The organism is Blastococcus sp. SYSU DS0617 (assembly GCF_054051075.1).
Map to the genome: position 1 here is coordinate 112,173 of NZ_JBJHAO010000002.1, position 113,322 is coordinate 225,494.

The 113,322-nt window shown below is 72.9% G+C and carries 116 protein-coding genes and 1 other RNA gene (2 of these 117 running past the window's edge); 46 read left to right on the forward strand and 71 right to left on the reverse strand.

What is annotated here, in order from left to right; genetic code table 11:
* Positions 1–124, forward strand: the final stretch of a protein-coding gene (locus ACI793_RS03120) for a class I adenylate-forming enzyme family protein (RefSeq protein WP_456604901.1). Its footprint begins 1,616 nt before the window's first position; 124 of the gene's 1,740 nt are visible here — the last part of the coding sequence; its start codon lies off the left edge, out of view; it ends in the stop codon at positions 122–124.
* A gap of 97 nt (positions 125–221) precedes the next feature.
* Entirely contained in the window at positions 222–1,280 is a 1,059-nt protein-coding gene (locus ACI793_RS03125) for a potassium channel family protein (protein WP_456604902.1), read from the forward strand.
* A 211-nt stretch (positions 1,281–1,491) separates the two neighbouring features.
* On the opposite strand, the gene ACI793_RS03130 is transcribed toward ACI793_RS03125, so the two are convergent.
* On the reverse strand, positions 1,492–3,012 hold the full coding sequence (locus ACI793_RS03130; RefSeq protein ID WP_456604903.1) for an adenylate/guanylate cyclase domain-containing protein: 1,521 nt from the start codon (positions 3,010–3,012) through the stop codon (positions 1,492–1,494).
* Positions 3,013–3,180: 168 nt separating this feature from the next.
* Here ACI793_RS03130 and ACI793_RS03135 point away from each other — a divergent pair, with 168 nt between their 5' ends.
* Positions 3,181–4,278, forward strand: coding sequence for an alpha/beta fold hydrolase (locus ACI793_RS03135; protein WP_456604904.1), 1,098 nt, complete (start codon positions 3,181–3,183; stop codon positions 4,276–4,278).
* A gap of 120 nt (positions 4,279–4,398) precedes the next feature.
* Positions 4,399–4,959 (forward strand): cysteine hydrolase family protein, encoded by a 561-nt coding sequence (locus ACI793_RS03140; protein ID WP_456604905.1) that lies wholly within the window; start codon positions 4,399–4,401, stop codon positions 4,957–4,959.
* Position 4,960: 1 nt separating this feature from the next.
* On the opposite strand, the gene ACI793_RS03145 is transcribed toward ACI793_RS03140, so the two are convergent.
* Complete coding sequence (locus ACI793_RS03145) at positions 4,961–5,857, reverse strand: alpha/beta hydrolase fold domain-containing protein (RefSeq protein WP_456604906.1); 897 nt, start codon at positions 5,855–5,857, stop codon at positions 4,961–4,963.
* Positions 5,858–5,973: 116 nt separating this feature from the next.
* On the opposite strand from ACI793_RS03145, the gene ACI793_RS03150 reads away from it, so the two are divergent.
* The gene (locus ACI793_RS03150) at positions 5,974–6,780 is read left to right on the forward strand and encodes an LLM class flavin-dependent oxidoreductase (protein WP_456604907.1); all 807 of its coding nucleotides are present in this window, start codon (positions 5,974–5,976) and stop codon (positions 6,778–6,780) included.
* On the opposite strand, the gene ACI793_RS03155 is transcribed toward ACI793_RS03150, so the two are convergent.
* The 16 genes from ACI793_RS03155 to prfB form a co-directional block, all read right to left on the reverse strand.
* Positions 6,765–7,430, reverse strand: coding sequence for an NADPH-dependent F420 reductase (locus tag ACI793_RS03155; protein WP_456604908.1), 666 nt, complete (start codon positions 7,428–7,430; stop codon positions 6,765–6,767). The genes ACI793_RS03150 and ACI793_RS03155 overlap by 16 nt on opposite strands.
* A 60-nt stretch (positions 7,431–7,490) precedes the next feature.
* Positions 7,491–7,637, reverse strand: a complete 147-nt coding sequence (locus ACI793_RS03160; RefSeq protein ID WP_456604909.1) for a methionine/alanine import family NSS transporter small subunit — start codon at positions 7,635–7,637, stop codon at positions 7,491–7,493.
* Entirely contained in the window at positions 7,634–9,268 is a 1,635-nt protein-coding gene (locus ACI793_RS03165; RefSeq protein ID WP_456604910.1) for a sodium-dependent transporter, read from the reverse strand. Before ACI793_RS03165 ends, ACI793_RS03160 begins: the two co-directional genes overlap by 4 nt.
* A 162-nt stretch (positions 9,269–9,430) precedes the next feature.
* Positions 9,431–9,806: a transfer-messenger RNA gene (gene ssrA, locus ACI793_RS03170) on the reverse strand.
* 167 nt (positions 9,807–9,973) lie between these two features.
* On the reverse strand, positions 9,974–11,104 hold the full coding sequence (locus ACI793_RS03175) for a magnesium and cobalt transport protein CorA (protein WP_456604911.1): 1,131 nt from the start codon (positions 11,102–11,104) through the stop codon (positions 9,974–9,976).
* Positions 11,105–11,376: 272 nt separating this feature from the next.
* Positions 11,377–12,756 carry an SLC13 family permease gene (locus tag ACI793_RS03180; RefSeq protein ID WP_456604912.1) on the reverse strand — a complete coding sequence of 460 codons (1,380 nt, stop codon included), beginning with the start codon at positions 12,754–12,756 and terminating at the stop codon, positions 11,377–11,379.
* Positions 12,753–13,025: a hypothetical protein gene (locus tag ACI793_RS03185; protein WP_456604913.1), complete on the reverse strand. Its 273-nt coding sequence runs from the start codon at positions 13,023–13,025 to the stop codon at positions 12,753–12,755. Before ACI793_RS03185 ends, ACI793_RS03180 begins: the two co-directional genes overlap by 4 nt.
* A gap of 71 nt (positions 13,026–13,096) precedes the next feature.
* Positions 13,097–13,975: an SCO6745 family protein gene (locus tag ACI793_RS03190; RefSeq protein ID WP_456604914.1), complete on the reverse strand. Its 879-nt coding sequence runs from the start codon at positions 13,973–13,975 to the stop codon at positions 13,097–13,099.
* Between the two features lie 9 nt (positions 13,976–13,984).
* Positions 13,985–14,983, reverse strand: a complete 999-nt coding sequence (locus ACI793_RS03195; protein WP_456604915.1) for a GNAT family N-acetyltransferase — start codon at positions 14,981–14,983, stop codon at positions 13,985–13,987.
* A 43-nt stretch (positions 14,984–15,026) separates the two neighbouring features.
* Positions 15,027–15,404, reverse strand: a complete 378-nt coding sequence (locus ACI793_RS03200) for a VOC family protein (RefSeq protein ID WP_456604916.1) — start codon at positions 15,402–15,404, stop codon at positions 15,027–15,029.
* Positions 15,404–16,300 (reverse strand): amidohydrolase family protein, encoded by an 897-nt coding sequence (locus tag ACI793_RS03205; protein ID WP_456604917.1) that lies wholly within the window; start codon positions 16,298–16,300, stop codon positions 15,404–15,406. Before ACI793_RS03205 ends, ACI793_RS03200 begins: the two co-directional genes overlap by 1 nt.
* Entirely contained in the window at positions 16,297–17,220 is a 924-nt protein-coding gene (locus ACI793_RS03210; protein WP_456604918.1) for an NADP-dependent oxidoreductase, read from the reverse strand. Before ACI793_RS03210 ends, ACI793_RS03205 begins: the two co-directional genes overlap by 4 nt.
* Positions 17,221–17,311: 91 nt before the next feature.
* Positions 17,312–17,788 carry an SsrA-binding protein SmpB gene (smpB, locus tag ACI793_RS03215; RefSeq protein WP_311347097.1) on the reverse strand — a complete coding sequence of 159 codons (477 nt, stop codon included), beginning with the start codon at positions 17,786–17,788 and terminating at the stop codon, positions 17,312–17,314.
* A 278-nt stretch (positions 17,789–18,066) separates the two neighbouring features.
* Positions 18,067–18,951: a permease-like cell division protein FtsX gene (ftsX, locus tag ACI793_RS03220; protein WP_456604919.1), complete on the reverse strand. Its 885-nt coding sequence runs from the start codon at positions 18,949–18,951 to the stop codon at positions 18,067–18,069.
* A gap of 53 nt (positions 18,952–19,004) precedes the next feature.
* Positions 19,005–19,685 (reverse strand): cell division ATP-binding protein FtsE, encoded by a 681-nt coding sequence (gene ftsE / locus ACI793_RS03225; protein ID WP_456605185.1) that lies wholly within the window; start codon positions 19,683–19,685, stop codon positions 19,005–19,007.
* A 179-nt stretch (positions 19,686–19,864) separates the two neighbouring features.
* Entirely contained in the window at positions 19,865–20,974 is a 1,110-nt protein-coding gene (prfB, locus tag ACI793_RS03230) for a peptide chain release factor 2 (RefSeq protein ID WP_456604920.1), read from the reverse strand.
* A 46-nt stretch (positions 20,975–21,020) separates the two neighbouring features.
* On the opposite strand from prfB, the gene ACI793_RS03235 reads away from it, so the two are divergent.
* Positions 21,021–21,308, forward strand: a complete 288-nt coding sequence (locus ACI793_RS03235) for a DUF6343 family protein (RefSeq protein ID WP_311347100.1) — start codon at positions 21,021–21,023, stop codon at positions 21,306–21,308.
* A gap of 16 nt (positions 21,309–21,324) precedes the next feature.
* On the opposite strand, the gene ACI793_RS03240 is transcribed toward ACI793_RS03235, so the two are convergent.
* Together ACI793_RS03240 and cutA are read right to left on the reverse strand one after the other, a co-directional pair.
* Positions 21,325–23,109: a putative bifunctional diguanylate cyclase/phosphodiesterase gene (locus tag ACI793_RS03240; protein ID WP_456604921.1), complete on the reverse strand. Its 1,785-nt coding sequence runs from the start codon at positions 23,107–23,109 to the stop codon at positions 21,325–21,327.
* A gap of 111 nt (positions 23,110–23,220) precedes the next feature.
* Positions 23,221–23,565 (reverse strand): divalent-cation tolerance protein CutA, encoded by a 345-nt coding sequence (gene cutA / locus ACI793_RS03245; RefSeq protein WP_456604922.1) that lies wholly within the window; start codon positions 23,563–23,565, stop codon positions 23,221–23,223.
* A gap of 58 nt (positions 23,566–23,623) precedes the next feature.
* On the opposite strand from cutA, the gene ACI793_RS03250 reads away from it, so the two are divergent.
* Positions 23,624–23,860, forward strand: coding sequence for a hypothetical protein (locus ACI793_RS03250; RefSeq protein WP_456604923.1), 237 nt, complete (start codon positions 23,624–23,626; stop codon positions 23,858–23,860).
* A gap of 60 nt (positions 23,861–23,920) precedes the next feature.
* On the opposite strand, the gene ACI793_RS03255 is transcribed toward ACI793_RS03250, so the two are convergent.
* Both ACI793_RS03255 and ACI793_RS03260 read right to left on the reverse strand, forming a co-directional pair.
* Positions 23,921–25,063: a hypothetical protein gene (locus tag ACI793_RS03255; protein WP_456604924.1), complete on the reverse strand. Its 1,143-nt coding sequence runs from the start codon at positions 25,061–25,063 to the stop codon at positions 23,921–23,923.
* Positions 25,060–25,515, reverse strand: coding sequence for a hypothetical protein (locus ACI793_RS03260; protein ID WP_456604925.1), 456 nt, complete (start codon positions 25,513–25,515; stop codon positions 25,060–25,062). Before ACI793_RS03260 ends, ACI793_RS03255 begins: the two co-directional genes overlap by 4 nt.
* A 191-nt stretch (positions 25,516–25,706) precedes the next feature.
* Here ACI793_RS03260 and ACI793_RS03265 point away from each other — a divergent pair, with 191 nt between their 5' ends.
* Complete coding sequence (locus ACI793_RS03265; protein WP_456604926.1) at positions 25,707–26,702, forward strand: hypothetical protein; 996 nt, start codon at positions 25,707–25,709, stop codon at positions 26,700–26,702.
* Here ACI793_RS03265 and ACI793_RS03270 read toward each other — a convergent pair.
* Positions 26,671–27,186 (reverse strand): N-acetyltransferase family protein, encoded by a 516-nt coding sequence (locus ACI793_RS03270; RefSeq protein ID WP_456604927.1) that lies wholly within the window; start codon positions 27,184–27,186, stop codon positions 26,671–26,673. The two genes, ACI793_RS03265 and ACI793_RS03270, sit on opposite strands and share 32 nt — an antisense overlap.
* Positions 27,187–27,351: 165 nt before the next feature.
* On the opposite strand from ACI793_RS03270, the gene helR reads away from it, so the two are divergent.
* The 4 genes from helR to ACI793_RS03290 all read left to right on the forward strand — a co-directional run bounded on the left by helR (position 27,352) and on the right by ACI793_RS03290 (position 32,993).
* Positions 27,352–29,463, forward strand: coding sequence for an RNA polymerase recycling motor ATPase HelR (gene helR, locus ACI793_RS03275; RefSeq protein ID WP_456605186.1), 2,112 nt, complete (start codon positions 27,352–27,354; stop codon positions 29,461–29,463).
* 169 nt (positions 29,464–29,632) lie between these two features.
* Positions 29,633–30,808: a hypothetical protein gene (locus ACI793_RS03280; RefSeq protein WP_456604928.1), complete on the forward strand. Its 1,176-nt coding sequence runs from the start codon at positions 29,633–29,635 to the stop codon at positions 30,806–30,808.
* A 207-nt stretch (positions 30,809–31,015) separates the two neighbouring features.
* Positions 31,016–31,909, forward strand: coding sequence for a fibronectin type III domain-containing protein (locus ACI793_RS03285; protein ID WP_456604929.1), 894 nt, complete (start codon positions 31,016–31,018; stop codon positions 31,907–31,909).
* A gap of 112 nt (positions 31,910–32,021) precedes the next feature.
* Positions 32,022–32,993 carry a YihY/virulence factor BrkB family protein gene (locus tag ACI793_RS03290; protein ID WP_456604930.1) on the forward strand — a complete coding sequence of 324 codons (972 nt, stop codon included), beginning with the start codon at positions 32,022–32,024 and terminating at the stop codon, positions 32,991–32,993.
* Between the two features lie 12 nt (positions 32,994–33,005).
* On the opposite strand, the gene ACI793_RS03295 is transcribed toward ACI793_RS03290, so the two are convergent.
* Complete coding sequence (locus ACI793_RS03295) at positions 33,006–34,037, reverse strand: lipase family alpha/beta hydrolase (protein WP_456604931.1); 1,032 nt, start codon at positions 34,035–34,037, stop codon at positions 33,006–33,008.
* A gap of 261 nt (positions 34,038–34,298) precedes the next feature.
* Between ACI793_RS03295 and ACI793_RS03300 the strand changes: the two genes are divergently transcribed.
* The 3 genes from ACI793_RS03300 (at position 34,299) to ACI793_RS03310 (ending at position 39,802) form a co-directional block, all read left to right on the forward strand.
* On the forward strand, positions 34,299–36,098 hold the full coding sequence (locus tag ACI793_RS03300; RefSeq protein WP_456604932.1) for a S8 family serine peptidase: 1,800 nt from the start codon (positions 34,299–34,301) through the stop codon (positions 36,096–36,098).
* A 189-nt stretch (positions 36,099–36,287) separates the two neighbouring features.
* Positions 36,288–39,209, forward strand: a complete 2,922-nt coding sequence (locus ACI793_RS03305; protein WP_456604933.1) for a choice-of-anchor L domain-containing protein — start codon at positions 36,288–36,290, stop codon at positions 39,207–39,209.
* A gap of 23 nt (positions 39,210–39,232) precedes the next feature.
* Positions 39,233–39,802 carry a hypothetical protein gene (locus ACI793_RS03310; RefSeq protein WP_456604934.1) on the forward strand — a complete coding sequence of 190 codons (570 nt, stop codon included), beginning with the start codon at positions 39,233–39,235 and terminating at the stop codon, positions 39,800–39,802.
* Positions 39,803–39,858: 56 nt separating this feature from the next.
* Here the strand turns inward: ACI793_RS03310 and ACI793_RS03315 are convergent, their stop codons facing one another.
* Genes ACI793_RS03315 through ACI793_RS03340 form a run of 6 tightly spaced genes read right to left on the reverse strand, consistent with a single transcriptional unit; the run spans position 39,859 to position 43,069 of the window.
* Positions 39,859–40,326 (reverse strand): hypothetical protein, encoded by a 468-nt coding sequence (locus tag ACI793_RS03315; protein WP_456604935.1) that lies wholly within the window; start codon positions 40,324–40,326, stop codon positions 39,859–39,861.
* Positions 40,323–40,733 (reverse strand): TadE/TadG family type IV pilus assembly protein, encoded by a 411-nt coding sequence (locus tag ACI793_RS03320; RefSeq protein WP_456604936.1) that lies wholly within the window; start codon positions 40,731–40,733, stop codon positions 40,323–40,325. The genes ACI793_RS03315 and ACI793_RS03320 overlap by 4 nt, the downstream gene beginning before the upstream one ends.
* Complete coding sequence (locus ACI793_RS03325; RefSeq protein WP_456604937.1) at positions 40,726–40,932, reverse strand: hypothetical protein; 207 nt, start codon at positions 40,930–40,932, stop codon at positions 40,726–40,728. The genes ACI793_RS03320 and ACI793_RS03325 overlap by 8 nt, the downstream gene beginning before the upstream one ends.
* A gap of 28 nt (positions 40,933–40,960) precedes the next feature.
* Positions 40,961–41,902, reverse strand: a complete 942-nt coding sequence (locus tag ACI793_RS03330; protein ID WP_456604938.1) for a type II secretion system F family protein — start codon at positions 41,900–41,902, stop codon at positions 40,961–40,963.
* The gene (locus tag ACI793_RS03335; protein WP_456604939.1) at positions 41,899–42,762 is read right to left on the reverse strand and encodes a type II secretion system F family protein; all 864 of its coding nucleotides are present in this window, start codon (positions 42,760–42,762) and stop codon (positions 41,899–41,901) included. The genes ACI793_RS03330 and ACI793_RS03335 overlap by 4 nt, the downstream gene beginning before the upstream one ends.
* A gap of 13 nt (positions 42,763–42,775) precedes the next feature.
* Positions 42,776–43,069 (reverse strand): hypothetical protein, encoded by a 294-nt coding sequence (locus ACI793_RS03340; RefSeq protein WP_456604940.1) that lies wholly within the window; start codon positions 43,067–43,069, stop codon positions 42,776–42,778.
* 367 nt (positions 43,070–43,436) lie between these two features.
* Between ACI793_RS03340 and ACI793_RS03345 the strand changes: the two genes are divergently transcribed.
* The 6 genes from ACI793_RS03345 (at position 43,437) to ACI793_RS03370 (ending at position 48,383) form a co-directional block, all read left to right on the forward strand.
* Entirely contained in the window at positions 43,437–44,780 is a 1,344-nt protein-coding gene (locus ACI793_RS03345; protein ID WP_456604941.1) for a GmrSD restriction endonuclease domain-containing protein, read from the forward strand.
* A 210-nt stretch (positions 44,781–44,990) separates the two neighbouring features.
* Positions 44,991–45,440: a hypothetical protein gene (locus ACI793_RS03350; RefSeq protein WP_456604942.1), complete on the forward strand. Its 450-nt coding sequence runs from the start codon at positions 44,991–44,993 to the stop codon at positions 45,438–45,440.
* Positions 45,441–45,677: 237 nt separating this feature from the next.
* A complete protein-coding gene (locus ACI793_RS03355; RefSeq protein WP_456605187.1) occupies positions 45,678–46,184 on the forward strand; it encodes a class F sortase in 507 nt (168 codons plus the stop codon).
* A gap of 470 nt (positions 46,185–46,654) precedes the next feature.
* Positions 46,655–46,852 carry a hypothetical protein gene (locus ACI793_RS03360; RefSeq protein ID WP_456604943.1) on the forward strand — a complete coding sequence of 66 codons (198 nt, stop codon included), beginning with the start codon at positions 46,655–46,657 and terminating at the stop codon, positions 46,850–46,852.
* An 815-nt stretch (positions 46,853–47,667) separates the two neighbouring features.
* Positions 47,668–47,943: a hypothetical protein gene (locus ACI793_RS03365; protein WP_456604944.1), complete on the forward strand. Its 276-nt coding sequence runs from the start codon at positions 47,668–47,670 to the stop codon at positions 47,941–47,943.
* A gap of 173 nt (positions 47,944–48,116) precedes the next feature.
* Positions 48,117–48,383, forward strand: a complete 267-nt coding sequence (locus ACI793_RS03370) for a hypothetical protein (protein WP_456604945.1) — start codon at positions 48,117–48,119, stop codon at positions 48,381–48,383.
* 14 nt (positions 48,384–48,397) lie between these two features.
* On the opposite strand, the gene ACI793_RS03375 is transcribed toward ACI793_RS03370, so the two are convergent.
* The 5 genes from ACI793_RS03375 to ACI793_RS03395 all read right to left on the reverse strand — a co-directional run bounded on the left by ACI793_RS03375 (position 48,398) and on the right by ACI793_RS03395 (position 51,815).
* On the reverse strand, positions 48,398–49,819 hold the full coding sequence (locus ACI793_RS03375; RefSeq protein WP_456604946.1) for a hypothetical protein: 1,422 nt from the start codon (positions 49,817–49,819) through the stop codon (positions 48,398–48,400).
* Positions 49,816–50,109 (reverse strand): terminase small subunit, encoded by a 294-nt coding sequence (locus tag ACI793_RS03380; RefSeq protein ID WP_456604947.1) that lies wholly within the window; start codon positions 50,107–50,109, stop codon positions 49,816–49,818. The genes ACI793_RS03375 and ACI793_RS03380 overlap by 4 nt, the downstream gene beginning before the upstream one ends.
* Positions 50,110–50,201: 92 nt before the next feature.
* Positions 50,202–50,468 carry an HNH endonuclease gene (locus ACI793_RS03385; protein ID WP_456604948.1) on the reverse strand — a complete coding sequence of 89 codons (267 nt, stop codon included), beginning with the start codon at positions 50,466–50,468 and terminating at the stop codon, positions 50,202–50,204.
* Between the two features lie 184 nt (positions 50,469–50,652).
* On the reverse strand, positions 50,653–50,994 hold the full coding sequence (locus ACI793_RS03390; RefSeq protein WP_456604949.1) for a hypothetical protein: 342 nt from the start codon (positions 50,992–50,994) through the stop codon (positions 50,653–50,655).
* 644 nt (positions 50,995–51,638) lie between these two features.
* The gene (locus ACI793_RS03395) at positions 51,639–51,815 is read right to left on the reverse strand and encodes a hypothetical protein (protein ID WP_456604950.1); all 177 of its coding nucleotides are present in this window, start codon (positions 51,813–51,815) and stop codon (positions 51,639–51,641) included.
* Positions 51,816–52,063: 248 nt separating this feature from the next.
* On the opposite strand from ACI793_RS03395, the gene ACI793_RS03400 reads away from it, so the two are divergent.
* From ACI793_RS03400 to ACI793_RS03415, 4 genes are all read left to right on the forward strand, one after another.
* Positions 52,064–52,498 (forward strand): hypothetical protein, encoded by a 435-nt coding sequence (locus ACI793_RS03400; protein WP_456604951.1) that lies wholly within the window; start codon positions 52,064–52,066, stop codon positions 52,496–52,498.
* A 20-nt stretch (positions 52,499–52,518) separates the two neighbouring features.
* Positions 52,519–53,853 carry a hypothetical protein gene (locus ACI793_RS03405; protein WP_456604952.1) on the forward strand — a complete coding sequence of 445 codons (1,335 nt, stop codon included), beginning with the start codon at positions 52,519–52,521 and terminating at the stop codon, positions 53,851–53,853.
* A 168-nt stretch (positions 53,854–54,021) separates the two neighbouring features.
* Positions 54,022–55,005 (forward strand): tyrosine-type recombinase/integrase, encoded by a 984-nt coding sequence (locus ACI793_RS03410; RefSeq protein ID WP_456604953.1) that lies wholly within the window; start codon positions 54,022–54,024, stop codon positions 55,003–55,005.
* A gap of 112 nt (positions 55,006–55,117) precedes the next feature.
* The gene (locus ACI793_RS03415) at positions 55,118–56,056 is read left to right on the forward strand and encodes a hypothetical protein (RefSeq protein WP_456604954.1); all 939 of its coding nucleotides are present in this window, start codon (positions 55,118–55,120) and stop codon (positions 56,054–56,056) included.
* Positions 56,057–56,107: 51 nt separating this feature from the next.
* Here ACI793_RS03415 and ACI793_RS03420 read toward each other — a convergent pair whose 3' ends face one another.
* The 6 genes from ACI793_RS03420 to ACI793_RS03445 all read right to left on the reverse strand — a co-directional run bounded on the left by ACI793_RS03420 (position 56,108) and on the right by ACI793_RS03445 (position 61,136).
* A complete protein-coding gene (locus tag ACI793_RS03420) occupies positions 56,108–57,562 on the reverse strand; it encodes a hypothetical protein (protein WP_456604955.1) in 1,455 nt (484 codons plus the stop codon).
* Between the two features lie 51 nt (positions 57,563–57,613).
* Complete coding sequence (locus ACI793_RS03425; protein WP_456604956.1) at positions 57,614–58,219, reverse strand: hypothetical protein; 606 nt, start codon at positions 58,217–58,219, stop codon at positions 57,614–57,616.
* A 275-nt stretch (positions 58,220–58,494) separates the two neighbouring features.
* The gene (locus tag ACI793_RS03430; RefSeq protein WP_456604957.1) at positions 58,495–59,133 is read right to left on the reverse strand and encodes an ATPase, T2SS/T4P/T4SS family; all 639 of its coding nucleotides are present in this window, start codon (positions 59,131–59,133) and stop codon (positions 58,495–58,497) included.
* Between the two features lie 113 nt (positions 59,134–59,246).
* A complete protein-coding gene (locus tag ACI793_RS03435; RefSeq protein WP_456604958.1) occupies positions 59,247–59,546 on the reverse strand; it encodes an ATP-binding cassette domain-containing protein in 300 nt (99 codons plus the stop codon).
* Positions 59,547–59,626: 80 nt separating this feature from the next.
* Positions 59,627–60,217 carry a phosphotransferase family protein gene (locus tag ACI793_RS03440; protein WP_456604959.1) on the reverse strand — a complete coding sequence of 197 codons (591 nt, stop codon included), beginning with the start codon at positions 60,215–60,217 and terminating at the stop codon, positions 59,627–59,629.
* Positions 60,218–60,554: 337 nt separating this feature from the next.
* Complete coding sequence (locus ACI793_RS03445) at positions 60,555–61,136, reverse strand: hypothetical protein (RefSeq protein WP_456604960.1); 582 nt, start codon at positions 61,134–61,136, stop codon at positions 60,555–60,557.
* A gap of 370 nt (positions 61,137–61,506) precedes the next feature.
* Between ACI793_RS03445 and ACI793_RS03450 the strand changes: the two genes are divergently transcribed.
* The gene (locus tag ACI793_RS03450; RefSeq protein WP_456604961.1) at positions 61,507–62,670 is read left to right on the forward strand and encodes a flagellin N-terminal helical domain-containing protein; all 1,164 of its coding nucleotides are present in this window, start codon (positions 61,507–61,509) and stop codon (positions 62,668–62,670) included.
* Positions 62,671–62,701: 31 nt separating this feature from the next.
* Here ACI793_RS03450 and ACI793_RS03455 read toward each other — a convergent pair whose 3' ends face one another.
* Positions 62,702–63,166, reverse strand: a complete 465-nt coding sequence (locus ACI793_RS03455; RefSeq protein WP_456604962.1) for an SRPBCC family protein — start codon at positions 63,164–63,166, stop codon at positions 62,702–62,704.
* Between the two features lie 213 nt (positions 63,167–63,379).
* Between ACI793_RS03455 and ACI793_RS03460 the strand changes: the two genes are divergently transcribed.
* The gene (locus ACI793_RS03460; protein ID WP_456604963.1) at positions 63,380–69,850 is read left to right on the forward strand and encodes a fibronectin type III domain-containing protein; all 6,471 of its coding nucleotides are present in this window, start codon (positions 63,380–63,382) and stop codon (positions 69,848–69,850) included.
* A 51-nt stretch (positions 69,851–69,901) separates the two neighbouring features.
* On the opposite strand, the gene ACI793_RS03465 is transcribed toward ACI793_RS03460, so the two are convergent.
* Positions 69,902–72,304 carry an ATP-binding protein gene (locus tag ACI793_RS03465; RefSeq protein ID WP_456604964.1) on the reverse strand — a complete coding sequence of 801 codons (2,403 nt, stop codon included), beginning with the start codon at positions 72,302–72,304 and terminating at the stop codon, positions 69,902–69,904.
* 117 nt (positions 72,305–72,421) lie between these two features.
* On the opposite strand from ACI793_RS03465, the gene ACI793_RS03470 reads away from it, so the two are divergent.
* Positions 72,422–72,562: a hypothetical protein gene (locus tag ACI793_RS03470; RefSeq protein ID WP_456604965.1), complete on the forward strand. Its 141-nt coding sequence runs from the start codon at positions 72,422–72,424 to the stop codon at positions 72,560–72,562.
* Positions 72,563–72,610: 48 nt separating this feature from the next.
* Here ACI793_RS03470 and ACI793_RS03475 read toward each other — a convergent pair whose 3' ends face one another.
* Both ACI793_RS03475 and ACI793_RS03480 read right to left on the reverse strand, forming a co-directional pair.
* Complete coding sequence (locus ACI793_RS03475) at positions 72,611–74,152, reverse strand: acetolactate synthase large subunit (protein WP_456604966.1); 1,542 nt, start codon at positions 74,150–74,152, stop codon at positions 72,611–72,613.
* 47 nt (positions 74,153–74,199) lie between these two features.
* Complete coding sequence (locus ACI793_RS03480) at positions 74,200–74,433, reverse strand: hypothetical protein (RefSeq protein WP_456604967.1); 234 nt, start codon at positions 74,431–74,433, stop codon at positions 74,200–74,202.
* Between the two features lie 122 nt (positions 74,434–74,555).
* Between ACI793_RS03480 and ACI793_RS03485 the strand changes: the two genes are divergently transcribed.
* Positions 74,556–74,954, forward strand: coding sequence for a hypothetical protein (locus ACI793_RS03485; RefSeq protein WP_456604968.1), 399 nt, complete (start codon positions 74,556–74,558; stop codon positions 74,952–74,954).
* 4 nt (positions 74,955–74,958) lie between these two features.
* Here the strand turns inward: ACI793_RS03485 and ACI793_RS03490 are convergent, their stop codons facing one another.
* A complete protein-coding gene (locus ACI793_RS03490; protein ID WP_456604969.1) occupies positions 74,959–75,894 on the reverse strand; it encodes a quinone oxidoreductase family protein in 936 nt (311 codons plus the stop codon).
* A gap of 102 nt (positions 75,895–75,996) precedes the next feature.
* Positions 75,997–77,196 carry an acyl-CoA dehydrogenase family protein gene (locus tag ACI793_RS03495; RefSeq protein ID WP_456604970.1) on the reverse strand — a complete coding sequence of 400 codons (1,200 nt, stop codon included), beginning with the start codon at positions 77,194–77,196 and terminating at the stop codon, positions 75,997–75,999.
* A 161-nt stretch (positions 77,197–77,357) separates the two neighbouring features.
* On the opposite strand from ACI793_RS03495, the gene ACI793_RS03500 reads away from it, so the two are divergent.
* On the forward strand, positions 77,358–77,843 hold the full coding sequence (locus ACI793_RS03500; protein ID WP_456604971.1) for a DUF4190 domain-containing protein: 486 nt from the start codon (positions 77,358–77,360) through the stop codon (positions 77,841–77,843).
* 60 nt (positions 77,844–77,903) lie between these two features.
* On the opposite strand, the gene ACI793_RS03505 is transcribed toward ACI793_RS03500, so the two are convergent.
* The 3 genes from ACI793_RS03505 to ACI793_RS03515 form a co-directional block, all read right to left on the reverse strand.
* Complete coding sequence (locus ACI793_RS03505) at positions 77,904–78,857, reverse strand: HpcH/HpaI aldolase/citrate lyase family protein (RefSeq protein ID WP_456604972.1); 954 nt, start codon at positions 78,855–78,857, stop codon at positions 77,904–77,906.
* Between the two features lie 162 nt (positions 78,858–79,019).
* Entirely contained in the window at positions 79,020–79,949 is a 930-nt protein-coding gene (locus tag ACI793_RS03510) for a DMT family transporter (RefSeq protein WP_456604973.1), read from the reverse strand.
* Between the two features lie 2 nt (positions 79,950–79,951).
* Positions 79,952–80,824 carry a PhzF family phenazine biosynthesis protein gene (locus ACI793_RS03515; RefSeq protein WP_456604974.1) on the reverse strand — a complete coding sequence of 291 codons (873 nt, stop codon included), beginning with the start codon at positions 80,822–80,824 and terminating at the stop codon, positions 79,952–79,954.
* A 102-nt stretch (positions 80,825–80,926) separates the two neighbouring features.
* Here ACI793_RS03515 and ACI793_RS03520 point away from each other — a divergent pair, with 102 nt between their 5' ends.
* Together ACI793_RS03520 and ACI793_RS03525 are read left to right on the forward strand one after the other, a co-directional pair.
* Positions 80,927–82,165 (forward strand): magnesium transporter MgtE N-terminal domain-containing protein, encoded by a 1,239-nt coding sequence (locus ACI793_RS03520; RefSeq protein WP_456604975.1) that lies wholly within the window; start codon positions 80,927–80,929, stop codon positions 82,163–82,165.
* Positions 82,158–82,676 carry a DUF1003 domain-containing protein gene (locus ACI793_RS03525; protein ID WP_456604976.1) on the forward strand — a complete coding sequence of 173 codons (519 nt, stop codon included), beginning with the start codon at positions 82,158–82,160 and terminating at the stop codon, positions 82,674–82,676. Before ACI793_RS03520 ends, ACI793_RS03525 begins: the two co-directional genes overlap by 8 nt.
* A 57-nt stretch (positions 82,677–82,733) precedes the next feature.
* Here the strand turns inward: ACI793_RS03525 and ACI793_RS03530 are convergent, their stop codons facing one another.
* The gene (locus tag ACI793_RS03530) at positions 82,734–83,204 is read right to left on the reverse strand and encodes a DUF4188 domain-containing protein (RefSeq protein ID WP_456604977.1); all 471 of its coding nucleotides are present in this window, start codon (positions 83,202–83,204) and stop codon (positions 82,734–82,736) included.
* Positions 83,205–83,276: 72 nt separating this feature from the next.
* Here ACI793_RS03530 and ACI793_RS03535 point away from each other — a divergent pair, with 72 nt between their 5' ends.
* Positions 83,277–83,918, forward strand: a complete 642-nt coding sequence (locus ACI793_RS03535; protein WP_456604978.1) for a MerR family transcriptional regulator — start codon at positions 83,277–83,279, stop codon at positions 83,916–83,918.
* Between the two features lie 36 nt (positions 83,919–83,954).
* On the opposite strand, the gene ACI793_RS03540 is transcribed toward ACI793_RS03535, so the two are convergent.
* Genes ACI793_RS03540 through ACI793_RS03555 form a run of 4 tightly spaced genes read right to left on the reverse strand, consistent with a single transcriptional unit; the run spans position 83,955 to position 85,798 of the window.
* A complete protein-coding gene (locus tag ACI793_RS03540) occupies positions 83,955–84,227 on the reverse strand; it encodes a hypothetical protein (protein WP_456604979.1) in 273 nt (90 codons plus the stop codon).
* A gap of 4 nt (positions 84,228–84,231) precedes the next feature.
* Complete coding sequence (locus tag ACI793_RS03545) at positions 84,232–84,549, reverse strand: AzlD domain-containing protein (protein ID WP_456604980.1); 318 nt, start codon at positions 84,547–84,549, stop codon at positions 84,232–84,234.
* Complete coding sequence (locus ACI793_RS03550; protein WP_456604981.1) at positions 84,546–85,244, reverse strand: AzlC family ABC transporter permease; 699 nt, start codon at positions 85,242–85,244, stop codon at positions 84,546–84,548. The genes ACI793_RS03545 and ACI793_RS03550 overlap by 4 nt, the downstream gene beginning before the upstream one ends.
* An 11-nt stretch (positions 85,245–85,255) precedes the next feature.
* Positions 85,256–85,798: an SRPBCC family protein gene (locus tag ACI793_RS03555; protein ID WP_456604982.1), complete on the reverse strand. Its 543-nt coding sequence runs from the start codon at positions 85,796–85,798 to the stop codon at positions 85,256–85,258.
* A 156-nt stretch (positions 85,799–85,954) separates the two neighbouring features.
* On the opposite strand from ACI793_RS03555, the gene ACI793_RS03560 reads away from it, so the two are divergent.
* A complete protein-coding gene (locus tag ACI793_RS03560; protein WP_456604983.1) occupies positions 85,955–87,106 on the forward strand; it encodes an Mrp/NBP35 family ATP-binding protein in 1,152 nt (383 codons plus the stop codon).
* A 94-nt stretch (positions 87,107–87,200) separates the two neighbouring features.
* Positions 87,201–87,668, forward strand: coding sequence for an SRPBCC family protein (locus tag ACI793_RS03565; protein ID WP_456604984.1), 468 nt, complete (start codon positions 87,201–87,203; stop codon positions 87,666–87,668).
* Positions 87,669–87,763: 95 nt separating this feature from the next.
* Here the strand turns inward: ACI793_RS03565 and ACI793_RS03570 are convergent, their stop codons facing one another.
* The 4 genes from ACI793_RS03570 to sigE all read right to left on the reverse strand — a co-directional run bounded on the left by ACI793_RS03570 (position 87,764) and on the right by sigE (position 90,916).
* Positions 87,764–88,123, reverse strand: coding sequence for a twin-arginine translocase TatA/TatE family subunit (locus ACI793_RS03570; protein WP_456604985.1), 360 nt, complete (start codon positions 88,121–88,123; stop codon positions 87,764–87,766).
* A 59-nt stretch (positions 88,124–88,182) separates the two neighbouring features.
* Positions 88,183–89,664 (reverse strand): S1C family serine protease, encoded by a 1,482-nt coding sequence (locus ACI793_RS03575; protein ID WP_456604986.1) that lies wholly within the window; start codon positions 89,662–89,664, stop codon positions 88,183–88,185.
* 98 nt (positions 89,665–89,762) lie between these two features.
* Complete coding sequence (locus tag ACI793_RS03580) at positions 89,763–90,335, reverse strand: anti-sigma factor family protein (protein ID WP_456604987.1); 573 nt, start codon at positions 90,333–90,335, stop codon at positions 89,763–89,765.
* A complete protein-coding gene (gene sigE, locus ACI793_RS03585) occupies positions 90,332–90,916 on the reverse strand; it encodes an RNA polymerase sigma factor SigE (protein WP_456604988.1) in 585 nt (194 codons plus the stop codon). The genes ACI793_RS03580 and sigE overlap by 4 nt, the downstream gene beginning before the upstream one ends.
* Before the next feature lie 211 nt (positions 90,917–91,127).
* On the opposite strand from sigE, the gene ACI793_RS03590 reads away from it, so the two are divergent.
* A complete protein-coding gene (locus ACI793_RS03590) occupies positions 91,128–91,781 on the forward strand; it encodes an O-methyltransferase (RefSeq protein WP_456604989.1) in 654 nt (217 codons plus the stop codon).
* A 16-nt stretch (positions 91,782–91,797) separates the two neighbouring features.
* Here ACI793_RS03590 and ACI793_RS03595 read toward each other — a convergent pair whose 3' ends face one another.
* Positions 91,798–92,286, reverse strand: a complete 489-nt coding sequence (locus ACI793_RS03595; RefSeq protein ID WP_456604990.1) for a 2'-5' RNA ligase family protein — start codon at positions 92,284–92,286, stop codon at positions 91,798–91,800.
* 4 nt (positions 92,287–92,290) lie between these two features.
* Complete coding sequence (gene glgC, locus ACI793_RS03600) at positions 92,291–93,511, reverse strand: glucose-1-phosphate adenylyltransferase (protein ID WP_456604991.1); 1,221 nt, start codon at positions 93,509–93,511, stop codon at positions 92,291–92,293.
* A gap of 132 nt (positions 93,512–93,643) precedes the next feature.
* On the opposite strand from glgC, the gene glgA reads away from it, so the two are divergent.
* The 5 genes from glgA (at position 93,644) to ACI793_RS03625 (ending at position 98,994) form a co-directional block, all read left to right on the forward strand.
* Positions 93,644–94,828, forward strand: a complete 1,185-nt coding sequence (glgA, locus tag ACI793_RS03605; protein ID WP_456604992.1) for a glycogen synthase — start codon at positions 93,644–93,646, stop codon at positions 94,826–94,828.
* 242 nt (positions 94,829–95,070) lie between these two features.
* Positions 95,071–96,054 carry an ABC transporter substrate-binding protein gene (locus ACI793_RS03610; RefSeq protein WP_456604993.1) on the forward strand — a complete coding sequence of 328 codons (984 nt, stop codon included), beginning with the start codon at positions 95,071–95,073 and terminating at the stop codon, positions 96,052–96,054.
* Between the two features lie 14 nt (positions 96,055–96,068).
* Positions 96,069–97,166 carry a FecCD family ABC transporter permease gene (locus ACI793_RS03615; protein ID WP_456604994.1) on the forward strand — a complete coding sequence of 366 codons (1,098 nt, stop codon included), beginning with the start codon at positions 96,069–96,071 and terminating at the stop codon, positions 97,164–97,166.
* Positions 97,163–97,975 carry an ABC transporter ATP-binding protein gene (locus ACI793_RS03620; protein WP_456604995.1) on the forward strand — a complete coding sequence of 271 codons (813 nt, stop codon included), beginning with the start codon at positions 97,163–97,165 and terminating at the stop codon, positions 97,973–97,975. Before ACI793_RS03615 ends, ACI793_RS03620 begins: the two co-directional genes overlap by 4 nt.
* Positions 97,976–98,079: 104 nt before the next feature.
* The gene (locus ACI793_RS03625; protein WP_456604996.1) at positions 98,080–98,994 is read left to right on the forward strand and encodes a YwqG family protein; all 915 of its coding nucleotides are present in this window, start codon (positions 98,080–98,082) and stop codon (positions 98,992–98,994) included.
* A 128-nt stretch (positions 98,995–99,122) separates the two neighbouring features.
* On the opposite strand, the gene ACI793_RS03630 is transcribed toward ACI793_RS03625, so the two are convergent.
* Together ACI793_RS03630 and ACI793_RS03635 are read right to left on the reverse strand one after the other, a co-directional pair.
* On the reverse strand, positions 99,123–100,004 hold the full coding sequence (locus ACI793_RS03630) for a 5-oxoprolinase subunit C family protein (protein WP_456604997.1): 882 nt from the start codon (positions 100,002–100,004) through the stop codon (positions 99,123–99,125).
* Position 100,005: 1 nt separating this feature from the next.
* Complete coding sequence (locus ACI793_RS03635) at positions 100,006–100,635, reverse strand: 5-oxoprolinase subunit B family protein (protein ID WP_456604998.1); 630 nt, start codon at positions 100,633–100,635, stop codon at positions 100,006–100,008.
* Positions 100,636–100,641: 6 nt separating this feature from the next.
* On the opposite strand from ACI793_RS03635, the gene ACI793_RS03640 reads away from it, so the two are divergent.
* Positions 100,642–101,073, forward strand: a complete 432-nt coding sequence (locus ACI793_RS03640) for a hypothetical protein (RefSeq protein ID WP_456604999.1) — start codon at positions 100,642–100,644, stop codon at positions 101,071–101,073.
* Here ACI793_RS03640 and ACI793_RS03645 read toward each other — a convergent pair.
* Together ACI793_RS03645 and ACI793_RS03650 are read right to left on the reverse strand one after the other, a co-directional pair.
* Positions 101,063–101,824, reverse strand: coding sequence for a LamB/YcsF family protein (locus ACI793_RS03645; RefSeq protein ID WP_456605000.1), 762 nt, complete (start codon positions 101,822–101,824; stop codon positions 101,063–101,065). The genes ACI793_RS03640 and ACI793_RS03645 overlap by 11 nt on opposite strands.
* A gap of 37 nt (positions 101,825–101,861) precedes the next feature.
* Complete coding sequence (locus ACI793_RS03650; RefSeq protein ID WP_456605001.1) at positions 101,862–103,049, reverse strand: zinc-dependent alcohol dehydrogenase; 1,188 nt, start codon at positions 103,047–103,049, stop codon at positions 101,862–101,864.
* Positions 103,050–103,192: 143 nt separating this feature from the next.
* On the opposite strand from ACI793_RS03650, the gene ACI793_RS03655 reads away from it, so the two are divergent.
* The 4 genes from ACI793_RS03655 (at position 103,193) to ACI793_RS03670 (ending at position 108,176) form a co-directional block, all read left to right on the forward strand.
* On the forward strand, positions 103,193–104,311 hold the full coding sequence (locus tag ACI793_RS03655; RefSeq protein WP_456605002.1) for a spore photoproduct lyase family protein: 1,119 nt from the start codon (positions 103,193–103,195) through the stop codon (positions 104,309–104,311).
* A 143-nt stretch (positions 104,312–104,454) separates the two neighbouring features.
* Positions 104,455–106,095 carry a SpoIIE family protein phosphatase gene (locus tag ACI793_RS03660; RefSeq protein WP_456605003.1) on the forward strand — a complete coding sequence of 547 codons (1,641 nt, stop codon included), beginning with the start codon at positions 104,455–104,457 and terminating at the stop codon, positions 106,093–106,095.
* Between the two features lie 49 nt (positions 106,096–106,144).
* Entirely contained in the window at positions 106,145–107,644 is a 1,500-nt protein-coding gene (locus ACI793_RS03665; RefSeq protein ID WP_456605004.1) for a phytoene desaturase family protein, read from the forward strand.
* A 22-nt stretch (positions 107,645–107,666) separates the two neighbouring features.
* Positions 107,667–108,176: a DinB family protein gene (locus ACI793_RS03670; protein ID WP_456605005.1), complete on the forward strand. Its 510-nt coding sequence runs from the start codon at positions 107,667–107,669 to the stop codon at positions 108,174–108,176.
* A 1-nt stretch (position 108,177) separates the two neighbouring features.
* Here ACI793_RS03670 and ACI793_RS03675 read toward each other — a convergent pair whose 3' ends face one another.
* From ACI793_RS03675 to ACI793_RS03700, 6 genes are all read right to left on the reverse strand, one after another.
* The gene (locus tag ACI793_RS03675; RefSeq protein ID WP_456605006.1) at positions 108,178–109,644 is read right to left on the reverse strand and encodes a hypothetical protein; all 1,467 of its coding nucleotides are present in this window, start codon (positions 109,642–109,644) and stop codon (positions 108,178–108,180) included.
* The gene (locus ACI793_RS03680) at positions 109,641–111,170 is read right to left on the reverse strand and encodes a leucyl aminopeptidase family protein (RefSeq protein ID WP_456605007.1); all 1,530 of its coding nucleotides are present in this window, start codon (positions 111,168–111,170) and stop codon (positions 109,641–109,643) included. Before ACI793_RS03680 ends, ACI793_RS03675 begins: the two co-directional genes overlap by 4 nt.
* A gap of 71 nt (positions 111,171–111,241) precedes the next feature.
* Positions 111,242–111,409: a DUF3117 domain-containing protein gene (locus ACI793_RS03685; RefSeq protein WP_012947303.1), complete on the reverse strand. Its 168-nt coding sequence runs from the start codon at positions 111,407–111,409 to the stop codon at positions 111,242–111,244.
* Positions 111,410–111,533: 124 nt separating this feature from the next.
* Positions 111,534–112,076, reverse strand: coding sequence for a DNA-3-methyladenine glycosylase I (locus ACI793_RS03690; protein ID WP_456605008.1), 543 nt, complete (start codon positions 112,074–112,076; stop codon positions 111,534–111,536).
* A gap of 31 nt (positions 112,077–112,107) precedes the next feature.
* Positions 112,108–113,013, reverse strand: coding sequence for a DMT family transporter (locus ACI793_RS03695; RefSeq protein ID WP_456605009.1), 906 nt, complete (start codon positions 113,011–113,013; stop codon positions 112,108–112,110).
* A protein-coding gene (locus ACI793_RS03700; RefSeq protein ID WP_456605010.1) for an SRPBCC family protein crosses the window boundary here: on the reverse strand, positions 113,010–113,322 show its 3' portion. The gene runs 167 nt beyond the window's last position; the window shows 313 of its 480 coding nt (coding positions 168–480); its start codon lies off the right edge, out of view; it ends in the stop codon at positions 113,010–113,012. Before ACI793_RS03700 ends, ACI793_RS03695 begins: the two co-directional genes overlap by 4 nt.

Below are 113,322 nucleotides of genomic sequence, written 5' to 3' on the forward strand. Positions count from 1 at the left end.
CAAGGTGACGCACTACAAGCGGCTCCGCGACGTCGTCTTCATCGACGCCATCCCGGTCTCCGCCGCGGGCAAGGTGCTCAAGCGCGAGCTCGCCGCCCGGGAGCGCGAGAAGGTCGGCGGCTGACGCTTCGCCCACGCCACCGCAGCCGCCCCGATCGGTCGGGTGACCCGATCGGGGCGGTTGCGCGCGCGGCGGGCTCCGCCTCACTACTGTCCGCGGCGTGGAGAACCAGTGGGAGGGCAGCGAGACCGAGCACACCGGGGTCCGGATCTCCCACGAGGAGGCCTCGCCGGTGCGGCAGGTGCTGCGCCGGGTGTGGATCGCCGCGATCGTGCTCGTCGTCGTCGTCCTCATCGTCTACCTCGACCGGGACGGGTACGAGGACAGCAAGGGCGGCGAGATCTCGATCCTCGACGCCGCCTACTACGCGACCGTCTCGCTCTCCACGACCGGATACGGCGACATCACCCCGGTCACGCCCGAAGCCCGGCTCACCAATGTCCTGCTGATCACGCCCCTGCGGATCATGTTCCTGATCGTCCTCATCGGGACGACGCTCGAAGCCCTCACCGCGCGCTCGCGGGAGGAGTTCCGCATCCGACGCTGGAGGTCCCGCGTGCGCCAGCACGTCATCGTGTGCGGCTACGGCACCAAGGGCCGCAGCGCCATCCGCTCGCTCATCGCCAACGGCACGCCCGCTGACAGGATCGTCGTCGTCGACCCCGAGCCCCGGGCCATCGACGAGGCCAACTCGATGGGGCTGACCGGGATCATCGGCGACGCCGGCCGCACCGAGGTGCTGCGGAGGGCGTCCGTCGAGCGGGCCCGCGCGGTGATCGTCGCCGCCAACCGGGACGACGCCGCGGTCCTCATCACCCTCACCGTGCGGCAGCTGAACCCCAGCGTCCCGATCACGACCAGCGTCCGGGAGGAGGAGAACGCCAACCTGCTCCGCCAGTCCGGCGCCGACACCGTCATCACCACCTCGGCCACCTCCGGGCGGCTGCTCGGTCTCTCCACCGACGCCCCCCGCGTCGTGGCCGTCGTCGAGGACCTCGTCACCGGCGGCCAGGGGCTGGACCTGCACCAGCGGACGGCCAAGGCCAGCGAGGTGGGCCTCGGCCCGCGGGACTTGCGCGACATCGTCCTGTCGGTCACCCGCGGCGGGCGCACGCTGCGCTTCGACGACCCGCTCATCGGCACCCTCCAGCCGGAGGACGTGCTCGTCGTCGTGAAGGCGCACGAGGCGGCCAAGCCCAACCGGCCACCGACGCAATAGTTTCTTGTCGTCCTCCGGACGACGACCGCGACCATGACATTGCGATCCTCCGGATCGCACCGCGGCCACGTGCCGTTCCCGACCTGCGCTGAGCCCTGCCCGTCCTTCCTCTGGGGAGCCTCCGGCCCCCCGTCGTCAGGACCCGCTCCGCGGAGTCAGGCCATGCCTCGGGGACCCTCCGGGCCCCGCTCGGCATGTCCTCGCGCTCAGCTCACGCTCGGACGTAGGTATGGGTCTCCTCGTCGCGACCGCGCAGTCGCACCTCGCGGTCGGGCCTCCACCGGTCGCGCTCGTCGGCCGACGCCGCGGTGACGGTCGGCGCGCTCGCCACGACCCGGCCGGGGTGGTCCTTGGCGAGCTCGGTCAGCCGGGCCGCCTCGTTCACCGGGTCACCGATGACCGTGTACTCGAGCCTGCTCGACGCGCCCACCTGACCGGCCCACACCGGCCCGCACGCCACGCCCACCCCGACGTCGACCTCCCCCGCCTCGGCGACGGCGTCGCAGATGCGGCGGGCCGCGCGCAGCGCCGCACCCGCCGGATCCGGATGGTCGGTGGGCGCGCCGAAGACGCACAGGGCGGCGTCCCCCTCGAACTTGTTCACCAGCCCGCCCTCGGCCTCCACGGTGTCGACGACGACGGCGAAGAACCGGTTGAGCAACCCGACCATCTCCTCGGGCCCGGTGCGGCGCACCAGCGACGTCGACCCGGCGATGTCGACGAACAGGGCGGCGACGGTGCGCTCCTCCCCGTCCAGGCTCACCCCGGTGCGCAGCGCCTGCTGGGCCACCGTGGTACCGACGTGCCGGCCGAAGAGGTCGCGCAGCCGCTCGCGCTCGGCCAGGCCCGCGACCATCGTGTTGACGCCCTCCTGGAGCAGCCCGATCTCCCCGGCGTCGTCGACCAGCACGTCGACGTCGTAGTCGCCCGTCCCGACCCGCTGCACCGCGCGGCGCAGGTCGCGCAGCGGCTGGCCCACGGCGCGGGCGGTCAGCAGCGTGGCCAGGCCCCCCACCAGCAGCGCGACGACGACGAGGAAGACCACGGCCCCCTCCCCCGGCCCGTCGGGGTTGCTGGGGTCGAGGAACAGCAGCACGACGCCGAGCAGCGGCACGCCGCTGGTCAGCGCCCAGGTGAGCAGCAGGCGCGGCCGCACACCGAGGACCAGCGCGCCGACCGGCGGGTGGGCCGCCAGCGCACGCGCGGTCACGGCCCGCGCGGCCCGGGCCGTGAGCAGGTAGGTGACACCCGCGGTCACGACGCCGCCCAGCACGACGGCCACGCCCACGCGCAGCCCGATCAGCGGGTCGGGGTAGACGAGCGCGGCGACGGCGGCGGTGAGCACCGCCCCGACGAACCAGATCGACGCCGCGATGAGCGCGGTGTCCAGCGGCAGGCGCAGGGCCTGCCCCGCCTCCTCGCCGGTCGGGTCCCGGCGGTCCATCAGCCAGCGGTTGGTCGACCGCTGCCGGCGCAGCCCCGCCACCGTGCCGGCCGGCAGGGCGAGGACGAGGTAGGCCGCGGCGGTCCACAGGACCTCCGTACGACCGCTGCGACCGCTGCCGTCATCGACGCCGATGAGCAGCAGGACGACGGTCCCGACGCCGACGAGGTTGGCGACGATCACCAGCAGGACGATGAAGGGGACCGCGGTGCGGCCGCTGGGTGCCCACTCCGCCCACACGCCGTCCCGGGCGACCGTGACCGGGCGCCTGGCACCGTCCGAGACCATGATCAGCGCAACGAGACCCGGTACGCACCGGTTGCGCCGCGTGCCCCGATCGTGATCATCCGCCCATGATCACGGAAGGGTGGGGCATCCGCCCCTCCCTTCACCCGAAGGCGCCGGCGCGGCCTCGTCCACCACGTGGCGCCGCCGCCCGTGGCGCAGGATGGCGTGATGGGACGGGTCCTCGTGGTGGCGCGGGTCGTGCTGCCGGCCGTCCTGGTCCTGAGCCTGCTGATCGCCGCTGTCGTCGTGATCCCCGGGACCCGTGCGATGACGAAGGCGCCGCTCGTCCTCGGCGATGCGTTCGGCTACGACGTCCCCCGTCCCTCGGCACCGCAGGTGGAGCGGTCGGAGACCGAGATCGGCGGCGTGGTCGTCGATCGCTACACCCCGGACTCCACCTCCCCGCCGTTGCTCGTCGTCCCCGGTGCGGCGCGGGCCGGCCGCGACGACGACCGCGTCATCGGGCTCGCCGGCGCCCTGGCCCGGGCGGGGCGCGAGGTCGTCGTCCCCGAACTCGCCCTCTACGACCAGGACCTCGACACCGAGGACGTCGACCGGGTCGTCCGCGTCGCCGAGCAGCTGTGCTCGCGGGACAGCGGGCTGGTCGTGTTCGGCTTCTCCTTCGGCGGCTCCCTCGCGCTGGTCGCCGCCGCCGACCCGCGGGTCTCGGAGTGCATCGACGTGGTGGCGACGTTCGGCGCCTACGTCGACCTCGTCGGCGTGATCCAGGCGGCGGCGACCGGGGTGTCGACCGTGGACGGCGAGGAGCACCCGTGGCGTGGCGCCGACACCTCGACGGTCCGCGACGTCCTCGACGCGGCCGCCGTCGAACTCGTCCCGCGACCGGAGCGGCCGGGGTTGCGCGAGGCGCTGGAGAGCGGGGACACGGCCGGGCTGCGCCCCGCCGCGCTGGCGGTGTACCGGCTGGTCACCGCGGACGACCCCGAGCGGGTGCCGTCCCTGGTCCGGGAGCTGCCGGCCGAGCAGCGCACACTCCTGGAGGAGCTCTCGCCCGCCACGGTCGCCGACCGCGTGGCGCCGAGGGTCGTCGCCGCGCACGCCCGCGACGACCCGACCGTTCCCTACGCCGAGCTGCTGAGGCTGGAGCAGGTCTTCCCCGACGCCGAGACGACCACCGTGCAGTCCTTCCAGCACGTCGACCTGGAGGAGGACGACGACGTCGGCACGGTGATGCGGGACCTCGTCTCCGCGAGCGTCTTCATGGCGAGCGTCCTGCGCCCCCAGGAGCAGTGGTTCTGGGAGTAGGTCCTCGCCGGCGGACACCCGGCCGGCCAGCGGCGGGCGCCGAGGCGTCGTGAGGGGCCCGAACCGTCGGTGGCCGGTCCTACCGTGTCCGCACGCACCCGACTTCCCGTGGAGGCATCCGTGACCGCACTCGAGAACCGCCCGCGCACCGCCCTGCTGGTGATCGACGTCCAGAACGGCGTGGTCGGCGAGGCCTTCGAGCGCGACCGCGTCGTCGCCACCATCGGCGAGCTGGTCGACCGGGCCCGGGCCGAGGAGGTGCCGGTGGTGTGGGTGCAGCACTCCGACGACGACCTGCCGCAGGGATCCTCGGGCTGGGAGTTCGTGCCCGAGCTGCGCCGGCGCGACGACGAGCCGCTGGTGCACAAGTCCTACGGCGACTCCTTCGAGGCGACCGACCTCGAGGAGCGGCTGGCCGAGCGCGGTGTCGGACGGCTCGTTGTGACCGGTGCGCAGACCGACGCCTGCATCCGGTCCACGCTGCACGGCGCCCTCGTGCGCGGCTACGACACGACGCTGGTGTCCGACGCGCACACCACCGAGGACCTGCGGCCGTTCGGCATGCCGATCGGTCCGGAGGAGGCGATCGGCTACACCAACACCTACTGGCAGTTCGCCGCCGCGCCCGGGCGCACGGGCACGGTCGCCGCGGCCGCGGAGGTCGACTTCTCGACGTCCTGACTCAGCGTGCCGGAGCGCCGCCGGAGATCTCCGCGACGATGTCTCGTGCCGCGGCGCGGCCCTCCGGCGCGGGGACGAGCGGGTAGACGTGCACCGCCCCGGGGCAGACCGTGACCCGGAGGTCGGCGCCGGCGGCGGCGGCGCGCTCCTGGAGCAGGAGCACGTCGGCCAGGCAGAGCTCGCGCGTGCCCACGTAGACGTCCATCGGGGCCAGCCCGGAGAGCTCGCCGTTGATCGGGCTGAGCCGCGGCTGGGTGGGGTCGTCCCCGTCCGCCCACGCCTTCCCCGCCTCGACGGTGCCGTCGATGTTGAGCCAGGGGTCGCGGCGCTCGAGCGCGGGCAGGTCGGGGTGGCTCAGCGTGAGGTCCAGCCAGGGCGAGAGCAGCACCAGCTTCCGCGGCTGGGGCAGCCCCGCGTCGGCCAGGGTCTGCGCGAACCCGAGCGCGAGTCCCCCACCGGCCGAGTCGCCGGCGACGGTGACCGCCGACGCGTCGACCTCGGCGAGCAGGTCGCGGTACACCTCGGTGACGAAGGGATAGGCCTCCCGGTAGGTGTGCTGCGGGGCGAGCCCGTAGAGCGGCACCTCCACGCGGACGCCGGCGTCGGCCAGCTCCGAGATCAGCGCCCAGTGCTGCTTGGCGATCTCACCGGTGTACGAGCCGCCGTGCAGGTAGACGACCGCGCGCCCCGAACCGCCGTCCCGCGGCGCCACCGTGGTGCACGGGAAGCCCTGCACCCGGCGGGTGCGCACGTCGTGCCGGGCGCGCAGCGCGGCGGGCGGCTCGGCCGATCCCTTGGGCGCGGCGATGCGCTTCCGGGCCCGCTCCACCGTGGCCGTCCGGGGCTTGCGGGTGAGGCGGAGGACGACCGAGATCGCGCGCATCTGCAGGCTGGCCATGAGGGTCGTGGTCCTCTCCGGTGCTCGTCGTGCGTGCGGGGCGCACCCTATGCGGAGCCTCCCCGGGCCGTCGCCGCACCCGGGAAACCGTCACCCCCCGGCCCTACGGTCGGCGCATGCGCACGGGTCTCAGCATCCCGGTCATGGACGAGCCTGCCCCGCTGGTCGAGCTGGGCGTCGCCGCGGAGGCGAACGGGTGGGACGGCGTCTTCCTCTGGCACCACGTCGTCGGTACCCCTGATCTCGCGATGCCGGTGTCCGACGCGTGGGTCGTGCTCGGGGCGCTGGCGGCGAGGACGGAGCGGATCCGCCTGGGCACGACGATCACCGCGCTACCGCGCCACCAGCCGCAGGAGGTCGCCCGCCAGGCGGTGACCGTGGACCGGCTGTCCGGGGGCCGGATGGTGCTCGGCGTCGGGCTCGGCGAGCCGCCGACGGAGTACACCGCGCTGGGTCGGAGTGCCGAGCGGCGCGTCCTCGCCGGCATGCTCGACGAGGGGCTGGACGTCGTGTCCGGGCTGTGGTCGGGGCAGCCGTTCAGCCACACCGGCGAGCACTACACGTTCGACGACGTGCAGTTCCTGCCGACGCCGCTCCAGCAGCCACGCATCCCCGTCTGGGTCTCGGCGATGACGCGCAACGCGCGCACCCTGGGCCGCGCCGCACGGTGGGACGGCGTCCTGCTGGGCGCGATGACGGCCGAGGGCGGGATGGACGTGCTCCCGCCCTCGGCGGTGGCAGAGGTGGCTGCGCGCCCGGACGCGCCGGCCGACGTCGTGGTCGCCGCGCCCGCGGGCACCGATCCGGCGCGCTACGCGGACGCGGGAGCCACCTGGGTGCTGCTCACCGGCTGGGTGGACGAGCTGCGGGAACTGGCCTCGGCCCGACCACCCGGCTCGTCCGCGGCTCACATGTCGCGGTAGCGGACGGCCGCGTCGAGCCCCTTCCGCAGCCAGTCCTCCTTGACCGGACGGCCCGGCTGGGAGAAGACGGCGTACGCCCTGGTGTCGCGCTGGTAGCGCCAGCCCTCGGCGAGCGGGCCGACGTCGTAGGCGTCGTACCCGATGGCGTCGAGGAAGGCGGTCACCGTCTGCTTGGCGTCGTCGGCGTCACCGGCGATGGCGAGCACCGATCGGTCCGGGTCACCCGCCGGCTTGGCCAGCGGGACCATGCCGGCGGCGGGGACGTTGTTGAAGCACTTGACCACCCGCGACTCCGGGAGGTGCGCCTGCAGCAGCTCGCTGACCGTCGTCGACTCGTCGTCGAGCTCCGGGATCTGGCCGTCGCGCTGCGGGTAGTAGTTGTTGGTGTCGATGACGACCTTGCCGCGCAGCGGCTCCACCGGCACCTCCCGGTAGGCCTTCAACGGGACCGAGACGACGACGAGGTCGCCGGCCTCGCCCGCCTCGGCAGGGGTGGCGGCACGGGCGCGCGGGCCGAGCTCCCCGACGAGGTCGGCGAGGGTGTCCGGGCCACGGCTGTTGCTCAGCACGACGTCGTAGCCGGCGGCGACCGCCAGCCGGGCGATCCCGCCACCGATGAGTCCGCTGCCGATGAGTCCGAGAGTCGTCATGACCCTCGCAAGGCGAGGGTGACGGAGATCATTCCTCCGGCCGTTCCGTGTCCGCCGAGGTCAGCGGTCCCGGGGCACGTCGCGGGCGGGCTCCTCGGCGCGATCCTCGACGGCGCCGTGGCGGACCAGGCTCGCGATGGCCAGGGCGAGACCGCCCCAGATCACGATCATCGCCACCACCATCATCACGATCGCGGCCGTGCTCATCGGAGTCCTCCCTCGTCGTCCCCGGCCGCCGGGCGGCTGTGGGGAACCGGGTCCGGCCCGGCGGTCGCATGCAGCGGCTCCACCGGATCGGAGCCCGGCGGCGGGCCGTCCAGGTGGGTCCCGGCGCGCCACGGCAACCGGGCGACGAGGAAGGCGATCAGCGGCAGCGCCAGGACCATCCCCCAGCCGAAGACCACCAGCAGCCAGGTCGGGTAGTCCTCGTACGGCGCCTCCAGGTCGTCCCGCAGGGCGAAGCCGAGCACGAGGGCCAGACCGACGGGGGCGACGAGGCTCACCAGCACGCGCCAGCCGGCGCCGACCCGGGGGCGGCCGTGCACGTTGAGGTGCCCGCCGAGTGTGGTCAGGGCCCGGAGCACCCAGGCGACGACCAGCATGCTGATCAGTGCGACGACGAGAATGCCGTACTGGTTGACGAAGTGGTCGACGACGTCGAGCACGTAGAGGCCGCTCGTGGTGCTGAAGAACACCAGGCTCAGCACGGCGGCGGGGATGCCGACCGCCAGGGTGGCGGTGAGGCGGCCGGTGTCGAGCTTGTCCCGGACGGCGGAGATGACGACCTCGATCACGCTGACCAGCGAGGTGATGCCGGCGATGACCAGCGAGCCGAAGAACAGGACGCCGATGACGGCGCCACCCGGGGCCTCGCTGATGATCGCCGGGAAGGCGATGAAGGCCAGCCCGATCCCGTCGTTGGCGACGTCGCCGACCGCGACGCCGCTCGCCTGCGCCATGAAGCCCAGGGCGGCGAAGACGCCGATGCCGGCGAGGAGCTCGAAGCCGGAGTTCGAGAAGCCGACGACGAGGCCGGAGCCGACCATGTCCTCGCGACGGCCGACGTACGAGGCGTACGTGATCATGATGCCGAAGCCGATGGACAGCGAGAAGAAGATCTGACCGAATGCGGCTGCCCAGACGGGGGCCGAGGTGAGCGCCGACCAGTCCGGCGTGAACAGCGCGTCCAGGCCGGAGGCAGCGCCGTCGAGCAGCAGCGCCTGCACCACGAGGGCGACGAAGGCGAGCACCAGCACCGGGATGAAGACCAGCGCCGCGACGCCGATCCCGCGCTGGACACCGAGGGCCATGATCACGAGCACGGCGACCCAGACGATCAGGAGGGGTACGAGTACCCCGGGCACCACGTCGGTGGTGATCTCGAAGTCCCCGACCTGCAGGAACTCGCCGAAGAAGAAGTCCTGGGGGTTCTCGCCCCACGCCTCGTCGAGCGAGAAGAAGGTGTACCGCAGCGCCCAGGCGATGACCGCCGCGTAGTAGACGGCGATCATGAAGCAGATGCCCACCTGCCACCAGCCGAGCCCCTCGGTCCCGCGGCGCAGCCGGGCGAAGGACAGCGGTGCGGAGCCGCGGTGGCGGTGACCGATCGCGTAGTCCAGCAGCAGGAACGGGATGCCGGCGGTCAGCAGCGCGACCAGGTACGGCAGCAGGAAGGCGCCGCCACCGTTCTCGTAGGCGACGTAGGGGAACCGCCAGATGTTGCCGAGCCCGACGGCCGACCCGATCGCCGCCAGGATGAACACGCGTCTGGAGCTGAACCCGCCGCGGCGACGCTCCTGGTCGGTCGGCTCCGTCGCTGGTCCCGTCGTGGCGCTCATGCGACCTCCCGAGTCGTGATCCACCGGGGCCCTCGCGCACGGACTCCGGTCGACGTCCCGTCGATGCAGAGAGGATGGCAGGACTGGAGCATCTCGGCTCCCCGGACCGTCCCGGGACGACGAACGCCCCGGACCTGGTGGTCCGGGGCGCTGGTCGTTCAGGGGTGGAGGTGGCGGGAATCGAACCCGCGTCCTTCGACGCATCACCAGGGCTTCTCCGAGCGCAGTCTGCGTTGCCTCTGCTCGACCCCGTCGATCATGCAGACATGTCGACGTGACGGGCCCAGTCGCTGTTTGGTGTCCCACGCGCGCCCGCGACCGGCGCGCGCAGTGAGTCATCTAGCTGATGCCAGGATCCGGGCCGATGACGAACCCGGGCTGACAGACTCGCCTAGCTGCTATCAGGCAGCGAGAGCGAAGTCGCGCTGATTGGAATCGGCGCTTGTGTTTTTTGCAACGGATGGTTAACGAGCTCATCGTTGCCTTCCTCGGCTCGCTTCCCCTGGTCACCCGACCGAAGTCGAGACCATTCACCCCCTGTGTAGTTGTTCAGACAGGGTAACGGCTCGCGCGGGCGGGATGTTCCCCCGCGTCGCCGCCGCCCCTCTGCCGGGTTGATCATCGTCTCGTTGCCGCTCGACACGCCGGACAGCGGCGTGTCCCCGTGCATCAACTCGATGATCGGCGGGAGGGAGGGACGGCGGCTCAGATCCAGTCGCGGCGCTTGAAGACCAGGTACAGCGTCAGGCTCACGCCGAACATCAGGACCAGCGCGAACGGGTAGCCCCAAACCTCGTCCAGCTCCGGCATGTGATCGAAGTTCATGCCGTACACGCCGCCCACCAGACTGGGTGCGAACAGGATGGCCGCCCAGGCCGAGATCTTCTTGACCTCCTCGCCCTGGGCGATGCTGGTCTCGGTCAGCTCGCGGATCTCCTCGTTCTGCCGCTGCGCGACCAGCGTCGCGTTCACAGTGAGGATGTCGCGCAGCTGCATCCGGAACGCCTCCACCCGCTCGTTGACCTGGCTGACGTGGTCGGCCACGTCGCGCAGGTAGCTGCGCAGCTCCTCGTCGACGCCGTACTTGTCGAAGCCGGCGGTGATGGCGGCGAGGATGCCGGTCAGCGGCGCGGCGGCGCGCTGGAACTCGAGCACCTCCTGCGAGAGCTCGTAGATGCGCCGCGACACCCCGGGGTCCCCGCCGAACACCTGGGTCTCGATCTCGTCGATGTCGTTGGCCAGCCCGGCGACGACCGGCGAGTACCCGTCGACGACGGCGTCCAGGATCGCGTAGAGCACCGCCTCGCTGCCCATGGCGAGCAGGTCCGGCTCGCTCTCCAACCGGCGGCGCACGCGGGCGAGGTCGGGCGACTCGCTGTGCCGCACCGTGACGGCGAAGTTGGCACCCAGGAACAGGTGGAGCTCCCCGAACTCCACCTCCTCGGCGGCGTCCAGGTACCGGGCGGCCTTGAGGACCACGAACAACGTGTCGCCGTAGCGCTCGAACTTCGGCCGCTGGTGGGCGGTGATCGCGTCCTCGACGGCGAGTTCGGGCAGGTCGAACAGCTCGGCGAGCTCACCCAGCTCACGGGGCTCGGGCCGGTAGAGCCCCAGCCAGGCCAGCCGCTCGTCGTCCTCCTCCAGCCACTCGTGGGTCTCGGCCACCGAGTCCGGCGTGGCCACCCGGCGACCGGACGAGTAGACGGCGTTGTCCACGACGCGGGAGCGGGGCGGCGGTGCGTCCGCCGGGGGCGGTGCGACGCGCGGTTCCACGCGCTGTGGACGGCGCGTCAGGGTGGTCAGGGCGCTCAGCGGCGCGAGACGGCGCTCGGTCATGAGGGGGCCTCCCGGAGGGCAGGGACGACGAGGGACACCGGGAGGTCCTCGCGCGCCGGCCCCCTGCAGGTTCCGCCGCGAGCGTGCGAGCGTGCGAGTGGCGGGGGCAAGGGGTGTTCGTCAGGCGGGGAGGACCTCTGTACCGGTACTGGGAGGCTCGCTGGGCATGCGCTCTCCCTCCGGTCCGGGCCGCCGTCCGTCGCGGGGCCGTCGTCCATGATCCCATGCGGGATCCGCGGATGCGCCCGGCCGCTGACTCCTCCTGGTGAGGTTCAGCTCATGGTGCCGAGCACCAGGTCGACCAGGACCGGGAGCAGCAGCACGATCAGCAGCGCGCCGAGCACGTCGAAGGAGATGCCCGACCGGATCATCTTGGTGATCGGCACGACGCCGGAGCCGTAGACGATCGCGTTCTGCGGCGTGGAGACCGGCAGCATGAACCCGAACGAGGCGGCGAACGTCGCCGCGAGCGCCGGCACGAACGGGTTGATCCCGGCGGCCAGGGCCACCGGGATGATGATCGGCACGACGACCGCGGCCGACGCGGTGTTCGACGTCGTCTCGCTGATGATGATCGCCAGGATCACCGCGAAGACGGTGATCGCGAGGGTGCTGGTCAGGCCGAGCGAGTCCGCCGACGCCTGCCCGATGGTCTCGGCGAGCCCGGTGCTGGCCAGCAGCGAGCCGAAGATGATCCCGGTGCCGAACAGCAGGATCGTGCCCCAGTCGATCGTCGCCGCGTCGCTCCAGTTGAGGGTGAACTCGCGCGACTTCCAGTCGGTGGGCAGCAGGAACAGCAGCGAGGCGCCCAGGACGGCGACGATGCCCTCGTCGAGCCGGTCGCTGATGGTGGCGTACAGGTCGGACTCGGTGCCGGCGGTCAGCGCGATGATGCCCGGGAAGATCCACAGCGCGACGGTGACGCCGAACGCGATGAGCGTGTTCCGCTCGGCGCCGGAGAAGGGGCCGATCTCGGCCCGCTCCTTCGAGACGTACTCGTGCACGCCCTCGATCCGCTTGATCTCCGGCTTGTTGATCAGCAGCAGGACGATCGTGAGCGCGACGAACATCAGCGCGCAGATCGGCAGCGCCATGAGCATGCAGTCGAGGAAGCCGATCCGCTCGCCGGTCGCCTCCTCGATCAGCCCGCGACCGATCAGGTTGGGCGGGCTGCCGACCGGGGTGAGCAGGCCCCCGACCCCCGCGCCGTAGGCCAGCATCAGCATCAGCGCGATGCCCACCCTCAGGCGCAGCGGGTCGAAGTCCGCCTTCACCAGCTCCTTGTCCTGGAGCAGCTTGGCGATGACCGACAGGACGCCGATCGCCGTCGGCAGCAGCATGGCGACGGTCGCGGTGTTGGAGACGAACGCCGACAGCACCGCGGTGATGAAGCCGAAGGCGATGATCACCCGCGCGGTCGAGGCGCCGACCCACTTCAGGGACAGGATGAACATCGCGAAGCGCCGGGCCACACCGTGCTTGAGCATGGCCGCGGCGAGGATGAACGCGCCGATGAAGGTGAACACCGTCGTCGAGCCGAACGGCGCCAGCGCGTCGTCGGCCGGCACCACGCCCAGGACGACGATCGCCCCGACGCCGATGAGGCCGCCGATCGGGATCAACACCGGCTCGGTGATCCACAGGACGATCACGCCCAACAGGACCGGGCGAGCAGGTGCTGGTCGCGCGGCAGGTCGATCGGCACCAGCGCGAAGACGATCGTCACCACCGGCGCGAGGAACAGGCCGACGGTGCGGCGGCCCCGCTCGAACTTCTCCTCGGCCGGGCTGAGCTCCTGCTCGCCCAGGCTGCGGTAGGTGGCGCTGCCCCGGAAGGCGGCATCCACGTCCGTCCGCTGCCCCGTCCCGCGGCCGTGCACGTCGGCCTGGACCTCGCCCTGCTCCCGCTCCGTCGCGGTCATGACGCCTCCCGGCGCTGGGGAACGATGCAGACCCTAGGGAGCACCGCGCCCGGCGCCGACCGGGAGGGCGATCAGCTCCTCGCCAGGCCCGACGCGCTCAGTGCGCCGTTGGCCACCAGCGTCCGCGAGAACTCCTTGGCGAGCTCCACCACGCGGGCGGTGCGCTCGGGTCCGAGGAAGAGCCAGGGGTCGGCGGAGAGCGCGTCGGTGTGCACCTCGAGGCGGGCCCGCAGCTCCAGGCCCTCCTCGGTCAGGCCGGCGTCGTCGACCAGGCCGCGGTCGGCGAGGGCCTGCGCGGCGGCGGCCCACTCCTCCTCGGTCCAGCCACGGGTGGCCTTGGCCGCCTCGGGGGTGAAGCCGCGCCCCATCGCGGTGTGGGTCACCAGCGCCTCGATCCCGGACAGGCCGGAGTGCAGCAGTGCGGCGACGTGCCCGTCGCCGCGGTGCTCGCGCAGCAGCGTGGCCCCGTGCCACAGGACCAGCAGCGGCTCCTCCGGCCACGGCAGGTCGGCGTGCCCCGCGTAGAGCGCACGGCCCTCCGGCGACAGGACCGAGCAGGCTTCCCGGAGCAGCCCGCTCAGCTCGCCGATCTCGTCGGAGGACGCGGCGTCCCCGAGCAGCCGGGTGAGCGAGGCGCGGGCGGCGTCCAGGCGGGCGGCGAGCACCTGCTCGGGGCTCGCCAGCGTCCAGGCGGCCGGGATCGTGCGCGCCACGAGAGCCGGTGAGAAGTTGTAGAAGGTGGCGGTCACCGTGCCCGCGCCGACCGCGCCCATGGCCGCCGAGCGCCCGGCGAAGTAGCACATGCGCCCCGGTCGCAGCCCCACCGCGGTCAGGTGCTGCTCGGTCTCGGGGGCGAAGTAGACGTGCGAGTGCAGCAGCTCGACGGCGCGGTGCGCCCGTGCCACCTGCCGCGGGTCGAGAGCTTCGGGGGACGGATCGGCGCTGACCATGGGCGCACCCTAGCCATCCGCGGCCGGATGGAGCGCCACGGACCAGGTGATCTGCCGGCGCACGGTGCGGAAACCCAGTGACTCGTACAGCCGCAGCGCCCCGGTCACGTTCCCGCTGTCGACCTGGAGGCCCGCCCGCTCGCAGCCTCGGTCGGCGGCGGCCCGCAGCACCGCGGCGATCACGGCGGAGGCGATCCCGCGACCCCGGGCCGCGGGCAGCACACCGATCTGGCCGAGGTGCACCTCGTCGACGCCGGTGGCGAGCGAGTCGGCCTCGTAGACGTAGCCGAGCGCGTACCCGGCCACCGCGCCGTCCGCGAGCGCCAGGACCGAGAGGTCCGGCCGGAAGGAGCGCTGACCGGTGAAGAGGGTCTGCCACGTCGCCTCGTCCCGCTCCGCGGATCCGTGGTGCTCGCTGAAGGACACGTTGTGCGCGCGCCGCACCTCGTCGTCCCGGTCCCAGCTGAACGGCACCAGCTCGACGCCCGCGATGTCCGGGACGGCGGGCAGCCCGCTCAGCGGGCGTCGCATGAGGAAGTACCAGCGCTCCTCCCGGAGACCGGCACGGCGCAGCAGCCCCTCCAGCGAGGTCATCGACGTGGGCGCCAGGACGTCCAGGACGGCGGGCGACCCAGGGTGACGCGCGAGGTGCACCTCCCGGCCGCGCGCCAGCTGCCATGCGAGCACGGCCCGCCCGACCCCGCGCGCCCGCCAGGCGGGGTGGACCCGCGCCTCCAGGGTGATCCGGAAGGCGTCCCGGAACGTGGGCAGCCCCAGGACGGTGGCCCAGGCGACGAGCTCGCCGCCGGTCGTCCGCACGGCGAGACCGTCACGCTCGAGGTCGACGAGGTCGTTGACCCACCACTCCATCAGGTCCTCGGCACTCCAGTGCTCGCCGGTGTCGTCGATCGCCTCGGCCACGGCCAGCAGCTCCGCGGCGTCGGTCACGTCCGCCGGGGTGAGTGCTGCGGCGGTCAGTCCGGCGGGCAGGACGGGAAGGGCGGCCACGTCGCCGGAGGGTAGACAGCCGGCCGCAGCCGAGCCAGCGGTTTCAGCGACGTACGAACAGGCAGAACGGGTGCCCGGCGGGGTCGCGGTAGACCCGCACGATCTCGGCGTCGTCCTCGTGCCCGCCGACCTGCTCCGCGCCGGCGTCCTCCGCGATCGCACCGGCGGCATCGAGGTCGTCGACCAGGAGGTCCAGGTGCAGCTGCATCTGCTGGGCCCCGGGTTCCGGGGGCCAGACCGGCGGGACGTGGTCCTGCTCCAGCTGGAACGACAACCCGGTGCCGCCGTCCGCCGGGCGCAGCGTCGCCCACTGGTCGGTGTCGTCCCGGAGCGGCCAGCCGAGCAGCCGCTGGTAGAAGCGCGCCAGCCCGCGCGGGTCGGGTGTGCCGAGGACGGTCGCGGCGAACGTGACGACGGGCATCAGGCCTCCAGTCCGAACAGTCGTGCGCCGTTCCCCCACAGGACGGCGCGCAGCCACTCCTCCCCCAGGTCGAGCCGGTGCAGCGCCTCGAGCTGGTGCGCGTAGGCGTACGGGATCGACGGGAAGTCGCTGCCGAGCAGCACCTTGCTCCTCAGGTCCGACAGTCTGGGCAGCTCGGCGCGGTCGAAGGCGTTCCTCCCGCGCTCGGTGAAGTCGGTGGCGAACATGGTCGTGTCCAGGTGCACCCGTTCGAAGCGCTCGGCCAGGTCGAGGAACTCGCGGTACTCGGGCATCCCCAGGTGGGCGATGACCAGTTGCAGGCGCGGGAAGCGCTGCAGCAGGCCCGCCATGGGTTCGGGACCGGTGTGCTCGCCGGCCAGCGGCCCCGAGCCGCAGTGGATGACCACCGGCGTGCCGGTCTCCTCGAGCCGCGCCCAGACCTCGTCGAGCAGCCGGTCCCGCGGGTCGAAGGCGCCCACCTGCACGTGCACCTTGAACACCCGCGCGCCCCGGTCCAGCGCTGCGGCGACGTAGGCCGGCGCCTCCGGCTCGGGGAAGAAGGTCGCCGACTGCAGCACCTGCGGCCGGCCGTGCGCGAACTCGGCCGACCAGTCGTTGAGCCAGGCGGCCATGCCGGGCTTGTGCGGGTAGGGCAGCGTCGAGAAGGCCCGCACCCCGAGCCGCTCGAGGACGGCGAGGCGCTCCTCGACCGGCAGCCGGTAGGTGATCGGCCAGGTCGCGGTGCCGTAGTGGTCCCGGGCCGCGCCGAAGTAGTCCCACACCTTGGCCTGCACCCGCTCCGGCAGGAAGTGCACGTGCACGTCGACCAGCCCGGGCAGCCCGAGCTCTCCCCAGTAGCGCGGGACGTCTGCGTCGTCGACAGGCGGCGTGGTCATCGGAGGGTGACGACGACCTTGCCGCGGACGTGGCCCTCAGCGACCAGGCGGTGGGCCGCCACGAGGTCCGCCAGCGGGAAGGCCTTGGCGATCGGCACCCGCAGCTGGCCCGCGTCGGCCATGCGGCCCAGCTCCTCGAGGTCGTGCTGCTCCGGGCGCACGAACACGTAGCGGCCGCCCATCTCGTTCACCGCCGGGTCGACCACCGAGGCGATGCGGGAGACGTCGCGGACCTGCTTCGGGGCGTCGGCGAGGGTGTCGCCGCCGACCAGGTCGAGGACGGCGTCGACCGGCTCGGACAGCTGGGCGCTGATCGGGCCGGCAGAGTAGTCGAGCACCTCGGCGCAACCAGCGTCGGTGAGGAATCCGTGGTTGCGCGGGCTCGCCGTCCCGATGACGTGCGCGCCCAGGGCGACGGCGATCTGCACGGCGTTGAACCCGACCCCGCCCGAGGCCCGGTGGATCAGCACCCGGTCGCCCTCGCCGACGTCGAGCGCCTCGGTCAGCGCCTGGTAGGCGGTCAGCCCGGCCAGCGGGAGTGCGCCGGCCTCGGCGAAGGAGAGCGAGACGGGCTTGTGCGCCAGGCAGCGCTGCGGTGCGGGCACCAGCTCGGCCGCCGTCCCCCACTGGACGTCGTCGCGGCGCACGTAGCCGAACACCTCGTCACCCGGCGCGAAGGCGACCACCGCGGGGCCGACCGCCTCCACGACGCCGGAGACGTCCCAGCCCGGGATGATCGGGAAGTGGTGCGGGAAGAAGCTCGCCAGGCCGCCGGCGCGGATGCCCATGTCGACCGGGTTGACCCCCGCGGCGTGCACGCGCACGAGCACGACATCCGGGCCGACGGGCGGCTCCGGGAGGTCGTCGCGCAACGTCAGGACGTCGTCGTCCCCGAACCGGTCGTAGGCCATTCCACGCATGCGGTTCACCGTAGGCGTCAGTCGCGGGAGCCGCGGTACGGCAGCCGAGCCGGCAGGAACCGCGGCTCCGGTCACCTCACCGCGGCTGCGGTCAGCGGCGGCCCTTCACGTACCGGCCGAAGGCCTTCTGGATCTCGCGGCGCGAGTCGCGCTCGGCCATGTCGTGCCGCTTGTCGTAGGACTTCTTGCCCTTCGCCAGTGCGAGGGTCGCCTTGACCTTGCCGTCCTTGAAGTACAGGTCGAGCGGGACGAGCGTGAGCCCGCCCTCCTTGATCTTGCCGATCAGCTTGTCGATCTCGCTGCGGTGCATGAGCACCTTGCGCTTGCGACGGGGGGCGTGGTTGGTCCACGTCCCCTCCATGTACTCGGCGATGTGGACGTGCTGGAGCCACACCTCGCCGTCGTCGATCGAGGCGAACCCGTCGACGAGCGAGGCGCGGCCGGCACGGAGGCTCTTGACCTCGGTACCGGTGAGCACCAGGCCCACCTCGTAGGTGTCGAGGATCGAGTAGTCGTGCCGCGCCTTCTTGTTCTGGGCGATGAACTTGCGCCCCTGTTCCCGCGGCATCCCACCACCTTACGTCGGTGCATGATCAATTTCCGGAGAGCGTGCCCGCCCGCTCGCCCCCGTCCCGGCGCCGAGGCGGCCTCCCCTCGTCAGGGTCGGGGCTGCCCGGCGGCGGACGGCGGTCGTGCGCCCGCCCATCACCGGGAGCACCGCGGCGGGATGGGACAGCGTGAACGGCACGCCGCAGCCTGCCGCGTGCTCGATGGTGGCCCGCCGAAGACTCGCCCGGTGCCGGCTACCGCCGCCGGGTGCCTGCTCTCCGGAAGGGCGCCCAGCCGCTACAGGCGGACGTACAGGCGCAGCGTCACGTAGGCGGCCGTCGCGGCCAGCGCGACGCCGACCCCGGAGACGATCACGCTGTTGGTGATGATGTCGTTCCACTCGACCTGCGGGATGATGCCGGCCTTGATCGGCCCGGACAGCGTCTTGTCGACGAACAGCACCTTGGTCACGACCAGCCCGCCCGCGGCGAGCAGGCCGCCGATGAGGCCGGCGAAGGCGGCCTCGAGGATGAACGGCAGCTGGGTGTACCACCGCGACGCCCCGACCAGCCGCATGATGTTCGTTTCGTTGCGACGGTTGAACGCGGCCAGCTGGATGGTGTTCGAGATCAGCAGCAGCGCCGCCAGCGCCTGGACCACCGCCACGGCGATCGTCGCGTTGCGGGCGCCGTTGAGCAGGCTGAACAACCGGTCGAGGAAGTCGCCCTCGTCGCGCACCTGGTCGACGCCGGCCTCACCGTTCGGGAACTGCTCGGCGATGACCGGGTAGCGCTCGGGGTTGACCAGCTCGACGCGGAAGCTCTCCGGCAGCGCGTCCGGCGGGGTGTTCTGCACCAGCTCGGGCTGCTGGCTGAACTGCTGCTGGAAGCGCTCGTACGCCTCTTCCTTGTTCTCGTAGACGAAGCTCTGCACCTCGGACGAGGAGGACAGCTGGGACTCGATGGCCGCGCGCTGCTCCTCGGTGACGCCCTCGGCGAGGAAGATGGAGACCTGGACCTTGTCGTAGTAGATCTCCTTCATGTCGGAGATCATCCCGGCGATCAGCAGGCCGGTGCCCATGAGACCGAGCGAGATGGCCGTCGTCAGGATCATCGCGACCGTCATGGTGAGGTTGCGACGAAGCCCGGTGGCCACCTCGGAGAGCACGAAGTTGACGCGCATCGATGTCCTGTCGTGTGTTTCGGAGGGTCTGGGTCAGCGGCGGGCCGGGCCGCTCAGCGGCCCACGCCGTAGACACCACGCGACTGGTCGCGGGTGAGGGCTCCCCCGTTGAGCTCGATCACGCGGCGGCGCATCGAGTCCACGATGTGGTAGTCGTGCGTCGCCATGATCACCGTGGTGCCGGTCCGGTTGATCCGCTCGAGCAGCAGCATGATGCCCTCGCTGGTCTCGGGGTCGAGGTTTCCGGTCGGCTCGTCGGCCAGCAGCACCAGCGGGCGGTTGACGAAGGCGCGGGCGATGGCCACCCGCTGCTGCTCGCCGCCGGAGAGCTCGCCGGGCAGCCGGTTGGCCTTGCCCTCCAGGTTGACCATCTCGAGCACCTCGGGCACGACCCGCTTGATGGTCCGGTGCGGCTTGTTGATCACCTCGAGGGCGAACGCCACGTTCTGCGCGACGGTGCGGTTGGGCAGCAGGCGGAAGTCCTGGAAGACGCATCCCATGGTGCGGCGGAGCTTGGGCACGTTCCTCTTGCTCAGGGTGTTCAGCGCCTTGCCGTTCACCGTGACGGTGCCGGTGGTCGGGTCCTCCTCCTTGAGCAGCAGCCGGAGGAAGGTCGACTTGCCGGAACCGGAGGAGCCGATGAGGAAGACGAACTCCCCCTTGTCGATCTCCGTCGACACGTCGTCCAGTGCCGGCCGGCCGCTGGCCGGATAGAGCTTGGTGACGTGTTGCATTTCGATCACGAGGCGCCACGGTACTAGCTACGGGTGCCTCCGCCGGGCGTTCGCCACGGAACTCGCGGGACTCGTTCTCGCCGTGCGTGACCGTCCCCGGGCGTCGGCCCAGGAGACCGGTCACGCACCGTCGGGATCCGGTCCGCGAGCCGCGCGGGGAGTGACCTCGCCGACAGCCGTCAGGCGGCGGGGGCCTCCTGCTGACGACGCCACCGGATGCCGGCCTCGATGAAGGCGTCGATCCCGCCGTCGAGCACGTCCCCGGGGTTGCCGCTCTCCTGCTCGGTCCGCAGGTCCTTGACCATCTGGTACGGGTGCAGCACGTAGGAGCGCATCTGGTTGCCCCAGCTGGAGCCCTCGCCCTTGAGCGCGTCCATCTCCGCCTTCTGCTCCTGCTGCCGGACGACGAGCAGCCGGGCCTGCAGCACGCGGAGGGCCGCGGCGCGGTTCTGGATCTGGCTCTTCTCGTTCTGGCAGGAGACGACGATGCCGGTGGGGATGTGGGTCATGCGGACGGCGGAGTCGGTGGTGTTGACGCTCTGCCCACCGGGACCCGACGACCGGAAGACGTCGACCCGGATCTCGTTCTCGGGGATGTCCACGTGGTCGGTCTGCTCGACGACCGGCAGCACCTCGACCCCGGCGAAGGAGGTCTGCCGGCGGCCCTGGTTGTCGAACGGCGAGATCCGCACCAGCCGGTGGGTGCCCTGCTCGACCGAGAGCGTCCCGTAGGCGTAGGGCACCTTCACCGCGAAGGTGGCCGACTTGATGCCGGCCTCCTCGGCGTAGCTGACGTCGTAGACCTCGGTCGGGTACTTGTGCCGCTCGGCCCAGCGCAGGTACATCCGCATGAGCATCTCGGCGAAGTCGGCCGCGTCCACGCCGCCGGCCTCCGAACGGATCGTCACCAGGGCCTCGCGGGAGTCGTACTCACCGTTGAGCAGGGTGCGGACCTCGAGCTCGTCGATGACCCCGCGGATGCTCTCCAGTTCACGCTCGGTCTCGGCGAGGGTGCCCTCGTCACCCTCGTCGGCCGCCATCTCGTGCATGAGGGCGACGTCGTCCAGGCGGCTGCGCAGCTCCTCGACGCGGCGCAGCGTCCCCTGCAGGAACGACAGCCGGGAGGTGAGCGCCTGCGCGGCCTCGACGTCGTTCCAGAGGTCGGGGGCGGTGGCCTGCTGCTCGAGGTCGGCGATCTCCTGGCGGAGGTCGTCCACGTCCAGGACCGCCTCGATGGACTCCAGGGTCGTGTTCAGTTCATCGAGTACGACGGAGAAGTCAGCAGCCACGTCGACCCAGGGTAGTGGGCCGCCCGGCCGGGTAGGCATCCGTGGCATGAGTCAGTCTCGTGAGCCTCGTTCCCGGGAGGACTACGCCCGCGGCCTCCCCGACCACCACGACCCGACGGCGGGCTTCGCCGGCGCGCCACCGGCGCAGTCGGCGCTCACCCTCCGGCTGATCCTCGCGCTGTTCGGTCTCGTCGTCTGCCTGGCCGGCGGGGTGGGCTGGCTGCTGACCGACCTGCCGGCCTGGCCGGCGTTCGTGCTGCTGTTCTTCGCGGCCGTGGCGGTCGTCGACCTGGTCGTCATCGTGCGCCGCAAGGCGCGGGGCGAACCCGGCTGACCGGCGAGCGGACCGGTCAGCGCACGCCGAAGTGGGCGAACTCCCCCAGCGGAGCCGGCGCGAGCGCGTCGCGCTGCGCGAACACCCACCCCGGCACGTCCTCGGCGGGCATGGGCCTGGCGATGTGGAAGCCCTGGGCGAAGGTGCAGCCGAGGTCGCGGGCGAGCGCGAGCTGGCCCGCGGTCTCCACGCCCTCGGCCAGGCTGCGGATCCCGCAGGCCTGCCCGAGGGCCACCACGGCGGCGATCGCGGCCGCGGCGCGGTCGCGGTTGCCCTCGGTGAAGTTCACCAGGCTGCGGTCGATCTTCAGCATGCCGGCCGGCAGGCTGACCAGCTGGGCGAGCGAGGAGAACCCGCTGCCGAAGTCATCGATGGAGACCTCGACTCCCCGGCGGCGCAGCTCCGCCATCTGCTCGGCCGCCAGCTCGGGATCCTCGGCGACGGAGGTCTCGGTCAATTCGACGACCAGCAGCTCCGGGGGGACGCCGGCGGTGGTGAGAGCGGTGAACACGTCCTCGACGAGCGTGCCGCTGGAGAACTGCTCGGCGCTGATGTTGATGGCCACCACGAGCCGGATCCCGATCCGCTCCCATGCCGCGATCTGACGGGTGGCCTCGGTCATGACCCAGCGGGCCAGCGGCGTCATGAGGTCGTGGGCCTGCGCCGTGGGCAGGAACTCGCCGGGCTGCAGCAGGCCGCGCCGCGGGTGCTGCCAGCGGACCAGCGCCTCCATGCCCGTGCAGCGACCGGTCGGCAGGTGCACGACCGGCTGGTAGTGCAGCACCAGCTCGTCCCGGAGGAGGGCGTCGCGCAGCTCGGCGGCCAGCGTCGCGCGGCGCTCGGCGGCGTCCCGGAGGTCGGGGCTGAAGACGTGCACGCGGTTGCGGCCGGCTGCCTTGGCCGCGTACATGGCCAGGTCGGCGTCGCGGACCAGGTCCGTCGAGCGCAGGTACCGATGACCCGAGGTGCCGGCGATGCCGATGCTGGCGCCGAGGCGGATCACCCGGCCGGCGAGTTCGTAGGGCCGCTCCACGGTGGCGCGCAGCCGCTCCGCCAGGGCCGCGGCGTCGGCTGCCGAGCAGCCGCGGGACAGGATGACGAACTCGTCGCCGCCGAGGCGCCCCACGGTGTCGCCCTCGCGGACCGTCGCGGTGAGCCGGGCGGCCACCTCCCGCAGCAGGTCGTCGCCGGTGTCGTGGCCGAGGGAGTCGTTGACCTCCTTGAACCCGTCCAGGTCGAGGAACAGCACCGCCGGCGTCCTCCCCGGAGCGGCGAGGTCGGCGTCGATGAGTTCGTGCAGGTAGGCGCGGTTCGGCAGGCTCGTGAGCGCGTCGTGCCGCGCCTGCCAGGCCGAGGCCCGCTGGGCGCGCACCCGCGAGGTGACGTCGGTGTGGGTGACGACGATGCTGCCCGCCTGGTCGACCCGGGAGGCCTGCAGGTGGAACCAGCGGGTGCCCGACGGCAGGGGCACCGGGTAGTCGGCCGTCGCGGAGTCGCGCAGCCCCATCGAGACCTCGCGGACGCCGGCCACGAGTTCCCGGGTGGGCTCGTCGTCGCGGACCTGGAGCGCCAGCGCGAAGTAGTCCCCGCCGACGGCCACGCGGAACCGGTCGTCGTCCAGGACCTCGGCGGCCATCCTCCAGGCCGAGTTCGCCAGCAGCACCGTGCCGCTGGAGTCCAGCAGCAGCGTCGGCGAGGGCAGCGCGTCCAGGACGGCCTCGACCAGGAGCGCGGCACCGGGCTGGTCACCGGCACGACGGCGTACGTCGGCAGGCAGTGCCCGGCTCGGTCGTGGTCGCACGTCCCCGCCCGTTCGCTCCTGGGACGCCGTCTGCGTCCGCGCCCTCCCCCATCGGCGCGCGCGGGAGGCGGCGTCAGCCCCGGACCGGGCGGGCCGCCCCCAAATGGTGAGTCACGGCTCCCGGGTCTGCGCGGCGACCCAGCGAAGGTACGCGGGATTGCCGCCGACCAGCGGCAGGGCGAGCACGCACGGCACCTCGTAGCCGTGCAGCTCCACGGCGCGGGCGACGACCGCCTCCACCAGCGACCGGCGGGTGTGCAGGGCGACCCGCGCCTCCGCCTCGTCGTGGACGGCGCCGTCCCAGCGGAACACCGAGCGGATCGGGGCGATGTGCTGGCCGCAAGCCACCAGCCGCTCCTCGACCAGCGTGCGGGTCAGCGCCACCAGCCGCTCGACGTCCGCGTCCGTGACCACGACCTCGCAGCACTCCTCGTCCACGGCACGATCCTGACGCACCGGGCGACTTTGCGGGTCGGCCGCATGACTTGCGCGTGCACGCGGGTAGGGGGACCTCATGACCGACGAGAAGACGATCGACATCGACGGCGAGACCTACGTCCTGCGTCACGACGGCGACGGCCTGCAGGTGGGCCGCCGCGTCGACGGCGACGTGACCTGGCTCGACACCGTGGCCGACAGCCTGCTGCCCGAGGGCGCCCGCTCGGCGCTGGACTCGGGCGACACCTCTGACCCGGCCCTGCAGACCGCCGTGCGCGGCGTGCTCGAGGCCGAGGTGCGGCGCGGCGGCTGATCCGCTCCAGGAGGTACGGCACGGGGTGGTCGCGGGTTCCGCGACCACCCCGTGCTGCGTTCAGCGGTGGCCGCGACCCCGGTCACGGCCTCGGCCACGGTCCCGGTCCTCGTCCTGGGCACGCTCCCTGGCCTTCGCCCAGGCCTCCGCGATCTCGCGGAGCCGGGCCCTGTGCCGGTCGTGGATCTCCTGCCACGAGGGCCGGTCGACCTGCGGCCGGGGCGGGGGTGCCGGCAGTGGCGCGGGTACCGGGGCCGGTGGCCGCGCCGGTTGGGGCTGCGGCTTGGGAGCGGGTGTCGCCGCGGGGGTCCTGGGGCGCGCAGGTGCGGGCGCCGCAGCCGGAGCGCGGGGAGCGGCCGGCGCGGGGCGGGCGACCGGCGCACGGGATGCCGGTGCCGGACGCGGTGCCCCGTCAGCAGCCGCCGGCGCGGGAGCCGGGACGACGAGAGCTGCCGGCGGCATCACGGGCGCGGGTGCCGACCCCTGACGGAGCGTCGGTTCGGCGTCCGCCGGCCAGTCGGGGTCGACCGCGGGCCAGGCGGCCCAGGCAGCCCTGTCGAGCAGCTGCGGAACGACCTCGGCCACCGTCCTCCGCTCCAGGCGCTCGGCGGTGGCCGAGCCGATCGCGGCCGCGGCCGTCACGTCGCACGCCGCCGTCTGCAGGAAGTTGCGGTCGGCGACGCAGGCGGTGCGCGCACGCACGGCGGCGGCGATGTCCAGGACCAGCGCGCCGGCGGAGTCCTGCAGCGCCCGGGCGGCGTCCTCGGTCCGAACACCTGCCAGCGCCGGGCGCAGGAGGGCGGCGATCTCGGGAGCCGACGGGATCGGCAGCGGTGCGACGGCCAGGAAGACCGGCTGCGGCCCGATCTGCCAGCGCACCACCTCACCGGGCAGCATCACCATGGCGCTCTCGGAGGTCCGGCGGACGACGTCGGCGAGGGCGTTGTTCTGGGCGCGCAGCGACACGCGCTCCCCGAACTCACCCCTCCCCGAGACGACGACCGGACGGTCCCGGTCGTTGCGCAGCGTCATGCTGCTGCCGTCGACGCACGCCGAGATCGGGAAGGTCGCCGGCACGCTGCCGCGGCTGGTGTCCGAGCTGCACAGCTCCGGGGCGGCGTCCGTGGGGGCGGCGGACGCCACCGGCACACCGAGCAGCGGCGCCACCAGCAGCACGGCCGAGGCGAGGACCCGCCGCCTCACGTCGGGAACCCGCACGCCGGCTGCGCCTGGGCGCCCACCTGGTCCAGCCCGGCGGTCACCGCGCCGCGGACCGGATCGGTCAGCGGCCCGTTGCCGACCTCGCCGAGGGCTCCCACCAGACCCTCCAACGCCGTCGCGAGCCCGTCGTGGCCGCCCTCGGTCCGGACGTCGGAGAGCACGGCCAGCAGCTCCCGTGCGGCCGCGGTGACCTGCGTGCGCGCCTCGACGTCCGGGCCGGCGGCCAGTGTGCCGATCGAGACGGAGAGCCGCCCCAGCTCCTGCAGGGAGGCCAGCCGGTCGCAGAAACCGGGTGCTCCTCCGGGTGCCTGGTAGGCGGACAGCGCGACGTCCGCGTCGGCCGGAGGACTCGGGTCCTCCGACGACACGCAGGCAGCGACGGCGGCCAGGACGACGGCCGACACCCCCAGGCGGACGGCACCGGCGATACGCACGCCGAGAACCTAGGACTCCGGGTAACCGCTTCCGGCACCCGTCGAGCGCCGCCACCCGGTCGTGTGACGCTCTGCCGCGGCCCGATGTCACCCGGGGTGGTGGCACGGGCCCGAGGGACGGCTCGGAGCCGATCTGACCCGGAGGGGTGAGACCGCGTCAACCAGCGGGTGCCGCACCCCGATGGGGTGGTGTGACGCACCCCTCGCACGGCTTCCGCCGCACCGCCGCCCTCGTCGCCTGCTCGGCCGTGCTGCTGCTCGCGGGGTGCACCGCGCAGGCGCAGCCGCCGCAGCCGGGCAAGGCGGCGCTGGCGAAGCCGGTCGCGGCGCCGGTCGCCGCGCCGGCCGGGGACGCCACCGCCCGCCTGGACTGGAGGTCCGCCGCCCACCTCGCACTGGGCTGCACGACGCGCGCCGGGTGGGTGGCCGACGGGCTGCCCGGCGACGCCTGGGACGCCGAGACGGTGCGGACCACGTTCGCGGACGTGACCGGCGACGGAACCGACGAGGCGCTCGTGCAGCTGACCTGCCCCGCTCCCGTGTCGACGCGGGCCGAGCGCGTGGTGGTCTTCGACGTGACCGCGCACCGGCCGGCGGTGCTCGGCGTCCTGGGCGACGACCTGTTCCACCCGCAGGCGGACGTCACCACGGACGGCACGACGATCACCCTGAGCGGCCCCACCGTCGCCGGCGACGACCCGTACTGCTGCCCCGGCCACTGGGGCACGGTCACCTACACCTGGGACGGCGACGCCTTCGTCGTCGGGACGGCGTCCGAGGTGCCCGGCACGGAGCCGGCTCCGAGCGCAGGCCTGGCCGACGGCGAGCACGTGGGCGTGCTGCTCTCGGTCGCGCCCGCCCAGGTGACCGTCCTGGTGGTCGACTGGTTCGAGGGTGCGGCCGCCGCGGCGGCCTGCCGCGAGGACGGCGTCCCGGACTCCGAGACCGCCTGGTGCAACCAGTACTACGTGCGCGACGGCGGCGAGCGGACGGCCACGCTGCCGGTCTCGGACTCGGCGTCGCTGAGTCACCTCGACCTGGGCACACTGGACGACGTCGCCATCGACGACGTCGCCGAGCTGGCCGGTACGCACTGGGTGTCGGAGAACCCCGAGGCCGCCGGCTACACCCGGTTCCGCACCGAGGACGGCGTGATCACCGCGCTGGAGAGCATCTACACGCCCTGACGTACTCGAGCATCACCGGATACGGCGGGAACGGGCTGCGGGAGCTCGCGCCGCTCGACGTCCACCCGAGCTTCTCGTAGTAGCGCCGGGCCCGGCCGTTGCCCTCCAGGACCCACAACCGGAGACGGCGCACGTCCGGGGGGAAGGTCGCGACGAGCGCGTCGTGCAGCCAGCCGGCCAGGCCGCTGCCCCAGGTCTCCGGGGCGGTGCCGACATGGAGCACCTCGTCCCCGCGGCGGGCCGCGAACCCCAGGATCTCCCCGCCGGAGCCGGTCACGACGTAGGCGTCGATCGCCGGGTCCGCCAGCTCCTGCGCCCACCGACGGGAGACGTCGTCGCGCGGGAAGGGGTACTGCGCCTGCGGGAACACCTCGGACAGCCCGAGCACGGCGCCGCGCTCCTGGACGTCGAGCAGTTCGGGCAGGTCAGCGGCCACCAGGGGCCGGAGCGACCACCCACCGGGCCGGACAGCGCCTCGCGGCATGGTCCCCGTATCCGTTCCGCCTCGCCGGGCGCGCTGTTCGAGCCTGTCGCCACTCTCTTTGTAGCAGTTCCGGTCAAGCCTCATGAGGCCGTTTTTTCCGCTCTAGGGTCGCGCTCCTCAGATGGGAGCTGACGCCGTGAACCCCTTCCCACCAGCACGTTCGCCCTGCCCGCCGCCCTCGCCGCCAAGGCCGACCCGGCGCTGATCGCCGCCGACGAGCGGCACTTCGCGGCCATCGCCGCGAGCCTGTCCCGATCGATGGCCGAGCTGTCCGAGCGGCTCGATGCCGAACGCCGCGCGCCCGGCGGTGCCGGGCAGGTGGCGCTGGACCGTGACCTGGAGATCCACCGGCTCACCTCCCGGCTGCGCACCCTGCGCCGCTTCGGCCTGGACCTGTGCCTCGGGCGGATCGTCGGGACGGACGGGGAGCCGGTGTACGTGGGCCGGCTCGGCCTCACCGACAGCACCGGCGCCCGGTTGCTGGTCGACTGGCGCTCCCCCGCCGCCGAGCCGTTCTTCGCCGCGACGCACGCGCACCCGATGGGGCTGGTCAGCCGCCGCCGGTACCGATGGACCCGTGGCCGGATCACCGACTACTGGGACGAGGTGTTCACTCCCGACGGGCTCGAGGGGCACGCCGCGCTGGACGACCAGTCCGCCTTCCTCGCCAGCCTCGGCGGCGACCGATCGGCCCGGATGCGCGACGTGCTGGGCACCATCCAGGCCGACCAGGACGCAATCATCCGCGCCGGCTCCCCGGGTGCGCTCGTCGTGGACGGCGGGCCGGGGACGGGGAAGACCGTCGTCGCCCTGCACCGCACCGCCTACCTGCTCTACGCCGATCCGCGGGTCGGGCACGACCGGGGCGGCGTGCTGTTCGTCGGTCCGCACGAGCCCTACCTGGCCTACGTCTCGGACGTGCTGCCCAGCCTCGGCGAGGAGGGCGTGCGGACGGCGACGCTGCGCGACCTGGTACCGGAGGGGGCGACCGCAGGTGTCGAGATCGATCCCGGGGTGGCTCGGCTGAAGGCGTCGGCGCGGCTGGTGGAGGCGATCGAGGCGGCCGTCCGGTTCTACGAGGAGCCGCCCGCCCGCGGGCTGACCGTCGAGACGCCGTGGTCGGAGCTCCGGCTGACCGCCGGCCAGTGGGCCGAGGCGTTCGAGACGCCGGACCCGGGCACCCCGCACAACCAGGCGCGCGAGCGGGTCTGGGAGGAGCTGCTCGCGATGCTGATCGACCAGGCCGACGAGGAGGAGGTCTCCCCCGCCGAGCTGCGGACGTTCCTGCAGCAGGACCGCGAGCTGCGGGCGTCCTTCGACCGGGCCTGGCCGCTGGTCGAGGCCACCGACCTCGTCGGTGACCTGTGGTCGGTGCCGGCCTACCTCCGCCGGTGCGCGCCGTGGCTGTCCGGGGACGAGGTGCGGGCGCTGCAACGCGCGGACGCCTCGGCGTGGACGCTGTCGGACCTGCCCTGGCTGGACGCGGCGCGGCAGCGGCTGTGCGATCCGGAGGCGGCGCGGCGCGCACGCCGGCAGGACGCCCTGACGGCGCGCGAGCGGGAACGGATGGCCGGGGTGATCGACGAGCTGATCGCGGCCGACGACTCCGAGCTGCTGCTGATGACGTCGCTGCGGCACGGGGATCTGCGGGACGCCCTGGTCGACGAGGCTGCGCTGCCTCCCGCGGAGCGCGACCCGCTGGCCGGGCCGTTCGCGCACGTCGTGGTGGACGAGGCACAGGAGCTGACGGACGCGGAGTGGCAGATGCTGCTGCTCCGCTGCCCCTCGGGGAGCTTCACGATCGTCGGGGACCGGGCGCAGGCGCGGCGTGGGTTCCCGGAGTCGTGGGAGGAGCGGCTCGCGCGGGTCGGGCTGGGCTCCGTGCGGCTGGCGTCGCTGGCCGTCAACTACCGGACGCCGGCGGAGGTCATGGCCGAGGCCGAGCCGGTGATCCGGGCTGTGCTCCCGGACGCGAACGTGCCGACGTCGATCCGCCGCAGCGGTGTGCCGGTGCTGCACGGGTCGGTGTCCGACCGGGACGCCGTGCTGGACGCCTGGCTGGCCGAGCACGCCGAGGGCATCACTTGCGTGATCGGGGACCCGACCGTCGAGCCGACCGAGCGGGTGCGGTCGCTGACGCCGGTGCTGGCCAAGGGGCTGGAGTTCGACCTCGTGGTGCTCGTGGACCCGGAGTCGTTCGGCGCGGGCGTCGAGGGCGCGGTGGACCGCTACGTCGCGATGACCCGGGCGACGCAGCGACTCGTCGTCCTCACCTGACCTTCCCGCGGGAACGTCGTGCGCTCACCGCCCGTGGAGACCACCCGTACGTCGCCGGAGCGCTCGCGTTTCTCACCCGTCCGGGGTGGCCCCCGCCGGTCCGCTCAGGTCGGGGGCCCGGTCACCCGATGACCGCGACGTCAGGGACGACGACCGGAAGCAGGATCCCGTGCGCAGTATCCGCAAGGCAGCCGCAGCCGTGCTGCTCTCCGCCACCATGGTCGCGGCCGGAGGGTCCGCCGCCCTCGCCGCACCGCCGACCGACGGCATCAGATGGAACACGTACGGCAGCACGTCGTTCAAGCCATGGTCGACCGTCGGGATCTGCCCCACGGGCACCGGCTTCCAGCCGGGCCAGACCCTGGTCGTCCAGGTCCAGACGAACGGGTCGTGGGCGGACGTCCACTCCTTCCCCACGGCCACGCTCCGGGGCCAGTGGTGCGTCTACGTCGCGCCGCCGCAGCTGGCCAGCAAGCCCGGCCGGTACACCTTCCGCGCGCTGAGCCGCGTGTCGCCGTCGGCACCCCTGCTCGAGGCCCAGACGACCCTCACGTTCGTCGGGGACGCGGGCTCGGCCTACATCACGGACGAGGTCCCCGAGTTCACCCTGACGACGGGCAAGCGCGTGGTCCCCGTCGAGGTCGGCCTCGCGAACGGCCAGCGGGTCGACCTGCAGCGGAAGTCGGGGTCCCGCTGGCTGAACGTCGCGTCGGTGACGGCACCGCGCACCGGCGACCGGGCGACGGTGAAGCTGCCCATGCCGGCCAAGGGCGGCATGGGCACCTACCGGGTCGTCAACCGCCCGACCGCATGGACCTCCACATACGTCGGCTATCCGTTCACCGTGCACCAGACCGACGCCGTCAGGCATCGGGCGTACCTCATCCGGGCGCGGAAGTTCATCGCCGCCTACTGCCCCAAGACGCCGATCTACATCGACACACCCACGGTGGCCGGCCGCGGCCCGTACGGAACGGTCGGTCTGGCCGTCTGGCGTTGGACCGGCGACGACACGTCGGGCCGGCTCACCACGTCCATCGAGCTCCGGTCCGGCATGTCGGCCGCGCAACTGCGCAGCGTGGCCCTGCACGAGTGCGCCCACATCCTCCAGTACCGGACCTTCGTGGACGGCCGTCGCGATGCCGAGGTGGCGGCAGCGGAGCGGCTGTATCCCGGCACCGGCGTCGAGGGCCAGGCGGACTGCATGTCGTACTACCTGACCAAGGACAAGCGGTACTTCGGCTACGTGCGCGGGTGCAACCGGGCGCAGCTCGCGGACGCCCGGCGGATGTGGCGTGCCTACGGCAAGAAGTACCAGGCCGCCGACTACCGCTGGAGCCGATGAGCAGGTGATCGACACGTCCGGAGGGCGACCGTGCTGGTCGCCGTCCGGACGTGCCCGCGGCACCGGCCGGTCGTCGGCGCCGCTCGCCCGAGCGAAGCGAGTGACGCCGTCGGTCGGGAGTGATCCCTGGGACTCGCGAGTATCGAAACGCTCGTGTCGGCGAGTCACGTGCGCGACGACACCGTCCGTCCTCTCCAGGATCGGCCCATGTCCTCTCGACGGTTCCGCGCCGGCCTCATTGCCACCTTCGTGCTGGCCGGAGGTCTCGTCCAGGCTCCCGCGCACGGGATGCCCGGCGCCTCGCCCGGGGGCGATCCCGGCAGCGCTGTCGTGGTCCAGGCGACCGTGGCCACGCCCGGTGCGCCGAGGATCGGCGTGCCGAGGCCCGGGAACCGTTCGGCGGTCGCGTACTGGGCGGCGCCGAGCGAGGACGGCGGTTCCGCGATCAGCGGGTACGTCGTCCGCGTCTACCGCGGCAGCACGCTGGTCAAGGCGACCGCCGCGAAGGCATCGGCCCGGCGCCTGACCGTGACGGGTCTAACGAACGGCGTCACGTACACCCTCAACGTCTCCGCGCGCAGCGCTGTCGGAACCGGGACCCCGTCGGCGCGCAGCGCCGAGGTCACGCCGGTCGGGGCACCGGGGTCCCCACGACTCGGCAAGCCGACCACGGGCAACCGTGCGGCCGTCGTGCGGTGGGCCGCGCCGGCCAGCGACGGCGGGGCGCCGATCACCGGATACGTGATCCGCGCCTACCGCGGCAAGACCCTGGTGCGAACCGTCAACGCCAGCGCGTCGGCCCGGCGGGCGACGGTGACCGGCCTGACCAACGGCGTTCCGCACACCCTGACCATCTCGGCCCGGAACGCCAAGGGCGTCGGTACCCCGTCGGCCCGCAGCTCCGCGGTCACCCCGAGCGCACGGGCACCGAAGCCCGCCCCGCGGCCTGCCCCGAAGGCCGCTCCCCGGCCCGCGCCGGCCACGTACTACGCCAACTGCGACGCGGTCCGCGCTGCAGGGGCGGCTCCGATCCGTCGAGGCCAGCCCGGCTACTCCACGAAGCTGGACCGTGATGGCGACGGAGTCGGCTGCGAGCGGTGACCTCCCGCGATCCGGCGTCCGCTGCTCGGCTGGGCGCTCCCGCCGCCGCGGCCTGGCCGAGCGCCGGAGTGGCCCGGGAGCGCGGGCACGCGGGACGTGATCGACTGGATCCGTGGCTCTCGTGGACCGGCTCGACCGTCTGCAGCGCCGTCATCCGGCCGCCGGCTTCCCCATCGCCGTCGTCTACAAGTACGTCGACGACACCGGCCCGTTCCTGTCGGCGCTGATCACCTACTACGCGTTCGTCTCGCTGTTCCCCCTGCTGCTGCTCTCCTCGACGATCCTCGGCACCGTGCTGGACGGGAACCCGGAGCTGCAGGAGCGGCTGATCGACTCCGCGCTCAGCCAGTTGCCGGTGGTGGGTGAGCAGCTGGGCGAACCGCAGGGGCTCAGCGGGGGCACCTGGGGGGTGGTGATCGGCATCCTCGGCGCCCTGTACGGCGCGCTCGGCGTTGCCCAGGCGGTGCAGCACGCGATGAACACCGCCTGGACGGTGCCGCGCAACAACCGGCCCAACCCGATCCTGGCCCGGGGCCGCAGCCTGCTGCTGCTGGCCACCGCCGGGCTGACGGTGGTGGGGACGACGGCGCTGTCCACGATCGGCGCAGGCATGGCCGGCTCCTTCGGCGGCGCCACGCGGACCCTGGTCCTGGTCGCCTCCGTCCTGATCAACGCCGCGATCTTCGTGTTCGCGTTCCGGCTCGCCACCACCCGGCGGCTGACCGTGCGCGACGTGCTGCCCGGGGCGCTGCTCGCCGCCGTCCTCTGGCAGCTGCTGCAGACCTTCGGCGTCACCTTCGTCAGCCGGGTGATGGAGAGTGCCAGCGCCGTCACCGGAGTGTTCGCCCTGGTGCTCGGACTGCTCGCCTTCCTCTACCTGGCCGCGGTGTTCGGCGTGCTGTGCGTGGAGATCAACGTGGTGCGGGTCGACCGGCTCTACCCCCGCGCGCTGCTCACCCCCTTCACCGACGACGTCGACCTCACCCCGGGCGACCGCCGCAGCTACACCGGCAAGGCGAAGGCCGAGCGCCTGAAGGGCTTCGAGACCGTGCACGTCACCTTCGACCCGCCCGACCGCGACTGAGGCCCCGCGCGGTCAGCGGCGCGCGAAGACGTAGGGCCGCAGCGGGGGCTCCTCGGCGACGTCGGGAGCGTTGCCCTCGGAGTTGCCGGCGTAGGTGACCAGGCCGGCGAAGTCGGTGAGGAACGTCGCCGGGTCCACCCCCGGCTGGAACGGCTGCACGCAGGTGGTGAGCGGGATCCGGGCACGGACCGCGGGACCGGGGTGGCCGAGCGCGTCGGCGACGATCGCGAAGCCGACGGCGTCGAAGCTGCCGATGGCGAAGTGGTCGGCGGCATTGGTGGGGCACACGTCCTGCAGCGCGATGTTGGCGATGCGTCCCTGTCCCGTGCGCAGCGCCGAGCTGGGCGCCGGACCGACGTTGGGGACGACGACCTCGTCGAGGCGGGTGTAGGCCACGGTGTAGTCGATGCCGCGGACAGTCTCGGCGCCGCTGTTGAGGGCGCGGAGGAACTGCGACTGGGACGCCTGCTGGTGGAAGGCCGGATTGCAGTCCCCGCACGTGACGTCGGAGAGCACGGTCCCGTGGTTGGACGGGCTCAGCCCGATCAGGTCGTCGACGACCTTCCGGGTGTCGGGCCAGAAGCGCAGCGCCCAACGGGGCACCATGCCGCCCTGGCTCCACCCGACGACGTCGACCTCGCGACCCGACGTCCGGCTCATGGTGCGGAGCGCAGAGACGACGTACTCGCCGGCGACCTGGATGTCGCCGGTGGCGTCGAACGGGAGCGTGATCGCGCACCAGCGGATGCCCATGGCGGTGAAGGCCCGCTGGTAGTTCCAGGAGAAGTTCGGCTCGGGCGTCACGGTGGTGCCGGGGACCAGGAGGACGGGGTCCCGCCGGAGGTGCTTCAGCGGGCCGTTGCACGTCAGTGCGGCGTCGAGCTGTGCCTTCGGAACGCTGAGCGCCGGACCGGGACGGTCCAGCGGCGCGAACTCACCGGTGGCCGACGGCTTCGGCGGGGGCGTGGCCGACGCCGTGCCCAGCGTGCCCACCACCAGAACGGCGGCCGTGGCCGCGACCACCCAGGACCGGACTCCGCGCACGGGCACTCCTCGACGTCCCCGACGCGCTCCGTCGCGCGTCGTCGGCAGGTCAACGAGCAGGACGCCGCGGAGGTGCGCCCGGCGAGTCGGAGGCCAGACGTCCGGCCGGCCTCGGCAGGGCGCCCGTTCCGTGCTGTCCCGCCCCATCCCACGGCGAGCGACCCGCCGACTGCCTGCGACGGGTCCAGTTCCGCGGTGACGTGCCGAAGAAGAACCTGGCGCACCTGCTGACGGGTCGCCTGGGCGGACGGGAGAGCGGGCATGACACGCCAGAGGACCGGACGGCATGCGAGCTCGGCAGCGCGGCGGGGTGCCCGGACCACCGGCCGCCTGTGCCGCCCTGTCGCGGTCCTCACCGCCGTGCTCCTGCCGCTGGCCGGCCTCGCGCCGGCCCAGGCGGACCCGGCACCGGCCCCCCTCGACCTGCCGGGCGCCCTCGCCGCCGAGCTCTCCGCCGCGGAAGAGGCCTCGCTGACGTCGCTGACCTCCGGCGCCGGCGTGCGGATCGAGGCGTTCGTCGAGACCCCGAGCGGCCCCGAGATCGTCGTCCTCGAGGCGGGCTCCGCGGCCGCGGGACGGGAGGCGGCCGCGCTGCTCGAGGACCAGCCATCGGTGGACGGCGCCGGGCTGTCCCGGCCGGTCCATGCGGTCGCGGGATCGGCCTACCAGTACGGCAACGAACTGATCCGCAGCGACGCCGGACGAGCCGCGGTGGACGGCGACCTCTCCCAGGTCGTCGTCGCCGTCCTCGACACCGGGGTCGCCGACCACCCCGAGCTCTCCGGTGCGCTCCTCCCGGGGCAGAACTTCACCACCGGCGATCCGACCGACTGGACCGATCGGGACGGTCACGGGACGCACGTGGCCGGCACCGTGGCGGCGACCGTCGGCGGTGCGATCGAGGGCGTCGCCGCCGGGGCGAGGATCCTGCCGGTGAAGGTCCTCGACGACACCGGCTCCGGCACGACCGACTCGGCCGCCGCGGGCATCGTCTGGGCGACCGACAACGGCGCCGACGTCATCAACATGTCCTACGGCTCCCCCTGGGCCGCGGCGGCCCAGACCAGTGCCATCGCCTACGCCCGCTCCCGGGGCGTGACCGTCATCGCGGCCGTCGGCAACGACGACCTGTCCATCCCCTTCTACCCGGCCGCCGATCCCGGCGTGGTGGCCGTGTCCGCCGTGGACCAGCACCGGGCGAAGGCCGCGTTCTCCAACTTCGGCAGCTATGTCGACCTGTCCGCTCCCGGTGTCGGGATCCTCTCGTCGACCATCGACGGGGCCCAGGGATTCCTCAGCGGCACCTCCATGGCCTCACCGCACGTCGCCGGCGTGGCAGCGCTGCTGGAAGCGGCCGCACCCGGCCTGACACCGGACCAGGTCGAGCAGGCGATGGCCGCCTCGGTGACCGACCTCGGGACCGCGGGCCGCGACGACGTCTTCGGGCACGGTCTGGTGGATGCGCCCCTGGCGGTGCAGGCTGCGGAACGCCTGGAGGCGGCGCTCCCCGTCCGGCAGCCGCACCACCCCGGCTTCGTCGACGTACCCGCGGAAGCCCCGTTCGCCGGGGACATCGCGTGGCTGGCGGCCGAGGGCATCGCCCAGGGCGGCGCGGACGGCAGGTTCCGCCCCCGTGCCCCCGTGATCCGGCAGGCCATGGCGGTCTTCATGTCCAAGCTGGCCAACGGGTCGGGCGTGCCCCGGTGCACGCGGGCTGCGTTCCCCGACGTGCCGCGCAGCTCGCCGTACTGCGGCTCCATCACCTGGCTGGCCGCCGAGGGCATCACCCGCGGCACCGCGGACGGCCGGTTCCTCCCCCTCGCCACCATCACCCGCGAGGCGATGGCGGCCTTCCTGTACCACCTGGAGCACCACGGGTCGGCGCCCCCGCCGTGCAGGCGTGCCGCCTTCTCCGACGTGCCCGCGACGTCCCCGTTCTGCGGGTCGATCGCCTGGTTGGCGGCGCAGGGCATCACCTCCTCGACCGGCCGTTTCGATCCCCGGGGTGAGGTGACCCGCGGGATGATGGCCGCCTTCCTCCACCGCTTCGCACAGCGCTGACCGCCGGGCCGCCAGAACGGCTGCCGTGGCCGCCACCAACCAGGACCGGACCCTGCGCACGGGCACTCCTCGACTCCGGAAGCACTCCGTGGGCAGGTCAACGACCGCTGCAGCCAGAAGATGCGCGCCGCCTGGCGCTGGCGACAACCGGGCATGCCGGCGGGTGAACCGGTCAGCCGAACGCGAGCGATGCCGCAGCCCGCCGTCATGGGGCAGCGTCCCGATGTGCAGCATCAGCCGGTACGCGACGAAGCAGACCGCACCGCCACCGACCAGGATCACCGTGCCCATGCGGTGTCGGAGGCGGACAGCGACGCCGGCTGGGTGGCCAGCAGGAACCCAGATCCGTGCCCCCGCCTCGCGCGCCACCCGCAGCGTCTCCACGGTCCGGTCGTCCACCAGATCCGTCGCGCGGTCACGACGAACGAGCACGGCAACCAGCAGTCGCGCACGCCGCTGAAGAGACACGCCACGGCGGCGGTCAGTGCACTTCTGCATCACGCGACGCTGCGCTACTACGCGGCTGCGTGGCGTGGCCGCCAGGCACCCCTGTCTCGCCGTAGCGTCCGCTCGCCTGAGCACGGCCGCCCGACTGTCGAGCGGCGCGCGGAAACCACGGGGGACGAGATGACGGCGACGAAACGCGCGCTGACCTTGCTGGCTGCACTTCTGGTGACCCTCAGCTTCGTCGCGGCACCTACGCCGGCATCAGCGGCGCCCAGGGGGAAGGTGCAGGTCACGATCGTCACGCCGAAGGGCGTCCCTGTCAGCGTCGTGCTGAAAGGCAAGACCCGCCACACCGTGGCCAAGCGGTCCACAGGCACGGTCAGGAAGGTCTCGCTGACGGTTCCTGCGGGCACCTACCACCTCCAGGCTCCCGCCATCACGTACAAGGGTCGCCTGTACCAGCCTGTCAAGTCGGCCCAGCGGGTACAGGTGCGCGCGGGGAAGGCCGCGACAGTGACTGCCCGCTACCGGGCCTCCGTGGGCGCACGCGGGCTGCAGGCGACCCACGTCAAGACGACCAGCATTGGAATGCGCTGGACCACGCCGCGCGGCGCCAAGGTCGTGGTCCGGCGGACGAACGGTGACGTGCCAGCGGCCCGCCGGACTGCCGGCGTCCCTGTCCGGGTGAAGGGGTCGACCGCACGCGACGACCGCCTGAAGCCTGGAAGGACGTACTCCTTCGCGGTATTCACCAAGGTCGGCAAGAAGTGGGTGGGCCCTGTCACCATGACAGCGGGCACGGCCTCCCCTCCGGGCTCGACGGACGCTGCCTACATCGCACCGCCGACCACCCTGGTGGTCGGCCCCGGCGACGTCGTCGCCGCCGGCGGGACCGGCTCCGGCGTCCAGGTGGCTCTGGGACCCGCGGTGCCACCCCGGGTGCTCGGATCCGCCGTCGTCCTGCCGCAGTCCGCGCAACTGCCGGGGGGATTCCTGGGTGTGGTGACGGGACTGTCCGCCGATGGGCGCTCGGTCACGCTCTCCCCCGGAGGCATCAGCGACGCCTTCGACTACTACTCCGTGTCCATCCCGGAGATCTCCACCGCCGCCACCGCGATCGGACCGGCCGGCGGCCCCGATGTCGCCCCCGGGAACGACCACGTCCCCGACCGGTCTCAGCGCACCCCCTTGCCGCCGGAGGACACGACGCGCTCCCCCGACGAGCCGTCACAGGCGCCCCCGGGCACCCTCGCTCCCAGCGCGGCGGGCTTCGGCTGCAGCGATGGCGCAGGCCGCAGCATCGAGTTCAAGCCACAGATCAGCCTCAGTGGCCGGTTCAAGGCCACGATTAGCAAGAAGGAACTGCTGTTCGTCGACGTACCGACCGGGGCCTCGCTCGACATGGCCCTCACCGCCACCGTGACCGGCACCGCAGACATCGAGACGACGGGCAGCTGGGACTGCGGGCTGGATCTCGAGCCGACCAGGCTCCAGCTGACCGCGACACCCATCCCGCTCTCCTTCTACTTCGAGCCGACGGTCGGATTCAGCGTCCAGGGCGCGACCGATGTCGAGGATGTCGGCATGACGGTCAAGGCCGGGGTGCAGCTGTCCGGCTCGTTGAGCCTCGACGGCAAGGCGTCGTTCTCGGGCAGCCCCATCCTGAAGGCCACCCCGCACACACCCACGATCTCGCTGAACGGCTCGATCGGCGCAACCGTGGGTGGTGAGGTGATCGTGGGGCCCGGAGCCGGAACCACGTCGGCGGGGGTCATCGCGGGTGTGGGCGGACACATCAACCCACTCGAGGCCGGCTTCGGGCCGACCTTCACGAGGCATGACTCGCGGTTCAACACCTGCCTGTCGGCCGAGGCGAAGGCCACGTTCGGGCTACGCCTGACCGCCAAGGCGTGGCTCGGGAACTGGGACATCAGCCGGAACGTCACCATCGACGCGCTCCAGGGCTCGCACTCGTACGGCAGCTGGGACCTCCCGAGCGGGTGCGGCAGCGCCCCTCCGCCCCCGCCCGTCGAGCCAGGCGAGGACGTCATCGGGGACGGCGTGGACCTGGTCGATGACGTCACCACGGGCCACCCGTGGCAGTGGGGCCACGTGGACGGCTTCGCGCCCGGTCAGAAGACCTGGGTGCTCAGCACGGGGCTGGTGGACGAGGCGACGGGAGAACCGGTGCAAGAGGCGAGCACCGACCTCGGCGCGCCGGGCGACCCGACACTGTCGGCCCTGGCCGGGCATCTCACCTACGACTCAGCGGCCTACGAGGTCACCGTCGTCCCCTCGGGCTCGACCTTGCACGTGAAGTACGTGTTCGCCAGCGAGGAGTACCCGGAGTACGTCGGCAGCCGGTTCAACGACGTCATGGCGGTGTTCGTCGACGGGGTCAACTGCGGCTACGTCCCGGGCAGCTCGGACCCGGTCGCGGTCAACGGGGTCAACGCGCAGACCAACTCCCAGTACTTCGTGGACAACGCCGCCGGGGTCTCTGGCTACTCGACCAGCATGGACGGCCTCACCGTCCCGCTGACCTGCTCCCGGCCGGTCACGCCCGGCGTACCCGTCACCGTCCGGATCGCCGTGAGCGACACCTCCGACGGGGTCATCGACAGTGCGGTCGCGCTCGTCGACAAGGGCATCTGGAGCGATTGATCAGGAACGGTCGGGTACCTCGCGTGGGCGAACCACGTCCGCGTGAGGTACCCGGCTTCGACTCAGCCCGGCGGTCCGGTCTCCTACCGCTGATCCCGGCCCGGGCACCGGCACTGCGCCCGGGCCGGTCGGCGCAAGCCGCGGTCCGCGTCTTTCTCGGCGAGCTGGTCGTCATCGTGGTGGTCGGGCTCGCCGTCGTCGCCATGGCCGGACGGTCGGAGCTGTCCCAGGGAGGGCTCAGCGTGGTCGTGCTGATCACCGGGCTCTGCGGCTTCGTCCTGGTGCTGCAGCGCTGGAGGCAGATCGGACCGCTTCACCTAGCCGAGCTGGAACAGGGCTACGCGACGCTCGTGCTCATGTTCGGCGGCTTCACCCTCGGGGACGGTCGCCGGCGACCGGGGATGGGACAGCGGTTGCCGTGGAACTACGCGGGCGTCTGGGTGCTCGACTCCTCGGGCCAGGTGCTATCGGCACCCGAGCCGGGGGTCGAAGGCCCCGGCTTCTACCCCTCGCCGACCCGGCCGGGGCTGTTCGAGCTGTGGACGGGCGTCGTGTGGGCCGGCCAGTACCGCACCCCGAGGGCGCACGCCTGAGCGAGACGCCGGACGGCCTACGGGAGGACGCCGGGATCGCCGGCCCGTCAGGGGCATCAGCCGTCGACGTAGCGGTCGCGCTCGACGACGAACTGTCCGGTCGCGGTGTTGGCCTCCACGAACTCCGGCAGCAGCGGGATCCGCACGGTCACCGTGACGCACACGGAGAACTCCTCCCCCGGCGTCAGCGTCGGCGTGTAGGTGCCGGCCGCGCCGCAGTCCGAGCCGCCCGGCGCGTACGCCACCTGCACGTCGGTCGCCTCCACCGACTGGTCCTCCACCGCCAGCTGCGCGGCCCGCAGCGCCTGCTCCTGACCCGTCGCCGGGTCATCCGCCGTGCCCAGGGCCCGGCCCGCCTCCCGCGCGGCCGTCGTCGCCGCGAACACCCCGCGCTGCACCGCCGAGAACCCCGCCACGATGTAGACCAGCGGCACGAACACCACCAGCGCGACGAACACGAACTCCACCAGCGCCGACCCGCGTTCGCCCTCGACCTGCCCGAGCCGGGCGCACAGCCACCTCACGCGCCCTCCTTCACCGCACGCCCGGTGACCTCCAGCGGCAGCAGGTTGCCCAGTGCGGAGATCAACGACGGCACTGACCCCGAGCAGCGCACGACCACCAGCGTCAGCCCGCTCGGGTCGGTCTCCTCCGCCGAGGTGCACGCCAGCCCCTCGGCGGTGCGCCGGGTGGTCGCCCGCGCGACCACCTCCACCGTCCGCGCCGCACCCAGCGCCGAGTCGACGTCGGCGTTGGCCGCGAACCGGGCGCCCTCCTGCGCGCTCGCCGTCACCACGTTGCGCACGTGCGCGTAGACGGCCACCTGGAGCACCGCCAGCAGCAGCGCCACGATCAGCAGCGAGACGAGCACGAAATCGACGACGGCGCTCCCCCGCTCGCCGTCGTCGTCAGGCCGGAACTGCTCAGCCACCGCTCGTGACGGAGGTGAGCGCGTTGCTCACCGCGTCCACGATCGCTGCCCTGAACGGGATGAGGATGGCCAGCACCAGCGCCGCCGTCATCACCGTGATCATGACCCAGCCGGGGACGTCGCCCCGCTCGGGATCGTCGGCCTCCAGCCGGGCCGCCAGCGCGGCCAGGGCCGCCGTCAGGTGTGCGAACGGGCGCATGGCGCGTCCTTTCTCCAGGTCCGCCGGCTCACTGCGCCAGCGAGACGATGCTGATCAGCCCCGGGTACAGGGCGAAGAGGACGGTGACCGGCAGGACGAGGAAGACGACCGGCACCATCATGGCGATCTCCTTGCGGCCGCCGGCCTCGAGCAGCCGGCGCTTTCCGGCCTCCCGCACGTCGGCGGCCTGCGCGCGCAGCACCTCGGCCAGCGGCGTCCCGCGCTCGATGGCCACGAGCAGGCCGTCGATGAAGCGGGCCAGCGCGTCCAGGGACGTCCGGTCGGCCCCCTGCTGCAGCGCCTCGGTCAACGGCACCCCGGCCCGCGCCCGGCCCAGCGCGTTGCCGAGCTCTCGGGCCAGCTCCCCGCCGGACAGCCGGGTGACCCGCGCGATGGCGGCGGTCGGGCTCTCCCCCGCCGTCACGGCCAGGGCCAGCAGCTCGGCGACCACCGGGAACTCCGCGAGCAGCAGTTCCTCGCGCCGGTTCACTTGCTGGGTGAGCCACCAGTCGCGGCCCAGGACCCCCCCGACCAGCCCAGCCACCAGCAGCAGCGCGGCCGACAGCACGTTGAGGCTTCCCGCCGCGGCCGACCCGACCGCGGTGACGGCCACGCCACCGAGCAGACCGAGACCACCCCACACCACCTGCTCGACGCGGAAGTCCTCGACCGTCATCTCCCCGCCGAGCGCGTCCAGCCGGCGGCGCACCGCGGCCCGCCCGCCCAGGAACCGGTCGACCAGCCGGGCGCCGTCCCCGATCGCGGGGCCGAACACCCGCCGGACAGCGACCAGCAGCCCCGGCTCGGTCGCGGTGCCGAGGAGCCGGGACGGCGGCGGGGTGTCGTGCACGTAGGGCGCGAGCCGGTCGACCAGCCGCACCGCACGGAAGGGCGGCGCGTACCGCACTGCCAGGATCAGCCCGGACGCCGCGACGAAACCGAGCAGCATGCCCGTCAGCGCCGGGCTCACTGGAGCACCCGCACGTCCTGGGGCAGCCGCCCGATGTGCAGCATCAGCCGGTAGGCGACCAGACAGACCGCGCCTCCGCCGACCAGGATCACCGTGCCCAGAGGGGTGTCGTAGGCAGACAGCGTCGTCGACTGCGTGGCCAGCAGCAGGAGCACCACCCACGGTGCGGCGACGGCCAGCCGCGCGGCCGACACCACCCACCCCTGCCGGGTCTCCAGCTCGGCGCGGGCCCGGGCGTCCTCGCGCAGGAAGGTGGCCAGCGTGCGCAGCACCCGGCCCAGATCGGTGCCGCCCACCTCGCGCGCCACCCGGAGCGTCTCAACGATCCGGTCGCCCACCGGATCGGCCAGGTCGTCCTTGAGCCGGTCGAGCCCGGCACCGAACCGACCGGTGGAGCGGTAGTCCGCGGCGAACCGGGCGAACGGCGGGCGCAGCACCTCCGGCCCCCGGGTGCTAAGTGCCGACAGGGCCTCCGGCAGTGACATCCCGGCCCGCACCGCCGAGGAGAGGTTGTCCACCACCTCCGGCCACACCTCGCGCAAATCGGCCCGGCGCTTGGCGGCCAGCCGGCGCACCTGCGTGTACGGCAGCGCGAACCCGAACAGCCCGAACGCGAGGCTCACCGTCACCGTGCCGGTGGTCAGCAGGACGACGATGAGCACGACCAGCCCGAGGCCGATCTGCAGGGCAAGCAGCTGAGCCGCGTTGATCCCGGTCAGCCCCGCCGCACCCAGCAACTGCTGCGTGCGGCCCGGTCGCTTCACCGTCGCCGACCGCTGGGGCGCCCGCGATCCGCTGCGCCAGATCAGCAGCAGGCCGAGGCCGAACAGCAGACCGATCAGGGCACCGGACTGTGTCATCTCGACTGCCCCGTCATGCCAGCAACCCGGCGAGGTCGAAGCCGCGGGCGGCGAACCGGTCGGCGTGCGGCGGGTAGCCGTCGGCCCGCACCAGCCGCCCGTCCCGGGTGGTGAAGACGTCGGCGGTCTCGATGACGCCGCTCTCGGCCCGCCCGGGCAGCGCCACGATCTCCCGCACTCGCCGGGAGCCGGCCGGGTCGGTGCCCACGTGCACGACGAGGTCGACGCTCGACGCCACGGTCGGGACGACGAACGCCGTCCCGATGTTCTCGCCCGCCAGCGCGCCTACGAGGATGCGATGACGCACATTGCTTCCCTCGCGGGAAGCGGTGCCTCCCCCCTCAAGCTGGTCACCAATCAGACGGACCACGGCGCCCCCACGATTGAGATCACCGCCCAGGCCGCCTGAGGCCAGTCACTGCACCCTCCGCCTGACCGTCTCACTACCCGGTCAGGCCACCCGAGTCGTCTCGGCGTACCGGCGTGTCCTGCGCCAGTCCGCGATCCGGCGGGCGTGCGCCCGGGTCCACGGGTCGCACGGGCACCCACCGACGTAGCTGCTGTTCTCCCCTGTCGGTAGGGGGTCGGCAACCGCTACGTTCCAGTTCCACTTATGGGACGGGGCTCGGATGGCCGGCGGTAGTAGCGCGCAGGTTTGGCGCAGCGTGGGTTGGGTGGCCGCAGGGATCGCCTTGCTGTTCATCGTGATCGGATTCGCCTCGAGTGGCTTGCCCGGCGGCCTGATCATGCTGGGTTTGGTCGGTCTGCTGGTGGCCCTGGTCGCCGCCGTCCGTGGCCGGCTGCCGGGCATCGCCAGCCGGAAGGTGGCTGGTGGCGTCGCAGGCGTCGCCGCACTGCTGCTGGTCGTGGGCACGGCCACGGCCCCGCCCACCGACACGAGCACGGCGTCGTCGGAGTCGCAGGCCGAAGCGGAGGCAGAGGCCGCAGAGGCTGAGGCGCGGCGTGCGGAGCAGCGGGAGCGGGAAGCGGAGGAAGCCGAAGAGGCGGCCATCCGGGCGGCCGAGGAGTCCCTTGCCGCCGCCGACGAGTCCCCGGTTCCCGAGGGTGCGGGTGAACCCGGCCAGCTGTCGGATGCGGACGCAGGCGCCGCCGTCGGTGGGGCCGCGCCCACGACAGCGCTGGCCGCCCTGGCCGCCATCGAGGTGAAGGGCCGTGCGCCGCGCACCGGCTATGACCGTGACCTGTTCGGCTCCGGCTGGCTGGACACCGACGGCAACGGCTGCGACACCCGCAACGACATCCTCGAGCGAGACCTGACCGGGGAGACGTTCAAGCCGGGGACGCGCAACTGCGTGGTCCTCACCGGCACCCTGGCCGACCCGTACTCGGGGCGCACGATCGCCTTCCAGCGTGGGCAGGACACGAGCTCTGACGTGCAGATTGACCACGTCGTCGCGCTGTCGGACGCCTGGCAGAAGGGCGCCCAGCAGATGAGCGACGGGCAGCGCCGGCAGTTCGCCAACGACCCTCTGAACCTGCTGGCCGTGGATGGGCCGCTGAACATGCAGAAGGGCGACGGCGACGCGGCGACGTGGCTGCCGCCGAACCGGTCCTATCGGTGCGCGTACGTGGCCCGGCAGGTTGCGGTGAAGGCCACCTATCCGCTGTGGATGACGCAGGCGGAGAAGAATGCGATCGCCACAGTGCTGTCCGCCTGCCCGAACGAGCCGCTGCCGGCCGGCGTGGTGGTTGCGGTGCCGGAGCGGGAGACTCCGCCTCCTCCGGCACCCCAGGACGATGCCCCGGTGGTCGTGGTGCCCGCCCCTCGGCCGGCGCCCCAAGCGGCCCCTGCGCCGCCGCCCGCACCGCGGCCGGCACCAGCACCTGCTCCTAGGCCTGCCCCTGCCCCTGCACTTCCGCCTCCGCCGTCGGGGGGCGTGTACTACCAGAACTGTGACGCGGTGCGCGCCGCTGGAGCCGCCCCCATCCGGCCGGGTGACCCGGGCTGGCAGCAGAAGTTCGACCGTGACAAGGACGGCATCGGCTGCGACAAGTAGCGGGCCCGCGCACAACCGAAAGCGCCCCACCTCCCCGCTTGGGAGGTGGGGCGCTTCGTGTCGGTGGCACTCGGCCAGCGTCTGGCTCGGGGGCAGGTGCGGTCGAGGGCGGTTCCGCAGGGCGGGCGTAGTTGACGACTGCTCTGCAGGTCGCTGAAGGCTGTGCGAGGGTGACGGGCGTCTCAACCAACCGCAATCGGGAGAGAAACTATGCGTCGTCATACCACTGCTGCCGCTGGCATCTTCATCACCGCCGGCCTGTCCTTCGGCTTCTCGGGCACGGCCCTTGCCGATGAACACAACTGTCCGGATTACGCCACGCAGGAGGAGGCGCAGGCCTTCTTCGATGCGGACCCGAGTGACCCGGAGGGCCTGGACGCCGACGATGACGGCATCGCCTGCGAGGACCTGCCCCGCGGTGGCGCCGCGCCGACCCAGGGTGGCAGCGAGGACGCCGATAACGATGGCGACATGACGGGTGGCGGCGGGACGACCGACGACCAGGTCACCCAGGTGCCCACGGGCGGAGTCGCCGCCGGCGACGGTAGCGCCCTGCACGACGACGGCACCACCATTTCCTATGTTCTGGGCGGGACGGCCCTGGCCGCGGCCGGCGGCGCTGCGTTCGCTGCCCGTCGCAGCTCCCGCACGAACGCCTGACCGGTAGGACAGTTGCACCGGGGCCGTCACCGCATCCGCCCCCGCCCGTGGTGGGGGAGGGCGGATGCGGTGACGCGCGCTGGTGTGTCCCCTCCGTGGCCCCGCGCCGCCCGCGTCTGGGCGGTGGCCTCCGCTGCTTTCGCCGCCCTCGGCGTCACCGCGCTGGTCGTCTTCCCGTCGGACACCGGTCATTCCGCCCGACTCGACGCCTCCCAGGCCGTGGTCGCGCAGGCCCCCGTGGAGCCTGCGCTTCCGGCCGATTCGCGGCAGCTGCCGGCCAGTGCCCCCGTGGAGATTCAGATACCGGCACTGGGAGTCGCTTCTGGGGTCATGGAGCTGGGCCTTGCAGCGGACGGGTCCATGGAGGTTCCGCCAGGCGCCTACCCGGTGGGCTGGTACACGGGGAGCCCCACACCTGGTGAGCTGGGTCCGGCGGTGCTGGCTGGCCACGTTGACTGGGCGGGTGAACCGGGCGCCTTCTATGGGCTGCGTGAGCTGGTCCCGGGGGACACGGTGTTGATCGACCGTGCTGACGGCAGGGTGGTGACGTTCCTTGTCGATCGTGTCGAGGTGCATCCCAAGGAGGAGTTCCCGACCGAAGAGGTGTACGGGGACATCGGTGACGCCGGTCTGCGCCTGATCACGTGCGGCGGAGTGTTCGACGAGGACGCTAGGGGCTACGTCGACAACGTCGTCGTGTTCGCGAGTCTTGCGGCGGTGGGTGAGCCCGCCCCGATGGGGTGACGGCCGGGGCGCACAGGTTCCGTGCCGGCCGCCCGCGGTCACCCTGGAAGGCATGACGTACCGGGCGGCTGCGGCGTTGCCGTACAACAACCGAGAGCGGGCCACCGCAGGCCTGCGCGGTCAGCTGCGACTCATAGCGGGATGCAACGGCGTGGCCCCGGACTGGACCACCCTGGCTGTGGACGGCCCCACCGAGGCGCCGGGAATGCGCGGCAGGACGTGGTTCGAGTGGACGGCCACCGTCGAGGCGAGATGACCCGACCGTCTGCCAATCCGTAGTCGGTGGGGGTCAGTTCTGTCCAACGTCCGACTCTTAGAGCTTGACGAGAAGTAGGCACCACGGTCCCACCCCTGCAACACACCGAGCATTTCGTCACAGTGCAAGCATCGCCCCGGGTGTGGCAACAGACGTGCAACAACTTCGCCTTCCACCCACGTGGGTGGGGCTTTGACGTGTCTAGAGTCACGTCATGGAGAACCCAGCCGTCTGCCCCTCCTGCAGCCAAGTGATCGAGCGCCAGCACAACGGAAAGGCTGGGACCAGCGAGTTCACCGACCCCTGGGAATTCGTGGAGCACGACAGGGACGACCTTCGAGGCAACGTCATGACGAGGCAGTGGTGCCCCGGTTCAGGGAAAAACGTGACGATGGCAGCTAAGGGCTACTGAGACTCCGCGGAGTCTACTGAGCGGGGCGTGTCCCCCTGTTGACAAGAGTCACCGGCTCGAAGCGCTTCCGCCCTGCCTGCACGGGAGACTTTCCTTGGCGATGCCTAGCCAGGTCGTCGAGGAGCTGCGAGTGCTGGGTCTCAAAAGCCTCGAATGATTCCCTCACCGATTGCTTGTAGTCAGGATCGGTGATGTGACCCGTATCTGGCTCCATATAGGAGTCTTCCTGGAATCGTCGGCTGGCCTCGAGGCCATTTCCGAGCCAGGACTCGAGGGATCTCCCAACGGCGCCCATCTGCTCGACCACGACTAGGTCCCGGATGGCGACCTTCGCGACAAGGTAGTCAATGACCCACTCATCTCTTGCGCCTTGGGCCTCGCGGTTGACGACTCCATGCCCGACCACCGACCACAGTTTGGCGCTCGACCGGGTCATGGCCGCGGCCGCATCTCGCGACTGCTGACGCAAAGCACGCCGCTCGCCCCGCCGTTCTGTTAGGTGCACCGTGAGAACAGCCACCAGGGCACTCAGTACGCCGGCCACCAGCGTGGACCCGAAACTGTCCCAAGCCGTACTGGTGTAGACCTCCTCCGCTGCATCCCTGAGCCAGCTCCGGACGGGCCGTGCTCGGTTCCAATAAGCGATCACAGCGGCGGCGACCCCGATAGCCGCCACCGGTAGCCACAGGGCGCGCCTCCGCCAGACGGATTCGGTCGTCCGCTTCAGCCGGTCTTTCAAGCAGTGCCCCCATGTGCCAGAAGATGCGCCGACGCAGGGTAACGCCCATGTCGGTTGCCGCAGATAAGTTGCCTCCATGCCTGCCAAGGAGCACGACGAGGACTGTCCGCTCTATCCGCAGCACTGGCTGCGCCATGCGCTCTCAGCGGTTCAGCAGCTCACGGCGGACGATCCGGAGGACGACGTCGACCGACTGTCGGCCGCGTCCCTCCTCAATGCGTTGGACTACTTCGCCAATCACCACGGGTGGGAGGGCGTCACGCTGCGCAACGTCGCGGACTACGCGACCCTCATGGAAGAGGACAAGTTCCCGCTCTGCGACTGCAAGGGCCCTTCACGGCTGACGTGGTGACGGGGCGCGTCAGCCGGTAGGTGTTGCTGCCAGAATCGGGAGTTGGCTTCCCACCTTCGCCTGGCGCGCGCAGCAGGCACCGTATCGACATGTGGTCGGCCCGACCCCTCAATGGTGTGACGACTCGTGGGTGGCATCCGCACTTTGGGCAGCCGCGGGCCTACCGTCCGAGCGTGGACTACGAGAATCAGCGGGCGGGCCAAACCTACAACCAGCCGATCGGCGGACAACGCGGCGGCATGGCTTGGAGTACGCGACTCCACTGGATCGTCTTCTGTGGTGCCGTGGGGGCCATTCTTGTCGCGCTTCTGATAGCCGTCACCATAAATCCTCCGGAAAAGAACATCTCCGACCCCGGCTCTTACCCGGGGGTCGAGATGCGTAACAGACTATGCGGAGACCCCACGTATGTTCCCGCGTCGCCGAACTACTGCCGCTAGCGCAAAAGGCCACGTCACAGGAACACCACCCATCCGCCGGCGTTGGGGGCGGGCAAGGTCAGGCCGTGCAGCGCTAACGTCCCGGCTACCAGCGGGGAGACTCGGGAGTCTTTGCGGGAGAGCACACGGTGGCCGGTTTCGCTCGAGGTCGACCAGCGGGCCACGTCCACGGCGTTGAGTTCGGGCTGGTTGCCGTGCCGCACCTGCCGGGCGGTGACTGCGGCGTCGAGGGCTGAGCAGGCGTCGGCGTAGAACCGGCGGGCGATCGACTCCACGGTCACCCGCGCCTGTTCGAGAGCCGGCAGCAGGAAAGCGGCGGTGCCGGTCTGCTCGACCAGCAGTCGGCCGCCCCACGTCCGCAGGATCTCGGCACACCGGGGCACGACCCAATCCACGCCCGCCTGATGATCGGCGAGGACAACGTGGGAGGAGCCGTCGGGGCGTCGCCACGCGACGGCCAGGGACGCGCTGGAGTGGTCAGGGGCGACGTCCAGGGCGAACACCGGAGCATCGCCCCGCGTCGCATCCGGGTCGGACAGGGACGCCCACACGGTCGGGCTGATCGCGGCGTCGATCGTGGTCACCCACTGGCACAGCACCTCAGTGCGGAACACGTCCTCCGGGTCCACCTCGAGCGCCGAGGCGATCGCCTGCTCACTCATCCGGTGCCCGAGGGCGGGGTTCGCCTGCGCCCAGGCGGCTCGGTCGTCGAGGGCGCAGTCGTCGGGCGCCGACCACTCGAAAATGCCGAGCGTCGTGTGCCGGTCTGCGGCCGACGCCAGGGCCTCCTGCCGCAGCGACGCCAGTACGACCGAGGACTTGTCGCCGGCGTTGGAGAAGCCGAGCACTTGGGGAGCCGGACGGGCCAGCGTCGTCTTCGTGACCGCCGACCACGCCTCCCAGTTGTGGTGCTCCCGGAGCTCGTCGAGCAGCACCAGGTCCGAGGACAGCCCACGGCCACCGGAGCGGGTCGCAGCCGCGACCTTGTACCGCTCCCCGGACATGAGCCGCATGTACTTGTCCCCGTTGGTGCGAGACACGTGAGCGACCTCCCGGGCCAGCTCCGGGACGCCCTCGGCCATCTGCAGCGCGCCGGTCCACGTCTCCTCGGCCAGCCCGAGGTTCTGCGCCGTACCCAGCACCAGCGGGGCGCCGTCGACGTACATGCGCCACAGGGCGAGCACCTGGAGCAGCGTCGACTTCCCGCATTGGCGGCTGGTCAGGACGAGCAGCGTGCGGAAGCGGAAGGACTCATCCTCGGCCAGCTCGAGGCCGTGCAGCAGCGCCCACTTCTGCCATGGCATCAGCTCGAGGCCCAGGACGTCCTCGGCGAACTCGATGCACTCGAAGCCGCGGGTCGTGTCCGGCGTCAGCTCTCGAGCGGGCGGAGTCGCCAGGCGTGGCACCTCCGAGCCGAGCAAGGTTGCTGTCGTCACGAGGACCGCCGACCACGGAGCGCCGCCAGCTTGCCGGCGACCTGCTCCTCGACGCCGAGGGCCTTGCGCTCGGCCGGCGCACCACCGAGGGCACGCAGAATCCCGGACAGGTTCTGACCGAGGTAGCCAGCGCCCTTGTCGTCCTCGGCGTCGTCGATCCGCCGGGCGTACTCCAGCGCCAGGGCGACCATGCCGCGGTCGGCAGGGCCGAGCCGGTGCATGGCCTCCACAGCGGCCGTGACAGCCGCCAGGACGCCCTCCGGCGGGCTCAGAGGGTGAACGGTGCCCATGCGCCTCTCCTAGGGGTGGGGTAGCGGGGACGGAGCGAGCGGGAGGCTGGCGGGTCCCCCGTTGAGCCCTTGGGGGTTGGCCCCCGGGTGTCTCACCACTGGAGTTGCGTGACGGCGGAGTTCGTCGTCCGTCGCGGTCCGGCGGTGCGGTCGTGCTTGCTTCCGTTGCACCAGCGGCAGGCGCCGGCCAGGTTCGTCCGGACGTGCGCCAGGTGCGGGAACTTGGACAGCGGCAACACGTGGTCGACGGTCGTGCTTGGTCGGATGCCGCAGTACCGGCAGATGGGCTCCTCACGGAGCACCTGTTGGCGTAGGCGTCGCCACGGCCTGCCCTTGCGCCCGTGATGCTTGGCGGTCATGACGCAGTCCGAAGAGAAGACCTACTTACTAGAGATCTGTCTCTAACTGCCCGCCCTACGGGTGGGGGGTCACGGTCCACAACTCCCAGGTCACGGGCGGGGGTGACGCTGCAGGGCACGCTGGACGACTGCCGCAGTGAAAGGCCGCGGCGTCTCGGTCGTCCATGGATCCCTCGCCGGTCCCTCATGGCGCGCCCAGCGGGGGTGACTTTGACGTGCGGGCAGCGTCGATCACGACAGGTGAGGTGCGGGTCTGCGCGGCGGTGCGCTGTTGCTCGTACATGGACGCGGCCAGCTGGACGTGGTTGCCGAGCTGGTGCCATCGAGCGTCGCCGTTGTCTCGCAGTTCGAGTGCGTACTCGTACCGGTCGTCGACCTGAAATGCGTCGGCGACGCGAGCGGCGCGGGCTACCTCCTTGGCCGCCGAACGGCGAGCTGGCTGCTGTTCGGCGGACTCGATGCCGGCTCGCAGCTGGGAGAGGACCTCCATGCGGCGGCCGTCTGCGTCGATCTCGTTGACGGTCATGGGCTCAGTGCCACTCGGGCTGAACGCCGTCATAGGAGATCGCCGAGCACTCCAAACAGCGGACGCAGTGGATGTCGGCGATCTTGGTGATGCCGTCTGGTGCGTACCTCGGCATCTCATACTTCTCAACCCTGGGTCCCGTCTCGCCGGGCTGCGGTAGGCAGAAGTAAGCACCGAAGGCCTTGCGACCACCTCGAACTCAGCGCCCACCAGGGCGATCTGGGGGCCTCCGATGAGGAATCCGCCGAAGGCCAGATCGCGGCGGACCACCCCGAGCACGCGCCCGGCCGCTTGATCGAGCGGGACTACGCAGGGATCGCCTGCTGGGGCTTCATGCGGTCGCGGGGCGCGCTGCTCACCTCCGGCCGCATCCAACGCTGCCGCGTCAGCACCGGGCACCGCGGCTACCGCCTTCCCGGCTGACCGAAGGGCCACTCCCCCGCTCCCCCGTGGGGCCCGCACAGGTGACGCTGGTGACGCTGACGCGCGGCCCAGCGTCACCGGCCCGCTGGCGTCTTGTCCCTGGTCCGTGGCTCGTTTCTCGACGCACGGTCACGAGGGTGACGCTGGTGACGCTGCGCACCCCCCACTTCCTCTGTTCCAGACGGAGCAGACCACGGGTGGAGAGCGGGTAGGCCGAGGGATCAGACGGGAGGGGCGGTCAGCGTCACCAGCGTCACCAGCGTCACCAGCGTCACCAGCGTCACCAGCGTCACCAGCGGGTCCTCCGGTCCGGCTGCCCCGATGGAGGACGCCCGTCCCGCGGCGTTCGGGGCCCTAGACACCGTCCACACGCGGTCGACGTCGGGCCAGGCTGTCACCGCCGCCGATGAAGTTGCATGGCGCCGATCGCGGCGCCTGCTCCCTAGCCCGTCCACTACCGCGGCTGTGCCGGATGGAACGGGAGATGGACGTGGGCGGGGCCAGCGAGCATTCAGCCTGCCGAGCTCCAGGAATGCGGCCTGATGTCCCCTGATGCGCGTCCTGATGTGCGTGCGCTTGACATCAGATCGGATACGCCTCTACGGTGTCACGGACACATCAGGCGGACATCAGAGGAGACATCAGGATGCGTAAGGGGCACCGACTGGCCCAGGACCAGTTCCTGGCGCTCGGCGAGCGGCACGGGTTCAAGACTCGGCGCTCGTTCACGTCGGCGTTCCCTTCCGACGGGGTCTGGCTGACTCGCTCGACGCACGGTGATGCGGTCGGCGGCCTCCCCGTCGTGGCGCTCGAGGTCGTCGTGAGCGAGTCGCCCAAGACGATCCTCGGCTCCATCGCGGTGCTCGAGCGGATCGCTCCCTCCCTCGGCGTGCTGCTCGTCCACGAGGACGAGATTGCGCGACGCCTCGTCCGCGACGGCCGCTCACGAGAGGAGGTGAGCCGGTACCTCGAGCACACACAGGCCCGCGTCGACATGCACATCGCGACCAGTCGTCACCGCATCGAACGCTGGTCCAGCCAGTACCTCACCAAGCTCTACAACAACAGCATGGCCGCCTAGGCCAGAAAGAAGGTTCTCCCATGACCAGCTCCGACATGGCGAACGACGTCAACAGCGCGATCGTGGTCCGCAACGTCCGCGACTTCGTGGAACTGCCCGGCACGGGACGCATCTACCGCGCCCTCATCACGACCGACAAGCTCGCGAAACTGCTCCGCAAGTCCGTCGTCCGCTACGCCCCGCAGTACCAGCGCGGCTTCAAGAAGGCCGAGGAGGACCCCTCGGCGTACCACGTCCTCCTGCCCATCACCGACAAGTCGCTGCAGATCAACCGGAAGCGCTCGGAGGAGATGGCCGTCAAGTACCTGCAGGGCGTCCTGTTCTCCGCCAGCCTGGTCTGGAACGCCCGCAAGGAGCCGGATGAGCCGGCCCCCGAACTCGACGCCAACACCCACGACCTCAAGATCTTCACCGACATCACCATCCCCGACACCGCACACCGCCACCTGTGCTTCTACGTCCTGTGGGAGTGGAAGTCGGACCCGAAGAAGGTCCCCACGCAGGTCATCGTGAACGACGCACCCGTGCCGCAGGCCGAGATCCAGCAGATGCTCGCAGCCTTCGACCCGACCAAGGCGACCATCTTCCTCGAGATCTACAACCTGACGCCGGAGGAGGAGGGCTTCCTCTACGACCAGTTCAACTTCGACGCTCGCAGCCCCCAGAAGGCCGTCGGCAACGCGCTCAACCGCAGCAAGACGCCGGCTCGCCGCTTCGTGCTGGACGGCCTCATGCGGATCTCACCGATCTTCGATGAGACCGAGATCGAGATGCACGCGAACAACATCGGCACCGACAGCCGCAAGCTGTGGACCAACAACACCCTGGTGGGCGCCGCCGACCACTTCAAGAAGCTGCTCGTCCAGCTGGAGGAAGAGAACGGCACGACCGGCGCCCACAAGGACCTGCAGAGCTTCTTCGCCGCCTTCTTCGAGGAGTACGCCGCCCACTTCCCCGCGGTCGAAGCCGGAGCCAGCCGGGAACTGCGGATGCAGACCCGGAGCGAGACCTTCGCGATCAGCAACCTCCTGATCCACCCGCTCTTCCGCCTCGCGAAGGACCTGTGGCTGACCTACCGCAACCAGAAGACCGACTGGACCACCGCGACGGAGTGGAAGGACGCCGTGGCCCGGCTGGCCAAGACGATCAGCGTGAAGGACGACAGTGGCAAGGTCGTCTTCACCGGCTCGGTGATGAGCCGCCAGAACCCCGAGTGGATCGGCAAGATCCTCGTCGAGCAGTACGGCCCGACCGGTGTCACCGGCACCACGCTGAGCAACACCAGTTCGTCCCGGAGCGCGGCGTACGGCTACCTGCTGGAGATCATGGAGATCCAGGACTTCATCACGGCGTAAGCGCCACGGTGGATCGGCCGCGATGAGGCAGGTTCGATGGGGGAGGGCGCCCTCCCCCATCGCTCCCTGCACTGCCCTCTCTCCTGCCTGCCGGAGGGCCTACGGCCCTTCGGGCCCGGCCCGCTGAGCGCCGATAACACCCATTACGGGACATTCCCAGGAGCCCTCTTGACCGAGCTGGTCCACCCCCGTCCGATCGCCCCTGCGGTCCTAGGCGGCCAACTGCTGGCCGCCAGCGAGACGCCGGCCACCACGGAGGACCTGGCCCGAGCTTGGCTGCTGAGCTACGCCGACCGGGAGAACACCACCCGCAGCTACCACCGCGGCATCGTCGAGTGGTTCGCCTTCTGCGCCGACGCCGGCGTCGACCCGCTGGCTGCCCGCCGGCCGCTGGTCGAGCTCTACAAGACCGCCCTGGGCGACCGCGGCCGCGCCCCGGCGACCGTCGCCCAGCGGCTGTCCGCGGTCGCCAGCTTCTACGCCTACTGCGAGGACGAGGAGGCCGTGCGCCGCTCACCGGCCCGCGGCGTCCGCCGGCCCAAGCTTACCGACCAGACCGCATCCACCGGGCTGACCCGAGGTGAGTTGACCGCCTTCCTGACCGCCGCGGCCGCGCGCGGCCCGCAGGTTCACGCCTTGATGACCCTGCTGAGCCTCAACGGACTGCGGGCGTCGGAACCCCTCAACTGCGCCGTCACCGACCTCGGCCACGAGCGCGGGCATCGCACCCTGGCCGTAGACCGCAAGGGCTCCGCCGGCAAGGTCCGAGTGCCCCTGGCCCCGCGCACCGCCGCCGCCCTCGAGCCCTGGCTGGACGTCCGGGCGCAGCAACTCCCCGCCGATAGCGGCGCACTCTTCTACAAGGTCCACCGGCATACCGGCCGCATCGAGCAACTGGGCCGCCGCGACGTGCACCGCTGGGTCCGCTCGCTGGGCCACGCGGCCGTCCCACACAAGCCGGCACTGCACCCTCACGACCTGCGGCACGCCTTCGTCACGCTCGCCCTGGACGCCGGCGTCCCGCTGCGCGACGTCCAGGACAGCGCCGGCCACGCCAGCCCGCTAACCACCCGCCGCTACGACCGCGACCGCGGCCGGATCGACCGGCACGCCACGTACACCCTCGCCTCCTACCTCGGCGGTGCGGACTAGCCGTCGACGAGTTCGTCGGCCGATCGCTACCTTCGATCCCTGGCTAGAGGCCGTGGCGCGTCATGTTGGTGGGTGCCTCTGAGAAGCAAGCGAGAGCCTTAGGTTTCCTTCCATGGCCTACTACTGGGATGTAGCTGTCGGGGAGCACCTCACCCGCAAGGAGCGCATGCAGCGCTTCGGTGGCGGCAGCCAGGGCGGCATGGAGCCGTCGGACAAGACCCCGAACGTCTTCCTCTACTCAGACCCAAGCCGCGGCGAGACCTACGGGTACAGCTTCGACGGATGGGCTCCCGACGGGAGCGTCTTCCTGTACACGGGGGAAGGACCACGTGGCGACCAACTGATGCGCGACGGCAACCGAGCGCTTCTGGAACACAAGGCCAAGGGAAGGGCCGTGCGCCTATTCGTTGCCGACGGCCTTGTGCCAGGCACTGGGACGAAGAACCACTTGTATATAGGCGAGTTCGAGCTCGATGCCTCGCTGCCCTACACAGTGGAAGACGACCTGGATCAAGACGGCGAACTCCGGACCGTCTTCGTCTTCCGCCTCCTGCCCGTTGGCTCCACCATCCATCGCCCGGAAGACACCAGCACTACCGGGATAGACACGGCATCTGGTGGCGCTGCCCTCGTAGACCTCGAGGTGGACAAGACAGCGACCTTCGAAACCCCCGGGACTCCCCCGTCCACTGCCACCAAGCGAGAGGCAGAGCTAGTCAAGCGCTACACGGCGACGCTCAAGGCAGAGGGCCACTCCGTGCGCCGCTGGAAGCTGCGACCCCCAGGTGAGCTAACGAGCATGCACACCGACATCTACGACGAAGCAGCCGAGGAGCTCTACGAGGCCAAGGGGTCGACTAACCGGCCAAGCATCCGACTCGCCCTCGGACAACTACTCGACTACGTGCGACACCTGCCCGAGCCAGCCAAGAAACTGACGGTGTTGCTCCCCCATCGGCCCGCCGACGACCTCATCACGCTTCTACGGACACACCACGTGGGCTGCGTCTGGGAGGCAACTGAGGGCACATTTGAACGCCACGATCCCTGACTCGAAACGCTGCTACTGCAAGCCAGGCGGCGCGGCTTCGCCGGGCCGCGGTCACCCACCAACCAGCTCGGCGAAGCGCGTCCGCAGGAGGGGGTGCTTGGTGCGCTTTGACGCACTCCCGCCAGCGGCCTCATAGTCGTCGACGAGGCGTTCGAGGTCATCGTCATCCAGGACCACCACATACCCGTGCCCATCGTCCGCGATGGCCTTGGCCCGAGCGAGGGCCGTCTCCTTATTCTCGAACGAACGACACGCCAACATGCCAAACATTCCACGACTCTTAGAGAAGCGCATTGCGATCTGATCAAATTCCGGGTTTCCGAGGTCGTGGCCGTAGTTCTTGCACTCGACGACCACCGTGGCGGCGTGATGATGAAGCCCCAGCCAGTGAAAGAATCCTCTGAGTGACACGTTGTCGTAAGTGATGTCGATCCGCTTCATGCCCTTATGTAGCGGCGTCTCGATGCGCTCGTTCCCCAGCGACAAGCCGAATAGGGCGCTAAATAGCTTCGCGACAGCACGGTGGTACGGATTTGCACCACTTTGCCCCGGCAACACAGCCTTGATCTCCGCCAGGATCTCTCTAAGGTCCTCAACTTCAGCGCCGATACGGTCCGCTAGTTCTTCATTACTCAGGGGGCCGGAGTTCTCTGAGGCCAGGTTGTTCTTGTAGCGCGACAGAGCATCTGGGTGCTCTTGCGTCTGCCTCGTAATGTCCGACTTTGTCGTCCCAAGTTCCTCGTCGAGTTTCCCGAGCACAACCTCTTTACGCCCGGACTTCAGGGTCCTCACCAGTCCCTGGCGAGGGTTCGCCAGGAGCTCGTCCTCGTAGTAGGGGCGCAGGTAGCCGCGGTAGTAATGCCCCTTGTCCACTGTCAGCTTCGCCCGAACAATCGCCTTCGGAACCAACATCAACTTGTCGCCGCCGGCGCGAGGCAACAGAACTTGCCCAGACACCCACTGCTTAAGAGTTGAATCCCATGCTGGACCCGAGTCCTGCTTTTCCATAGGGATGCCGAGAAAGTCGCACTGCTGCTGCGTATAGGCGATCAACTGGCGGCGGATCACGCAGGTCGTGATGTCACTAATGATGTCCTTATCGATGCCCGGGATCATCAGCGCGCTATCTTCAAGGTCGCTCAGAAAGCCCGACTGCACTGCCTTACTCTCGCGGAGCGAGTCGATAAGCAGTTCCGCTCTAGCTGCACTCCCAAGACTGCGTCCTTTCGAGCTACCTTCACTGCTTCCGAGGTGCGTCTCGTTCGGCTCACTGAGCGGGTAGATAAGTGCCGCCAGCGCGGGTCGATCGTCCGAGGCGATGGCAGCCAATAGCACGGCGAAGAATGACTGAAGATCTTCCACGCAACGCTCGGCCCAATCTCCGGACTGATGACGGAGAGCGGTCGGGTCGATGTAGACCGGCACATCACCATCCACTGTTACGTCAACGAAGTCGACGCCGCCCTGCGTTGCGCCCAGGTTGTAGTGCTGCGTGACGCGCGTCATGCTCCGGCCCCCATGCGGCTGACGTTAGCGGCTCAACGAGGACGGGGCGTCTTAGGGATTGCTCGGGTTCTCGACGAGGGTGTCACTGCGCGGCCGGTCGGCCCGGCGCCGGATGACATCCTTGGCCACAGGCTTGGGCGGACGCCAGTCCACGCCGCTACCTCGCCAGAAGCGGTCGCAATCGGCTTCGATCTCGGACTTGAGCTCGTCGAGATGGGCGTAGAACGCTTGCTCAGCCTGGCTGAGGCCCTTGCCCTTCATCTGTTCTCTCAAGTCATCGAGCCTCTTCTGGATTTGCCGCAGCGTGATGCCGGCGGCCGCACTGAACCCGCGCACGAAACGTGCGTCACCGTGGTCGCTCATCGCCCCTTGAACTGAGTCGCGGACGGCGTCCACTACGAACTGCCCTGCCTCCCGGACCCGCCCTGTAGGCGCCTCCATACACATGAACCCGAGCCGGGCCAGTACGCGTTGCGCCTCCATGGTTGTGAACGTTGTGCGGTCCCATCCAGTGACGTGCCCGAGGACCTGCTTGGGCGGGAACATCTGCCCATTGACCTCGACCATGTGCTTCTGAATCGGTTCAGGGTCCTCACTCATCATGCGGGCCTCCACCTCCTCCTTCGTGAGGTCGAAGTTCCGGCCACCCACCTTCATCTGCACACCCTTCGTTCGCTTATTAGGACTTACTGTAAGTCGACAGTAAGTTATAGTCGCCCGCTGCGTCAAGCATGGGAGCGTCGGATCGGCTTATGGGTTGTGGCCGTGGATTGGCCGCGTGGAGGCAGTCGTGAAAGCAGTCGGGCGCCAAGCTCCGCACGACTCGGCGGGGCGCACCTCGCGCCCCCCGCAACGGGACACACCCAGCTAGATAAGGGGCCGCCCCAGGTACCGATGATCGCGAGCGGCGAAGACTAGGCCATGCCGGTGCGCTAGCAACTTGTGGGGTTGCCGGCCTGCGTGCCGCCGGAGACCAGCACGTTCAACCCAGCGGCGATGGCCGCCTCCAGGAACCGGGCCGCCTGCACGGTGATGGTGCCCAGCGCGATCAGCTCGTCCAGCGAGTGCGCCTGCAGCACGAACTTGCGGATGTTGACCGCCATGTGCCGGCGGGTGATGTCCGGGATGACCACGTGCAGCCGCGAGCCGTCGGGCATCGTCGCGTCCACGAACGGCGTCGACATGTCGATGCGTCGACCCGAGGTGCGCAGCATCCGCTCGACCAGGTCGGCCAGCTCGCCCGGCGCCAGGATCGTCGTCGTCAGCTCCGACCGGCCGCGCCGCGCGATGAACACCCGGCCCGGTTCGTTGACCCAGATCCCCTCGACTTCGGGGTCGTCCAGGTAGCGCTGGAGCGGGCCGAACCCGGCCACCCGGTCCAGCACGTCGCGGACCACCGACTCGGCAGCACCGGGCGGCGGCAGCGCCGAGGTGAGCGACCGCTCGGAGTAGTCGGCGACCACGTCACGCACCAGCAGCCGCACCGGCCCCGGGTCGGTGAACGGGTCGAGGCCGCGGCGGCGGATGAGCTCGCGGACCTCCCCGTCCACCACGTCCAGAGCGCTCGCCACGGCCGGACTGTAAGAGAACGGATCAGTCCCAGGACGGGCTCGGACGGCAACCTGTGGACGACGGGACACATCTCCACCCAGCCGGGTGAACGAGCCCGGGCGGGACCCGCTGGTCAGTCCATGAGGGGGTCGGCGTCCTCGTCCGCGGTGAAGGCCGCCCAGAGCGCGGCGTAGGCACCCCCTGCGGCCGCGACCAGCTTCACGACCGTCGACTTGCCCGCCCCGGCCTCCCCGACCAGCGCGAGGGTCTCCCCCGGCGCGACGGTCAGCGTCACGCCCCGCAGCGCCGGAGCAGGCGCGCCCGAGTAGGCGAAGGTCACGTCGGCCAGCCGGACCTCGCCACGCAGCGGGCCGACCGGTGCCGGGTCGGCGGCGGCCGGCGTGGATGTCGGCGTGCGCAGCAGGTCCCGCACACGGCGCGGCCCGACGGAGGCCTGCTGGTAGCTGTCGAAGACCTGGGAACTCCTCCCCGGCGCCGGCGTCGGGGGGTCGGCTACCGGCTCTCGGACAGCAGCGCCCGCAGCTGTGCCCGCCCCTCGGCGGCGAAGGGTTGGTCGCCATGCTCGGTCGCCCAGGCGATCGTGCTCACCGCTGCTCGGGCGCAGTAGGCGCGCACGAGATGGCGGGTGCGGTCATCCAGCGACCTCCCGTACCCGGCCAGGAACGCCTCCTGCAGATCAGGGCGGCCACTCCACTCCCGGGCCTGGAGTCGCTGCAGGTCCACCCACCACGGCTCGACGTCGCAGGCCCCGAAGTCGATGAGGCGGACGTGCCCCACCTCGTCGACCACCCAGTTGCGCGGGGAGTTGTCCCGGTGAGCGGGGACTCCCTCCACGGGTCCGAGGTCGGTGACGGTCGCCGCGATCGCCCTCGCCCGGCCGAGATCCTGGTCGTCGACCAGCGCTGCCGCGCGGACGGCCCAGGCGTCGAAGCTGGTCAGCAACTGCTGTGCGTAGTCCGGCAAGGGCCGCGGCGCCGCGCTCCCGTGCAGCCGACGCACGAGCCGCCCGGCGCGCTCGTGGACCGCCGGCTGCTCGGACCACCCCGAGCTGCTGGCCAGGGTGCCGGGCAAGAACGTCAACACCAAGGTCTGCGCGACCTCATCGAGGTCCAGCAGCTGTGAGGCGTCCTCCCCGAGGGGCGGTGTGAACTCCCGGAGCGCCCTCACCTCACGGGCGAACGTGCGAGGTGACCGCACCCACTTGATCACTACGTCTTCGGAGCCTGCGCGCACCTGAGCTACGCGCGACTCCCCGTGGGGCCATGTCCATTCCTCGACCAGTTCGACCGGTCCGTACCGGTCAGTGGCGATCTGGACGAGTTGGGACACCCCAGGTCCGGAGGAAGACACCGCGCGACGCTAGCCGCCCGGACCGACCCGATGATGGCTTCGTCGTTCCGACTCCGCCGTCAGGTGTAGGTCAGCAGGCTCCTGCGGCAGCCAGGTCGACGGGTGCCGAGGCCGTGAATCCCTTGCCCCGCACGGTGATCGTCGGCGGCGCATCACGGCAGTCCCCATTCGCCGCGATCTGCGCCGTACCGTCGGATTGCGTCATCACGAGGAACGACTCTCGGGTATTGCCGATCACTGCAGTGCCGGGTGCGCTCAACTCCACGACCGTATCCGCAGGAAAGTCGGACAGGTCGATGCGGTAGTAGTAGTAGGCCTCCGATACCGAGCGGCGATCCGTCGAGAAGTTCGTGAAGGCGATATCGCCGGCTTCTGCGGGCGTATCACCAGGGCCAGGAGCACCGGGAGCGCCCGGAGCACCGGGGGCGCCCGGCAGGCCTCGGGGCCCGATGGGCCCCGCCACGCCCTTCGGTCCTGCCGGTCCGATGACGTTCCACTTCACCAGGCGCTGACCCCTGGGGCACTTGTAGGCGGTCGACGACACCAGACGCATGGCGCCGTCCTTGTTGCTCACGCATGCCTTGAGGATGCTCGTCTGGGCGGCCGGCGCGGCGAAGGCAGTTGCACCCAGAGCCACCGAACCGACGGCCACGACACCGACTGCTCCGGCGAGAAAAGTCTTTCGCGTCAGCACAGGAGCAGTTCCCCTTCGATGTTCCATCAACGAGCACGAGAGCCGCTCCACGCGTCCCGAAGAACGGGAGCGGACGCAACGAGACGGAAGGTAATTCTTCGGGGGTCGCCCTCGGGGGACGAAGCGTCGGGCGGTGCGTCGACCCACGACAAGGGGCACGCCCGTCCCACCGGCACCAGTGGCGCATGGCGGCCGAACGCGTGCCCACTCGTGCTCAGCAATGACGGTCCGACGCGGGCGATCGAGGCGAGAACGCACGGTTTCGAGTCAAGACCGCCCCGACTGCGCCGAAGTCAGAGCGTCGGCACGACCGGGGGCAGGAGGCAGCGTGGGTCTGAGCGTCGCGACCAACGTCGCGGCCCTGAGCACCCAGCGGACGCTGGCCCGCAACGACGAGTCCATGACCGTCTCCCTGCGCCGGCTCTCCAGCGGACTGCGGATCAACTCCGCCGCCGACGACGCCGCCGGGCTCAGCATCGCCGAGGGTCTCCGCTCCCAGATCCGCGGCGGCGCCGTCGCCGGCCGGAACCTCCAGGACGGCATCAACGTCCTCCGGACCGCCGAAGGCGCGCTCGCCGAGACGTCGTCGATCCTCCAGCGCTGGAACGAGCTGGTCATCCAGCGCCTCAACGAGGGCGCACTGGACAGCGCCGCCGTCGCGAACATCCAGACGGAGACGCGCGCCCTGCGCACGGAGATCGACCGCATCGCCCGGAAGACCACCTTCAACGGCATCTCGCTGCTCGACGGCAGCTTCGAGCGCGACTTCCAGGTGGGGGCAGCCGCCGGGGACACCGTGCGCGTGACCATCCCGGAGGACGGCCGCCCGCTCGACATGGCGGGCCTGCTGCTGTCCATCGGCAGCGGGATCGAGGCCCCGTCCACCGTCACCCCGGCCGTGTCCGCTGCGCAGGGGACACCGACCCCCGGCGTGCTCTCGCTGGACGGCGCCTTCGGCTCACCGACCGACGGTCCGTACGCCTTCCGCACGCTGGCCGGCCGCGTCTCCTACGCCGGGCAGACCTTCGACCTGGGCTCCGTCGACTACACCGGCGCGGTCACCGCGCAGGACCACCTCGACCGGCTGAACGCCGCGTCCACGGCCGCACTGGGCACCGCGTTCGCCCAGGCAGCGCCGGGCCTGGTCCTCACCGGCGCGACCCCGGGCCCCGCGTCGACCGCGGCCGACGCGGCCGCTCTGACCCCGCGGTACTGGGCACCGGACTCGACCGCCGTCATCGGCGAGCTCATCGACCGGGTTGCCTCCGTGCGCGCCTCGCTCGGCGCGATGGAGAACCGGTTCGAGCACACCGCCGCGGGACTGTCGGTGGCGGTGGAGAACCTGACGGCGGCGGAGTCCCGCATCCGGGACACCGACATGGCCCAGGAGATGGCGGCCTTCACCCGCCACCAGGTGCTCGGCCAGGCCGGGACGGCGATGCTGAGCCAGGCGCAGTCGACGGCGCAGACGGTCCTCTCGCTGCTCGGCTGATCCGTGACGCGGACCTCCGGGCAGGGGTCGGTCAGCCGCCCTCGGCGATCCGCTTGATGGTCTCCAGCGTCACCGGGATGCCCTCGTGCGCGGCGCGGGTCCGGGTGGCGATCTGCCGCTCCGCGGCCTCGCCGTAGGCCTCGCGGAAGAAAGCGATCCCCGCGGGCAGGAACGCCCACGACTGGGTCAGGCGCGTGCCGCCGTCGACCGGTTCCATGCGGAACGCCCAGTGGACGTAGCCCCGGCCGACCTCCCAGGCGAACTCCCGGCCGCGGTCGGCGACCACGACCTGGCTGCGGGTCTCCCAGGTGCGGCCGGCCGCTTCGTTGCGGCCGGTGAACCACGCACCCACCCGCGGGCCGCCGCCGTCCTCCCACGTGCAGGCGCGGCACTGCACGCTCCACTCGCCGGTCCGGGTCACGTCGGACACGAGGTCGTACACCGCCTCCGGTGAGGAGGCGACGACGACCGACGACGAGTGCGTGAGGTTCTCCACGGCTCCATGCTCGCAGCCGGCCGGTGGTCGGACCTGGCCCCGGGTCGGCCACCGCAGCACCCGCACGCTGCCCAACTGTGCGACCTGTGTGCGAGTGCTGCCCGTGGTTCCGGCGCCTTCCCGCCACGACTCTCGATCCGGCGCCGCACGTCCCTGCGACGCCGGGACCCGCTCCCCCGCGAGGTCCCCACACCTCGCACTCCGGAGATCCGAGTGAAAATCCCGCAGTCAGCAGTGGTCGTCGCCGTGACGGCCGGGCTGATCAGCGCGTCGGCGCCCGTCGTGGCGCTGGCCGCTCCTCCCCCACCACCGAGCGCGGCCCCGCCGGCCTTCGCCCTGACCCAGCTCAGCGGCGGCTTCCCCGACGAGGACGGGTACGTCGACGGCCGGGTGCTCGACCTGAGCGCCGACGGCCGGCACGCCCTCTACAAGGGCTACGTCAACGGCGACCGGCCCTTCCAGCCCGCGCTGTTCGTGGTCGACCGCACCACCGGCGCCTACACCGTCGTCGACACGGCGCCGGGCCGGCCCGGCGAGCCCGGGTCGTGGATGGGCGTGGACACCGCCGCTCTCTCCGCGGACGGCTCCACCGTCGTCTGGACCACCCGGGACGACCAGGTCGTCGAGGGCACCACCGACGTCGCGCGCGAGGCGCTGGTGACCGACCTCGCCACCGGCACCACCACCCGCATCCCCCGCTCCGCCGAGGCCGAGCGCATGGAGGCGCAAGTCGCCGACGTGTCCGCCGACGGCACCCGCGCCGCGGTGCTCATCGTCGACGAGTGGTCCGAGGTGCCCGGACGGGTCGAGATCGTCGACCTGGAGGGCGGTTCCGTGACCGTCAGCCGGCCCGTGCCCAATCCGACGTTCGCCGTCGAGCTCAGCGACGACGGCACCACCGTGGCGTGGGTCGAGAACGTCGAGGGACCGCCGGACGAGTGGGAGAACCCCACCTGGGACAGCGTCCTGGTCGTCGCCGACGCCGACACCCTCGAGCCCATCGCCACCCTGCCCGACCACGTCACCGACCCGCCGTCCCTGGACGCCACGGGCGACTCCGTCGCCTACGTCGGCCCCGAGGGCGCGCTGCTCGTCGCGGACCTGCGCACCGAAGGCGCACCCCGCACCACCGTGCCCACCGCCGGCACCGGCGTGGTGCACCGGCCGCAGCTGTCCGGCGACGGCAGCACCGTCGTCTACGACGAGCGGATGTACGAGGACAGCACGTCCGAGCCCGCCGCCGTCTGGGCCGTCGACCTGGCCGACGGCACGGCCGCCCTCGTCGCCGGCTTCTCCGAGGGCTTCTCGGAGGACGACGGTTCCGGCGAGATGCCGGTCCTGGGCTGGTCGGCCTTCCACCCGATCCCCTCGCACGACGGCTCGGTCGTCGCGACCTGGCTCGACGAGAAGGCCTTCGTCGCCGTCCGCGCCGGCGAGGCGCCCGACACCGTCGCCCCGGTGTGGCCCGCCGACGCCCGGCTGACCGCCGAGCCGCTGGACCGGACCACCGTGCGGCTCAGCTGGCCCGCGGCCACCGACGACCGGCAGGTGCGCGGCTACGAGATCACCGCCGACGGCGCCGTCCTCGCCACCGTCGGCGGCGACCGGACCACCCACGACGTGCCGCTGCGGGACGACCACACCGGCGCCTACCTGGTCGAGTACGGCGTGCGCGCGGTGGACACCAGCGGCAACACCACCCCGGCCCTGACGGCCAGCACCCGCAACAGCGCGGAGCTCACCGTCGAGCGCGCCGCCCACGACGCGCTGCAGCTGACCTGGGAGGCCAGCAGCGACGCCGGCGTCACCGGCTACCGGGTGCACCGCGCCCGCGGCGGCCAGCAGGCCGACGGCTCGCTGGGCGACACCTCCCCCTGGGAGGCCGTGGGCGACGTGCCCGCCGGCACCACCGAGCTGCGTGACGCCGGCCTGGACGCCCTCACCTGGTACGACTACCGCGTCGACCTGGTGCTCGCGGACGGCTCGACCCGCCCCTGGGCCACCCGGACCGTCGAGCGCACCGACCTGCCGGAGTCCCCGGCGACGACCGTCGACGAGGAGACCGTCGGCTCCGTGCGCGTCACCTGGCCGGCGATGCCGGACTCGGCGCCGTTGGACTTCTACCGCGTCGAGTACCGGCAGCTCTCCCCCACCGAGGAGACCGCCTGGACCCAGGGCGGCACCCGCGACGAGGGCGAGGCCGGCGAGTACACGGTGACCGGCCTGTCGCCGCGCACCACCTACGCGTTCCGCGTCACCGCCGTCCTCGAGGGTGGCTGGCCGGAGCGGCCGTGGACCCAGGAGGCCTCGGCCACCACGGTCAGCGAGGGCGTCACCGGCGTCACCGCCGTCGCTCCCCGCACCGCCGACGGCGCGGCGCTCGTGCTCGGCAGCGACCTGCTGGTCACCGCCACCGGCGAGCCGGGGCTGGCCGCCGAGGTGCGGATCTGGCCGTCGTCGGCGCACACCGGCGCACCGCAGGTCGTGCTGCCCATGACGGAGACGGCTCGCGGCAGCTACGCCGCCGCCCCCTACCGGCTGGACGGCACGCTCCCCGCCGTCGGCTGGGCCGAGGTCGTCCTCACCGACGGCACCCGCACCCTGACCAAGGGCGTGACCGTCGCCCCGGTCAGCGGGCAGCTCGACCTGGCGATCGGCGCGTCCCCCGACGACCTGGGCGCTCTGAAGGCCGTCCTCTCCGGACCGAAGGGACGGCAGGAGCTGCCCGTCACCGCGCCCGGGCAGGTGAGCGTGCCGCTCTCCCCCGGCACGTGGGGCATCCAGCTGGTCGCCGGTGACGGCGAGATCGTGGCCTCGCGGTCGCTGCTCACCGTGGCCGCGGCGACGAAGGTCGACATCTCGCTGACGCCCGTCCGGGCCGCCCAGCTCGACGTCACCCTCGCCGCTCCCACCGGCGTGCCCGTCCCCTCGGGCACGCTGACCGTGCGCGACGACCAGGGCACCCTCCTGGTCCAGCGCCGGATGGGCGCCACGACGCCGACGACGACGATCCCGGGGCTGCCCGGCCACGCGCAGCTGACGCTGGCCTACCGCTTCGACGACCAGTCGCTGCGCATCGTCCAGCCGCGGACGACCGTCGACTCCGGCGCCGGCCGGTCCACCGTCGAGATGGCGCTGGAGCAGCTGGTGCCCGCGACGGCCGACGTCTCCGTGACCGGGGCCGGGAAGCCGGTCGGCGCCGCGGCGGTGAAGCTCGTGCAGACCGCCGACGAGCGCACGTTCACCACCACGGCGACCACCGGGGCCGACGGGACGGCCGTCCTCGTGGGCCTCGCCGGGGCCGGCACCCTGTCGGCGACGGCGGACTTCCACGCCGCGGCCGCCAAGCCGGTGGAGCTCGCGGCCGACCGTCGCGGCGCCCTGACGATCGACCTGCCGCGCACGCCCACCTACCGGGTGCAGCCGCACCTGGTCGTGGTCAGCCCCGACGGGGAGCGGATCGAGCAGCCGCTGGACTGGCGCACCGCGTCCCACTTCCACGCGACGCTGCGGATGGGGTCGGGCACGACGATGCAGGGCCGCACCATGGCGCCGACGGTGCCCTACGAGGGCGTCGCCGGTGACCGGGTGGAGCTCTGTGCCGACGGACGGCAGGCCCACCTGCCGCAGGGCTGCACCAGCATCGTCCTCGGCGAGGACCTCGACGTGGACATCACGCTGGAGCTGGCGCAGGTCGGCTCGGCCCGCGCCGAGCTGGTGGACGAGAACGGCGCCCCCGTCTCCTCGTGGTCGGCGGCGATCTACCGGACCGTCGCCGGTGGCGGTGTCCAGTACACCGGCAGCCGCTCCGGCAACGGCTCGGCCCCCGTGCTGTCGTTCGCATCGGCCGGGCTGTACACGATCACCTGGAGCGACAGCACCGGACGCCGCGGCACCAGCGACGTCGTCGTCGAGGCCGGCACCACGGCCGACCTCGGGCAGGTCACCCTCTCCGCGGCTGCGGCGGCCCCGGCCGACGTCACCGTGCAGTCGCTGCCCGACCCGGTGATGCCCGGCGCGCTGGCCGTCGTCCGGATCGTGCTGCCGGCGTCGGACGTCACGCGGTCGCAGCTGCAGGTGCGGGTGCCCGACGGCACCAGCGCGCAGCCCCGCACCGCGACGATCGACGGCTCCCCGGCCGCGTCGACGGTCACCGACGGCACCGTCGTCGTCCCGCTGTCCGGTCGGGGTGCCACCACGGTGCGCGTTCCCCTGACGGTGGACGCCGACGTGCTGGACGGCCGGCTGTCGGCGCCGATCTCCCTGCGGATGGCCGACGGCGCGGTGCTGGACCTGCCGCCGTCGTCGGTGCAGGTGCGCCGGGTGACCCTCGAGGGGCCGAGCGACACGGCCGGCGTCTTCACCGCGCGCGGCCGGGCTCCGGCGGGTACGCCCGTCGCGGTCCGCGACGACGCCGGCCGGGTGCTGGCCGAGGCCGTCGCCGGTGAGGGCGGCCGCTGGTCGGCCCCCGTCGACCTGGTCACCCCGCTGGAGGGGACGACGTACCGACTGGTCGCCGTCACCACCGCGGCGGTCGACGGCGGAACGGTCGAGTCGCTGTCGGAGCCGCTGTTCGTGCGCTGGTCGCGCGACGACGTCCGGCCGGTCTCGATCACGCTCGACAACTCGGTCGCCGATGCCCGTGGCCGCGCCGTGACCTGGGACCCGCGCAGCGGCAACGCGGCACCGACCCTGGTCTACGTGCCGGGAGCGCCCACGACGCTCACTGCCCGGTTCGAGGACGCCACCAGGGTGCGGGGCTTCACCGCTTACATCGGCACGCAGGAGAAGGAGGGCACCTGCACGGCGACCGCCTGCTCGGCCACCTTCGGCCCGATGTCGGCGGAGGACGTGGGCGAGATCGCCCTCGGTTACTCGGTCGACGCCCGGCCGGTGAGCAACGACCCGAAGCTGCGGCCGAGCCTGGAGGAGCTGGTGGCCGCCGTGCCGCACCCCTTCAACCAGCCCGAGGACCCGGTGTTCGAGGTCGAGGGGCCCGAGGAGTTCACCGGCCGGTGGACCAACCAGGACGCCCCGATGACCGTCCGGTCCAGCCTCGGCGAGAGCCGGGTGCTCGGGGATCCCAGCGAGCTGGACCAGGCGCTGACGGCGGCGGTCGGGGCGCCGATGCGGAACCTCGACGTCCGCATCCAGGGCACCGGCGAGGACGCGGCGCTCGTGATCTCCTCCGACGTCGCGGTGTCCTGGCTGGAGGGCAACCCGGCCGGCCTGTCGGCTGCCGCGACCCTGGCGCAGGAGACCGAGTTCAAGCGGCTGACCAAGCTGTTCGGGCTCGGGAAGGCGCTGTTCGACCTGCTCCAGGTGTCCCGCAACGGGGCGGACAACCCGGTCCTCGACCGGCTGCAGGACCACGTGGACCTCAACATCCGCGCCTGCCAGCCCGAGATCGGCGAGGAGCTCCAGGGCTACATCGACGACGCCAAGGCCACCCTGGTCATGCACAAGCTGGCGCTGAACGCGATGGCCTGGATGGCCGTCGCCGAAGGCAGCTGGGTCGCCGACGTGAACGGCGAGCAGCCCAAGGCCGCCGGCGCCATCAACTTCGTGATCAACCAGGTCATCGGAGCAGGCGTCAAGTGGATGGGCCAGCAGTTCGTGGACCGGGCCGTGGAGCGGGTCAAGGCCGTCGACATGAAGAGCTGCGACCCGCGGGTGAAGTTCGTGCCCAAGGAGTACAAGCCGGGGGCGTGGCCGGTGGCGAAGCCGACCTGGATCTTCGACCCCAGCGGCTACGTGTACGAGGCACTCGGCAGTCAGCGGCTGGAGGGCGTGACGGCCACGGTGCTCAGCGGCCCGTCGCCGGAGGGACCGTGGACGGTCTGGGACGCCGAGGCCTTCGGCCAGACGAACCCGCAGTCCACCTCGGTGGAGGGCACCTACGGGTGGGACGTGCCGCAGGGCTGGTGGATGGTCCGCTACGAGAAGGAGGGCTACCGGACCGCCCACAGCGAGGCCCTGCAGGTGCTGCCCGAGCACTACGGCGTCGACATCGACCTGCACCGGCTGGCGGCCCCGGCCCTCACCGGCGCGACCGCCACGCCCGACGGCGCGGTGGAGATCGCCTTCGACCAGTGGATGAGCAGCGAGTCGGTCCGGGCGGAGCTCTCGGTGGCCGCCGGCACGCAGGCCGTGGCCGGCACGGTGACGGCGGTCGGTGAGGAGCAGTCGCCCGAGGGCGTCGCGCTGGCCCGCACCTTCCGCTTCGTGCCGACGACGCCGTTCGGCTCCGGGCAGGTGCTCACGGTGACCGTGCCGGGGACCGTCGTCGACCACGGCGGGGTGGCGATCGGCACCGACGCCGTGCGGACCGTCACCGCCCCGACCCGGCCGGACGGGCCGCCGGCGTGCACGCCGGTCACCCTGGACGTCTCGCCGGACGGCAAGGTCCGGAAGGGCACGACCCTGACGGTGACCGTGTCCGGCGCGCCGGGTGCTCCGGTGACGCTCCGGGCGCTGACCACCACGAGCGTCCTCGACTGGCTGCGCGCGGTGCTCACCGGGCAGGTGCAGGGCCAGCGGCCGTGGACGGTCGTGGGTTCCGCACCGACCGGGCCGGACGGCACGGCGGTGTTCATCTACCGGGCGCAGCGCGACACCCTGCTGCAGGCCGGGCAGGACGGCTGCCGCACCGGCGGCAGGGTCACGGTGGTGGACGTGCGGTGACCCCGTGAGCGCGCGGCCCCCGGCACCTCACGGTGCCGGGGGTCGCGTTCGTCAGGCCCCGGCGCGCCGCTGCTCGACCACGCGGAGCCGCCCCGCCCGGGGGACGATGCGCTCGCGCAGCTCGTGGAGCTCGAGCGCCCGCCCCCGGTCGGCCGCGTCGTCGTAGGCGTCGGCGCCGAGCGCCCGGCGCGCCTCCCGGCAGGCCTGGTCGAGGGTCTGCTGGCTCAGCAGCCGGTAGCTGCCGCCCTGCGAGCCGGAGACCTCCAGCAGGGCGTCGGCGGCACCGGCGAGCACCGCGGCGCGCTCGTGCTCCCCGGCCGCCACCTCGACGACCGCGATGCTCTGCGCGAAGTGCGCGACGTTCAGGACGTCGCCGACCTCGTACGAGAGCTCGAGGCCCGCCTCCAGCCGGCGGCGGGCCTCGGGGAGGTCCCCCGCCTGCAGCGCCCCGTGCCCGAGACCGGCCAGCGCCATCGACAGGGCGAGCCGGTCGCCACGCTCCCGGGCGCTGGCCAGACCGCGCTCGGTGTGCCGGGCGGCGCCCGCCTCGTCGCCCGCGGCGCGCAGCAGCGTCCCGCGCCAGATCGCGCACATCGACAGCAGCCACGCGCAGCACGGGCGGCTGCCCCGGGCGGCGGCCTCGTCGGCGACGTCCAGGTGTTCCGCGGCCGCGGCCAGGTCGCCCTGGATCATCGCCACCAGTGCCAGGCCGGAGGACGCGTGGGCGACGACGTCGACGTCCCCCACCGACCGGCCGTCGTCGACGGCCACCTGCCAGTGCCGCCCGGCGGCCGCGGGATCGTCGTGCGCCAGGGCCAGGCACCCCGCGGCGTTGGCGGCGACGGCGAGGTCGCCGGCGGCGGCCGCGCCCGGCTCGGCCGCGAGCCGGTCGGCCGCGGCGGCGACCACCCGCTCGGTCAGCCGGCGCCCGAACGGCACCCGCTGGCGGAACCACCAGAAGCGCTGCAGCTCCCAGCACAGGTGCGCCGCGGTCCGCAGGTCGCCCCGGGCCAGCGAGCGCTCGACCGCGAGCGCCGCGTTGTCCTCGTCCTGCTCCAGCCGCGCCAGCCAGGAGAGCTGGTCGGCGCAGGCGTAGCCGTCGTGGGCCCGCTCGGCCAGTGCGAGGTAGTGCCGGGCGTGCGCACGGTGCACGAGGTCCCGCTCCGGATCCTGCAGCAGCGACCGCGCGTACTGGGCGACCGGCTCCAGCAGGCCGTAGCGCCCACCCGGGTGCACCACCACCAGCGAGTGCTCGACGAGGACCGCCAGGCTCGACAGCACGTCCCGCTCGCCGCCACCTGCCACCGCCTCGACCGCATCGAGGTCGAAGCCGCCGGTGAACGCACCGAGCCGCCGCAGGAGCGTGCGCTCGTCGTCGCCGAGCAGCTCGTAGCTCCAGTCGAGGGTCGCCGTGAGCGTGCGCTGGCGGGACGGCAGGTCGCGCTGACCACCGCCGGCCATCGCGGCGTCCAGCCGGGTGAGCAGCAGCGCCGGGCTGAGCAGCCGGACCTTGGCCGCGGCCAGCTCCACGGCCAGGGGGATGCCGGCCAACCGCGCGCACACCTGCGCCACGGAGGCGGCGTTGCCCTCGTCGAGCTCGAAGGCCGGCGCCACCGCGCGCGCCCTGGCGAGGAACAGTGCGCCGGCCGGCGAGCCGGCCACCTCCTGCGCACGCGCCGACCGCCGGGGCACGGCCAGTGGCTGCACCGGGTGCTCCTGCTCGCCGCGCAGCCGCAGGGCCGCGCGGCTCGTCGCCAGCAGCACCACCCCGGGACACCGCTCCAGCAGCTCCCCCAGCTCGGGCACCGCGTCGAGCAGGTGCTCGCAGTTGTCCACGACGAGCAGCAGGCGGGCGTGCTGCAGCGCACCGGCGACCGCCGCGAGGGTGTCCATGCCCTCCGCGCCGGGCAGCCCGACGCCCCGGCCGACGGCCGGGATCACCAGCGTCGGGTCGGTGACCGCGGCAAGGGGCACCCAGGCGACTCCGTCGGGGAACGCGGCTGCTGCGCGGGCCGCCACCTCGACCGCGAGCCGGGACTTGCCCACCCCGCCGATGCCGGTGAGCGTGACGATGCGCGCGTCCGCCGCGGCGAGCCGGGCGGTCAGCTCCGCCACCTCTGCCTCGCGCCCGATCAGCGAGCTGGGCGGCACGGGGAGCGCGCTCGGCACCAGCCCCGACGGAGCCGGGGCGACGACGTCGTCGGCCGGGCCCCGGGCACGCCGCGGGACGGCGGCCCGCAGGGTGACCTGCTCGCCGTCGGTGAGACCCAGCCCGTCGCTGAGCGCCCGGACGGTGTGCGGATAGGGGCGGCTGCGCACGCCCCGCTCCAGGGCGCTGATCGCGTGCGGGGTCAGGCCCGAGCGCTCGGCCAGCTCCTCCTGGGTCAGCCCAGCGCGTTCACGCAGGGTGCGGAGGCGTTCGGCGAACGACGCTCCTGGCGGGCTGACGGGCACGCGGGGATCGTAGAGAAACCGGCCGGTCCGCACAGGCTCGATCCGCGCGGCCACCGATCAGGCGAATCCCGTCGCTCCACGGAGCCGTCCAGGCTCCCGACGAGCGGAGCGCACGCCATGGGTGACAAGTCCCCGCGACAGTCGATGACCAAGAAGGCCGGCGGCAGGTCCATCAAGGAGAAGCGCGCCGACAAGAAGGCCGCGGCCAGCACGTCCTCGCAGATGGACAACCTGACGCACGGCAGCAAGAAGCACTGAGCCGCTGGGCGACGGGCGGCGCACGCGAGTGCGCCGCCCGGTGCTCGACTACCGCAGGGTGGCGACGACGACGTGCGGGCCGGGCTCCGCGAGGGCGGAGCGCACCTGCTCGGCCAGTTCCTCCGCGGTCGACGCCCGGGACGCCGGCACCCCCATGCCCTGCGCGATCGAGACGAAGTCCAGCGCCGGCCCGGTGAGGTCGAGCAGCTTGCGCGCCCGCTCGCCGTCGCTGGCGGCACCCACCCGGGTCAGTTCGTGCTCGAGGATCGCGTACGAGCCGTTGTCGCAGATGATCGTGGTGATGTTCGCCTGCTCGCGGGCGTAGCTCCACAGCGCCGAGATCGTGTACATCGCGCTGCCGTCGGCCTGGATGCCGATCACCGGCCGGTCGGGACAGGCCACGGCCGCGCCGAGCGCCATGGGCAGCCCGTCGCCGATCGCGCCGCCGGTCAGCGACAGCCAATCGTGCCGCGGACCGGCCGAGGTCATCTCCGTGAGGCCCGCGCCCGAGGTGAGCGCCTCGTCGACGACGATCGCGTCCTCCGGCAGCAGCGCGCCGACCACGGCCGCCATCGTCCGCGGGTTCAACGGCCCCGTCGGCAGCTCGGGGGTCTCCCGCTCCATCACCTGCGGCTCGGCGCCGGGAGCCGCCAGCTCGGCCAGCGCCTCCAGCGCGGCGACGCCGTTCTCCCCGGGAACGCTGAGCACGTGCACCGTGCAGTCGTCCGGCACCGGGTGCCCGGGCAGGCCGGGGTAGCCGAAGAAGTGCACCGGCGCCGTGGTGCCGGCCAGGACCAGGTGCCTGGTGCCCTTCAGCGCCGCCATCGCCATCTCCGGCGGGTAGGGCAGCCGGTGCAGGTCCGGCAGCCCGGCCCCGCGGGCGGTGCGGGCGGGGAAGGTCTCGGCCACCAGCCGCACGCCGGTGCCGGCGGCCACCCGCGCAGCGGCCAGCTGACCCTCGGGCGACGCCATGACGTCACCGCCCAGGAAGAGCACCGTCGGCTCGCCCGAGCCGACGACCTTGCCGATGCTCTCGACGAGCGAGGGAGCGACGTGCGGCCGGGGCCGGACGTTCAGCGGCACGGCGGGCTCGGCGCCGTCCTCCCACGACACGTCGGCCGGCAGGATCAGCGTGGCCACGCCGTTCTTCTTCGCCGCCGCGACCGCTTCGGCGGCGTCGCCGGCCACGTCGGCCGGGGACAGGGACCGCCGGACCCAGGCGGAGACCGTGCCGGCGATGGCGTCGATGTCGGACTCGAGCGGGGCGTCCAGGCGCTTGTGCGAGCGGGCGTGGTCACCGACGACGTTGACCAGCGGCGCCCTGCCGCGCCGGGCGTTGTGCAGATTGGCCAGCCCGTTGCCCATCCCGGGGCCCAGGTGCAGGAGCGTCGCCGCCGGCCGCCCCGCCATGCGCGCGTACCCGTCGGCCGCTCCGGTGGCGACGCCCTCGAAGAGGGTCAGCACACCGCGCATCTCCGGCACGTCGTCCAGCGCCGCGACGAAGTGCATCTCGGAAGTGCCTGGGTTGGAGAAGCAGACGTCCACGCCCGCGTCGACCAATGTCCGGATGAGAGCCTGTGCACCGTTCACCCGCCGACCATGGCACGGGTCACATCCGGAGGCCACACCGGGGCAGCTCAGCCGTCGAGCTCCTCCGTGCCGCGCCGGCGTGCCACCAGCAGCGTGCCGACGGCGACGGCTGCGAGCAGGGCACCGGCGATCGCGAGGCCGGCGCGCGAGGAGTCCCCGATGCGGACGAGGGCGTAGATCATCAGCGGCAGCACGACCGGCAGCAGCATCATGGCCCGCTGCCGCAGCCCCGGGAACGCCTTCTGGCCGGCCCGATGGTCGGTGGACGGGGAATCGGGCACGGCTCATCCTCCCGCGGTTTACACCTCGCACCGGGAGGCGGGTCGTCCGGAGAGCCGGAGCCGGGCCGTCGATGCCACCCGGCAGACTCTCCCGCGCCGTCCACCGACCGAGGAGATCGACCATGGCCGACGCCACCGCCACCACCACGGCCCGCCGCGCGCACCCCGCACACAGCGCCCTGGTGGGGCTCGCCTCGCTCGGTGTCCTGCTGCAGGGCGTCTGGGCCGGGATGTTCCTCGGCGGCTCCGACGACTACGGCACCTGGGCGAGCGTGCACCAGCACGGCGGAGAGGCGACCGTCGCGCTCGCCCTGCTCGCCACCGTCGCGGCCTTCGTCTGGCTCCGCGACAACAAGCCCGTGCTCGTCGGGACGACGCTGCTGTTCCTCCTCCTGGTCGCCGAGCTGCTGCTGGGCATGGCCATCGACGGCACGCGGGCGGCGATCGTCGTCCACGTGCCACTGGCCATGCTGCTCATGGGGCTGGCCGTCTGGCTGCCGACCGCCGCCCGCCGGGCCTGACGCCCTAGAAGGTCAGGACCAGCCGGCCGCGGATGCCGCCGGCCTCGAGCAGCCGGTGCGCCTCGGCGGCCTCCTCGGCGGGGAAGGTGCGCGCCACCCGCAGGGTCACCGCGCCCTCCTCCACCAGCTGACGCAGCCGGTCCAGCGCCGCCCGGTCCTCCGCGACCTTGCGCACCAGGGTCGGGAACACCCGCAGACCGCGCTGCCCGTCGCCGCGGTACCCGCGCACCGTGGCCACCGCGCCGCCGTCCTTCACCGCGGGCAGCACGAGCTCGTCCTGCACCGAGCCGTCGGCCAGCCCGTCCACCCCCTCCGGGTAGTGCTCCCGGATGCGGTCGGCGACGTCGTCCCCCCGGCGGACGACGACGTCGGCGCCCAGGTCGCGCACCAGCTGCTCGTCGGCCTCGGAGGCGTCGGCGATCACGGTCAGCCCTGCGACCTTGGCCAGCTGCACCACGTAGCCGCCGTACGAGCCGGCCGCCCCGGTCACCGCGAGCACCTGACCCGGCGTGAGCCCCATGAGGTCCAGCGACAGGTGGGCGGTGAGCCCGTTCATCGGCAGCGTGGCGGCAGCCACGGCGTCCACGCCCCGCGGCGCCCGGACGACGGAGTCGCCCGGCAGCACCTTGTCCTCCCGGTACGCGCCGTACGGGCCGAACGGGACGACGACGCCCATCGCGAGGTCACCGACGGCGAGGTGGTCGACCCCCTCCCCCAGCTCGGCGACCACGCCGGCGACGTCCATGCCGGGCACCCACGGCGGGGTCTTCACCGGGTCGCGCCCGGCATAGACGCCCGACCGTGCGTAGGTGTCGGTGGGGTTCACCGTCGCGGCCTGCACGCGCAGGCGTACCTGACCGGGGCCCAGGGGCTCGGGCTCGACGTCCACGATGTGCAGGGCCTCGGGCCCGCCGAACTCGGTCACTCCGGCTGCGCGCATGGAACCTGACTACACCACCGCCCCGGGGACCGGACATCCGACCGTTGGACGCCAGAGGCCCAGGACCGGCGCGGTCCTGGGCCTCTGGCGTGCGACGGTGGGTCAGCCCTTGAGCTTGTACTCCCGGAGCAGACCGCGGCTGATGATCGTCTTCTGGATCTCGCTGGTGCCCTCGCCGATGAGCAGGAAGGGCGCCTCGCGCATGAGCCGCTCGATCTCGTACTCCTTGGAGTACCCGTAGCCGCCGTGGATGCGGAAGGACTGCGTGGTCACCTCCGCGCAGTACTCGCTGGCCAGCGTCTTGGCCATGCCCGACTCGACGTCGCTGCGCTTGCCGGCGTCCTTGAGCCGGGCGGCGTTGACCATCATCAGGTGGGCGGCCTCGACCTTGATCGCCATCTCGGCGAGCTGGAAGGCGATCGCCTGGTGCTGGGCGATCGGCTTGCCGAACGTCTCCCGCTGCTGGGCGTAGGCGATCGCGAGCTCGAAGGCGCGGATCGAGATGCCGCAGGCGCGGGCGGCCACGTTGACCCGGCCGACCTCGACGCCGTCCATCATGTGCGCGAAGCCCTTGCCGGGGACGCCGCCGAGGATGTCGGAGGCCTTGGCCTGGTAGCCGTCGAACACCAGCTCGGTGGTGTCGACGCCCTTGTAGCCCATCTTCGCGATCTTGCCGGGGATGGTGATGCCGGGCACGACCTCGCCGAAGCCGGCCGGCTTCTCGACCAGGAAGGTCGTCAGGTTCTCGTGGGCCTTCTCCGCGCCCTCGTCGGTGCGCACCAGGGCCGCGACCAGGGTGGAGCTGCCACCGTTGGTCAGCCACATCTTCTGGCCGTTGATCGTGTAGTCGCCGTCGGCGTTCTTCGTCGCCTTGGTGCGGATGGCGGCGACGTCGGAGCCCAGGCCCGGCTCGGACATCGAGAAGGCGCCGCGCACCTCGCCGGTCGCCATGCGCGGGAGGTAGTGGTCCTTCTGCTCCTGCGTGCCGTGCTGGCGCAGCAGGTAGGCCACGATGAAGTGGGTGTTGATGACGCCGGAGACGCTCATCCAGCCGCGGGCGATCTCCTCCACCACGAGGGCGTAGGTGAGCAGGGACTCCCCGAGGCCGCCGTACTCCTCGGGGATCATCAGGCCGAAGATGCCGAGCTCCTTGAGCCCGTCGACGATCTCCTGCGGGTAGATGTCGCCGTGCTCGAGCTCCTGCGCGTGCGGGATGATCTCGCGGTCGACGAAGCTCCGAACCGTCGACAGGATCTCGCGCTGGATGTCGGTCAGGTCCGCGGTCTGGGCCAAGCGGGTCATCGGTCTCCTCCGGGGACTCCGGTGTCCATAGTCAGCGGGAAGTATGTGCCACCCGCTCCGGGCGCCCGCCGCGTGGTCGCCCGCGCGCCCTCCCTGCGGGTGAGCCGCTGACCGTGGTGGAGTAGCGCGACCGCCCTCGCCGACGAGCAGGAGGAGATCTGATGAGCACTCCCGACGACGGCACGGCGTCCCCGCACGACGGCGGCCGCTACCCGGGCGAACAGCCGCCGGGGCAGCCCGGATACGGCCAGCCCGGCTTCGGCCCGCCCCAGTACGACGAGACGCGGCACGGGCAGGACCAGTACGGCCAGGGCCAGTACGGGCAGCCGCCGTACGGGCAGGACCAGTACGGCCAGGGCCAGTACGGGCAGCCGGCCTACGGGCAGCCGGCCTACGGCCATCCCTACGGCCGGCCGACCAACTCCCTGGCGATCCTCTCGCTGGTGCTGGCGTTCGTCTTCGCGCCGGCCGGGCTGGTCACCGGCATCATCGCGCGGCGGCAGATCCGCCGGACCCACGAGGACGGCGCCGGTCTCGCGCTCGCCGGCATCATCATCGGCGGCATCGCGACCGCCTTCTTCGTCCTGCTGATCGTCGTCTGGCTGATCGCCCTGATCGCGCTGGCCGACGGGGGCTTCGCGCCCTAGGACGACGACGGCCGCCCGGGTGCACCGGGCGGCCGTCGAGCGTGCGGAACGAGTGCTGGGTCAGCTCTCGGGCGGCGTGAAGGTCGACGTCCGGGACAGCCCGGCGGCGCGGCCCTTGCCGGCGATGACCAGGGCCATCTTGCGGCTGGCCTCGTCGATCATCTCGTCGCCCAGCATCGCCGAGCCCTTCTTGCCACCGGCCTCCGACGTCGCCCAGTCGTAGGCGTCGAGGATGAGCTCGGCGTGGTCGTAGTCCTCCTGCGACGGCGCGTAGATCTCGTTGGCGGCGTCGATCTGGCCGGGGTGCAGCACCCACTTGCCGTCGAAGCCGAGCATCGCCGAGCGCTTGGCGACCTCCTCGAACGCGGGCACGTCGCGCACCTGCAGGAAGGGGCCGTCGATCGCCTGGACGCCACGGGCGCGGGCGGCCATGAGGATCTGCATGAGGATGTAGTGGAACGGGTCGCCCGGGTAGTCGGGGTGCAGGGCGCCGACGACCAGCGACTTCATGTTGATCGAGGCCATGAAGTCGGCGGGGCCGAAGATGATCGTCTCGATGCGGTCGCTGGCGAACGCGATGTCGTTGACGTTGATCAGGCCCTGCGCGGTCTCGATCTGCGCCTCGATGCCGATCTTCCCGATCTCCAGGCCGTTGGCCTTCTCGATCTGGGTGAGCAGCATGTCCAGCGCCTTGACCTGCGCGGCGTCCTGCACCTTCGGCAGCATGATGGCGTCGAGGTTGGCGCCGGCGCCGCCGACCACCTCGAGCACGTCCTGGAAGGTCCACTCCGTCGTCCAGTCGTTGACCCGGACGGTGCGGATCTTGTCGCCCCAGCCGCCCTCGTTCAGGGCCGCGACGATGTTCTTGCGGGCGCCGGGCTTGGCCAGCGGCGCGCACGCGTCCTCGAGGTCGAGGAAGACCTGGTCCGCGGGCAGGCCCTTGGCCTTCTCGAGGAACCGGGGGTTGCTGCCGGGAACGGCCAGGTTGGAACGACGTGATCGGAGCTCGGCCACAGTGCCTCCGCAGATTGCGAGTCGACGATTCGGTTGCGGGGAGCGTAACGACGGTGTTTTCCCCCCGCTCACCCGCAGTTGATCATCGAGTTGTTGCCGGCCCCGGCGGCGCGTCGTGCCGTGTCCCTGGCCTCAACTCGATGATCGCGGGGAAACGGGCGCTCAGGTCGCGGGTTCGACCAGCGTCGTGGGCCGGCTGCCGCGCACCACGAGGGCGACCCCCGCGACGACGGCGACCATCCCGGGCAGCGCGAGCAGCGGCGGCGCCTGCTGCAGGAGGACCAGCGCGACGAGCGTCGCCCCCGGCACCTCCAGCAAGATGACCAGGCTGACCATCGTCGGGCCGACCGTCGAGAGCACCAGGTTGAGCAGCGTGTGCCCGAGCAACTGGGCGCAGACGGTGATCCCCCCGATGAGCAGCCAGTCGCGGGTGCTCAGCCCGCCCAGCGGTACGTCGGCGACCAGCGCCCCCACGGCGATGGCCGCCGCGCAGACGGAGTACGCGACGACGGCGTAGGCCGACGTCGACAACCGCTCCCGGGCGCGCGCGCCGGCCAGCACGTAGCCGCCGGCGAAGATCGCGCCCAGCACCGCCAGCCCGTCACCGACCAGCGCCTCGACGCTCACCGTCACGTCCACCCCGGCGATCAGGGCGGCGCCCCCGACCGACAGCCCCAGCCCCCACCACACCGTGGCCGGCAGCCGCACCCCGGCGAACCGGGCGGCCAGCGCCGTCCAGATGGGGGTCGTGGTGACCAGCGCGGTCGAGGCGGCGACGGTGGTCATGGTCAGGCTGGGCAGCCAGGCGGCGAAGTGCGCGGCCAGGAAGAGCCCGGCGACGACCGAGCTGCGCAGGTCCCGGGCGGTCAGGCCGTGCAGGCTCGCGCGCTCCCGGGTGAGCAGCACCGGCAGCAGGACGGCGGCGCCGACGGCGTTGCGCCAGAAGGCGACCGCCAGCACCGGCGCCACCACCAGCGCGGTGAGCGGCCCCGACATCGAGACGCCGAGGACGGCCACCCCCATCAGCGCGACGTCGCGGCTGCCCGGACGCTGCATCGCCCACGACGAGGTGGGCGCGACGCTCTGCGACATGCTCAGCCGGGCACCCGGACCCGGCCGGAGGCGACCGGCACCACCGAGCCCCGGACCGTGGCGCCCACGGTCCTGCCCGCCTGCGCGGTGACGGTGCACTCCAGGACCGACGGGCGGCCCATGTGCTCGCCCTGCCGGACGGTGAACGACGACGTCCCCTCTGGTGACAGGAGTCCGGTCTCCACCAGCCAGACGCCGGCGCCGAGAGCCGCCGATCCGGTCGCCGGGTCCTCGCCCCAGGCCAGGTCGGCGGCGAAGACGCGCGCGTAGGCGGTGGCCGACGCGGCGTCCCACGACAGCACCGAGACGCCCTCGCCCACGGCGAACCGGCCCAGCGCGGCGGGGTCGGGGACGGCGCGGTCGACGGCGTCCGGGCACACCGAGAGGTAGCCGAAGGGCAGCCCGCAGCCGGCGACCTCGACGGGCACGCCCGAGACGTCGGCCGCATCGAGGCCCAGGGCGGCGGCCAGCTCCTCGGCGGTGGGGCCGTCCTGCAGGGTCGGCGTCCCACCGGAGAGGGTCGCGCCGTCGTCGTCGACGACCACGTCCAGCACGCCCGCGCCGCACTCCTGGCGCACCGTGCCGGCGCGCAGCCGCCCGGCGCGCACCAGCGTGTGCGCGGCGCCGACGCTCGGATGGCCGGCGAAGGGCAGCTCGGCGTAGGGGGTGAAGATCCGCACCCGGTAGTCCGCACCCGGCGCGGTGGGGGCGCACAGGAACGAGGTCTCGGAGAGGTGGAACTCGTTCGCCAGCGCCTGGCACTGCGCGGTGGTGAGCGCGTCGGCGTCGTAGACCACCGCCAGCGGATTCCCGGCGAAGGCCCGCGGCGCGAACACGTCGACGATCTCGTAATCCAGCAGCTCCGGGCCGTTCACGCCGCCGACGGTAGCCTTCGCTCGGCGACCGAGCGTGCGAGGGCGCCCAGGGAACGGAGCAGCCCCGGGCACGGGGACCACGAACGCCGGCGAGGAGGGCCCGTGACCACGGTGAGCAGGGCCTACGTCTCCCGGCTGGCGGGGCTGACGGTGTTCGACCCCAACGGCGACCGCGTCGGCAAGGTCCGGGACGTCGTCGTCGCCCTGCGCGTGGGCACCGCGTGCCCGCGCGTGCTCGGCCTGGTCGTCGAGGTCGTCGCCCGCCGCCGCATCTTCGTGCCGATGGGCCGGGTGACCGCGATCGATCCCGGCGCGGTGATGCTGGCCTCCGGCACGATCAACCTCAAGCGCTTCGAGCAGCGCACCGGCGAGACCCTGGTGCTGGGCGAGCTGTTCGACCGCTCCGTGCACATCCTGGACGGCGGGAAGCCCGCGCACGTCGTCGACGCCGGCATCGAGCAGACCCGCACCGGCGAGTGGGAGCTGGCCAAGCTCGCGGTCCAGGAGCCCGGCCGGCTGGGCCGCCGCGGACAGCTGCACACCCTGGCCTGGGACGAGGTCGCCGGGCTGGCGCTGCCGCAGACCGGGCAGGGCGCGGAGACGCTGATCGCCACCTACCGGGAGCTCAACGCCGCCGACATGGCCCACGCGCTGCAGGAGCTGCCGATCAAGCGCCGGCACGAGGTCGCCGAGGCCATGGACGACGAGCGCCTGGCCGACGTCCTGGGCGAGCTGCCGGAGGCCGACCAGGTGACCATCCTGGGCACCCTCGAGGAGCGCCGCGCCGCCGACGTGCTCGAGGAGATGGACCCGGACGACGCCGCCGACCTGCTCTCGGAGCTGTCCAATGTCGACCGGAACCGGCTGCTCGAGCTCATGGAGCCCGACGAGGCGGAGTCGGTCCGCCAGCTGCTGAAGTACTCCGAGGACACCGCCGGCGGGATGATGACCAGCGAGCCGGTGATCCTCTCCCCCGACGCCACGATCGCCGAGGCGCTGGCCCGGGTGCGCGAGCCCGAGCTCACGCCGTCGCTGGCCAGCCAGGTCTACGTCTGCCGCCCCCCGTCGGCCACGCCGACCGGCCGCTACCTCGGCCTCGCGCACATCCAGCGGCTGCTGCGCGAACCGCCGTCCAGCCTGGTGAGCGGCATCCTCGACGACCTGGACCCGCTGCGCCCCGAGGCGCCGCTGGCCGAGGTGACCCACTACTTCGCCACCTACAACCTGGTGGCCGCACCCGTGGTCGACGCCCAGGGCCGGCTCGTGGGCGCGGTCAGCGTCGACGATGTCCTGGACCACCTGCTGCCCGACGACTGGCGCGAGCGGGCCCGTCGTGGCTGAGAAGCCACGCCTCGACGTCCCCAGCGGCGGACCCCGGCGGTTCACCGGCTTCCTGCGGCTCAACCCCGACTCGGTCGGCGCCTTCGCCGAGGGGATCGCCCGGTTCCTCGGGACCGGCCGGTTCCTGGCCGTCCAGACGATCATCGTGGTCGTCTGGATCACGCTGAACGTGGTCGCGGTCAACCTCCGGTGGGACCCCTACCCGTTCATCCTGCTCAACCTGGCCTTCTCCACGCAGGCTGCCTACGCCGCGCCGCTGATCCTGCTGGCGCAGAACCGGCAGGCCGACCGCGACCGTGTCCAGGCCGAGGAGGACCGGGCCCGTTCGGCCTCGACCCGCGCCGACACCGAGTACCTGGCCCGAGAGCTCGCCTCGCTGCGCGTGGCGGTCGGCGAGCTGGCCACCCGCGACTTCATCCGGAGCGAGCTGAACCGGCTGACCGAGGACTCCGGTGACGACGGCGAGCGGCGCGAGAAGAAGGCGAAGAAGAAGCGCGATCCGGTCGCCTGAGCCCGGCGGATCCACGACGGGCGTCGTCGTGCCCGGACCTCGACGGCCCGCCAGGGCTCAGCCGGCCAGTCGGTCCGCGGCCCGGTCCAGCCGGCCGGTGACCGGACGGGCGCCGGACGCCGCGGCCAGCCCGCTCACCGGCAGGTCGACGTAGATCGTCTCCGCCCGCGCGACCTCGTAGGTCTCGTGCCAGACCCCGACCGCGCCGGGGACCCTCCGGGCGCGCCGGTTGAACGCGGTCCAGGCCGGGCGGTGCCGGGCGCCGGAGTCGGTCGCGTAGCGGTACACGTCCTCGGTCCGGCGCCAGTACTGGACGAGCAGCGGGCCACGCGGGCCCAGGGCCATGCGGTAGCCCAGGAAGCCGGACTCCGGGTCCCGCGAGAGCTCGGCCAGCATCGGACCCATGGCGGCGAGTGCCGGCAGCCAGGCATCCGGTCGCCACCACCGGTTGATGCGCATGCCGATCAGGAAGACGGTCAGGTCTCCCTCGTGCGTGTGGGTCCAGCGACCCCTGACGATCCGGGCCATGCCGTCCTCCTGGTTGGATAGTGTGACTACCCAAGATTAGACAGTGGCACTATCCAATGTCGAGGGGGCTCCGTGCAGATCTCGGAACTGGCCCGCCGGTCCGGCGTCCCGGTGGCGACCGTCAAGTACTACCTGCGGGAGGGCCTGCTGCCGCCGGGGGAGCTGACCGGCGCCACCCGCGCCCGCTACGGCGAGCAGCACGTCGAGCGGCTCGGTCTCGTCCGGGCCCTGCTCGGCCCCGGTGGCCTCTCGGTCGCCACGGCCCGCACGGTCCTCGAGGCGGTGGACTCCCCCGCGACGTCGATGCACCAGGTGCTGGGCACCGCCCACTGCACCCTGCCCGCGGTGGGCGCCGACGCCCCTCACGACCTCGGGCCGGCTCGCGACCTCCTGCGCCGCCACGGGTGGGTGGTGGAGGACGACTCCCCCGCGCTGCACGCGCTGGCCGCGGCCCTCGAGGCGCTGCGCGCGGCCGGGGCCCCTCCGTCGGACGAGCTGCTGGACCGCTACGCGGAGGCCGCCGGCCGGATCGGCGAGCAGGACGTGGCCGACGTCCCGACCGACTCCCTCGCCGAGGCCGTCCGCTTCGTGGTGGTCAACACCGTGCTGCTCGAGCCGGTCCTGCTGGCCCTGCGCCGGCTGGCCCACGAGGACGCCTCCCGCCGCCGCTTCCCGGCGGGTGGCGGCGAACCGGCTGCGGCTGCGGTGGACTGAGCCTCTGGGACCCGAGCTCGTCCACGGCGACCGGACTCAGCGCGGGGTGCGGCGCCGCGTGCCGACCAGCGTCACGCCGATCCAGAAGACGAGCGTCTCGCCGAGCAGCCAGGTCGGTGCGCCGGCCCCTGCGGTCCCGGACCGGGCACCGCCCCCGACACCCACCACCGCGCCCGCGACGACGACACCCCAGCCGACGGCGACGAGGAACCAGCGGTCCAGCCGGTCCCACCGGCGCACCAGCAACCATGCCGCCGTGGGCGCCCAGGCGACCGTGGCCAGCGCGGTGCCCAGCCAGAACCCCTCCACGCGGTCAGCCGGCCAGCACGTGCACGCCGGCGCCGGTCATCCCGGCCAGGACGATCACCACGATGAACGGCGCCCGCAGCGCCAGGGCGAGTGCGGCCACGGCCAGGCCCGCCAGCCGGCCGTCGACCACGATGCGGTCGTCGGTGGTCACGGCCTGGACGGCGACCAGCGCGGCCAGGAGCGCGGCGGGCACGAAGTCGACGACGCGGGCGACCCACGGCTGCTCCACCCAGGCGGCCGGCACGGAGAGCCCGGCCAGCTTGAGCAGGTAGCAGCCGACCGAGGCGACGACGACCGCCACCCACAGCGTGTCGCCGCTCATGCCGCCCGCTCCGCGGTGCGCGGCCGGCCGGCCAGGGCGACGGCGACGACCGCGGCGATGACCTGCACCCCCACCGGCACGAACGGCGTCAGGGCCAGCGCCACCACCGCTCCGCCGAGGGCGACCCGTCGCTGCGCCGCGGGCTCGGCCGAGCCCCGCGCCGTCAGCCGCGGCCACAACAGGGCGAGGAAGGCGGCCGGGACGACCGCGTTCAGCGCCGCCGCAGCGGTGCCACCGAGGCCGGAGGCACCGAGGGCGCCGACCAGCGTCATCGCGTTCCAGCCGAGGTAGATCGTGGCGCCGGTGGCCCAGAACGCCAGCCGGCCGAGCTCGCGGTCGGGGGCGGCCACGGCCATCGCCGTCGTCTCGTCGATGACCCAGTGCGCCGCACCCGCCCGGCCGAGCAGGGTCCGGGGAGCCAGGAGCGGCGCCAGCCGCACGCCGTAGACGGTGTTGCGGGTGCCCAGCAGCAGGGCGCTGCCGATCGCGGCCGGCGCGCTCCCCCCGGCACCGAGGACGCCGACCAGCGCGAACTGCGAGGCGCCGGAGAACATGAGCGCCGACAGGGTCATGGCCTGCCAGACGTCGAGCCCGGCGGCGTCGGCGGCCGCGCCGAACGCGATCCCGTAGAAGCCGACGGCAGCCCCCAGCCCGACGGCGTCGCGGAGCGTGCTGGAACGGCCGGGCGAGGACACGTCCGCAGAGGTTATGCGCCCCCGCCGACGGAGCCGCTGCCGCCGCGCGACCGCCGCCGGCGCACCGTGCGGTCGAGGATGCCCAGCGTTCCCTTGAGCGCGCTCTCCGGGACGATCGGGAAGGTGAGGAAGGGCCGGTAGTCCTCGCGCAGGTCCGACCAGTCGCAGTACGAGGTGACGCGGGTGCCGCCGTCGGCCGGCTCGAGCCGGTAGCCGTACACGTGCCGGAGCGGCGGCCGGATGGTGCCCTCGATGGTCCAGGCGATCTCGCGGTCGGGCTCGAACGCGGTGATCACGACCTCGACGTCGTAGCGCCCCATCGGCAGGTCCCCGAGCGCCTCCCGGTCCATGTGCACGAGGAACCGGTCACCGACGGCTGCGACCGGCTCGCCCTCGGCGTCCATGAGCATCCCGGAGGCGTCGATGTCGACGTGCCCCTGGGGATCGCACAGCACGGCGAAGATCTCGCCGGGCGTCGCCGGGATCAGCCGGGCCGCCTCGATCCGCTCGGGGGCGGGCTCGGCCGGGGGCTGCGGCTCCTCGGATGCGGTCACGCGTCGGAGCATGACACCGACGTGAGCAGCAGATCACCCCCGCGACCGGGAGCCCTCGAGAAGAGCCGCCGTACAGTGGCCGGAGACCCGTCTCCGCACGAAGCGCCGAGGCCCGGAGGCCGGACGGGTCCCCCGTCGAAGGAGACAGACGCACCGATGTCCGACACCCTGACCGGCACGCCGGCGCTCGACGCCATCACCGCCGCTCTGGCCACCGTCCAGGACCCCGAGATCAACCGCCCGCTCACCGAGCTGGGCATGGTCAAGGACGTCCAGATCGCCGCGGACGGCTCCGTGCGCGTCGAGGTCTACCTGACCGTCGCCGGCTGCCCGATGCGCGAGACGATCACCAACCGCGTGACCCAGGCCGTCGGCGCCGTCGCCGGCGTCACGGGTGTGTCCGTGGTCCTGGACGTGATGAGCGACGAGCAGCGCGCCGAACTGCGCAAGACCGTCCGCGGCACCGACGCCGCCGACCCGGTCATCCCCTTCGCCCAGCCAGGTTCGCTGACCCGCGTCTACGCGGTCGCCTCCGGCAAGGGCGGCGTCGGCAAGTCCTCGGTCACGGTGAACCTCGCCGCGGCGCTGGCCAAGCGCGGCCTGGCCGTCGGCGTCGTGGACGCCGACATCTACGGCCACTCGGTGCCGCGGATGCTGGGCACCGAGGAGAAGCCGACCCAGGTCGACAGCATGATCATGCCGCCGCAGGCCCTCGGGGTGAAGCTCATCTCGATCGGCATGTTCACCCCGGGCAACACCCCGGTCGTGTGGCGCGGGCCGATGCTGCACCGCGCGCTGCAGCAGTTCCTCGCCGACGTCTGGTGGGGCGACCTCGACGTCCTCCTGCTCGACCTGCCCCCGGGCACCGGCGACGTCGCGATCTCGATCGCGCAGCTGCTGCCGAACGCCGAGATCCTCATCGTCACCACGCCGCAGCTGGCCGCCGCCGAGGTCGCCGAGCGGGCCGGCGCGATCGCGACCCAGACCCACCAGCAGGTCGTCGGCGTCATCGAGAACATGTCGTGGCTGGACCTGCCCGACGGCTCGCGCATGGAGATCTTCGGCTCCGGGGGTGGCGAGGCGGTCTCCGACGCGCTCACCAAGACCCTCGGTGCCCGCGTGCCGGTGCTCGGCCAGATCCCGCTGGACACCCGGCTGCGCGAGGCCGGCGACGCCGGCGCGCCGATCGTGCTCGCCGACCCGGACTCCCCCGCGGCGCAGGCCCTCACGAAGATCGCTGACGGGCTGGCCAGCCGCCAGCGCGGCCTCTCCGGCATGTCGCTGGGCCTCACGCCCGTCAAGCGCTGACCTGAGCTCCCCCTCTTCTGGGGTGTTCCTCTCGCTCCCGGGGTCCTGCAGGACCTCCGGAGCACGAGGAACACCCCAGAAGTACGTTCAGGGCGTGACCGAGAAGCTGATCTCCGAGAGCATCACCGTCGACGCCCCGCCGGAGACCGTCTTCGCAATCCTCGCCGACCCCCGCCAGCACTCGCGGATCGACGGGTCGGGCTCGGTCGGTTCGGTGATCAGCGCGCCCGAGCGGCTCACCGGGACCGGCCAGACGTTCACGGTCCGGATGAAGCTCTTCGGCGTCCCGTACGTCATCCGCAACCGGGTGGTCGAGTTCGAGCCCGGGCGGCGGATCGCCTGGCGGCACTTCACGGCCAACCGCTGGCGCTACGAGCTGGCGCCCACCGCCGACGGCGGCACGAGGGTCACCGAGACCTTCGACGCCTCCCGGGCGGACGGCGTCACCGACGCCGTCGTCCGCTGGGCGAAGTTCCCCGAGCGCAACCGCGAGGGCATCGTCGGCACCCTGCAGCGGCTCAAGCAGGCCGCCGAACAGGATCGGGCGTCAGCGGGGTCCTGACGGGTGGGGGCCGGAGGCTCCCGCGAGCAAGGACGGAGTCGCTCCGGCAGGGCCGGGGCGGCACGTGGTCGCGGTGTCGTCCGGAGGACGACGGATCACGTCGCGTCGGTGTCGAACGGCGGCGGCACCGTGCGGTCCCGGGGGCGGGCGGCCACCGGTGCGACCGAGGCGGCCGTGCTCCCGCTGCGCCCGGGGACCGGCTCGTCGTCCTCGAAGAGCTGACTGCGGATGAACGTCCTCGGGTGGTACTTGCGCAGGTCGAGATCGCGCAGCTCGGGCAGGTCGTCGCCCAGGCTCTCGTTGACCTGGGCGCGGACGCCGGTGAGGGCCGCCCGCGCCTTCTTCAGCCCGGTTGCGGCGTCCTTGGCCAGGTGCGGCAGCCGCTCGGGTCCGAAGATGAACAGCGCGGCGAGCGCCAGGACGAAGATCTCGCCCCAGCCGATCGAGTCGAACACCGCCGCTCTCCGTTCCTCCGGCCCGCGCCGCGGGCCCGCTCCAGCCTAGGCGGCGGCGCTCACGCGGCGTCGAGCGTCGCCCGGAGCTCCTGGGAGCTGCCGCCGCGCACGACCTCGACGGTGACCTCCTCGCCCGGGGCGTGGCGGTCGACGGCCACGACGAGTTCCTCGGAGCTGCCCACCGGGTCGCCGTCGACGGCGATGATCACGTCCCGCTCCTGGATGCCGGCCGCGTCGGCGGCGCTGCCCGGCTCGACGTTGAGGACCAGGGCGCCGTCACGCGTGCCGTCGGTGACCGAGCGGGCGTTCACGCCGAGGGAGGAGTGCACCGCGCTGCCGGTGGAGATCAGCTGCTCGGCCACGTCGCGCACGGTGTCGATCGGGATCGCGAACCCCAGGCCGATCGAGCCGCCGGTGGTGCCCGCGCCCCCGAGCGAGGCGATGGCGGTGTTGATGCCGACGAGCGCGCCACTGGCGTCGACCAGGGCGCCACCGGAGTTCCCCGGGTTGATCGGGGCGTCGGTCTGCACCGCGCTGATGACGGCGTTGGTGTCGCTGCCCTCGCCGGCCAGGCGCACCGGCCGCTCGAGCGCGCTGACGATGCCGCTGGTGACCGTGCCGGCCAGCCCCAGCGGCGAGCCGATGGCCACCACGGGATCGCCGACGACGACGTCGCCCGACGTGCCCAGCGAGGCCGTGACCAGGCCGGGCTTCTCCACCTTGAGCACGGCGAGGTCGCTGGCCGGGTCGCGTCCGACGATGCGCGCGGCCGAGCCGCTGCCGTCGGAGAACACCGCCCGGATCTCCGCGCCCTCGACGCCGTCGGCCCCGGAGACGACGTGGTTGTTGGTGACGATGTAGCCGTCGTCGCCGTCGATGACCACGCCGGAGCCGGTCGCGCCACCCTCGCCGACGCGCACCTCGATCGACACCACCGCGGGGATGACCTCCTCGGCGATGGAGGAGATCGAGCCGGGCTCGCGGGTGACGCCGGGATCGACCTGCGTCAGCGTCGTGCCGGGCGACAGCAGCGGCGACTCGGGCGTGCTGCGGGTGAGGAACCAGCCCACGCCGCCGCCGACGGCCCCGACGAGCAGGACGGCGAGCAGGGCCAGGGCCGAGAGCCGCACGGAGACGTCCGCGAGCCGCAGCCGCTTGCGCCCCTTGTCGTCGACGACGACCGGGCCGGTCTGCTCGGCGGGCGCCTCCGGGTAGACCGCCGGAGCGCCGAGCCCCGCGGGTGCGTACGGATCGCGCCACGGGTCGCTGCGCGCGTCCGCCTTCCACCACGGGCCCGTGGCCGTGCGCCGGCGCCCGGGGCGGCCGGACGGCGGCTCCTGCAGGCCACGCCGGCCCGGGGCAGGGGGCCCGAACGCGCGGAGCACCGCCTCCGGTGGGGGCGGCGGCGCGGGAGGGGCCGGCGGCCGGGGGCGGTCGGCGGAGAAGCTCCCGGGCACGTCGACCGGACGGCCGAAGGCGGCCTCATGACCGGCGCCGGGCTCCGGGGCGGCCACCCGCCGCGGCTCGAGGCGGTCGGGCACCTCGCCGAAGGGCCCGTCCTGCCCGGACGGCCGGGCGAACGCCGGGTCGCTCGGCGGGCGGTTCTCCGGGGCCGGGGTGCCGCGGTCGTCGGGGCTGGTCAGGGGGTGCCGCCCGGCGGATCGAGCGGGGAGGTCGTCCCGACGTTCAGCGTGCGCACGACCGGCGGGACCACCTCGGTGTGCTCGCGCACGGCGGAGTCGGCCACGGTGCCGGGTGCCGGCGGGACGTCGGCGGGGAGGTTGAGCGCGAGGGCGGTGACCCCCGCACCCAGGCCGGCGAGCGTGCCGACCAGCCCGCGGCGCAGCCAGCGGGCGTGGTCGGGGCGCTGCGGGCGGTCCTGCGGCGAGAGGTCGACCTCCCAGGTGCTCGCGCCGTCCTGCACGGTGAGGCGCGAGGGGTCCGCCCCCAGCGACAGCGGACCACCGCCGGCGCCCGGCACGTCCGCGGTGAAGGGGATGGCGCACAGCCGCGACATGAGGTCGCCGGGGACCGCCACCTCCTGCGAGCCGTGCAGGGCGTCCTTCGCCTCCCGCTGGGCCTGGACCGCCATGCGGCACTGCAGGCAGCCGGTCAGGTGGCGGGCGGCCCGCGCGGCGGGACCGGCGGTCAGCTCGCCGTCGACGAGCGCCGCGATGGCCTCCTGGGCCAGGTGGCTCTCCGGGATGCTCACGCCCCACCCCCTGCCAGGTATGCGTCGTCCTCGGTGGGCACCCGGCCCGGGGCCAGGTGTGCCAGGGCCTGCCGCAGCTGCACCCGGCCGCGGTGGATGCGGCTGCGCACGGTGCCGAGCTTGATGCCGAGGGTCGCCGCGATCTCCTCGTAGGTCAGGCCCTCGATGTCGCAGAGGACGACGGCGACGCGGAACTCCGGGGAGAGCGCGTCGAGGGCCGCCTGGATCTGCGGGTCCAGGTGAGTGTCGGCGTAGACCTGCTCGGGGCTGGGCGCGCGGCCGGGCAGGCGCTCGGTGTCCTCGGGGAGGGCGTCGAAGCGGATCCGCTGCCGGCGCCGGACCATGTCGAGGAACAGGTTGGTCGTGATGCGGTGCAGCCAGCCCTCGAAGGTGCCGGGCGAGAAGTCGGCGAGGGAGCGGAAGACCCGGACGAACGTCTCCTGGGTGAGGTCCTCGGCGTCCTGCGGGTTGCCCGAGAGCCGGTAGGCCAGCCGGTACACGCGGGCCGAGTGCTCGCGCACGACCTGCTCCCAGGTGGGCGCGACCCAGCCCTCGGCCTCGGGTCGCACGGGCTCGGACACGGCCCCAGTATCGCCGACGGGCGCCGGCACGACCGGATCGGCGTCGGAGGGTCGCTCGGACAGGGGTCGCTGGAGGCGCACGTACGGTTCAACGGGGAGTCGCGCGGGCGGTGTTCCCGCCGCTCCCCCTTCCCAGTGAACTCACAGCTCGGTCACGTCCCGGGCGTCCGCACGGCGTTCCCCGGGCGGTGACCACTACCCTCGGCCGGTGATGAGCGCCCACCCACCGCCGCCGGGGAGCGGCCCGGAGGGCGCCGCCTACGCCGATCGCTTCGCCGCCGAGTCCGACGAGATGGCGGCCGCGCGGGAGCGTGCCGCACGGCTGCCGGGGCCCCCACCCGTCGAGCCCGCAGTGGGCGCCACCCTCGCCGTCCTCGCCGCGGGCGTGGGCGCGCGCTCGGTCGTCTCCATCGGCAGCGGTGGCGGGCTCTCCGGGCTGTGGCTGCTGCGCGGGATGCGTCGGGACGGGGTGCTGACCGCGCTGGACGGCGATCCCGAGCAGCTGCGCGCGGCCCGCGCCGCGTTCGCCGGTGCCGGCGTGCCCCCCGGCCGGACCCGGCTGATCTTCGGCACCCCAGGAGAGGTGCTGCCCCGCTTCTCCCCCGGCGCCTACGACATGGTCGTGTGCGCCGGCCCGCCGCGGGACTACGCCGACCAACTGGGCGGGCTGCTGGACCTGGTGCGCGTCGGGGGCACGCTGGCCTGCCACGGCCTGCTGGCCGGTGGGCGGATCGCGGACCGCACCGCGCGCGACCCGCAGACGGTCGCCTGGCGGGAGATCACCCGCGCGGTCCGGGAGCACGAGGACCTGACGTCCGCCGTCCTCCCCATCGGCGAGGGCTTGCTCGTCGCCACCCGGCGCTGACCCACCGGCGCGACGCTCAGCGGAAGGGCGACTCCGCCACCGGCTCCCACGGGCCGCCCAGGTAGCGCCACAGGCCGAGGCCGCGGGCGTGCACGGTCCACGGCACGAACTCCGCCAGCAGCCGCTCGTGCAGCGCGCGGGCGACGGCGGGCTGCACCTTGTTCTGCACGGTCACGTGCGGTGCGTGCCGCTGACGGTCCTGCGGGGTGAGCCACGGCTGCCACGCCGCGGCCAGCCCGTCCCGGACCGCGGCCACCTCGGCCGACCGCAGCGAGTACGCGACCCCGCGGCCGAGGAACCGCACCCCGGTGACGTCGACGTCGAAGGCGGGGCGCTGGGCGGCCGCGGTGAGGTCAGCGCGGACGGCGGCCAGGTGCTCCCCGGGCAGCGCGTGGAACAGCGTCACGTGCGCCGCCAGGTGGTTGCGCCCGGCCGGGAAGTGCTGTGCCCGCAGCCGGTCGAACCGCTCCTGCGCCGCGTCGTCCAGCAGCAGCGTGACGACCAACGGCTCAGAGGACCGCCCGGGCACCCTTGCCCAGCACGGTCACGCCGCCGGCGCTGACGTGGTAGCGCTCGCGGTCGAGATCGAGGTCCACGCCGATGCGGGCACCGGGTGGCACGACGACGTTCTTGTCCAGGATCGCCCGGCGCACGATCGCGCCCTCGCCGATGGAGACGCCGTCCATGACGACGCTGCCCTCGATCCGCGCCCCCCGCTCGACGCGGACCCCGGGCGAGATGACCGACCCGTGCACCGCGCCACCGCCGATGATGGCGCCGGCGCTGACCATCGACTCCTCGGCCCGGCCACCCAGGACGAACTTCGCCGGCGGCAGCTGCGGCGGCAGCGTGTAGATCGGCCAGCGGTCGTTGTAGAGGTTGAAGACGGGCGTGACCGACACCAGGTCCATGTGCGAGTCGTAGTAGGAGTCGATGGTCCCGACGTCACGCCAGTAGCCGTGGTCGCGCTCGGTCGCGCCGGGCACGACGTTGGTGGAGAAGTCGTAGACCCACGCCTCCCCCCGCGCAGCGAGCATCGGCATGATCGAGCCGCCCATGTCGTGCACGGAGTCCTCGTCGGCGGCGTCGGTGCGCAGCGCCTCGAGCAGCGCGTCGGTGGTGAAGACGTAGTTGCCCATGGAGGCGAAGCTCTCCTCGGGCGAGTCCGGCAGGCCGGGCGGGTCGGCCGGCTTCTCCAGGAACCCCCGGACCTTGCCGTCGGCCGCCGCGTCGATCACGCCGAACTCGGTGGCCTCGCGACGCGGGACGCGCAGCCCCGCGATGGTGACGCCGGCGCCGGTCTGCAGGTGCTGGTCGATCATCTGCCGCGGGTCCATGCGGTAGACGTGGTCGGCACCGAAGACGACGACGATGTCCGGGCGCTCGTCGTAGATGAGGTTGAGGCTCTGGAAGATCGCGTCGGCGCTGCCGGTGTACCAGCGCGGACCCAGCCGCTGCTGTGCCGGCACCGGGGTGATGTAACCGCCCAGCAGCTGCGACATCCGCCAGGTCGTGGTGATGTGCCGGTCGAGGCTGTGGCTCTTGTACTGGGTGAGGACGGCGATCTGCCGGATGTCCCCGTTCACCAGGTTGGAGAGCACGAAATCGATGAGGCGGTAGTTCCCGCCGAAGGGCACCGCCGGCTTGGCGCGGTCCTGGGTGAGCGGAGACAGCCGCTTTCCCTCACCGCCCGCCAGGACGATGCCGAGAACCCGAGGACCGCCACGCATGCTCGCAACGTAACCGCTGGCCGCCGCCGACACGCCATCGAAGGCCGGCGGTCCACCCTTCGGGGCCACTGCCGGCCCCCGCGGCGAGCCTGCGAGCGGTGGGGGCACGGCGGTCCTCCTAGGGTGAGCCGCGTGCGCATCGGCATCGTGACCCGTGAGTGGCCGCCGGACGTCTACGGCGGTGCCGGCGTCCACGTCGAGCACCTGGTCGGCGCGATGCGCGCGCTGCCGGCCGGGTCGGGCGGTGGGATCGCAGTCGACGTGCACTGCTTCGGCGCGGCCCGGGACGACGCCACCGCGCACGCCGTCCCCGACGGGCTGCGCGACGCGAACGGCGCGCTGCAGGCGCTGGGGGTGGACGTCCAGATCGCGGCGGCCCTGGGCGACGCCGACCTGGTGCACAGCCACACCTGGTACGCCAACGGCGCGGGGATGCTGGCCGCCCTGGTGCACGGCGTCCCGCACGTGGTCACCGCCCACTCGCTCGAGCCGCGGCGCCCGTGGAAGGCCGAGCAGCTCGGCGGCGGCTACCGCCTCTCGTCCTGGGTCGAGCGATCCGCCTACCTGGCCGCCGACGCGGTCATCGCCGTGAGCCGGGGCATGCGCACCGACGTGCTCGACGCCTACCCCGACCTGGACCCCGCGCGGGTGCACGTCGTCGGCAACGGGGTGGACGCCGAGGCCTACCGCCCGGTCGACGCCCCGGACACGGTGCGCTCGCTGGGCGTGGACCCCGACCGCCCCTATGCGCTGTTCGTCGGCCGGATCACCCGGCAGAAGGGCCTGGCGCACCTGCTGGCCGCGGCCGAGCAGCTGCCGCCGGACGTGGGACTGGTGCTCTGCGCCGGCGCCGCCGACACCCCGGCCGAGCGCCAGCAGGTGGCCGATGCGGTCGCCGCCCTGCAGGCCCGCCGCGAGGGCGTGGTGTGGATCGAGGCGATGCTCCCGCGCGAGCAGCTCGTCCCGCTCATCAGCGGCGCCACCGTGTTCGTCGTCCCGTCGGTGTACGAGCCGCTGGGCATCGTGAACCTGGAGGCGGCGGCCTGCGGCACCGCCGTCGTCGCCAGTGCCGTGGGCGGCATCCCGGAGGTGGTCGACGACGGGCGGACCGGGCTGCTGGTGCCCTACGACCCGGACGACGCCGAGGCCTTCGCGAGCGGTCTGGCGGCGCGGATGACCGAGCTGCTCCGCGATCCGGAGCGGGCCGCGCGGATGGGCGCGGCCGGGCGGGAGCGGGTGCTCGCCGAGTTCGGCTGGCCGGCGATCGCCCGGCAGACCGTCGAGGTCTACTCGGCCGTTCTCTCGGCGCGCCCGTAGCGGCCGCGCTGGTACCGTTTCCGCGCCGGCCCGTGCGCCGGTGACGCAGCAGCAGCGAAGTCCGGTGGAAACCCGGCGCTGTCCCGCAACTGTGATGGCCGCCCCGCCCGAGACGTGCAGAGCGGTCTGAGCCAGATCGCCTGCTCTGCGCCATGCAACCGACCCTCGCGGCAGGGGTCGCGCATCGGGCGTCGGGTCAGCTCGGAGCCGACCGCTCGCCGCCTCCGCTGGAGGCACGTCTCTTGTCCGGTTCCCTTCCCCGCGCGGCGCGGTCGACGTCGCGCGCCCGGCGGCTGTCCCCCGCCGCCCCACTGGCGGCCCTCGTGGCGCTGCTGCTGACCCTCACCGCCTGCGGCGGCGACTCGTCCGACGGCGGCGACGACGCCGCTGCGCCGTCCTCGTCCGAGGCAGTCGACTTCCCGGTGACGGTGACCGCCGCCAACGGAGAGGTGACGCTGGACGAGCAGCCCGAGGCGATCGTCTCCATGTCGCCGACGGCCACCGAGATGCTGTTCGCCATCGGCGCCGGCGACCAGGTCGAGGCCGTGGACGACAACTCCAACTACCCGGCCGAGGCGCCCACCACGGACCTGTCGTCGTTCACGCCCAACGCCGAGGCGATCGCCGGCTACGACCCGGACCTGGTGGTGCTCAGCAACGACACCAACGGCATCGTCGACGCGCTGGAGACCCTCGACGTCCCGGTGCTGCTGCTCGAGGCAGCCGAGGACCTCGACGACACCTATGCGCAGATGGAACTGCTGGGCGAGGCCACCGGTCACGTCGAGGAGGCCGCCGACGCCGTCGCCGACGTGCAGGACCGCATCGAGGCCGCCGTCGCCTCGGTCCCCGCCGACGTGGAGGGCCAGCGGGTCTACCACGAGCTCGACCCGAGCCTCTACTCCGCGGACAGCTCCACCTTCATCGGCAGCATCTACAGCATGTTCGGCCTGGAGAACATCGCCGACGAGGCCCCTGACGCCAGCGGCGGCTACCCGCAGCTGTCGCCGGAGTTCGTCGTGGACCAGGCACCGGAGCTGATCGTGCTGGCCGACACCAAGTGCTGCGGCGAGAGCGCCGCGACGGTGGCCCAGCGGCCCGCCTTCGCCACCGTCCCCGCGGTGACGAACGACCGCATCGTGGAGGCCGACGACGACGTCGCCTCCCGCTGGGGCCCGCGCGTCGCGGACTTCGCCGAGACCGTCGCCGAGGCCCTGCAGGGCTGAGGCCCGCCCCTCCCATGAGCGCCGTCACGTCCCGCACCCGGTCCGGCCGCACTCCGGCCGGGCCGGGTGCGGTGCGTCCCCGGCGGTCGGTCGCCCTGGTGTCCGGGCTGGCCGCGCTGGCGCTGGTGCTCTCCGTGCTCGCCGCCATCTGGGTGGGCGCCGTACCGCTGCCCCCCGGGGCCGTCGTCGCGACCCTGCTCGACCGCGCGCTCGGTCCGGTGGGCGTCGACGTGCCCGGCGGTCTGGAGGGGACCCAGGCCGCCGTGCTGCTGCAGCTGCGGCTGCCCCGGGTGGTGCTGGCCGTCCTCGTCGGAGCGGCACTGGCCATCGCCGGGGCCGGCTACCAGGGCGTCTTCCGCAACCCGCTCGCCGACCCCTACCTCCTCGGTGCGGCGGCCGGCGCGGGGCTGGGCGCGACGCTGACCATCGCCTACTCCCCCGTGCAGTCCCTCGGGCCGGTGGGCATCGTCCCGCTCGCCGCGTTCGCCGGGGCGTTGTTCGGCGTCGGCTGTGCGCTGGCCCTCGGCACCGTCGCGGGCGGCTCGCACAGCCCCACGCTGCTGCTGGCCGGCATCGCGGTCGCCGCCTTCCTGTCCGCGGCGCAGACCCTGGTGCAGCAGCAGAACACCGACAACCTGCGCGAGATCTACGGCTGGATGATCGGGCAGCTCGGCAGCTCGCAGTGGTCCGACGTCGGGCTGGTCCTGCCCTACCTGGGCGTCTCCTGCGCGGTCCTGCTCTGCTGCGGCCGCGCGCTGGACGTGCTCTCCGTCGGCGACGACGAGGCCAGCTCGCTGGGCGTGCACCCCGGCCGGCTGCGGCTCCTGGTCATCCTGGCCGCCTCCCTCGCCACCGCCTCCGCCGTCGCCGTCAGCGGCCTCATCGGCTTCGTCGGGCTGGTCGTCCCGCACATCGTGCGCCGGCTGGCCGGTGGCTCCTACACCCGCGTCCTGCCGCTGTCCCTGCTGGTGGGCGGGGCGTTCCTCGTGCTCGCCGACCTGGTCGCGCGGGTGCTCCTGGCGCCGGCCGAGCTGCCCATCGGCGTGGTCACCGCGTTCGTCGGCGCCCCCTTCTTCGCCGCCCTCCTGTGGGCCGGGGCGCGACGGCGATGAGCGACGCCCTCCCCCCTCCCGGCGCCCGGGTCGAGGTCGTCGGGCTGAGCGCCGCCTACGGCCGCACCCGGGTGCTGGACTCGGTGCGCTTCACCGTCGAGCCCGGTGGCTGGCTGGGCATCATCGGCCCCAACGGCTCGGGCAAGTCGACGCTGCTGCGGTCGGTGCTCGGGCTGCAGCGGCACGAAGGCCAGGTGCGCATCGACGGCGTCCCGACCACCGGCATGGCCCGGCGCGACCTCGCCCGGGTGCTGGCGTACGCCCCGCAGCTGCCGGTGCTGCCCGAGGGCATCAGCACCCTGGAGTACGTCACCCTGGGCCGCACCCCGCACCGGCCGCTGCTGGCCGCGCCGCGCCGGGTCGACCGGGACGTCGTCGCCGACGTCCTGCAGCGGCTGGACCTCGAGCCGCTGGCCGACCGGCTCGTGGTCACCCTGTCCGGCGGCGAGCAGCAGCGCGCCGTCCTGGCGCGGGCCCTGGCCCAGCGGCCGCGGGTGCTGCTCCTCGACGAGCCGACGGCGGCACTGGACCTGGGTCACGCCCAGCAGGTCCTCGACCTGCTCGACCGGCTGCGGCGCCAGGACGGGCTCACGGTGGTGAGCACGCTGCACGACCTCACGCTGGCCGGCCAGTACGCCGACCGGCTCACCCTGCTCGCCGCCGGCCGGGTCGCCGCGGAGGGCGCCCCCGCCGAGGTGCTGACGCCGGCGGCGCTGTCGGCGCACTACGGCGCCCGGGCCCAGGTCGTGTCCGGCCCCGACGGCCTCGCCGTGCTGCCGGTGCGGGCAGGTCCGCTCGGCCGGAGCTGAGTACGGCTGATGAGTGAGATGGCGTCGGGCCAACGGTCCGTCTCGGACTCGCTCAGAAGGCGGCCTATGGGACACCACGTGAGAACGTCGCGATGATGGGCGGCGTGGCTCGCAGATGGCGCCCTCCTGAGGACGACTTCGCTCCGATCAACATGTCGTGGCTGGCGGTCGACGAGTGGCTGGAGGGCCTGCCCTTCGACACGACGGCCCTGGCTCGGGACATCGCCTGGTCGCCCGTCTTCACCGAGCAGGGCTCCCGTCCGGGCCGCGCCGGGTTGGACCGGGAGTGGCGCTGGGGCGGGTGGCCCTCCTGGCTGGGCGGGCCCGCGCTGCTGCCCCTGGCCGAGTGGCCGCGCCGACCGGACGGCACGCCGTTGGCCCACGTCGCCTCCATTTCGCTGCACGAAGCCTGGGCCTGGGGGGAGGAGGGCAAGGCGGCCTGGCCGGAGCATCGCGAGGGACTGCCCGCCGAGGGCTACCTCGAGGTGTTCCACGACCTGATCGACACCTACGGCTGGGAAGCGACCGACCGGGACGCCGGTGGCTGGCTGGTGCGGTGGGTGCCCGAGCCCCAGGTGCCGGGTTTCGCCGAACCCCCCGCCGACCTCGACACACCGACCGACGCCTGCCAGGCGGGAATGCTGCTCCCCGGCTGGAGCAGCCGACCGCCGGGGGACTTCCTGTCCGACCGGGGGCAGAACGACGCCGCGATGCACGTCACGGAGGAGTTCCAGCGGGCCTGGGCCTACCAACGGACCGAGTCACGTGACACGCGGGCCACAACGGTGACCCACGTCTACGGGCATAGCCAGAACTCGACCGCGCCGGCTCTGCGAGTCCTGCGCGAGGCGCTGCCCGTCGAGGACGGCGACGACTACCGGCTTGTGCTGGACATCGAGTCGTGGACCCACCTGAGCGGCTGGTTCGGGGACGCCGCCGCGCTGGAGGTGTGGATGCGGGACAGCGACGTGGTCGCGCGCCGCTTCGACCGGGCCTGGTGCATCATCCGCACGGACTGATCGCCGGCTGTCCCTCATCGGGCCGCTCGGGGCGCGTTTCGCAGGCTCCCGGGCCAGACGCCCTGGCTGACTCCCCGGGCGGTCACATCCGCGGAGTCAGCCCGACCTGTCACCCTCATATGCCGTACTCAGCCGGAGCTGAGCCCTCGCCGGGGCGCTGCGCCGGCAGCCCGGAACCGGACGACGTCGCCGGGGCGGAGCTGGGCGGCCAGGGGCAGGTCGGCGGTGACGACGACGGCGAGCACCGGGTACCCGCCGGTCACCGGGTGGTCGGCCAGGAAGAGCACCGGCGCGCCGTCGGGCGGCACCTGCACCGCGCCCGGCACCAACCCCTCGCTGGGCAGCTCGCCGTCCCGCGCCCTGCCCAGCCGCGGCCCGGTCAGCCGGAGGCCGACCCGGTCGCTGTCGGAGCCCACCACCCACTCCTGCGTGGTGAGCGCGGCCCACGCCGCTTCGTCCAGCCAGTCCCGTCGCGGCCCCGGCAGCAGCCGGAGCACCGGCCGGTCCGGCGGGGACCCGACCGGCGCGACGTCGACGACCGGCTCCTCGCCCGCCAGGCCCCCCACCGGCAGGACCGTGCCCGCGGTCAGCGGCGGTGGGCCGAGCCCGGACAGCGTGTCGGTGCTCCGCGAGCCCAGCACCGGCGGGACGTCCACCCCGCCGCGCACCGCGACGTAGCTCCGCAGCCCGCGGCCCGGGTGACCCAGCGAGAGCACCGCGCCCGCGGGCACGGTCGTGGGTGCGGCGAAGGGCGCCGCCCGGCCGTCGACCTCCACCGGCACGGGTGCACCGGTGACCGCCACCAGCAGCGTGCGCCCGGCGCGCACCCGCAGCCCGCCGGCGGTCACCTCCAGGAGCGCCGCCTCCGGGCGGTTGCCGACGAGCCGGTTGGCCAGGTCGGCGGCGGGGGCGTCGGCGGCGCCCGACCGGGTCACCCCGACGTCCGCGTGCCCCGGGCGGCCGCGGTCCTGCACCGTCGTCAGCGGTCCGGGCGCGAGCACGGTCAGCACGTCAGCCCGCCTCTCGGAACCGCACGCGCACGCCCGGCGTCAGCAACGCCGGCGGCTCCCGGTCGACGTCGAAGAGGACGGCGTCGGTCCGGCCCACGAGCTGCCAGCCGCCGGGCGAGGCGCGCGGGTAGATCCCGGCGTAGGGCCCGGCCAGCGCCACCGACCCCGCCGGCACCCGCGTGCGCGGCGTCGCCCGGCGGGGCACCTGCAGCTCCGCGGGCAGACCGGTCAGGTAGCCGAACCCGGGCGCGAACCCACCGAACGCCACGGTGAACTCGACGTCGGTCAGCACGGCCACGAGGTCGGGCACGGAGCGACCCACCAGGGCCGCGACCTCGGCCAGGTCCGGGCCGTCGAACGCGACCGGGAGGGTCACCGTCGGAGCCGGGTCGCCCGGCCCCACGTCGAGCAGCGGCAGCCGGCGCAGCGTCGCGACGTCGAGTTCCGTGGGCGGCCGGTCCAGGACGACCAGCACGGTGCGCGCGGCCGGCACCAGCTCGCGCTGACCGGTCAGCGGCGTGTGCTCCAGGGCCCGGCGGACGCCGGCCACCGCGTCGGTCCCGTCCACCTCGATCAGCAGCGCGCGGTCGCCGTACGGCAGCACCCGCATGCCGGTTTCGGTCCGCTCCACCGGATCATGATCGCCGACCGCCCGCGCGACGCAGGATCGCGACCGCGGCGGGTCACGCCGAGAACCTCGGTCGACGCCGTCAGCGACCGGGCGCCGCAGGGCGCGCGGCGCGGCCCGCGGCAGGACACGACGGTGTCGGTGCGCGCCGGTGCCGATCTCCACGAGCGGATCGTGGCGGCCCTGCACGGCCTGCCGGCGGACGTCCACGAGGCCGACGACGCCGCGGGCCGGTACCGCGCCCGTACGCGGTGGTCCTGGAAGAGCTGGGGCGAGGAGGTCTCGGTGCAGCTCTTCGGGGACGGTGCTGCCCTGGAGGCCGTCGTCTCCAGCCGGCCGGTGGTCGGGACCACCGTGGTCGACTACGGCAAGGGGCCGGTCGAACGTGGCCGCCGTCGCCGAGGCCCTCCGGCAGTGACCCGGCCGGCCGTCAGCCGGTGAAGGATGCGAGCGTCACGCCTGCCAGCTGCAGGGCGACCCGCACTGCGCGCGCCAGCTCGACCGCGCCCGGGGTGTCGCCGTGCACGCAGATCGACTCGACCGCGGCCGGCACCGCGCTGCCGTCGACGGCGAGCACGGTGCCCTCCACGGCCATCCGCACCGCCCGCTGCGCCACCTCGGCCGGGTCGTGCACGAGTGCCCCCGGCTCGCTGCGCGGCACCAGCCCGCCGTCCGGGGTGTAGCCGCGGTCGGCGAAGCCTTCCGCCACCGGCCGCAGACCGGCCGCCTCCGCCGTCCGCAGCAGCGCCGACCCGGGCAGCCCCAGGACCGGCAGCGCCGGGTCGTGGGCGACGACGGCGGCGACGACGGCGCGGGCCTGCTCGGCGTGCGTCACGGTGGCGTTGTAGAGCGCACCGTGCGGCTTCACGTAGCGGACCCGGGTCCCCTCGGCCCGCGCGATGCCGTCGAGCGCGGCCAGCTGGTAGAGCACGTCGTCGGCGAGCTCGGCGGGAGCGACGTCGATGAAGCGGCGACCGAACCCGGCCAGGTCGCGGTAGGAGACCTGCGCCCCCACGGCGACGCCCGCCCGCGCGGCACCGGCGCAGACGCGCCGCATCGTCGTGGGGTCGCCGGCGTGGAAGCCGCAGGCGACGTTGGCGCTGGTGACGACGCCGAGCAGCGCCTCGTCGTCGCCCAGCCGCCAGACGCCGAAGCCCTCCCCCAGATCGGCGTTCAGGTCGACGGTGCTCACCGGCGCAGTGTCGCACCGCGCCGGCGAGCCGACCGGCTCACTGCTCCGGCTTGAGCAGCACCTTGATGACGCCGTCGCTCTTCTCCTGGAACTTGCGGTACATCTCCGGCGCCTCGGACAGCGGCACGCGGTGGGTGGCGAACGTGTCGCAGCCCAGCGGGTCGTCGTCCCCGAGCAGCGGCATGATCTCGGGGATCCAGCGCTTCACGTTGCACTGCCCCATGTGCAGCGCGATCTGCTTGTCGAACAGCGTCAGCATCGGGATCGGGTCGGCCGCGCCGCCGTAGACACCCGACAGCGAGATCGTGCCGCCGCGACGCACGATGTCGATGGCCGAGTAGAGGGCGTTGAGCCGGTCGACCCCCGCGGTCTTCTGGATCGGTGCGGCGACAGCCCTGGGCAGCAGGCCGGCGGCCTTCTGCACGAACTTCGTGCCGGGTGAGCCGTGCGCCTCCATGCCGACGGCCTCCACGACCGAGTCCGGCCCCCGGCCGGAGGTCATGTCGCGGATCGCATCGCCGAGGTCGTCCTCGTGCTCGCGCAGGTCGACGACCTCGACGCCGCGGGCCCGGGCGCGCTCGAGGCGCTCGGGGACCATGTCCACCCCGATCACCCGGTAGCCCTTGTGCTGGGCGATGCGGCAGGCGAAGTCGCCCACCGGACCGAGCCCGAGCACCACCAGCGTCCCGCCCTCGGGGACGTTGGCGTACTCCACGCCCTGCCAGGCGGTGGGCAGGATGTCGGACAGGTAGGCGAACCGGTCGTCCGCCGGACCTTCGGGCAGCTTGATGTGCGTGAACTGCGCCTGCGGCACCCGCAGGTACTCCGCCTGACCGCCGGGCACCTGGCCGTAGAGCTTGGAGTAGCCGAAGATCTGCGCGCCCATGCCGGTGTCCCGCATCTGGGTCGTCTCGCACTGGGTGTAGAGACCCTGCCCGCACATCCAGCAGTGCCCGCACGAGATCTGGAACGGGATGGAGATGCGGTCGCCCACCTTCAGGTCCCCGACCGCGGAGCCCACCTCGACCACCTGGCCCATGGTCTCGTGGCCGAGGATGTCGCCGACGCCCATGAACGCGGCGAGCGGCTCGTAGAGGTGCAGGTCCGATCCGCAGATGTTCGTGGTGGTGACCCGGATGACCGCGTCGGTCGGCTCCTGCACGAAGGGGTCGGGCACCTCCTCGACGCGTACGTCCTTCTGCCCGTGCCAGGTCACTGCCTTCATCGAGGAACTCCTCCGTGTGGGTCCGTCCGCGCCGTCGGCGCCGGATCGCTCCCGTTCGGGGTGCCCGTGGCCGGTCGAGGGAAACGGGCGGGCGGCACGCGGCTTCCCGGAATGCCACCCTCGGGCCACACGCTGGACCTGGCATGGCACCGGCCGAGCCGCTGACGCTCTTCGACCCCGAGCCGCCTCCCACACCCGCTCCGCCGAACCGGCTCCTGCAGGTGCGCCGGATCTACGCCGAGCCCGCCGCCGTGGACAGCTCCCGCGGCCGGCAGGTGCTCGGGCGCTTCCCGGACGCCGAGGTGGTCGAGGTGCCCTCGCACTGGCAGATCCCCGACCTGCACGGCAACGAGGGCAACGTCGAACGCTGGGTGCGGGTGAAGACCGAGACGCTGGTGCTCGGCGTCAAGAAGTCGCTGTCCGCCCGCCCCAACGGCCGGTCGGCGAACTGGATCGCGCCGTCGACGGCCAACGGCTGCGCGATGGCGTGCGCCTACTGCTACGTCCCGAGGCGCAAGGGCTACGCCAACCCGATCACGGTGTTCACCAACATCGAGCAGATCACCGGCTACCTGCGCCGGCACGTGGCCCGGCAGGGGCCCAAGGCCGAGCCCGACCAGGCCGACCCGGACAGCTGGGTCTACGACCTGGGCGAGAACAGCGACTGCTCGGTCGACGCGTTGGTGAGCGACAACGTCGCCGACCTGATCGCCACCTTCCGCGGGCTCCCCACCGCCAAGGCCTCCTTCGCGACGAAGTACGTCAACCGGCAGCTGCTCGACCTCGATCCGGCCGGCCGCACCCGCATCCGGTTCTCGGTCATGCCCGAGGACGACGCCCGGCTGCTCGACGTCCGGACCAGCCATGTCGCCGAGCGGATCGCGGCGGTGGACGACTTCGTCGCAGCCGGGTACGAGGTGCACCTGAACCTGTCGCCGGTCGTGCTGCGGGACGGCTGGGAGGCCGCCTGGGCTGCCTTGTTACAGCGACTGGACGACGAGCTCTCCCCTGCCGCGAAGGCACAGGCGGCCGCCGAGGTCATCCTGCTCACCCACAACCGCGACCTGCACGAGGTCAACCTCGGATGGCACCCGAAGGCCGAGGACCTGCTCTGGCGGCCGGAGCTGCAGCAGGCGAAGCGCAGCCAGAACGGGCAGGACAACGTCCGCTACCGCAACGACGTCAAGCGCGAGGGCGTACAGCGACTGCAACGACTGGTCGGGCAGCACGCACCGTGGCTACGCCTCCGATACGCCTTCTAGCCGTCCGGCGCACCTCGATGTCGACAAGGACACATGTCGACACAGCGCTTCATTGATCACGTTTGGTGTGACACAGTTCTACACGCAGTGATCGTCGATGCCGAGGGGGCACGGTGCCGGAGGATCCGGGTTCCCGGACAGTCGTGTCTCCGGAGAGCCTCCTGGATGCGCTGCCCGACGCCGTCGTCGTGGCGGACTCCCGCGGCCGGGTGACCTACGCGAACTCCGCCATCCGCCGGCTGCTCGGCCACGAGCCCGACGCCCTCCTGGGGCGGCCGCTGACCGGCGTCATGCCGCAGCGCTTCCGGGCCGGTCACGGCCAGCACATCACCCGCTTCCTGACCACCGGCAAGGGCGAGCTGGTCGGGCAGACGACGCAGTTGCCGGCGCTGCACGCCACCGGCCACGAGGTCGCCATCGACGTCACCCTGGCCCGGGTGGAGCCCTTCCCGGGCGCGGGACCGGAGGAGTCCTCGATCGTCAGCGTGCTGCGGGACGCGAGCACCACCATCCTGCTCGAGCGCCAGCTGCAGGTGAGCCGCTACCTCGCCGCCACGCTGCGGGTCACCGCCGCGCTCACCGAGGCAGCGGATGCCGACGTCGCCTTCCAGCGCCTGCTGCCGACGCTGTGCACCGAGCTGGACTGGGACGCCGCGGTGCTGTGGGAGACCGACGAGCACAGTGGCCGGCTGGTGCACGCCGGCACCTGGACCGCCGCCGGCGTGGACGTGCCGGCCCTGCGCGAGGAGACCCGCCGCACCTTCGGCCGCGGCGAGGGGCTGCCGGGCATCGTCCGCCAGACCCGCGCGCCGGTCGTCATCGAGGACCTCTGGGAGGACCCCCGGTTCCTGAGGCGGCAGGCCGCCCGTGCCGACGACGTCCGGACTGGGGTGGCGTTCCCGGTGCTGCGCGGTGAGTCCGTCCTCGGCGTCTGCGAGCTCTTCTCGCGCGCCTCCCGCACGGTGCCTGCGGAGCTGGTCGAGGTGCTCGCGCACGCGGGACGCCAGATCGGCCAGTTCCTCGGCCGGCTGCGCGCGGAGTCCGAGGTTCGCGAGCTGGCCGAGACGCTCCAGCGCAGCCTGCTGCCCTCCCACCTGCCCACCGTCCCCGGGATCGAGCTCGCGGCCCGCTACCGGGCGGGCGGGGGCTCGGCGTTGGCGGGTGGCGACACCTACGACGTGATGCCGCTGCCCGACGGCCGGTGGATGGTGCTCATCGCCGACGTCTGCGGCACCGGTGCCGAGGCGGCCTCGCTGACGGCGCTGACCCGGCACACCGCGCGGGCCGCGTCCGCCGCCGGCTGCCCGGCCGCGGTGCTCGATGCGGTCAACACCGCCCTGCTGCGCGAGCAGGGCACCGGGCCGCTCCGGTTCGTGACGGCGGTCTGCCTCGTGCTGGAGAGCGCTCCGCAGGGGCGCCGCGTCGGCATCAGCATCGCCGGTCACCCGGCGCCCCTGCTGCGCACCGCCGACGGCGCGGTCGTGGCCCTGGGCCGGCCCGCCCCTCCGCTCGGCGTGGACGAGGACACCGTGTTCACCGACTCCACCGTCGACCTGCCGGCCGGGTGCACGCTGCTGCTCTACACCGACGGGGTCACCGAGGCGCGCGACGACGCCGGTGCGCAGTTCGGCGAGGAGGCACTGATGCGGCTGCTCGGCACCCCCGGCTGCTCGGGGGCCGAGGGCACCGCCGCGGCGGTGGTGGCCGCCGTCGAGGCGCAGGTGGCCGGATCCCGGCACGAGGCCGACGACATGGCTCTGCTCGCGCTGACCGTCCCCGCCTGAGCCCCTGCGCGGGACCGGTCCCGCAGCGGACGGCCACTACCGTGGCGGCGTGGCGCGGGTGGTGGTGGTGGGCGCCGGGCTCGGTGGCCTCGCGGCGGCGGCCCGGCTCGCCGCGCAGGGGCACGCGGTGACCGTGCTGGAACGCTCCGAGCGGGTGGGCGGCAAGCTCGGCCTGCTCACCGTGGACGGGCACGCGTTCGACACCGGCCCGAGCCTGGTCACCCTGCCCCAGGTCTACCGCGACCTGTTCCACGCCACCGGCGGACCCCTCGAGGAGTCGGTCGACCTGGTGCGGCTGGATCCGGCGGTGGCCTACCGGTTCGCCGACGTCACGCACCTGGCGTTCCCCGGGCAGCCCGACGCCGTGCCCGCCGCGCTGGACGCCGCGCTCGGTCCCGGAGCAGGGGCGCAGTGGTCCGCCCTGATGGCGCGCGCGGAGCAGATGTGGCGGATCAGCGAGGACCCCTTCCTGCGCACGCCCCTGGCCGGACCGGTCACGCTCGCCCGGCTCGCCCGCCGGCCGTCCGACGTCGCCACCATCGCGCCGTGGCGGTCGCTGCGCGGGCTCGGCCGGTCCTACCTCCGCCACCCGCACCTGCGGACGCTGCTGGACCGCTACGCCACCTACTCCGGCTCCGATCCGCGCCGGGCCCCGGCCGTGCTCGCCACGGTGGCGTACGCGGAGCAGGCGTTCGGCTCCTGGTACGTGCGCGGCGGGCTGCACCGGCTCGCGCTGGCCGTCGCCGATCGCGCGGCCGGGCACGGCGCGGTGCTGCGCACCGGCTGCGCGGTGCGGCGGGTGGTCGTGGCCGGAGGGCGGGCGGCCGGGGTCGAACTGGCCGACGGCGAGGTGGTCACTGCCGACGTCGTCGTCTCGAACGTGGACGCCGCGGCGCTCTACGCCGATCTCGTGCCCCTGCGGCTGTCGGCGGCCCCGCGCCGTTCCCTCGCTCGCGCCACGCCGTCCCTCTCCGGGTTCGTGCTGCTGCTCGGACTGCGTGGCCGGACGCCGGAGCTCGCCCACCACACCGTGCTGTTCCCGGCCGACTACGACGACGAGTTCGACTCCGTCTTCGGCACCGGCCGGCACGCGGGCCGGCCGCGGCCGGCGGCCGACCCCACCGTCTACGTCAGCGCGCCCGACGACCCGGCGCTGCGCCCGGACGACGACAGCGAGTCGTGGTTCGTCCTGGTGAACGCGCCCCGGCACGAGCCCGGGCGCGGGATCGACTGGGACTCCCCCGGGCTGGCGGAGCGGTACGCCGACCGGGTGCTGCAGGTGATGGCCGAGCGCGGGCTGGACGTGCGCGACCGGGTGCGCCGCCGGGTGGTGCGCACGCCGGCCGACCTGCAGCGCGACACGGGCAGCGTGGGCGGGTCGATCTACGGGACGTCGAGCAACGGCGCGCGGGCGGCGTTCCTCCGCCCGGCCAACGCCTCCCCCGTGCCCGGTCTCTTCCTCGTCGGCGGCTCGGCGCACCCCGGCGGCGGGCTACCCCTGGTCACCCTGTCCGCCGAGATCGTCGCCGGCTTGATCGGACCCGCCTGACGGTTCCGTGCGAAGCTCGGACATGCGCACCTACCCGCCGTCGTCCGGTCCGGAGTCGGGCCAGCTGACCGCGTTCCTGGACCACTACCGCGCGACGATCCTCCGGCGGGCCGACGGGCTGGACGCCGACCAGCTGGCCCGGCCGCTGGCCCCGTCCTCGCTCACGCTCGGTGGATTGCTCAACCACCTGGCCTACGTCGAGGACCTCTGGTTCCGGGTCCGGTTCGCCGGCGACCTCGCGGACCCGCTGTGGGCTCACGTCGACCGGGAGGCCGACCCCGACCACGAGTTCCGGACCGCGGCCGACGTACCGCCGGACGAGCTGCGCCGTCGCTACGACGATGCCTGCGAGCGGAGCCGGGCGGCGGTCCGGACCGCCGACTGCCTCGACCAGCGCGCGGCGCGGCCGCGGTCCAACGGCCAGTACGTCGACCTGCGCTGGATCATGCTGCACATGCTCGAGGAGACCGCCCGGCACGCCGGCCACGCCGATCTGCTCCGGGAGGCGATCGACGGGACCGTCGGCGACTGACTCAGCTCCGTGCGGCTCCGTACCCGAGCAGCGCCGCCAGGCCGAGAGCGCTGCGCGGCTGGTAGGCCGCGCGCCAGAGGCCGCCGTGCGCCGCCTCGTACGCCTCGTCCTGCCACGGGTGCTCGTGCACCGGCCCGCCGCCGGTGTGCAGGTCGTGCACGAGCAGCGCGGCCATCAGCACGTTCGACGTCGCCGGCTCGAAGATCTCCACGCCGAACCGGTGGGCCCCGGCGTACGCGGCGGCCAGAGCCCGGTTCTTCACCACCGACCGGGTGCGCGTCGGCGGGGCGACGTTCATCGACACCGTGCTCCCGGCCGCCCGCGCCGTCGTCGCCCGCCAGCGCTGCAGCCGCTTGGCCAGCGCGTAGTTGGGGCCCTGCTGGGCGACCAGGCTGTCGGCGATGCCCGGGTCCGTCCCGGGCACGTACGCACGCTGCAGCAGCCGTCCTCCCGACACCGTGCGCAGGGGCCGGCCCAGCAGCTTCGCCCCCCGCGAGCGGGCGGCGTAGGCCTGCACGGACTGCGCCACGGCGTCAGCGGGGACGGCGAAGACGTCGGTCGGCGTCGCGAGGAACGCCAGCGCGAGGTCCGGGCGGGTCTCCGCCAGCCGCACGGTGAGCACGTCGACGGCGGTCGACACCCGCACGTTGGTGGCGCCGTCCGCGTAGACGTAGTTGCCCAGCACGGGGCGCCCGGGCAGCGTCGCGGCCCAGTCGGCGACACCGGGGACCTCGGCGATCAGGTCGGCCCCGGCCCGGGCCGGGGCGACGTCCGTCGCCGGCTCGTCGACCGGCACCAGCAGGGTGCCGGCACTGCCGCGAGCGGTGTCCAGGACCCGCTCCCACAGCGGCGCGCGCGGCAGGTCCACACCGGCCACGTGAGCGCCCCACCGCAGCAGCGCGGTGAGCGGGCCCATCTCGGCGCCGGCGCCGAGCACGACCACGGTGGTGTCGGGCAGCGCCAGCCACTCCGGGTGCGCGGCGACGGTGCGGACCGCCTCGGCGCACGAGGGCTCGATCACCCCCGCGGCCACCCACTGGTCCAGCTGGTGCAGCAGAGCGTCGCCCCGCAGCCGGCCACCACGGAACGGCAGCGAGAGCTCCCGCTCCGGTTCGGCGCTGCCGCGGACCTCCACCGTGTGCAGCGCCCGGCCGGCGGGTGCGCCCACCAGGTCGCCGAGGCCGGTCTCCCCGTCGGGACCGGCCACCCGCATGGTGCGGTGCAGCGAGGCCAGCCCCTCCTCGGCGATGGTGCGGGCGGCCGACGCCGACGGCAGCCCCGCCTCCACCAGCCGGCGGAAGTGGGTGAGGTAGCCCGCCCGCCAGTTGGTCTCCCGCTCGGCAGCCAGCGCCCCGGCGGCATCGACCGGGCGGAGCGCGTCGGCGGTGACGGCCCGTCCCAGTGCCGCGGTGCTCCGCCGGCCGTCCGCACCTGCCGGGAACACGACGCCCCGCTCGTCCTCGCTCATCGGTCCGTTCCCATGGGGTCAGCTTCTCCCGGCGCCCCGGCCTCGAGCCACCGCAGCAGCGTGCGGGTACCGAACCCGGTGCCCCCCTTGACCGTCTCGGCGTGGTCGGAGCCCGACCGCGCCGGGCCCGCGATGTCCAGGTGCGCCCACGGCAGGTCGCCGGCGAAGGGCTGCAGGAAGAGCGCGGCCGTCGTGCCGCCCGGGTTGCCGGGCGCGTTGTTCGCGTCGGCGACCGGGCTGTCCAGCAGGCCGGCGTACTCCTGCGCCAGGGGCAGCCGCCACAGCGGCTCCCCCGCGGCGGCGCCGGCGGCGGACAGCGCGTCGGCCAGGCCGTCGGCGCTGGCGTACAGCCCGCCGGTGCGGGCGCCCAGCGCCTGCTTCATCGCGCCGGTCAAGGTGGCGACGTCGACCAGCACCGTCGCACCGAGCTCGAGCCGCGCGTACGCGAGTCCGTCGGCGAGGACCAGCCGCCCCTCGGCGTCGGTGCTGCGAACCTCGGTGGTGCGCCCGCCGACGTGCCGGACGACGTCCGCCGGACGGTAGGCCGAGCCGGACACGGCGTTCTCCGCCGCCGGGACCACCGCGGTGACGGCGACCGGCAGCTCGAGCCGGGCCGCGGCGTCGACGGCGGCGAGCACGGCGGCTCCCCCGGCCATGTCGGTCTGCATGTGCCGCATGCCGGCGGTGGTCTTGATCGAGAGGCCACCGCTGTCGAAGGTGATCCCCTTGCCGACCAGGACCGGGTGCTGCGGGCCGGCCGACGGCGGGCGGTAGGCCGCCACGACGACCCGCGGTGGTGAGGCCGATCCGCCCCCGACGGCGAGCACCCCACCGAACCCGCCGATCGCGAGCTCCTCGGGACCGAGCACGGTCACCGTGACGTGCGGCAGCGCGCCCAGCCGGGCGCGCGCCTGCTCCGCCAGCCACTCCGGGTCCTTGATGTGCGGCGGCGTGTTCACCAGGTCGCGGGCCCACGCGACGGCCTCGGCCGTGACCGTTCCGGCGGTGACCGCCGCGTCGGCCTCGGGCCCGGCGGCCGCGACGAGGGTGACGGTGGCCAGCCGCCGTGGCGGGCGCGACGACGAGTCGCGGAACCGGTAGCCGGCGAGCACTGCGGCCTCCACGGCCGCGCGCACCTCAGCGGGCCCGGCCGGACCCGCGGCTGCGTCCAGCGGGAGCACCAGCCGGGTCGCGCCGTGCCGGGCCAGCGTCTGGGCGCGACGCACGCACACGGCCACGTACCGGCGCAGCTCCGGCAGCGCGCCCGCCCCGACGCCGACGGCGACGACGCTGCGGGGCCGCCGGCCGGCGATGGGCACGTTGGTGATCGCGCCGGCACGGCCGGTGTTGCCGGTGTCGGCCAGCGCGCCGGTGAGCAGCTGGGGGCTCACGACCGGCGCGGGCCCGGTCAGCCATCCCGGCAGCGCGCCGCCCGCGCCGACGGGTACCGCGAGCACGTCGTCGGTGCCGAGCACGGGCAGCGCCGCGAGGAGCTCGATCCGCGGGAACGGCGCGGCCCCGGTCACCGGCTGATCGCCGGTGGCCGGGGCCGTGTCGTCCTGCGCTGTCCTGCCCGGGGGCAGGTCGGCGGAGGTGGTCAGCTGGTCGCGCCCTTCAGTGCCTCCGACAGCGCCGCCGCCTCGTCGGGCGACAGCTCGACGACGAGGCGACCGCCTCCCTCGAGCGGGACGCGCATGACCAGGCCGCGGCCCTCCTTGGTCACCTCGAGGGGACCTTCACCCGTGCGCGGCTTCATGGCCGCCATGCGTGCCTCCTTCGCCGGCCACACCACTCCCCGCCGGGGCGGGGGGTGGGGTGGCGTCCATCGCTGCTGGAACTCCGCCGCCAATGATCCCGTATGGCGCTCCGTCGTCCAACACGAGCCCCCATCAGGGGAACGCGCGGAAGCAGTCGGCGACGTGATCGTCGACCATCCCGGTCGCCTGCATGAGCGCGTACGCGGTCGTGGGGCCCACGAAGACGAACCCGCGGCGCTTCAGTTCACGGGCCATCGCGACCGACTCGGGGCTGGTCGCGGGCACGTCGGCGAGCGTGGCCGGCCGGCGCCGCGGCCCCGTCGGCGCGAAGGACCACAACAGCGCCGAGAGCCCCTCCGGCTGCTGCTGCGCCGTCCGGGCGTTGCGGACGGCGGCAGCGATCTTCGCGCGGTTGCGGACGATGCCCACGTCGCTCATCAGCCGCGCCTCGTCGTCGGCGTCGAACTGCGCCACCGCGTCGATGGAGAAGCCGGCGAAGGCCGACCGGAACGCCGGTCGCTTGCGCAGGATGGTGATCCACGACAGGCCGGACTGGAAGGCCTCGAGGCAGAGCCGCTCGAACAGGGCGTCGTCGCCGTGCAGCGGCGTCCCCCACTCCTCGTCGTGGTAGGCGACGTACTCCGCGGTCGACTCGGCCCAGGCACAACGCTGCACGCCGGCGACGGTAGCCCCGGGCACCGACGGTTCAGCGGGCCGTGGCGGCCGGCTCCCCCACCTCGGGGGCCGACGGCGCCGCGGGACCGCGGCCGGTCGCCAGCACGCAGCCGGCCAGCACCAGCGGCAGGCCGAGGGCGATCCCGAGCGTGAACGGCTCGTGGAGCAGCACGACGCCGAGCAGCACCGCCACCGCCGGGTTGACGAAGGTGATGACCAGGGCGCGCTGCGGACCCACCTCCCGGATGAGCGCGAAGAACAGCGCCAGGGCGACCGCCGTGCACAGCACCCCGAGGGTGGTCAGCGACAGCAGCGCCTCGCCCGACGCGTCGACGGCGTCCCCGAGCTGCGGCAGGGCGAACGGCGCGTACACCACGGTGGTCACCGCCAGTGCCACCGAGGCGGCCGCGACCCCGGGCACCTCGGGCAGCTTGCGGCTGATGACCAGCGGCGCGGTGGCGTAGCCGACGGTCACCAGGGCCACCGCGAGGACCGGGAGCAGGGCCGCCCCCTCCGGGTCCAGGCCGAGCAGCGCGGCGATGCCGACGACGCCGAGCACCATGCCGACCATCCGCACCGGGGTGAGCCGTTCCTCCTCGCCCGCGAGCCGGCCGGCGAGGGCGGCGACGAACGGGACCGCGGCCACCAGCAGCCCGGTCAGCGAGCTGGACAGCGACTGCTCGGCGTAGGAGAGCAGCAGCCACGGCGCCGTCATCTCCAGCACGGTGAAGACCAGCAACCAGCGCCAGGACCGCAGCGCGGGCCCCAGCCCGCCGCGACGGATCGTCCACGGCAGCAGGAGCGCCGCCCCGATCGCGCACCGCGTGAAGACCACGACGACCGGCGAGACCTCGTCGACGGCCACCTTGATCAGCAGGTACGGGACGCCCCAGATGACCGACATGGCGACGAACAGCGCCCACCCGCGGCGGCTCACCGGGGAGCGGCTCCCCCGGACCGGGCCGCGACCGCCGCGAACCGGCGCAGCGAGCGTCGCACGCCCCAGCGCACGAACGGCCGCGCGGCGTACCAACCGGGCGTGAGGACCACCCCGAACCAGCCCCACGGCAGGTAGAACCGCTCGGTCCAGACGAACGTGGCGTGCTCGCCGCGGGGCTCGATCTCGAAGATGCCCGGACCGCGGATGACCCGGCCGGTGTGCTGCACCTCGACCAGCCGCGGCGGGTCCCACTTCGTGATCACCATGGTGTCCAGCAGCCCGAGGTGGCGGCCGCCGGGCAGCGGC

Coding starts and splice junctions, on each gene's coding strand:
- ACI793_RS03130 (WP_456604903.1), bottom strand. CDS start 3,012: ATGGTCTCGGACGGTGCCAGGCGCCCGGTCACGGTCGCCCGGGACGGC.
- ACI793_RS03135 (WP_456604904.1), top strand. CDS start 3,181: ATGGGACGGGTCCTCGTGGTGGCGCGGGTCGTGCTGCCGGCCGTCCTG.
- ACI793_RS03145 (WP_456604906.1), bottom strand. CDS start 5,857: ATGGCCAGCCTGCAGATGCGCGCGATCTCGGTCGTCCTCCGCCTCACC.
- ACI793_RS03150 (WP_456604907.1), top strand. CDS start 5,974: ATGCGCACGGGTCTCAGCATCCCGGTCATGGACGAGCCTGCCCCGCTG.
- ACI793_RS03155 (WP_456604908.1), bottom strand. CDS start 7,430: ATGACGACTCTCGGACTCATCGGCAGCGGACTCATCGGTGGCGGGATC.
- ACI793_RS03160 (WP_456604909.1), bottom strand. CDS start 7,637: ATGAGCACGGCCGCGATCGTGATGATGGTGGTGGCGATGATCGTGATC.
- ACI793_RS03165 (WP_456604910.1), bottom strand. CDS start 9,268: ATGAGCGCCACGACGGGACCAGCGACGGAGCCGACCGACCAGGAGCGT.
- ACI793_RS03175 (WP_456604911.1), bottom strand. CDS start 11,104: ATGACCGAGCGCCGTCTCGCGCCGCTGAGCGCCCTGACCACCCTGACG.
- ACI793_RS03185 (WP_456604913.1), bottom strand. CDS start 13,025: ATGACCGCGACGGAGCGGGAGCAGGGCGAGGTCCAGGCCGACGTGCAC.
- ACI793_RS03190 (WP_456604914.1), bottom strand. CDS start 13,975: ATGGTCAGCGCCGATCCGTCCCCCGAAGCTCTCGACCCGCGGCAGGTG.
- ACI793_RS03200 (WP_456604916.1), bottom strand. CDS start 15,404: ATGCCCGTCGTCACGTTCGCCGCGACCGTCCTCGGCACACCCGACCCG.
- ACI793_RS03205 (WP_456604917.1), bottom strand. CDS start 16,300: ATGACCACGCCGCCTGTCGACGACGCAGACGTCCCGCGCTACTGGGGA.
- ACI793_RS03210 (WP_456604918.1), bottom strand. CDS start 17,220: ATGCGTGGAATGGCCTACGACCGGTTCGGGGACGACGACGTCCTGACG.
- smpB (WP_311347097.1), bottom strand. CDS start 17,788: ATGCCGCGGGAACAGGGGCGCAAGTTCATCGCCCAGAACAAGAAGGCG.
- ftsX (WP_456604919.1), bottom strand. CDS start 18,951: ATGCGCGTCAACTTCGTGCTCTCCGAGGTGGCCACCGGGCTTCGTCGC.
- ftsE (WP_456605185.1), bottom strand. CDS start 19,685: ATGCAACACGTCACCAAGCTCTATCCGGCCAGCGGCCGGCCGGCACTG.
- ACI793_RS03235 (WP_311347100.1), top strand. CDS start 21,021: ATGAGTCAGTCTCGTGAGCCTCGTTCCCGGGAGGACTACGCCCGCGGC.
- ACI793_RS03250 (WP_456604923.1), top strand. CDS start 23,624: ATGACCGACGAGAAGACGATCGACATCGACGGCGAGACCTACGTCCTG.
- ACI793_RS03270 (WP_456604927.1), bottom strand. CDS start 27,186: ATGCCGCGAGGCGCTGTCCGGCCCGGTGGGTGGTCGCTCCGGCCCCTG.
- ACI793_RS03285 (WP_456604929.1), top strand. CDS start 31,016: ATGTCCTCTCGACGGTTCCGCGCCGGCCTCATTGCCACCTTCGTGCTG.
- ACI793_RS03300 (WP_456604932.1), top strand. CDS start 34,299: ATGACACGCCAGAGGACCGGACGGCATGCGAGCTCGGCAGCGCGGCGG.
- ACI793_RS03305 (WP_456604933.1), top strand. CDS start 36,288: ATGCCGCAGCCCGCCGTCATGGGGCAGCGTCCCGATGTGCAGCATCAG.
- ACI793_RS03325 (WP_456604937.1), bottom strand. CDS start 40,932: ATGCGCCCGTTCGCACACCTGACGGCGGCCCTGGCCGCGCTGGCGGCC.
- ACI793_RS03335 (WP_456604939.1), bottom strand. CDS start 42,762: ATGACACAGTCCGGTGCCCTGATCGGTCTGCTGTTCGGCCTCGGCCTG.
- ACI793_RS03350 (WP_456604942.1), top strand. CDS start 44,991: ATGCGTCGTCATACCACTGCTGCCGCTGGCATCTTCATCACCGCCGGC.
- ACI793_RS03360 (WP_456604943.1), top strand. CDS start 46,655: ATGGAGAACCCAGCCGTCTGCCCCTCCTGCAGCCAAGTGATCGAGCGC.
- ACI793_RS03365 (WP_456604944.1), top strand. CDS start 47,668: ATGCCTGCCAAGGAGCACGACGAGGACTGTCCGCTCTATCCGCAGCAC.
- ACI793_RS03380 (WP_456604947.1), bottom strand. CDS start 50,109: ATGGGCACCGTTCACCCTCTGAGCCCGCCGGAGGGCGTCCTGGCGGCT.
- ACI793_RS03385 (WP_456604948.1), bottom strand. CDS start 50,468: ATGACCGCCAAGCATCACGGGCGCAAGGGCAGGCCGTGGCGACGCCTA.
- ACI793_RS03390 (WP_456604949.1), bottom strand. CDS start 50,994: ATGACCGTCAACGAGATCGACGCAGACGGCCGCCGCATGGAGGTCCTC.
- ACI793_RS03400 (WP_456604951.1), top strand. CDS start 52,064: ATGCGTAAGGGGCACCGACTGGCCCAGGACCAGTTCCTGGCGCTCGGC.
- ACI793_RS03405 (WP_456604952.1), top strand. CDS start 52,519: ATGACCAGCTCCGACATGGCGAACGACGTCAACAGCGCGATCGTGGTC.
- ACI793_RS03415 (WP_456604954.1), top strand. CDS start 55,118: ATGGCCTACTACTGGGATGTAGCTGTCGGGGAGCACCTCACCCGCAAG.
- ACI793_RS03420 (WP_456604955.1), bottom strand. CDS start 57,562: ATGACGCGCGTCACGCAGCACTACAACCTGGGCGCAACGCAGGGCGGC.
- ACI793_RS03425 (WP_456604956.1), bottom strand. CDS start 58,219: ATGAAGGTGGGTGGCCGGAACTTCGACCTCACGAAGGAGGAGGTGGAG.
- ACI793_RS03470 (WP_456604965.1), top strand. CDS start 72,422: ATGGGTGACAAGTCCCCGCGACAGTCGATGACCAAGAAGGCCGGCGGC.
- ACI793_RS03485 (WP_456604968.1), top strand. CDS start 74,556: ATGGCCGACGCCACCGCCACCACCACGGCCCGCCGCGCGCACCCCGCA.
- ACI793_RS03490 (WP_456604969.1), bottom strand. CDS start 75,894: ATGCGCGCAGCCGGAGTGACCGAGTTCGGCGGGCCCGAGGCCCTGCAC.
- ACI793_RS03495 (WP_456604970.1), bottom strand. CDS start 77,196: ATGACCCGCTTGGCCCAGACCGCGGACCTGACCGACATCCAGCGCGAG.
- ACI793_RS03500 (WP_456604971.1), top strand. CDS start 77,358: ATGAGCACTCCCGACGACGGCACGGCGTCCCCGCACGACGGCGGCCGC.
- ACI793_RS03510 (WP_456604973.1), bottom strand. CDS start 79,949: ATGTCGCAGAGCGTCGCGCCCACCTCGTCGTGGGCGATGCAGCGTCCG.
- ACI793_RS03530 (WP_456604977.1), bottom strand. CDS start 83,204: ATGGCCCGGATCGTCAGGGGTCGCTGGACCCACACGCACGAGGGAGAC.
- ACI793_RS03545 (WP_456604980.1), bottom strand. CDS start 84,549: ATGAGCGGCGACACGCTGTGGGTGGCGGTCGTCGTCGCCTCGGTCGGC.
- ACI793_RS03560 (WP_456604983.1), top strand. CDS start 85,955: ATGTCCGACACCCTGACCGGCACGCCGGCGCTCGACGCCATCACCGCC.
- ACI793_RS03590 (WP_456604989.1), top strand. CDS start 91,128: ATGAGCGCCCACCCACCGCCGCCGGGGAGCGGCCCGGAGGGCGCCGCC.
- glgC (WP_456604991.1), bottom strand. CDS start 93,511: ATGCGTGGCGGTCCTCGGGTTCTCGGCATCGTCCTGGCGGGCGGTGAG.
- ACI793_RS03615 (WP_456604994.1), top strand. CDS start 96,069: ATGAGCGCCGTCACGTCCCGCACCCGGTCCGGCCGCACTCCGGCCGGG.
- ACI793_RS03620 (WP_456604995.1), top strand. CDS start 97,163: ATGAGCGACGCCCTCCCCCCTCCCGGCGCCCGGGTCGAGGTCGTCGGG.
- ACI793_RS03640 (WP_456604999.1), top strand. CDS start 100,642: ATGATCGCCGACCGCCCGCGCGACGCAGGATCGCGACCGCGGCGGGTC.
- ACI793_RS03650 (WP_456605001.1), bottom strand. CDS start 103,049: ATGAAGGCAGTGACCTGGCACGGGCAGAAGGACGTACGCGTCGAGGAG.
- ACI793_RS03655 (WP_456605002.1), top strand. CDS start 103,193: ATGGCACCGGCCGAGCCGCTGACGCTCTTCGACCCCGAGCCGCCTCCC.
- ACI793_RS03670 (WP_456605005.1), top strand. CDS start 107,667: ATGCGCACCTACCCGCCGTCGTCCGGTCCGGAGTCGGGCCAGCTGACC.
- ACI793_RS03675 (WP_456605006.1), bottom strand. CDS start 109,644: ATGAGCGAGGACGAGCGGGGCGTCGTGTTCCCGGCAGGTGCGGACGGC.
- ACI793_RS03685 (WP_012947303.1), bottom strand. CDS start 111,409: ATGGCGGCCATGAAGCCGCGCACGGGTGAAGGTCCCCTCGAGGTGACC.